This window comes from Ruegeria sp. HKCCD6604, from assembly GCF_013110635.1.
Taxonomy (GTDB): Bacteria; Pseudomonadota; Alphaproteobacteria; order Rhodobacterales; family Rhodobacteraceae; genus Ruegeria.
On record NZ_WVQW01000001.1, the window covers coordinates 1,365,118 to 1,474,990 of the forward strand.

The following is a 109,873-nucleotide window of genomic DNA, read 5'->3' on the forward strand; positions in this document are numbered from 1 at the left end:
GGCCTCCATCGCAACAAAAGTTGAGGTATTGGCGACATGCGGCAGAGACGAGATCTTCTCGGCCAATACACGGCGGTATTCCGACATCGTGGCCGTGCGCACTTTCAGAAGATAGTCAAAATTGGACGCGATCATATGCGCCTGCTCGACCTCGGCGGTTTTGCGGACGGCTGCGTTGAACTCGGCCAGCGCCTTTTCGCGGGTATCGGTCAAACGCACCTCGACAAACGCGACGTGATCCAGGCCCAGCCGGATCGGATCCAGCATCGCCCGATAGCCCGTGATCACTCCGCTCGCCTCCAGCCGTTTGAGCCGCGCTTGCGTCGGAGATTTTGACAGCCCGATCTCGCGCGCAAGATCGGCCACCGAGATACGGCCGTCCTCGGCCAGAATCCTTAGAATCGACCGGTCAAACCGATCAAGATCAGGAAAACTCATTTGAACTGTCCGCTGCCAAAAATTCAGGTCATTCTCCTTCAATTACATCAAACTCAGTCCGTTGTCCTGATTTTTCCGCATTATATTATCACAAAGACCGGAGGACATATGTCACACAGCCTGCGCACCCTCATCGATACTTCCACCTATGCCGATCAGTCGGCAGTTCTTGAGACACTGATCTCTCAGGCCAGCCTGACGGACACGGATCGCAGCGCCATCGGCGCCGCGGCTGCGCAGCTTGTGCGCGATATCCGGTCCAGCACTTCTCCGGGGTTGATGGAGGTGTTTCTGGCCGAATATGGCCTGTCCACCGACGAAGGCATCGCCCTGATGTGTCTGGCCGAAGCGTTGCTGCGCGTGCCGGATGCCGACACAATTGACGCGTTGATCGAAGACAAGATCGCGCCCTCCGATTGGGGCAAGCATCTGGGGCAATCCTCGTCCTCGCTGGTGAACGCCTCGACATGGGCGCTGATGTTGACCGGAAAGGTGCTGGACGAGGGCAAGGCGTCTCCGGTCGGGGCGCTGCGCGGTGCGATCAAGCGGTTGGGCGAGCCGGTGATCCGCACTGCCGTGGCACGCGCGATGAAAGAGATGGGCCGGCAGTTCGTTCTGGGGGAAACCATTCAGTCCGCCATGGACCGCGCACGCGGGATGGAGGAGAAAGGCTATACCTATTCCTACGATATGCTGGGCGAAGCGGCCCGAACCGAAGCGGACGCGGCGCGCTATCACCTGTCCTATTCCCGCGCCATCTCGGCCATTGCCGAGGCCTGCACCCATGACGACATCCGCTCCAACCCGGGCATTTCGGTAAAACTGTCCGCCCTGCACCCCCGTTATGAGCTGGCACAGGAACAGCGTGTGATGGACGAGCTGGTGCCGCGACTGCGGGCGCTGGCCCTGCTGGCCAAGGCGGCCGGAATGGGCCTGAACGTCGATGCAGAAGAGGCGGATCGCCTGTCGCTGTCGTTGCAGGTGATAGAGGCGGTGATGTCCGACCCGGCCCTTGCCGGCTGGCACGGGTTTGGCATCGTGGTTCAGGCCTATGGCCCGCGCGCAGGCCTGGTACTGGATACGCTGTATGGCATGGCCGAACGCCACGATCGCCAGATTATGGTGCGATTGGTCAAAGGCGCCTATTGGGATACCGAGATCAAACGCGCGCAGGTAGAAGGGGTGGATGGCTTTCCCGTCTTCACGCACAAGGCGGCAACCGACGTCTCCTATATCGCCAATGCACGCAAACTGCTGGGCATGACCGATCGGATCTATCCGCAATTTGCCACGCACAACGCGCACACGGTCAGCGCCATCCTTCACATGGCCAAAGATCAATCGTTCGAATTTCAGCGCCTGCACGGCATGGGCGAGACCTTGCATCAGATCGTGATGGACAAGCAGAACACCCGGTGCCGCATCTATGCACCGGTGGGGGCGCATCGCGACTTGCTGGCTTATCTGGTTCGGCGCTTGTTGGAGAACGGTGCGAATTCATCCTTCGTCAACCAGATTGTGGACGAGGATGTGCCACCGGAAGTGGTCGCCGCCGATCCGTTTGTTGCGATCCGGACCCCTCCGCCCGCACTGCCGACCGGGCCGGAATTGTTCCAGCCTGAAAGACCGAATTCCAAGGGTTTTGACCTGCATCACACACCAACCCTGGATCAGATTGATGCGGCACGGGATCAGTTCCGCGCCCATCACTGGTATGCGCAACCCTTGCTGGCCGATGCGGCCAAACCCGATGCGGATGAGCCGGTGATCAATCCGGCACGGCCGCAGGACAGGCCCGGCGCGGTGGCCCCAGCCAGCGCGGCGGATGTGGAAATGGCATTGGCCTCGGCCAACCCCTGGGATGCCCCCGCTGCCGAACGCGCCCGCATCCTCAATGCCGCAGCCGATCTTTACGAAGCCCATTATGGCGAGTTGTTTGCCCTGCTGGCGCGTGAGGCTGGGAAGTCGCTGCCCGATGCGGTGGCCGAACTGCGCGAGGCGGTGGATTTCCTGCGTTACTATGCAGCCAACATCCCCGATGCCGAACCCGCGGGGATTTTCACCTGCATCAGCCCGTGGAACTTCCCGCTGGCGATTTTCTCTGGGCAGATCTCTGCTGCGCTGGCAACCGGAAACGCAGTTCTGGCCAAGCCTGCGCCCCAGACGCCCCTGATCGCACATCGTGCCATTCAGCTTATGCACGAGGCGGGGGTACCACGCGATGTGCTGCAACTGTTGCCAGGTGGGCCCGCCGTGGGTGCGGCGCTGACGTCGGATCCACGCATCTCGGGCGTGGCCTTCACAGGGTCAACAGCCACCGCGCTTAAAATCCGTGCGGCGATGGCCGGATCCATGCGCCCCGGTACGCCGCTGATCGCGGAAACCGGCGGTCTGAATGCGATGATCGTCGACAGCACCGCCCTTCCCCAACAAGCCGTGCAGTCGATCATCGAAAGCGCCTTTCAGTCGGCGGGCCAGCGCTGTTCCGCCCTGCGCTGCCTGTATTTGCAGGAAGACATCGCCGATGACGTTCTGACCATGCTCAAAGGGGCGATGGATGCGCTGTCGGTCGGCGACCCCTGGCTTTTGTCGACGGATTGCGGACCGGTGATCGACGAACAGGCCCGTCAGGGTATCGCCGAGCATGTGACCAAGGCGCGCCACGAAGGGCGGGTGCTGAAAGAGCTTCCGTTGCCGCCCGAAGGTATCTTTGTTGCGCCGACACTGATCGAGATCCCTGGGATCGCCGCGCTGGAACGCGAGGTGTTCGGCCCGGTGCTGCACGTCGCCCGGTTCAAGTCGCAAGAGATCGACAAGATCATCGCCGATATCAACGCCACCGGATACGGCCTGACCTTCGGCCTGCACACCCGCATCGACGACCGCGTGCAGCATGTGACCGAGGCGATCCATGCGGGCAACATCTATGTGAACCGCAACCAGATCGGCGCCATCGTCGGGTCTCAGCCCTTTGGTGGCGAAGGATTGTCAGGCACGGGCCCCAAGGCGGGCGGGCCGAACTACATGATCCGGTTCTGCGCTCCCGACCGTCAAAGCACGGCGGATACCTGGGGCGCCGTGGCTGATCTGCCTGCGGCACAAGGTCAACCTGCGCAGGTCAAAACCCGGTCCCTGCCCGGCCCGACCGGTGAATCAAACCGCCTGAGCGAGTATCCCCGTCCGCCTCTTTTGTGCTTGGGACCCGGAGAGGCCGCAGCGCGTGCGCAGGCCGATGCTGTACACGCGCTGGGTGGCACCGCCATTCAGGCGACCGGGATGCTTGACCTGCACCGGTTGGAAAACCTGACCGGCATTTCGGGCGTGTTGTGGTGGGGAGATGACGAAACAGCGCGGCTGATCGAACAGCATCTGGCGCGCCGCGACGGCCCGATTCTGCCGCTTATACCCGGCAAGCCCGACCGCGCGCGTGTTCTGGGTGAACGCCATGTCTGCGTGGACACGACCGCGGCGGGCGGAAACGCCGCTTTGTTGGGAGGTGCGGCATAAGCTTGCCTTGACGCTGGGCGTACAAAAGCCCAGCGTCACGGCATGTTTCCGATCCGCGACCATAACCCCTCGGGGCGCACACCTTATGTTGTCTATGCCTTGCTGGCGGCCAATATCCTGATCTTCCTCAGCTATGTGGGGATCATGGATGATGGGCCGCGGATCGGCAGGCTGTTTTTCGACTACGCCATTATTCCGGCGCGGGTCAGCGACGGGTTCGGGCTGGAAACCCTCGTGACATCCATGTTCCTGCACGGGGGCTGGATGCACTTGGCGGGCAACATGCTGTTTCTGTGGATCTTCGGTGACAATCTGGAAGACGAGATGGGCCATCTGCCCTTCCTGCTGTTTTACATGGCGGCAGGAATCGGCGCGGGCCTGTTTCACGTAATCACCGGGCCCGAGTCCCAAGTTCCCACTGTTGGGGCCTCGGGCGCGATTGCGGGCGTGATGGGCGGGTATCTGTTGCTGTTCCCGAAAGCACGGGTCGATATCCTGCTGATCCTGATCGTCTATTTCAGGGTCTTTACCATTCCCGCCTTCATCATGCTGGGCGTCTGGCTGGCGATACAGTTCTTTGGCAGCGTCACCAGCAATCCGGACGAAGGCGGCATCGCCTATTGGGCCCATACCGGGGGGTTTGCCGTTGGCCTGATCCTGTGCATACCGCTGTGGCTGAGACGCGGCGGAATTCAGTTCTGGGATCGCACCCATGGACATCCGCCCCACCCGGAGGCGAAGTACAAGCTGTCACAATCCCGCATTCCGCGCGTTCCGCGCCGCTAAAGCTGGTTCAAAGGGCGCCTAGCCCCGGATCACCTTTGCGAACTGATCGAAGATCGGTTCGTTTGAACAGATCACTTCACCATCTTCCAGCACGTTGCCTTCAGGGTTCAGCGCCTGCACGAAGCCGCCAGCCTCTTTGACGATGATCACACCGGCGGCCAGATCCCACGCATTCAGGCGGCGCTCCCAGAAGCCTTCGTACCGGCCCGCGGCCACGTATGCCATATCCAGCGCGGCGGCGCCCCAACGACGCACACCGGCGCAGGCGGGCATCAGACGCGCCAGATCCTGCAAAGTCGCAGGCAGATCCGAGCGGCCACCAAAGGGCAGGCCGGTCGCGAAGACCGATTCAATCATGCGATGACGACCCGACACGCGAATACGGGTATCGTTCATCCAGGCGCCTTCACCCTTTTCAGCAAAGAACATCTCGTCCTTGGCGGCGTCATAGATCACGCCGGCAACGATCTTGCCCTTGTGTTCCAGTGCTATGGAAATCGCCCAATGCGGCAGGCCGTGCAGGAAATTGGTGGTGCCGTCCAGCGGATCGACGATCCAGCGGCGGGTCGGATCCTCACCATCGATGGAGCCGCCCTCTTCGGCCAGCCAGCCATAGGTCGGCCGTGCGCCCAGCAGCTCTTCTTTCAGGATGGCTTCGGCGGCGATGTCGGCCTTCGAGACGAAATCACCGGCACCTTTCGTCGACACCTGCAGATTCTCGACTTCACGGAAATCCTTGACCAAAGAACGCCCCGCCTTGCGCGCGGCCTTGATCATGATGTTGAGATTTGCGCTGCCAACCATTGTCAAAAGGCTCCTGTCCGGTCAAACCGCGCGTATACTGCCGCAATGCGCCCTTGCCAAGAGGAATGATGCGCATAACAGACCCGCAGGAAACGCCGTTACTGGGATTGCAGCTTGCGCGCTTCTTCCCGGGCCAGTTTCACCAGTTCCTGCACAAAGGGTTTCTCCAGATCTTCCGACCGGACCGCGGCATAGAGACGCCGTGTAATGCCCTCTTTCGTCAAGGGTCGGGTGACGTAGTCCGAGTTGTATTTGACCTCGCGCACGACCCAATCCGGCAGCACTGAAATGCCCCGGTTCGATGCGACCAGCAGCAGAATGACGGCGGTCAGTTCCACCTGCCGGATCGTTGCAGGCTCAACCCGCGCCGGGATCAACAGCTGGCTGAACACATCCAGACGCGTGCGCTCCACCGGATAGGTGATCAGGGTCTGGCCGCGAAAATCCTCGGCCTCGATATAGTCTTTCTTGGCCAGGGGATGGGTCGAAGCGGCCACAAACACCGCGTTATAATCGAAAAGTTCGACAAATTCGACGCCCGGCAGGTCTTCGGGATCGGACGAGACCACCAGATCGACCTCTTCTTTCTGTAAGGCCGGAAGCGCGTCGAAGGCCAGACCGGGGCGGATATCGACATCAACGTCGCCCCAGGACTTCCTGAAGGATTCGAGCACCGGAAACAGCCATTCGAAACAGGCGTGGCATTCGATGGCTATATGCATCCGCCCTGTGCGCCCGTCCCGCAGCGAAGAAAATTCATTCTGGGCGGCTTCGACCTGCGGCAGAATCTGCTCGGCCAATCGCAACAGGCGCAAACCGGCAGCCGACAGTTTCATGGGTTTGGAGCGGCGCAGAAACAGCTCGACCCCGGCCTGATCCTCCAACCCTTTGATTTGATGGCTCAATGCGGACTGGGTGATGTTCAACTGATCCGCAGCGCGGGCCAGCCCGCCGCATTCATGGATCGCCTTGATGGTGCGCAGGTGCCGGAATTCAATATGCATTTCAAACAGCATTCATGTTGTTGTTGAGTAATATGAGTTTGTTTCACAATGCTCGCCATGGCACAAGAGGCTCAGTTGATCCAGTGAGGCCACGATGTCCAAACCTGAAATTTCCTTCGAGTTCTTTCCGCCCAAAACTTTGGAAGCCTCTTTCCGCCTTTGGGACACGGTCCAGACATTGGCCCCTTTGGATCCCCGCTTTGTTTCCGTCACCTACGGCGCTGGTGGCACAACGCGTGAACTGACACGCGACGCGGTTTCGACCCTGCACAAGTCATCGGGCCTGAACGTGGCCGCTCATCTGACCTGTGTCGATGCTTCGCGGCAGGAAACGCTGGAGATCGCAGACACCTTTGCCCGCGCCGGCGTGCAGGACATCGTCGCCCTGCGCGGCGACCCGCCGAAGGGTCAGGACAAGTTTGTGCCGCACCCCGACGGGTTTTCCAGTTCAGTCGAACTGATCGAGGCACTGGCCGAAACCGAAATGTTCAGCATTCGTGTCGGGGCCTATCCCGACACCCACCCCGAGGCCGCAAACATGGCTGCGGATGTGGACTGGCTGAAGGCCAAGCTGGACGCAGGCGCAGACGAAGCGCTGACGCAGTTCTTTTTCGAAGCCGAAACCTTTTTCCGGTTCCGCGATGCTTGCGTCAAGGCCGGCATCGACAAACCGATCGTGCCTGGCATCTTGCCGATCGAGAACTGGGCAGGTGCTCGCAACTTCGCCAAGCGCTGTGGCACGCATATTCCCCAGTGGGTCGAACAGGCGTTTGAAAAGGCGGTGCGCGATGGGCGTGAGGATCTGTTGGCCACGGCAATCTGCACAGAGCTGTGTTCAGACCTGATCGAAGGCGGCGTGGACAAGCTGCACTTCTATACCCTGAACCGTCCCGAACTGACGCGCGATGTCTGCTTTGCACTGGGCATTACACCGAGCGTTGAGTTGGAAAACGTCGCCTGACTTTCAAAAAACCCAATGATTCGCCCGGGTTACGTTTACACCCGGGCGTTTGTCGTTTCAGAAGATGTGTACTGTTTCACAACCCCGCCCCTAAAACGGTGCCTTTGAGGGACAATTGAATCTCAGCATCGCGATTGTTGTCCCCAGCCCGGCAAATCATCCCTGAAATTTGACAAAACTATGACTGTGACCACACTGGTTGTGTGTAGTTTGTAAAGAGTGTTTTGAGTATGGAACCTGTCGATAAAGTGCGGGCGCGCGCGGATGCGTTGGCGGATCTGGGGTTGAGTCCCTGCGCCGGTTCCCAAGAGATCAGGGACGCCTGGAGGCAGATCGCATTCCATTCACATCCCGATCATACGGATGGGGACAGTTCCGGTTTTTCGCGCGCCAAAGCGGCTTATGATTTTCTGCGCAAGGAAGGGTTGGTTACAAAAGGTGGTGCCAGTTCCGGCCCTCCGCAACCGCGCCGCCCCCGTTTGAAAAAGCGCATCATCGAACTTCCGGTGGAAGATATCGCCGCCTGCAAGGCGATTCTGAATCCCGACCAGAGGTTGCCGCAAATGCACGATGAAGCCGATACTCAGGACACATCTGATGCATGTGTCTCGGATCACGTTCCCGACGCGGTCGGGTGTTACGGGCGGCATCTGACCTATTTTGTCACCACGCCCGTGCATCATGGGGCAAATCGCGTGGCCTTGCCAACGACCGTCCTGACCAACGCGCGTCACACCGAGGCTGAAATTCTGAGCTTCCAGTCAAAAGATACCGGCGCCGGAGAAGTCATCATCCCCGATACGATCCGCGAACGGAAGTTTCCGGGGGCCAAAAGTGTACGGATCAGGTTTGATGCCGATCAGGATATTCGGGATCAATTCTGGCTTGCGGGGTAACGGCCTCAGCCCGGCTTGACCAGCCGGGCTTGGTTCTTTTGATGCCGGATCAGTTTGAAACCGGGCCTTCCGACGTGAATTTCGGGATCACATTGGTCGAGGCGTCGCTTGGTTCGATACCGGGCCAGTTGCCTTCGGCAAGATTGATATTGCCTGGAATGTCTTCCTCGAAAAATCCGACAACCACGTCGGTGATGTTGAGATACAGCTTGTCATCCACGATCCGCCACAGGTTCGGATTTGCCGGAACCTTGCCACCACGCGACACGCCGTAAGCGCAGTGCCCATCATATTGCGGCGCATAGTATGCTGGGTTTTCAAGAAATTTGTCGCGGTTTTCCTCGGTCGCAAAAGCCCAGGTCGCACCGTTGTATTCGGCGGTGATGTTGGCATTTCCGCGCACACCTTCGGGCTGCGACTGGCCCACCGGCATCTGATCCAGGCTGCGATAGGCAACGACATCATAACCCGAAACAGCAAAACCTGTGCCGTCGATATATTGAGGGCCGGCAAAAGCCGGAACCGCCAGAGCTATGGCCGTAGCGAGTGTCAATGCAAAGCGTTTCATGTCGTCTATCCTTTTCGGGTCAACTAAATCCGTGATGCCTTGCGGCAGGTCTGACAGGACAATATGCGATTCCCAAGCGGTGCGTAGTCCCCCTAACGCCGCTGTGACCCGACACGAGAAAACGTGAGAGTTTGGCGGCGGATTGTTACAGAATACGCCAGTTGAGTAGGGTTGGACTCGGCGGTTTGCAATATTAGCTGTATGGCAGCCCTGACATAGGCAAGAAAGGCAAGTGATGAGCGACCAATCCTCGTATACCCCTCCAACGGTCTGGACCTGGGACAGTAATAGTGGCGGACAATTCGCCAACATCAACCGACCGATCGCCGGAGCGACCCATGACAAGGACCTGCCGGTCGGACGGCATCCTCTTCAGCTGTACTCGCTCGCGACACCTAATGGCGTGAAAGTCACGGTGATGCTGGAAGAGCTGTTGGCACTTGGTCATGAAGGCGCTGAATACAACGCCTGGCTGATCAACATCGGAGAAGGCGACCAATTCAGCTCGGGCTTTGTCGAGGCCAACCCGAACTCGAAAATCCCCGCGCTTTGGGATCGGTCGGGCGACAAACCTGTTCGTGTTTTTGAAAGCGCCTCGATCCTGTTCCATCTGGCTGAAAAGTTCGGCGCGTTTCTGCCCGCATCCGGCCCGGAGCGGACCGAGGTGATGAACTGGGTGTTCTGGCAGATGGGCAGCGCGCCGTATCTGGGCGGTGGGTTCGGGCATTTCTACGCCTATGCACCCGAGAAATGGGAATACCCGATCAACCGTTTCGCCATGGAGACCAAGCGCCAACTGGATGTTTTGGATCGTGAACTGGCGGAAAAAACCTTCATCGCGGGCGAAAACTATTCCATCGCGGACATGGCGATTTGGCCCTGGTATGGCCAGTTGGTTCTGGGCCGCCTTTACAGCGCGGCAGAGTTCTTGGACGTGGAATCCTACAAGAACGTCATGCGATGGGCCAAGGCAATCGACGCGCGCCCTGCGGTTCAGCGTGGCCGCATGGTCAACCGCGCCTTTGGCGAGCCGCACACGCAGCTTCACGAACGCCACGACGCCAGCGATTTCGAAACCCGCACGCAGGACAAGCTGGAAGCGGCGGCGGAATAAACATATCCCAGGCGCAACGACACGCGGTGCAGCTTGTGCCGCGTGTTTGCGTTTGGATGGTTATTTCAGAATGGGTGGGTTGTCCGGATTGCTGCCGGGGGCTTCGCGGACCGCTTCGGCAATTTGCGGCTGGGGCAGATCAAACCGAAGGCCCACCTTGGCCAGAAGCGCGGCGGCGGCCTCGCTTGCGGTGAAAAACCCGACATCCATTGCGCCTGCCTCGATCCCGGAAAAGGTCAGCGCCTCGGACGCGGCCTTGGCCAAAGCGGGCTCGGCCCCTTCAATCGCATCGACAAATCCCAACAGATGGCCCTGCGCGCCCGATTTGGACTTGGTGGCAACCAGATAGGCTGCGCTGGCAAGTCCGCCCGCCGTCGCCAGTTTCGCATCCAGCGCGGTCAGCAGGTTTTGCGGCAGACCGGCAGGGGGCAAAAACTCGGCAAGCTCTTCCTCGACCTCTTGCGGGCTGTGTTGCAACGTTTCAGCCAACCATTCCAGGGCTTCCGCCGGGACCAGCATGGAAGATGGCGCAGTCTCCAGGTTCAGACCAAGCCCGATGCCCTGCCCCGACAGCATCCCCGAAAGCACCCGCCCCGACAGCGCCACATAAGGCACGGGCCGCCCGGCAAACTGCGCCAGCCGGTCCTCACGATCAAAGGCCAGAACAAAGCGCCCGTCAGCCACATCGAACAATTCGGGCGAGATTTTCTCGTCCCGCGCTTCTTCGGTCAGCATCAGAAACAGCTCGCTATCCGCAAGCCGTTCAAAGAAACGCAGACGGGCGGCATCACTTGTCGGGTCCGCCTGCATCGCGGCATGCGCAGTGTCCAACGCCGTGGATTCAGTCATTCAGCACCTCTTGGACCCGTGTACGCAAAACAGGCAGCAGTTCAGCCTCGAACCACGGGTTTTTCTTCAACCATGCCGTATTGCGCCAGGACGGGTGAGGCAAGGCAAAGACCCGCGGCGCATGGTCCCGCCAGTTGCGAACGGTGTCCGTCACCGACCCGCGCGCGCCAAGATGAAACTTGTGTGCATGACCTCCGACCAACACGGTCAGCGGCACACGCCCCAGGTCCTGCATCACCCGGTCGTGCCAGGTCTTGCGGCAAATCGCAGGTGGCGGAAGATCAGCATTGCGCGCATCATACCCAGGAAAGCAGAACGCCATCGGTACGATCGAAACACGGTCGCGATCGAAAAAAACCGACTCACCAATCCCCAGCCAGTGCCGCAGCCTGTCGCCGGACGGGTCGGTGAAGGGCCGCCCCGACTCGTGCACACGGGCGCCCGGTGCCTGCCCCGCGACAAGGATCGGTGTTCCGGGGCGGAACCAGACCACCGGGCGCGGCTCGTGTGCGGTTTCTGTTTGCGCGAACCTGTCGGCACACAAGCGGCAGGCGCGGATTTCCTGACGTAACGCGTTCATCTGATCCTGAAGGCCCCTGCCCATCCGGTCTGTTGTTGGCTGCCAAAACAGATAATAACGACCTGACGCGGCACCAAGTGACCGATAACCTTTGCTGCACCCAATCAGACATTCATGCGCGCAACCGGACCGCATTGATCATTTGTTTCATAATTCGACATAATGTAGCCAACATGGGACGGTAAAAAATACCCTTTCTGGCCGCCCGCAAGTGCGACAACACGAACGAAACGAGCAGCAGACCCCGAATGCTAGAATTCGACAACGTCAGCAAATCCTTCTGGACCGGAACGCGCCGCAAGGTGATTCTGGATCGGGTCTCGTTTCGGGTCGAACTGGGTACCTCACTGGGCGTTCTGGCCCCGAACGGAACCGGAAAAACCACGTTGATCAACATGATGGCCGGCCTGGAGAAACCCGACGAAGGCGTGGTCCGTCGCGAATGCCGGGTTTCTTTCCCCATGGGGTTCACCGGTGGCGTGTCGGGAAAACTGTCAGCGCTTGAGAACGCGCGCTACATCGCCAAGATCTACGGTATGGACCCCGACTATATCGAGGCCTACTGCAAATGGCTCTGCGGTCTGGGCGAATATTTTGACCAGCCCCTTGCCACTTACTCCTCTGGGATGAGGGCGCGTTTCACCTTTTCTTTGATGCTGGCGCTGGACTTTGACATGTATCTCATCGACGAAGGGATGCCGGCGACAACAGATGTCGAATTCAACGAAAAGGCTGGGGCGATCCTGAAGGAAAGATTGCGCACGACGACTTTGGTGATCGTATCGCACAGCCCGTCCGTGTTGGAGAAATTCGCCCAGAAAGCGGCCGTACTTCTGGACGGGCAATTGTATATATTTGACTCCTTGGAAGAGGCAAAGCAGCTTTATGACTACGAAACCCAAGGTTAGAAAATACAACTGGCGCTGCGGACGTCAGACGGAAAGCTCGGCCGAGGCGCGATCGGACGCCATCTCGCGTATTCGCAACGCGACGCAAGGCCCTGCGGCCGCCGGCGAAGCACAGCCCGGGACGCAGCTGGATGACATCAAGCGCGAAGGCCTGACGGGCCGTCAATTGCGTATCGCACGACGTCTGGCGCAGAAACACGGTCTGGCCGCGACGTCGGACTATGACGCGGTGCGATTGCTGCGCAAAAAGGGCATCGACCCCTTCCAGCGCACCAATCTTCTGGACCTTGCCGCCGCAAGGCCATCGGACGAGGGTGACAAACCCAAGGACAGGATCAACGTTCAACTGCCGCAGGCCATGGGTGCCGAGAAAACAAACCTGCCCGGGCCCGAGCTCAGCCCGGCTGAGCGGCGCAATTTTGAAATTGGCCAAATCCAAAAAGACATCGCCCGTCGTCGCAAGCGTAAATTGTTTGGACTGTTTGCGCGTCTGGCGGCCTTTGTGTTCCTGCCGACCTTCATTGTCGGCTTCTATTTCTACCGCATCGCCACGCCGATGTATGCCAGCGATTCCGAATTCCTGATCCTGCAAGCGGATGGCGGACCGGGCAATATCGGCGGTCTTCTTGCCGGTACGCAATTCGCCACCACGCAGGATTCGATCTCGGTTCAGTCCTTTCTGGAATCGAAAGAAGCTTTGCTGTTGCTGGACCGCGATGCCGGGTTTTCTGATGTCTTCAAGCAGGAATGGATCGACCCTATTCAAAGACTGGCACCGGACGCCTCGCTTGAAGACGCCTATAAGCTGTTCAAACGCATGATCACCATCGGCTATGACCCGACCGAAGGGGTCATTCGGATGGAGGTTGCCGCCCCCGACGCGCAGACATCGACCGAATTTTCCGAGCGCCTGATCTCTTATGCCGAAGACAGGGTGAATGCCTTGTCCGGAAAAAAACGTGAAGACCAGATGCGCGACGCGCTGCAAAGTTTCGAAGCGGCGCAGGAAGCGCGCAGGCAGGCTCAGGAAGAGTTGATCGAGCTTCAGCTTCAGGGCGCGGTTCTTGACCCCGAAAACGTCATTGCCAGCCTGCGAGCCCGCATCAACGAAATCGAAATACTGGTTCAGGACAAAGAGCTTGAGCTCGCCGCGCTTCAGGACAACCTGCGCCCGAACAAGGCAAAGGTTGATGGCGTCAAGGCAGATATCGCCCGCCTTGAAAAAGTTCTGAGAGAACTGAATGCCGAGATGCAGGATGCCTCGGACGGCGAAAACTCGCTGGCGCGGCTGAGCGTGCGTATCCAGATCGCGCAGGCGGACCTGGCGGCGCGTGACATGATGCTGCAAACGGCAATGCAGCAAATGGAAGCGACCCGGTCCGAAGCCAACCGGCAGGTGCGCTATCTGACCGTCTCGGTCAACCCCGTTCCCAGTCAGGAACCCAGTTATCCGCGCAAGTTCGAAAATACGATTTTGGCATTCCTGTTGTTTGCTGGTATCTACCTGATGATCTCGCTTACCGCGTCGGTCCTTCGTGAACAGGTATCCTCATAAAACTCATGAAACATGTTAAAATCTCCGACCTGACAGTCGGCAACGACCTTCCGCTGACCATCATAGCTGGGCCATGTCAGCTTGAAACGGCAGACCATGCGCAGATGATTGCGGGCAAGATGAAAGAAGCCTGCGACGCAGCCGGGGCGCAATACGTCTTCAAGGCGTCTTATGACAAGGCGAACCGGACATCCCTGTCGGGCAAGCGTGGCATGGGCATCGATGCGGGGCTGAAGGTACTGGATGACATCCGCAAAACGATGGGTATCCCGGTTCTGACCGATGTTCATACCGAAGCGCAATGCGCTATCGCCGCCGAGGCGGTGGACGTTCTGCAAATTCCGGCCTTCCTGTGCCGTCAGACCGACATGCTGCTGGCGGCCGGCAACACCGGCAAAGCGGTCAATGTGAAAAAGGGGCAATTCCTTGCACCTTGGGAAATGACCAACATCGTCGACAAAATCGAAAGCACCGGAAATCAGAATATCCTGCTGACCGAACGTGGCACCTCATTTGGCTACAACACGCTGGTTGCCGACATGCGTGCGCTGCCCCAAATGGCGAAAACCGGGTATCCGGTGGTGATGGACGCCACCCATTCCGTGCAGCAACCCGGAGGCAAGGGCGGGTCTTCGGGCGGGCAGCGCGAATTTGCACCGGTAATGGCCCGCGCCGCGGTTTCTCTGGGTGTTGGGGCCGTGTTCATCGAAACCCATCAGGACCCGGACTCGGCCCCATCGGACGGGCCAAATATGATCCCCCTCGACCAGATGCCCCAACTTGTTGACACATTGATGCGATTTGATGCGCTTGCTAAAGCGAATCCGATACAGATTTAACGATTGAGACTTGTTATGACCAAACCCCTCACCGAGGTAACGCCCAACAGCTGGAACTTTCTGCGCGACGCGATGATCACGCCCACCGGGTTCCGTGAATACGACGCCCGCTGGAAATATCCCGAAGAGATCAACCTGCCCGGCATGACCGCGCTTGGGCTGGGGCTTGGCACGCAGATGCACAAGCGCGGGATCGAGCCTGTAATTGCTGTCGGCAACGATTATCGCGATTATTCATTGGCGATCAAAAATGCCCTGATGCTGGGCCTGATACAGGCTGGTATCCGTGTCAAAGACATCGGCCCTGCGCTCAGCCCCATGGCATACTTCGCACAGTTCCATCTGGATGTGCCGGCGGTGGCGATGGTCACCGCCAGCCACAACCCCAACGGCTGGACCGGGGTCAAAATGGGTTTTGAGCGTCCGCTGACCCATGGCCCTGATGAGATGTCGGAACTGCGTGACATCGTACTGAACGGCGAAAGCGTCACGCGCGAAGGCGGCTCGTACGAGTTCGTCGATGGCGTCAAAGAGGCCTATATCGACGATCTGGTCGGCGATTTCAAAATGTCCCGCCCGCTGAAAGTGGTCTGCGCGACCGGGAATGGCACGGCTTCGGCCTTTGCGCCCGAGATTTTCGAACGGATCGGGGTTGAGGTCGTGCCCAGCCATAACCGGCTGGACTATACCTTCCCCAACTACAACCCGAACCCGGAAGCCATGGAGATGCTGCACGACATGGCCGCCACGGTGAAATCCAGCGGTGCCGATCTGGCGCTGGGGTTTGACGGTGACGGAGACCGCTGCGGCGTCGTCGATGATGAGGGCGAGGAGATCTTTGCCGACAAGGTTGGCGTGATCATGGCGCGTGATCTGGCCAAGCTTCACCCCGGATCGACCTTTGTCGCGGATGTGAAATCCACCGGTCTGTTCGCCAGCGACCCCGAGTTGCAGGCCCTGGGCGTCAAAGCCGATTACTGGAAGACCGGCCACAGCCACATGAAGCGCCGCGTCAAGGAAATCGGTGCACTGGCCGGGTTCGAAAAATCAGGCCACTACTTTTTGGCCGAACCGATCGGGCGTGGATACGACTGCGGGATGCGTGTCGCAGTCGAAATCTGCAAACTGATGGACCGCAACCCGGATCAGAGCATGTCGGACCTGCGCAAGGCCCTGCCCAAGACCTGGTCCACACCCACGATGTCACCCCACGCCGCTGATACCGAGAAATATGATATCCTTCAGCGGCTGGTCGACAAGTTGGTCGCCAAGGGAGATGCGGGCGAAACACTCGCTGGCCGCGCAATCAAGGAAGTGGTCACGGTGAACGGCGCACGTGTGATTCTGGACAACGGCAGCTGGGGTCTGGTGCGGGCTTCGTCCAATACCCCCAATCTGGTCGTTGTCTGTGAAAGCAGCGAAAGCGAGGCTGAGATGCGCGCCATCTTCGCGGACATAGACGCCGTCATCCGAACCGAGCCCGGTGTCGGCGATTACGACCAAACCATCTGAAAACAACTGCTTGGGGCATATCCCGATGCCCCAAGCACGATGGTTGCTCAGTCGCCGCCGAATAATTTGAGCAGGCCTTTTTTTGCCTCTTCTTCAAGCTTGTTCTTGATGGCGTCTTCGATCTGATCACTGTCGGTGATCGTCGTATCCAATTCGTTGCCGACCTTATCAAAAACCTTCTGTTTGGCGTCGTCTTCCAGTTCCTTGACCTTCACATCCGCGGCCGCCTCGATCACCTTGGTCAGGTCCGGCTTGATCGACGGGTCGCTCCAGGGGCCTTTGATGTGAACGGGAACCGATATCCCCTGCCCGGAATTGGCACGCAACGCCACGGGCGTGAACAGATAGTCGATGTTGCGAGCCCCCAAATCTACTGTACCGGTGCCATCTGCGCGGAAATTCTTCAGTGACATGAGCAGATCGCTGTTCGTCAACACGCCCTGGTCGATGGTGAAACTGGCCGTCAGGCTGTTGAACACGGTGGTTCCGCCTGATCCGGTGCCCTGCCCCATCAATCGGTCCAGATCGAGCCCGGAAATCACTCCGGGACCGACATCCAGATTTCCTTTGCCGCTGAGGGACCGCATGATCTGATCCTCGGACTGGCCGACGCCCAGAAACTCAAACGCTCCCGCAGCGGTTCCCGACAGGCGTTTGACCCCGGCCATCGTGGTCAGTGCTTGTTTCAGATCGATCGCGGTGGCGGTCACGTTGCCGCCGACCGACAGGCCGTTGCGGTTGTTGGCCACCACCTGACCGTGCAACTGACCTGCAAACAGCGTGGCCGGGTGCATTTCCAGAACGGCCCGCGACCGATCCAGCGACAGGGTCAGATCGCTTTTGCCGAACGTCATCCCGGGCACGGCGATCGAGTTCGCCGTCAGGCGGATCTTACCGTTCGCCAATGCCAGAGCAGACGCGTCGATAGGGTCCTTCGACCACCCCTCAGGTGCAGGAGCGTTTGCCTGAGACGTGCCGCCTGAGGCAGAAGCGGTTTCGGAAATCCGCGACAGATCCAAATCACCGGCTTCCAGACGGGCCACGATACGCGGCGGGTCCGAAATGGTGATATCCGCCTCGCCCACGAACCGGTTGTCATCCAATTGCGCAACCATGTTCCGCATGGAAATCCGCCCGTCCTGCGTATACGTCATATGCGCTGAAATGTCCGCAGTCTTGCCCAATCCGGGCGGTACGGATGTGCCAGCCTGACCGAAGGCGGCAAGCATCCTTTCGGTGTTCCGCGTTACGACCTTGGTGGTTCCATCCATTTCACCCGCAAGATTGACGCGCCCGTCAAATCCGATCTCTCCGCCCGGGGCCGTCAAAGCCAGTTCCAGATCAGTCACTGACCCGGCGGCAAATGCCGGTAAGTCCGGGATTTTCAGGTCAACCTGAACCGCCCCTCCAGGCACTGGCATGGCGGCCTCCATCACCAACGGGGCCGCCACCTCGGGCCAGCTTGCAGATAGCGTCACGCCCGAGAAATCCATCTGCGTCGAACCATTTTCCACGTAAATCAGCCGTGCATTTGTCAGCTCCAGCTGATCCAGCGTGACCTGCCCCGAGGGCTCAGCGGGTGTGGTGCCCCCGGTCGCGACCGCAGTTGTCGCGGTTGTCGGGGCGCTCAACTCCCAATTGCCGCGCCCATCTGATCGTTCCAACCGCAACACGGGATTGTCTGCAAAAACTCGTTTTATCCGCAGATCCCCATTCAACAGCCCGGCAGCGTCCACTCCGACGGCCAGGCTATCCGCGCTGAGCATCGGCTCCGGTCCGGCCCAGCTTGCGTTGCCGAAACGCACCGGCCCGGTTTCCATCCCGACCACCGGCCAGAAGGAAATGCGCACATCACCGGTCAGTGTCAGATCACGCCCGGTCTGGGCCTTGACCTGCTCGGCCAGAATCGCGGCAAGCTTTTCCCCCGGCATCAGCAACAGTGCGCCAATGATCAACGCGATCACAGCGACAACGATAAACAGGATGCGCATCAGCCATTTCATTTTCTGCTCTCCGCCTTTTGGCTTGTCATTGCCGTGATCATTCAAATCACGCATCACATTTGCAAGGGCAAGCTTTCCCGACTATATGCCGCGCATGACGACAAACCCGCCGAACCTCCGCCCCGACCTGGCACCTTCTGCCCGGATCACCGAGACACCCCAATCGAACCAGCCGACCATCGGCATGGTGTCGTTGGGCTGCCCGAAGGCGTTGGTCGACAGTGAACGCATTCTGACCCGGCTACGTGCCGAAGGATACGGCATTTCGCCAGATTATGCCGGGGCCGATGCTGTCATCGTGAACACCTGCGGGTTCCTCGACAGCGCCAAAGCGGAATCGCTGGACGCGATCGGAGAGGCGCTGGTGGAAAACGGCAAAGTCATCGTGACCGGCTGTCTGGGGGCCGAGCCGGATTACATTCGCGAACATCACCCCCGCATCATGGCTGTCACCGGCCCACACCAATACGAGCAGGTGCTGGATGCGGTGCATGCCGCCGTGCCCCCCGATCCTGATCCTTTCGTGGACCTGTTGCCCGCCAGCAGCGTGCAGTTGACGCCGCGCCATTACAGCTATCTGAAAATTTCCGAAGGCTGCAACCACAAGTGCAAGTTCTGCATCATCCCCGACATGCGCGGAAAACTGGCCAGCCGCCCGGCGCATGCGGTTCTGCGCGAGGCGGAAAAGCTGGTGCAAAACGGCGTGCGTGAGCTGCTGGTGATTTCGCAGGACACCTCGGCCTATGGCTTGGACCGGAAATACGACATCAACCCGTGGAAAGATGTTGAAGTGCGCAGCCATATCACCGATCTGGCGCGCGAGTTGGGGCAGCTCGATGCCTGGGTTCGCCTGCATTACGTTTATCCCTACCCGCATGTGCGGGACCTGATTCCGCTGATGGCGGATGCCGGGTGCAACGTGCTGCCTTATCTGGATATCCCGTTTCAACACGCCCACCCGGATGTGCTGAAACGCATGGCCCGCCCGGCCGCGTCGGCCAGAACGCTGGATGAAATCAAGGCCTGGCGCGCGATCTGCCCGGATATCACCCTGCGGTCGACCTTTATCGTCGGCTATCCGGGTGAGACGGAGTCGGAATTCCAGACCCTGCTGGATTGGATGGACGAGGCGCAGTTGGAACGTGTCGGGTGTTTTCAATATGAAAACGTCGATGGCGCGCGGTCAAATGACCTGCCCGATCACGTCCCGGCAGAAATCAAGCAGGAACGCTGGGATCGCTTCATGGAAAAGGCACAGGCGATCTCGGAGGCCAAGTTGCGGGCAAAGGTCGGACAGACGCTTGAGGTGATCGTGGACGAGGTCGATGACGAGGCCGCCACCTGCCGCACCAAAGCAGACGCGCCTGAGATCGACGGCAACCTGTTCATCGATGAGGGGTTTGAAAACCTCAGGCCCGGTGACATCGTCACGGTCGAAGTGGACGAGGCCGGAGAATACGATTTGTGGGGCAAGCCTGTCTAAGGTCTGACACCGCGTCGAGCACACGGCATATGGGCAAAGCGTGAACCGAGTTTATTGGCCGAACACGCGGTCAGACCCGATCTTGGACTGAAAGCCAATCCCAGAGGTTTTCATGTCTCGTATCTTCAAGCTTGGCCTGAATTGCGTGGTTTTCCTGATGGCCGCGCATTTCGTGGCCACTCCCGGTTACGCCCAGCCTACACAGGTCGGCTCTGCCGGATTCATTTCGGTTGGCGGCAAACATCTAAGCTTTCACAAAAACGGCCGCCACAAGATAAACCGGTATTACGTGGCCCCGAAGGCCAAGTCATATGCCAAGCGGCCCAAGGCGCATATCAAAAAGCCGGCCCCGGTTTATCGATACACCGCTCCCAAACGGCGTGTCCTCGGGCATATCCCCTATGGGTCGGTCAAGCGACAGAAATTCAAGTCATTCAAGTTCAAGCATACCTACGGCCTCAAAAGGCACTAAACAGGGTTCGCGCAACGCGAAGAACGCAACCTATCCGATAGCCGCGAAATCGCAGGCAAGAAAAAACCGCCACAACTGGTGACGGTTTTTCCCGAAAGCGTACAGGCGGTCCGGGTCCGGGCCGCCTGCGAATGGCTTACTGAGTGATTGGGTCACAGACCGTCTGGCCAGCCTCGGTTGTGGCCAATTGATAACCACCCGGACAGCTGGGTGTGCCGGCTTTGTCATAGCTGGGCTGAACGTAAACAGGTGTCGGTTCTTCCTGCTGCGCACAGGCAGTCAGGATCAGTGCAAATGCGCCAACGGCAGCGAGTTTCAGTTTCATGTCCGTCAATCCTTTATTACTTTTCTGATATTGCCCAGCTTTTCGGGGCCAGGTTAAGAATACGGGCTGAACGGCAATCTGGCAACTGAATCGATCACGTCTTCGTGAGTCACAGCGAATCCATGCCAATCAAATGGCGCAATGATGTTCTTTGAGGCGTGAAACCTATTCTTCTGACTCCGGCGCCCTAAACTGTTGCAGCGAATTCAGCCAAAGACGGAGAAGCCATATGTCAAACGCGCCCATTGTTGCCCAGAAATCGCCATTACCGGTCGAGGTCGTCGAAGGGAAAACCTATTTCTGGTGCGCCTGCGGCAAATCCAGCCGCCAGCCGTTTTGCGACGGATCGCACAAAGGCACCGGGTCAGAGCCTGTGAAATATACTGCGGAAAGCAGCAAAAAGGTCTTCTTTTGCGGGTGCAAACACAGCTCGAAGCCGCCTTTGTGCGACGGAACGCACAACGGGCTTTGATCAGGTTTTCAACCCATTCAGTATCTCGGCATTGGGGCAAAAATCCGGGGCAGTGGTCGCTGTGCCCTGTTGCCGGGCAAGCCAAAACTCGCATTGCACATCACATCCGGCAGCGCGGCACCGTGTGACAAGCTCGGCGTATTTTTCGGGTGAAAGACGTCCTTCGGCCATCGCTTCGGTCATTGAAATGCCCATGCAGCGTGAAACTGAGCGTGTAAGCCAAAAGTGCTTTTCGATTTCCCCTAACGCGACCTGAGACATCAAGCGTTCTCCACCTGCTTGGTTTTGAGGGCGGCAAAGTATTTGCGATTCGGGCATGTCGATGGCGCCTGTTCAACCTGCTCGCGCCGTTCCAACCATTCCGGGCAGTCCTTGGCCCAAGAACAGCCGCGACACTGCCGCACGATTTCAGCCCATTCTTCCTGTTCCAGATGACCGTTCCGATAGGCCGCGGCCAAGTCGGTTCCGGTTGCTTGCCCCATACGCAACACCAAGCGCAGATGGGTCATGATTTCGCCCAGATGTGTCATGGCAGACCTTTGTGTCAAGGCAGGAGATTGTGAAGCAATTCCTGATTTCGGCAGTACTCGGGCGTACGCCGAGCAGATCCGGGATCGTTCAGCAAACTCTTGCAGTGATCCGGGTTCGGGCAGTCGGTACAGCGCAAAACAGCATCAGAGATCTGGTCCACGGAAACGGAACCATCAATGGCGGCTTCCTCAAGATCAATGTCCAGCATTCTGGCCATATCGTCCACCAATCCGGCATGCAGCCGCAGGGTCTCGTGGGAGGGCATGCTGTTTCCTTTCGCTTTGACGCTGTGTCCAAAGGGTAGCGCATCCGCGAAGGCAAACATTGACTCAGGTCAAGATTGGACGCCGATGTGATCCAGATAGGCCCGCGTGGCATCCTGAACACGGCGAAAGCGGTCCCCGCCCAGTTTCTTGCCGCCATACCAGCGCGTCACGATTATGACGTGATTTTTAAGCCCGGCGCGTTCGATCATCCGAAGGATCACCATGCCCGCGCCGCTTTCTCCGTCATCAGCTTTCAACGCGCCGGTCGGCAAGGCCGCGGCCCAGGTGTTGTGCGTGGCCTTGGCATAGCTCTTGTCGGATTTCAAATCGTTCAGAACCGCGTCGATTTCAGCCCGCGTCGTGACCTGCGCCCCGGACACCGCGTATTTCGAGCCGCGATCCGTCAGGACGACACCCAGGCATGTGAGCCGGCTCATTGGGACAAACCCAACTGCTCTGCCGTTTCCCGCACGATCTGCACACGTTGTGCATTTGGTGGGTGGGTTCCCAAAAACCTGTCACCGGGATCCGGGATGCGATCAAAGAACCTTGCCCCGACCAACGGATTGTATCCCGCATTATACGTGATGATGGTTCCCAACTGGTCTGCCTCCAGCTCAAAGTCTTTCACATAAGCCTGAACGCCGACCTGCGCGCCCAGCTTTTGCGCCTCTTCAATGGCGGCGGCGTCCCCGCCGCGCAACTCTGCCACCCGCCCGAACTCAGCCGCGCTGGCGCTGGCGATTTCGCTCTGCCTGGCGATATGCCCCAACACGTGGTGGGCTGCTTCATGCCCCATGACAAACGCCAGTTCATCCGCGTTCTGGGTAGACTCGATCATCGAGCGGGTGAATATGATCACCGGCTGCTTGTTTTCATCCAGCGTCTGGAATGCATTGACCGAAGCCTGTGGGTTCAAGTCGACAAGAATCCGAAAGTCGCAATTCTGCCCGGTCGTCTGTTTCAGACACTGTCTGCGGGCTTCCGCACCGACGGCCCGACTGACCTCTCGGAAGGTTTGCACCATCGGTTCGGCCTCTGGCTCATCCCCCAGCCATTCCTCGGCGGGTTGGACGCGCAAGGCCCCCTCTCCACATGCCGCAAGCAGCAGGGACAGCAATAAAACAAACCATCTGTGCATGTCATATCCTTTGAGACCGAATGGCCGTGATTTCAACATAGTACGACCGTGCCGGCGAAACCACACCGCCGGTTCAACGAACGGCTTGCATTGCGCCCCGGCGGCTTGCACTCTGGCCTCATGTTTACGATTGAGCATGAATTCGACTCGACGGTCATTACGCTTGTGGACGAAGGCGAACAACCTTTGCAGGAAGATGTGGTGATCAACAATTTCGCGGAATGCGTCACGCTGGAACAACTTGATCCCCGCACCGATCAAATACAGAAGATCACGTTGTCGCCCGAGCAGGTGCGGGATCTGGCGGCCGCGCTGGATCTGCCCGAAGGTGTTTATCAAATTCGCGAAACCGGACCTCAGGGGTCATAGGAAAACAGCTTGATCCGTGCGGCTTGCCCCTGCTTCAGCATCAGGGTCGAGGGCGCGACGCCAAGACATTCTGCAAGCAGCAACTGCACGGCCCTGTTGGCCTTGCCGTTTTCCGGCGGGGCCGTAACGGATACCTTGATCTGACCGTCTTCGACGCTCACCCGATCGCGGGCCGCCTTGGGCGTCACCTTCAGTTTGAAAACGGCCCCGGCCTGCGCCATCGCGCTGAGATCCGGCAGATCGCGCAGTTTGGGTTTCGCCATTGTCTCCTCTTTTTTCTCAAAGTCTTGCACGAAGCACGTCGTAATGAAATTGATCCACGCAATCCATTGGCGTGCCCTTGAAACGGGCAGAATACCGACCAAGATACAGAGTCTCGATGTAAAGGAAGTTAACATATGTCCCTGAAAAACCCCGCCGCTCTGGAGTTTTTGCAGTCGCGCCGGTCCCGGCCGGCCAAGACACTGGTTGCTCCGGCCCCAACCCGGGAAGAGTTGCTGCCGTTGCTGACGGCCGCAGCCCGCAGCCCCGATCACGGCAAACTGGAGCCCTGGCGGTTTATCGTTCTGGAAAAGGGCGCCATGCCACGCCTGGCGACCCTGACCGAGGCCTGCGGACAAAGGCTGAACAAAAGCCCGGAAGACATCGCCAAGGCGCGCAGCCAGTTCGATATGGGGCATCTGACCGTCGCGGTCATCGAGGTTCGCAAACAATCCGAAAAGATTCCGGCCATCGAACAATCCTACTCTGCTGGTGCGGTCTGCCTGGCGCTGCTGAATGCCGCGCTGGCTGCGGGTTGGGGCGCCAATTGGCTGTCGGGCTGGCAAACACATGATCGCGCGTTCTGTGTCGATGCTTTCGGGCTTGCCGAAAACGAACGCGTGGCCGGTTTAATTCATATCGCCACCGAGGGAGCGACCCCGCCGGAACGCCCCCGGCCCGACGTTGCCGCTTTGACAGAGTGGATTACGGAATGATCATCCTGAACGCCTTTTTCAGCGCACTTGGCCAGACCGGAGACCCCAGGTTTCGCGCCGTATTGCTGCGCGGCGTGGGTCTGACCATTCTGCTGCTGGTTCTGGCCTGTGCAGGTGCGATCTGGTTGATCAACTGGCTGTCAGGCAGCGAAATCTCACTGCCGTTTGTGGGGGCTGTGCCGTGGCTGAACGACGTTCTGAACTATTCCGGTATCGTGCTCGTCCTGATCCTGCCCGTTTTTCTGATGGTGCCGGTCGCGTCGGCCATCACCTCGATCTTTCTGGACGAGGTGGCACAGGCGGTTGAGGACAAGCATTTTCCGGCGTTGCCGCCCGCACGGCGCATCCCGGCCTCAGAGGCGCTTATGGACGGTCTCAGCTTCCTTGGCGTTCTGATTGTGGCAAACCTGCTGGCGCTGATCCTCTATGCGATTTTCACCCCGCTTGCGCCTTTCATCTTCTGGGCGATGAACGGATTTTTGCTGGGGCGTGAATACTTTACCCTTGCCGCGATGCGAAGGATCGGGCGCGATGGCGCGCGCAAGCTGCGGGCCAAACATTCAACGACGATCTGGGTGGCGGGCACATTGATGGCCATTCCGCTTTCAGTGCCGCTGGTGAACCTGGTGATCCCGATCATCGGGGCCGCCACGTTCACCCATATCTATCATGCCTTGTCAGGCCAAAAGGCCTGACGGGGATTACCTTGGCTCCAACTGGTTCAGCCAGTCGAAATCCCGCACCGAGATCACGCCCGACAGGATGATTCCGGCGATGATCGCCCACAGAACCACAGAGATACCGGTGGTGATCCACATCTTTCTTTTCATGTGATGCACTTCCGGCGCGCCCGCATGCGTGCCGGGAACGATGTCACCCAGATCGCCCTGGGTTTTGATGCGAATGGGCAGCACCACCAACAACGTCATGAACCAGATGACGGCGAACAACACCAGCGCGGCAGTAATGGTCATTTCAGGCCCTCCGGGGCTGGGGGTTATACCTGCTCCAGCTCGACCAGGCAGCCGTTGAAATCCTTGGGGTGCAGAAACAGAACCGGTTTACCATGCGCACCGATCTTGGGCTCACCTGATCCCAGAACACGGGCTCCGGTCGCTTTAAGATGATCACGGGCCGCGATGATATCCTCGACCTCGTAACATACATGGTGGATGCCGCCGGCCGGGTTCTTTTCCAAAAACCCGTTGATCGGGCTATCGTCACCCAGCGGATACAGAAGTTCGATCTTGGTGTTGGGCAGTTCGATGAACACGACCGTGACACCATGATCCGGCTCGTCCTGCGGCGCGCCGACTTTGGCGCCCAACGCGTTGCGGTATTGCTCGGACGCCGCCTCAAGATCCGGTACGGCAATGGCGACGTGGTTCAGACGTCCAATCATGTCTCACTCCTGCTGTCCTGCGTTGCATGGGTTATGGGGGCTGATCCGCCAAAGGACAAGTGCGCCAAATCGCGCGTTAACGTCGTGTTAGCCAGAAGTTCCTAACGTGAAGCATCTGCTGCATAGGAGAGCTGCCATGGACGATTCGGGCCTACTTGCCACCACCACCGCCGCGCCCACCGCGACTCGACCCTTGCTGGGTCAGACCATATTGGTTGTCGAAGACAGCCGGTACGCTTGCGATGCCATCCGCCTGATGTGCCTACACAGCGGCGCGCGCATTCGCCGTGCGGATTGCCTGAAATCGGCCCGAAGGCACCTACAGATCTATCGGCCTTCGGTCATCCTGGTCGATATGGGCCTGCCGGACGGTTCCGGCGCCGAACTGATCGCCGAATTGGCCGAGGCCACGCCCCGTATCAGTGTCATCATGGGCCTTTCGGGCGATGACGGCAGCGAAGACATGGCTCTGGCGGCCGGCGCGGATGGGTTTTTGTCCAAGCCGCTAAAATCAATGTCACATTTTCAAAAATCCATTCTGGAACGCCTGCCAGAGGACCGGCGGCCCAGCGGGCTTCATGCCGTACGCGATGAAATCATTCGCCCGGACCCTTTGGCTTATCAGGACGACATGGCCCATATCGCCGATGTGCTCGCAGGTCCCAACGATCACAGTACATTGGACTACGCCGCACAGTTCCTGCACGGCGTCGCGCGCGAGGCAAATGACAGGCCCTTGGCGGAAGCCGCGCGAAAGCTGGCATTTTCACGCGCGAACGGGACGCCGATCATGGCGCAGGCGGCGCAGGTTGCCGGGATGGTGCAGAACCGACTGGAACAGCGAGAGGCAATTTGAAATGGTGACAGCGTATTTCATCACTGCAACCCTTTTGTGCATCTGGCTGTACCGCCAAACACGGCAGGCCGCGCGTTCCATCCGCGTCAACCGAACCGATCTGAAAGACCCGCTGGACTGACACACGCTGCCTGCGTGAAAAATCCGCCCGCGATACGCGGGCGGTTTTTTTACTGGTCCTGAGGGATAATGCGAAGACCCAGCTCCATCAACTGATCCGAGGTCGGGTCCGAAGGTGCGTCCATCATCAGATCTTCGGCGCGCTGGTTCATCGGGAACATCATGACTTCGCGGATATTGGCCTCATCTGCCAGCAGCATCACGATCCGGTCGATACCAGCCGCGCATCCACCGTGTGGCGGGGCGCCGTAGTGGAAGGCATTGAACAGGGCACCAAAGCGGGATTTTACTTCATCCTCGCCATAGCCTGCCAGTCCAAAGGCCTTCAGCATGATTTCCGGCTTGTGGTTCCGGATCGCGCCTGAAACCAGCTCGTACCCGTTGCACGCCAGATCATACTGGTAGCCGCGCACATCCAGCGGGTTGCCCTGCAACGCGTCCATACCGCCCTGCGGCATCGAGAACGGGTTGTGTTCGAAGTCGATCGCGCCGGTTTCCTCGTCTTGCTCATAGATCGGGAAATCGACGATCCAGGCAAAGGCAAAACGGTCTTTTTCGGTCAGGTTCAATTCCTCACCGATCACGTCACGCGCCTTACCGGCAACCTTTTCAAAGGCTTTTGGCTTGCCGCCCAGGAAGAAGGCTGCATCGCCGACACCCAGACCCAGTTGCTGACGGATTGCCTCGGTGCGCTCGGGGCCGATGTTCTTGGCCAGCGGTCCCGCAGCCTCCATCCCCTCACCCTGATCGCGCCAGAAGATATAGCCCATGCCCGGCAGGCCCTCTTTCTGGGCAAAGGCGTTCATGCGGTCGCAGAACTTGCGGCTGCCGCCGCCCGGCGCGGGGATCGCGCGGATCTCGGTGCCTTCCTGTTCGAGCAGCTTGGCGAAGATCGCGAAACCGGAACCGCGGAAATGCTCGGACACCACCTGCATCTTGATGGGGTTCCGCAGGTCCGGCTTGTCGGTGCCGTACCACAGCGCCGCGTCCTTGTAGGAAATTTGCGGCCAGTCCTGATCAACCTTGCGACCGCCGCCAAATTCTTCGAACACGCCGGTCAGAACAGGTTGAATGACGTCGAACACGTCCTGCTGCTCGACAAAGGACATCTCGAGATCCAGCTGGTAGAAGTCGGTGGGGGACCTGTCTGCCCGTGGATCTTCATCTCGGAAACAGGGTGCAATCTGGAAATACTTGTCGAAGCCCGACACCATGATCAGCTGCTTGAACTGCTGCGGGGCTTGCGGCAACGCATAGAATTTGCCCGGATGCAGGCGCGATGGCACTAGGAAGTCGCGCGCGCCTTCGGGCGACGAGGCGGTGATGATCGGCGTCTGATACTCGCGAAAGCCCTGATCCCACATCCGTTTGCGCATGGACGCAACCACGTCCGAGCGCAAGGTCATGTTCCGCTGCATCGCCTCGCGGCGCAGGTCCAGATAGCGATAGCGCAGGCGGGTTTCCTCGGGGTATTCCTGATCGCCAAAGACCATCAGCGGCAATTCGTCGGCGGCCCCCAGAACTTCCAGTTCGCGTACATAAACCTCGATCTCGCCGGTGGGCAGTTTCGGGTTCACCAGGTCCGGGTCACGGGCTTTGACGGTGCCGTCGATGCGGATGCACCATTCGGACCGCACCTTTTCAAGCTCGGCAAAGGCGGCGCTGTCGCCGTCGCACAGGATCTGGGTTACGCCGAAATGGTCGCGAAGATCGATGAACAGCACGCCCCCATGATCTCGAACCCGATGCACCCAACCGGACAGGCGAACGGTTTCTCCGACATTGGCGGCGGTCAAGGCGGCGCAGTTGTGGCTGCGATAGGCGTGCATGGAATATCCCTTCGGGCGCAGAATTCGTCGCGCCGATACACCCTGTCAGCCCCGGAAAGTCAAGGCGGGTTGCCCCTTCAAAACGGCCTTTGCACATTGCCCGAGTAGAAATATACGCCCAGCCCCACCGCAAAAATGATATTGCCCGCAATCGCGTGCAGCAACACCGCATAGAAGAATGACCCACGCTGCCGGTAGGCCCATGTGAACAGCAGGCCGCCGGCGAATGTCATCAGTGCGACGATCCAGCTCCAGTACATCAGGTGCGCGAACGAGAATATGGCCGCGTTAAGCAGATAGGCCGCACGCCCATCCGGCAGGATCGCGTGATAGCGGCGAAAGAACAGAGGGCGGAACAGCAGCTCTTGCGGCAGCGCTGATAAAAGTGGATAGCCGACCCAGATGAAGGCCAGCATTTCGGGGCGGTGCACAAGCAGGAAGAACGCGGCATCCGGGCGCGTGATCTGAATCAGACCAACACAAAAGGCAGTCACGATGGCAGAGAACAAAGCCACCTCGCGCAGGGTCCAGTTGGCCCAGTCATAACGAAGTTCGGCCCATTGAAACCCGGGCGTCCGGTGCAATAGCACGATACCAAGCCCGGTCAGCGCAAACAGCGCCGGAAACATCCAGTTCGGAGGGAAAAGAACAGCGATCAGCAGCGGCAAGCCAATATAGAACAGGCCAAATTCCAGCCGCAGCCGTCGCAGTGCAACCGGCGGTCCGATCATCATGCTGTTTTTTGTCACCCGTCTATCAGCTCCACCTCGATCAGTCCGCGCAGTGAATTTCCGATCCGCACAGTTTGCGCATTTTTCAGGTCGGTCAAGGTCAGCACGGCTTCGATGACTGCTTTGTTTTCCAGCAGTTCTTCGCGCAGTATCCCCGGCAAGAGCCCACAGGACAAAGCGGGCGTCAGAACCCGGCCATCAGGCATTTCCATAAACAGGTTCGTGATGGTGCCTTCACAAAGCTCATCCAGTTCATTCAGAAACAACAGTTCGTCCACCCCTTCGGGCAGCGCTGCGCGCGCGGAATCATAGAGCGCACGGCGCGTGGTCTTGTGACGCAACCACAGGTCATTCGAAGCCAGACGTTGATCTGACAGAGCGACGCGCCAGATTCTGGGATTGTCCACCAGTTCGCCGGTCGACAGATCGAACGAGCCCGACACATCCAGCGTAAGGCGGCAACGCAGCGGGGTGTCACAAGCAGCGCCATTCAGTCTGGCGGTCGCTTCATCGGGGTTGAAAGGAATCTCGAACACCCGCGCAGTACGGGCCATTCGTGCAAGATGGCGGTCCAGCCTGACAAAGCCCTGATCCGGGCGGAAGGCCAGTGTTTCAATCAGGCTGAAATCAGGTTCAGCTGGCGGGCGAAGCGGGCTTTCCATAACGCCTCCTCATACTCTGACGGGGCGGTGCTGTCCCAAACGACACCGCCGCCTACGTTCAGAGTGGCCTGATCATCCTCAAGCATCAAGGTGCGGATGGCCACGTTGAACTCGGACCGACCATCCGGCGCGGCCCAACCAATCGTTCCGCAATAGATGTCGCGCGCCCATGGCTCCAGTTCCGCCAGAATTTCCATCGCGCGGATCTTGGGGGCTCCGGTGATCGATCCACAGGGAAACAGTGCGGTCAGTATTTCACCCAACCCAACGCATTTGTGCAGCTGCGCCCGCACCAGCGAGACCATCTGATGTACGGTGGCATAGGTTTCCACCCGGAACAGGTCAGGCACATGAACAGATCCGGGCAGCGCGACGCGGCTGATATCGTTGCGCAGCAAATCAACAATCATCAGGTTCTCGGCCCGATTCTTTTCGTCCGCGCTCAGAAAAGCCCGGCGGCGCGCATCCTCATCCGGGTCTTCACTGCGCGGTTGCGTGCCCTTCATCGGCCGGGTTTCGATCCGTCCACCCTCATCGGTGCGGAAAAATAACTCCGGCGAGCGGCTGAGCAGATCAGGCAGCCCATCCTGTTGCACCAGTGCTCCGTGGCCCACTGGCTGCCCCGCCGCCAGCGCGGCATAGAGCGTTTCGCTGTTGCCCGAGACGGTCAGATCAATCGGAAAGGTTAGGTTGGCCTGATAGATGTCGCCGGCACCGATGGCGTCATGCACGGCCCTGAAGGCCTTGCCGTATCGCGCGTCATCCCATCGTGGCCAGAATGCGCCCACTTCACCCGCAGGCGACGGAAGGGCGACCCGATCCGGTGCATCATAGACCCCAAAGCACAACAAAGGCAGGCGTCGTTCTTCCGGCAAAAGACCATTGAGCCGGGGTTCAAGCGCATAGCCCAGCTCGTAACTGGCATACCCTGCCAGCCAGGCACCAGCTGCGCGCGCCTCGTCCAATGCCGCCAGAGCCTGGGGCACGTCCTCCGCCACATCCGCGCGGATCACCTGAGACGGACGCTGAAACCGGGTTCCTCGCCCGGCCGGTCCCTGATCGAAACGAATACGCACTTGCATCCTCATTTGCCGTGAGGGGCCATATAGAGAATACTCTGCCAAGTGAAAGAGGGGAAAGCGGCAATTTCGCCCCTGTTTCCGATACCTCTTGCACCTTTTTGCGCGGTCCCTATAACGCAGGACAATTTGGGCGCTGGGGCGGTGCCCTGACTCGCGGACAATCGAAGGAACAAGGCCATGCCGAGAAGAACCGACATCCAGTCGATCATGATCATTGGGGCGGGCCCCATTGTTATCGGTCAGGCCTGTGAATTCGACTATTCCGGTGCTCAGGCCTGCAAGGCCCTGCGAGAGGAAGGATACCGGGTCATTCTGGTGAACTCGAACCCGGCGACGATCATGACCGACCCCGGTCTAGCCGACGCCACCTATATCGAGCCGATCACACCCGAAGTGGTCGCCAAGATCATCGAGAAAGAACGCCCTGACGCCCTGTTGCCCACCATGGGCGGACAGACCGGCCTGAACACCTCGCTGGCACTGGAAGAAATGGGTGTGCTGGAAAAATTCGGCGTCGAGATGATCGGCGCCAAGCGCGATGCCATCGAAATGGCCGAAGACCGCGCCCTGTTCCGCGAGGCGATGGACCGGCTGGGCATCGAAAACCCCAAGGCCGAGATCGTTACGGCCCCCAAGGACGAGAGCGGCAAGAAAGACCTGGACGCCGGTGTGGCGCTGGCCCTTGAAACCCTTGAAACCGTGGGGCTTCCTGCCATCATCCGCCCGGCCTTTACACTGGGCGGCACGGGTGGCGGCGTGGCGTATAACCGTGAGGATTACATCCATATTTGCCGCTCGGGTATGGATGCCTCGCCCGTGGGTCAAATCCTGATCGACGAAAGCCTACTGGGCTGGAAAGAATACGAAATGGAGGTGGTGCGCGACACTGCCGACAACGCCATCATCGTATGTTCCATCGAAAACGTCGATCCGATGGGCGTGCATACGGGTGACTCGATCACCGTGGCCCCTGCCCTCACGCTAACCGACAAAGAATACCAGATCATGCGCAATCACTCGATTGCCGTGCTGCGTGAAATCGGTGTCGAAACCGGCGGCTCAAACGTGCAATGGGCGATCAACCCGGTCGATGGCCGCATGGTCGTGATCGAGATGAACCCGCGCGTGTCGCGCTCGTCGGCGCTGGCATCCAAGGCCACCGGTTTCCCGATCGCAAAGATCGCTGCGAAACTGGCCGTGGGTTACACGCTGGATGAGCTGGACAACGACATCACCAAAGTCACCCCGGCCTCGTTCGAGCCGACCATCGACTATGTCGTGACAAAAATTCCGAAATTCGCCTTCGAGAAATTCCCCGGTTCCGAACCCTATCTGACCACCGCGATGAAGTCGGTGGGCGAGGCGATGTCGATTGGCCGTACGATCCACGAATCGATGCAAAAGGCACTGGCCTCGATGGAATCGGGCCTGACCGGCTTTGATGAGGTCGAAATCCCCGGCCTGAACGTGGGCCTCTGGGACGAGGCCGACGACAAGGCCGCCGTGATCAAGGCGATCAGCCAGCAGACACCCGACCGCCTGCGCACCATTGCACAAGCGATGCGCCATGGCCTGAGCGATGACGAGATTTTCGGCGTCACCAAGTTCGACCCTTGGTTCCTGGCCCGTATCCGCGAGATCGTCGAGGCCGAAGGTCAGCTCCGCAAGGACGGCCTGCCCGTCACCGAGGACGGCATCCGCAAGCTGAAAATGCTGGGATTCACCGATGCGCGTCTGGGCAAGCTGACGGGCCGTGATGAAGACAACGTCCGCCGAGCGCGCCGCAATCTGGGCGTTTCAGCGGTGTTCAAACGCATCGACACCTGCGCCGCCGAGTTCGAGGCGCAGACGCCTTACATGTATTCAACCTACGAAGCTCCGATGATGGGCGAGGTCGAATGCGAAGCGCGCCCGAGCGACAGGAAGAAGGTCGTCATTCTTGGCGGCGGCCCAAACCGCATCGGTCAGGGCATCGAGTTCGACTATTGCTGCTGCCACGCCTGCTTCGCGCTGACCGAAGCGGGTTATGAAACCATCATGATCAACTGCAACCCCGAGACGGTTTCGACCGATTATGACACTTCGGATCGCTTGTATTTCGAGCCGCTGACCTTTGAACACGTCATGGAAATCCTGACGAAGGAACAGGAAAACGGCACGCTGCACGGCGTCATTGTTCAGTTCGGTGGACAGACACCGCTGAAACTGGCCAACGCGCTCGAGGCCGAGGGCATCCCGATCCTGGGCACCACGCCCGACGCGATTGACCTGGCCGAAGACCGCGAGCGTTTTCAGGCGCTGATCAATGAACTAGGGCTGAAACAGCCCAAGAACGGCATCGCCTCGACCGACACGCAGGCGTTGGAAATCGCTGAGGAAATCGGCTTCCCGCTGGTGATCCGCCCGTCCTACGTTCTGGGTGGCCGCGCGATGGAGATCGTGCGCGACATGGACCAGCTGAAACGCTACATCAACGAGGCCGTGGTGGTCTCGGGCGACAGCCCCGTTCTGCTGGACAGCTATCTGGCTGGCGCGGTCGAGCTGGACGTGGACGCGCTGTGCGACGGCACCGATGTGCATGTGGCAGGCATCATGCAGCATATCGAAGAGGCCGGCGTGCACTCGGGCGATAGCGCCTGTTCGCTGCCGCCCTATTCGCTGTCGAAAGAGATCATCGCGCAGATCAAGGATCAGGCGTTCAAGCTGGCCAAGGCGCTGAACGTTGTCGGCCTGATGAATGTTCAGTTCGCGATCAAGGATGACGAGATCTACCTGATCGAGGTCAACCCGCGCGCTTCGCGCACCGTGCCGTTCGTGGCAAAGGCCACCGACAGTGCGATTGCGTCCATCGCCGCGCGTGTCATGGCAGGCGAAAAGCTGGCGAGCTTCCCGCAGCGTCCGCCCTACAAGACCGTGGACGACACCAAGATCGCAGATCAGATGACGCTGGCCGACCCGGACATGCCATGGTTCTCGGTGAAAGAGGCGGTCCTGCCCTTCGCCCGTTTTCCGGGCGTCGATACCATCCTGGGCCCGGAAATGCGCTCGACCGGCGAGGTCATGGGCTGGGACCGCGATTTCCCGCGCGCCTTCCTCAAGGCGCAGATGGGCGCGGGCATGGTGCTGCCGACTTCGGGCCGGGCCTTCATTTCGATCAAGGATGCCGACAAGGGCGCGGCGATGCTCGAGGCCGCACAAGTTCTGGTCGAACAAGGCTTCACGCTGGTCGCCACCCGCGGCACCCAAAGCTGGCTGGCGGAACAGGGTGTGCCATGCGACGTGGTCAACAAGGTCTATGAAGGCCGCCCAGACGTGGTCGACATGCTGAAAGACGGTCAGGTTCAACTGCTGATGAACACCACCGAAGGCGCGCAGGCGGTCGAGGACAGCAAGGCCATCCGGTCCATCGCGCTTTATGACAAGATCCCGTATTACACCACTGCCGCCGCAAGCCATGCTGCCGCTCTGGCCATCAAGGCGCAGGCCGAAGGGGATGTCGAGGTGAAATCCCTTCAGGGATAACCCGCCTGAGCCACAATTGGCTCATCAATGAACGAAAAGATGCGCGCCCGTTGACCTGAACTCAACGGGCGCGCATTTCGTTCAGGCATAAGGAGAATGAAACAATGCGCACATTTCTGGTTCTCGTAATCTTCACTGCACTGGCCGCCTGTGACGTGCCGTTTGTTCCTTTGATCTAACCTGATTGGACCCAGCTTTTCAGCTGGACCCACAAGAGGCCAGTGTTCAGGCTGCCAGCGCCTCGCGTTTTTCATCGCGCGCAAAGAAGAGCAGGTAGAACACCGGCGCGGCGACCATTGTCAGGACGGTCGCAAAAGCCAGCCCGCCCATGATCGTCACCGCCATCGAGACGAAGAACGCATCGGTCAGCAGCGGCGCCATGCCCAGAATGGTCGTGATCGCAGCCAGCATCACAGGGCGCAAACGCGAGACGGAGGCTTCGACGATGGATTCGCGCAGGGGTTTGCCCGTGGCGCGAACCAGGTCGATCTCTTCCACCAGCACGATGCCGTTCTTGATCAGCATGCCCGACAGGCTGAGCAGGCCCAGAAGGGCTGTAAAGGTGAAGGGCAGCCCAGTTCCCAACAGGCCGATGACGACGCCGTTGACCGACATCGGAACCAGCAGCCAGATGATGATCGGCTGACGGATCGCGTTGAACAGCAGGACCGAGATCAGCACCATGATCAGCAGGCTCAGCGGCAATTGTTTGCCCAGGCTTTCCTGCGCATCGCGCGAGTTTTCGAACTCACCGCCCCACTCCATCTTGTAGCCCGGTGGCAGTTCGATGGCCTCGATGGCGTCCCGAACTTCGGCGTGTACCTGAGCCGCCGTCAGGTCGGGCGGGATGTCCGCGCCGACAGTGATGGTCAGTACACGATCGCGGCGATGAACCAGCGTATTGAGGGATTTGTACTCGAATCCATCGACCATCTGTTCGATTGGTACAAATTTCCCGGACTGTTCCGAATACACCACCTGATCGACGATGGAATAATCTCCGTCCGCCGGACGACGCAGGATGATGGGGATCAGGCGGTCACGTTCCCGCAGCACACCGCCCGTGATGCCATCGGTCGAAAATTGCAGCGTGGCCGCAATATCTTCGCGCGTGACGCCCGCGGTTTGGGCCCGTTCCGTGGCATAGATCGGCTGCACCGCCAGTTCCTGTTCGCGCCAGTCATGATGAACGAGCAGGGCGTTGGGCGACGCCGCCGCCATGCGCTGCACGGCCTCGTCCGCAAGTTGTCGCAGTACCACCGGATCGCTGCCCGAGAACCGGGCCTGAATCGGATCACCGCCACCGGGGCCAAACACCAGGCGCTTGGTTCCGAACTCGCCTTCGGGGAACTGGACCGACCCGAACGCTTCCAGATCCGCTTGCAAGGCCGGGATGTCATCCAGACTTTCCGTACGGATGATCATGTGACCATAGCTCGGGTTCGGTTTCTCTGCCGAATAGGTCAGCATGAACCGGGTTGCCCCCTGACCGACGAATGTCGTGACCGAAACCACGTCATCGCGTTGGGTCAGCCAATCTTCGAAAACCGCCATGTCCTGTGCCGTGCGGGCAATCGGCGTGCCCTGAGGCAGCTTGTAATGCACAAAGAACAAAGGCGTGTTCGAGTTGGGGAAGAATTGTTGTTTCATCAACCCGAACCCGGCATAGCACGCAACGGTTACGCCGATGAGACCCGCAACAACCAGCCACCGGAAACGGAGCGCAAACCGCAGGATCGCGCCATATGTGCGGAACAGGATGCCCCCGTAGGCGTCGATCTCACCCTCCTTGCCCTGCTTGAAGAAATAGTGCCCCAGCAAAGGCGTGACCGTGATGGCAAGTATCCAGCTGAGCAGCAGCGAAATGCCGATCACCGCAAACAGGGAAAACAGAAACTCGCCCGTCGCATCCGGGCTGAGCCCGATCCCGGCAAAGGCCATGATGCCGATCACGGTGGCTCCAAGCAGGGGAATCTGGGTTTTTGACGCCACATCTTCAGCCGCATCGCGCGAAGGTTTTCCTCGCAACATCGCGATCTGCATCCCTTCGGCCACCACGATGGCATTGTCCACAAGCATACCCATGGCAATGATCAGCGCGCCTAGGGAAATCCGTTCCATCTCGATTGAGAACAGTGACATGAACAGAAGCGTGCCGACCACGGTCAGCAACAGGGTCGAACCGACGACGATGGCCGCGCGCCACCCCATGAAGATTCCCAGCACGGCGACCACGATGGCCACTGACATGGCCAGATTCACCAGAAAGTCGTTCGAGGCCTGCTCGACCACCACATGTTGCTGATAGATCGGCAGAATATCGACACCGAAGGGGATATTCGCATCCAGCTCGGCGAATTTGGCGTCAGCCCGCTTGCCGACCTCGACGATGTTTTCCGTCGCCAGAACGGCGATGCCGAGGGTAAAGGCTTCGGTCCCGTTGTAGCGGATCATGATGTCCGGATCGTTCTGACGGGCGCGATAGACATCGGACATGTCGAACAGGTTGATCACCTGCCCTTGCGAGCCGACAGACAGGCCCGCAATGGCCGAGACACTGTCCGAACCCTCGGCCGTCAGAATGGTGGTGCGGGCATCTTCAGACCGCAAAGACCCCGAGGAATTCACCGAATCCGCATTGGCTATGGCTTCGTTGATCGCTTGCAGCGGGACGTTCTGGTTCACCGAGATCGCCAGATCGGGCTCTACAAAAATCGCCTCGTCAGGCAGGCCCTGAACCTCGACATCGGCGACGCCGTCCACGGTCAGCAGTTCGCGACGCAGAAACGTTGCCAGTTCATGCTTTTCGGCGTCCGAAAACCCTTCGGCAGTCACCGCATAGAACAGGCCGAACACATCACCGAACCCGTCATTCACATAGGGTTGGCTGACACCCGACGGAAGCCCGCGGGCGGCATCGCGCACCTTGGCCCGCAGGCGGGTCCAGATATCGGGCAGTTCGGTCCCGTCGTAGGTCGACTTGATTTCTACTTCGATCAGCGATTGTCCGGGTTGGTTGACCGAGGTGATGACGTCCACCTCGCCCATCTGCTGGATCGCGGATTCAAGGGGTTCGGACACTTCAAGCGCCACCTGTTCCGCCGTGGCACCGGGATATTGCGTGGCGATGACCGCGTTCTTGATGGTGAAAGCCGGGTCTTCCAAACGACCAAGCGACGTGAATCCCCAGATGCCACCGAAGAGGGCAATGAGGATGATCAGCCATGTGTAAAGCGGTCGATCAATCGAGGCGCGCGCGATGTTCATCTGTCTGCCCCTCAGTTCGCGAAGCCGGTGAACCGGCGCACGGGCTGACCGTCTGTCAGCACAGCACCGCCAGCCACAACAACTTCGTCACCGTCGGACAAGCCTTTCAGCACCCGAACATCGCCCGACTGCGTGGGTTCGATTGTCACCGGAACGCGGCGGACCGTGCCTTCATCCGCGCCAGCGGGAGAGAACACGATGACGCTCAGTTCACCTGTTGCATCCGCGATGACGGCCGTCGCCGGCACGACGATGCCTGTGCGCTCATCCTGGACCTTTACGTTGACTGTGACGGACGAGCCGGGAAGAATTTGAAGCCCCTCGGGCGGGGTCAGGCCGAACTGAATGCGGAAGGTCTGCCCGACGCTTGAGGTTTCAGCGTCGAATTCACGGATTTCCAGCGGGAAGACTTCATCACTAACGGGGAATTTGGCGGTGATGGTGATATCGTCGTTCTGGCCCGAGCGTTGAAACAGGATCTCGGGCACATCCACCTCGATGCGCAATTCGGACATGTCGTGGATGCGGACGATCGGCGTGCCTGCCGATACGGTGGTGAAAGCCTCGACCGCGCGGCTGGAGACCAGCGCGTCAAATGGTGCGGTCAATGTCGCGTGTTCCAGTTCGTATTCGGCATCGCGCAGTGCGATCGCGGCCAGTTGCGCTTCGGTCTCTGCGTCATCGACCGCCACCTGGCTGGCCGTGGTGCCCCGCAAACGCGACAGGCGTGCGACGGTTCGGTCAGCCTGTTCCTTTTGCAGCTGCGCCCGTTCGAGCCGCAGTTCGAACGGCTCCTGATCCAGTCGCGCAATCAGGCCGCCTTTGGGGATGACAAACCCTTCGTTGACCGGCATTTCGACGATCTGACCGGCGACCTGAAAGGCAAGATCGACCGTCTGCCGCGCTGCAACACGACCGAAGAACTGGCGGGTGAAGCCGGGCGTTGTTTCGCGCACCTGCATCAGCTTGACCGGTTTCGGAGTATCTTGAGCGGCAATCGGAGTTGCCAGAACGGCCAGTGCAAGGCCCAGAGAGGTCAGGAGTTTCATTTCTTCAGTCCCTCGGGAATTCCCGTTTTCAAAACGTTGTCACGGATTTTGCGCGCCAGTCGCGCGAATTCGGCTGTTTCTTCGTCGTTCAGGCCCGAGGCCCTGTGAAACAGGTCTCCGGCCTCGGCCACCAGCATGTTGCGGGCTTCTTCACCACGCTCGGTCAGCACCAGCAACCAGGCGCGGCGGTCTTCCGGGTCACGCTCGCGCGTGAGATAGCCGGCTTTTTCCAGCGAATCCGCGGTGGCGGTGATTGTGGACGGTACACTCAGCATATCCGCAGCCAGAACCCCCATGCGTTTCGGCTGATCCAGCTTGATCAGCATATGGCATTCGGGGTGGCTCAGGTCGGTTTCGATGCTGTCGAATGTCTCTTCCAGTTTCCAGTACAGGGCATATACACCCATGATCGCCTGAATCTCGGGGCTGAGGCGGCCAAGCCTGGTGCTGATATCGTCGGGCATCGGGGATCTCCGCGCGTTTGGAGGGGTCATATACTTCAGTTTCTGAACCATTCAAGATATGAAGCTACAGCTTTGCGCACATTCCCTTAGGTCAACATACCTTGATCAAATCACACCATGATTGCATTTTGGGCAAATCCGAAACATTCAGGGCTCGCCATGTATACCCCCGCCATCACCGGTACCGGTGTCTTTACGCCTCAGAACGTCATCACCAATGCCGAGCTTGTCGAAGCATTCAACGCTTATGCCGACAAACAGAACGCCAAGAATGCCGAAGCCATCGCCGCCGGACAGATGGAGCCGATGCAGCATTCATCGGAAGAGTTCATCGTCAAGGCATCGGGGATCGAAAACCGCTACGTGATGGACAAGAGCGGCGTGCTGGACCCGGACGTGATGCATCCACTGCTGCGGCAGCGCAGCGATGATGAACCCGGCATCATGACCGAAATGGCGGTGGATGCCTGCAACAAGGCGCTGGCACAGGCGGGGCGCACGGCGGCGGATGTTGATCTGGTAATCTGCGCGGCTTCGAACCACGAGCGCGCCTATCCGGCGATTGCGATCGAAATCCAGCAGGAACTGGGGATCAACGGGTTCGGCTTTGACATGAACGTCGCCTGTTCGTCAGCCACGTTCGGCATTCAGGCCGCGGCGGACATGGTGCGGTCGGGATCGGTGCGGGCGGCGTTGGTGGTGAACCCCGAAATCTGCTCGGGCCATCTGGAGTGGCGCGACCGCGATTGCCATTTCATCTTTGGCGATGTGGCGACGGCAACGCTGATCGAACGGATCGAAGATGCACAAGGGCCGCATTTCGAAATCCTATCGACACGCTGCGCCACTGCGTTTTCCAACAATATCCGCAACAACAACGGCTTTCTGCGCCGCTCGCGCCCTGATGGGCTGACTGACCGGCGCGACATGCAGTTCATGCAGAACGGTCGGAAAGTATTCAAGGAAGTACTGCCGATGGTCAGCAAGCATATCAGCGACCACATGGATGCCGAAGGGGTCGGAAACTCTGATCTGAAACGCCTGTGGCTGCATCAGGCCAACAAGACGATGAACGACTTCATCGGCAAGAAGGTTCTGGGCCGCGAACCCGAGCCGGGCGAGCAACCCAACATCCTTCAGGATTATGCCAACACGTCATCTGCGGGGTCGATCATCGCGTTTTCGAAGTATTCCGACGACTTGCAGGAAGGTGATCTGGGCCTGATCTGTTCTTTCGGCGCCGGGTATTCCGTCGGTTCGGTGATCGTGAAGCGCCACGCCTGACGGTTGATCTTGTCTGGCCTAACCTGCCCCAGTCACTTGGAAGACGTGAAAGGCTGCGCCTTCCGCGCCTTGTATCCGTCTGAGATAGGCCGGGATTTCACCCGCAATCAATTGCGGTTGCAAACCACGACCCTGTGACGCCCAGGACCAGAATTCGGCACGCGGCGCGGACATACAGAGCATGACGTAATCCACGTCCAGCTCGGTCAGACGTGATCCGACCTGGTCGGCGTCCGATCTGAACAGTTCGATCTGCGCCAGAATTCCAGCCTGATTCCGGTGATAATTGCCCGCCAGAACGGAATGGTCGGTATGGCGCAGCACGTTTGCGGCAAAGTCGAAATCAACAAGGACCCTGCCGGCTGGAAGATTACGCAGGGCCGCATAGGCTTCGGGCGTTTTGCAGGATGCCCCCGAACTCTGCTGTGACTGTCGGGCCGGCATCGCGGATGCGGCAAGGGACGGCCCGGCAAAACGCCCCAGCTGCTCATCGATGCTGGCGCCGGTTTTCGGCGAGATGCAGAGGATGAAAGCAACCATCGCAAACCCTGACAACGCGCGGCGACGGCTTGCATAAGAGCTGTACAGGACACGCAGGATCTGCGCCTGGACAGCCACCAGCGAAACACCCAGGAATGTCATCATTCTGGACTGATAGAGGAACACCACCAGGCCGGTCACGATCAGAGCCAGAAACAGGGCGTATTCCAGTCTGAAAGGCGATCTGACTGCAAAGATCAGGGCGGCTGCCATGCACAGGATCGACATCGCGATCAGGGCCAGCGCTTCGCCCCGGTGCAGTTGCAGAATGACGTTGATCTTCTGAGCTTCCGCCACCTGGCTCAACCAATAGTCGCGCATGTCCTGAGGCAGGGCTTCGATCGGGTTGCTGAGACAATGCGGGGCGAAGCCGTAAGCGCAGGCCAATGTCACCACTCCAATTGCAACACATGCGCCGATGCGGCCCCAAAGTGACCAGCCAGACCCGATCCGGGCCGCAATGCAAAGCCCTGCCGCGGCAACGCTCGCCGGCAATGCCACGCTGAGAGTCAGGGCGTCACAGCTTGGAAACAGAAAGGCCTCGTGTCCCGTTGTTGCAAGGCTGGTCAGCACAAGCGTCAGGACCAGCCCGATACCAAACGCCATGGTCCGGCGACGGGTCGGTTCGCCGTTTACGATCCAGTCAATGGTAAAAAACACGGCGACAAGTGCGATCTGCAATATCGATTCGGTGCCTATCGACACCGAAAGCGCCAGGCAGGCACCCAGCAGCCATCCGGCATATGGTTTGTCCCTGCGCAAAGCAAACAGCATCAGGGCCGTGACGAACAGAAGAATCTGAGCATTGTGGTGATCAAACGAAAAATAGTCGAACTTCCTGGAGTGTTCGAGCGCAAGCACCCCCACAACCAGCGCCGAAACGGCGCCTTCCCGCGCGCCCAAAACACTGCCAGTCACCGCAAAGGCCCACAAGGTCAGGCCCGCCAAAAGTGAGGGCCAGACGAATGCCGTCACCTGAAGGGCCATATCGGGCGGCAAAACCAACCCGAATGTTCCGTATAGCAAGGCAACCGGCGCGTCGATCAATCGGGACCAATGCATCAGCGTACCGCCCTCGGGGCCCAACCGATACTGATGGCTGTCGAACCAGCCCTGCCCCTGCAACAGATCCTGCACGACAACCCAGCGCATCACGTCGTCAGAGCCTTCTTGATGACCACTTAGGGCCATTAACACCAGAAGTGCCGCATAGGCGCATACAAAAAATCGCAGAACCACCCGGTCTGCGAAAATACTGTATGTTCCCTGCGATTTCTGCATGGTCCACTGCCCTTGAAGTTCTTGCCCGCGCCGGACCTTACAGGACAGACGTGACTGAATTGAGGCAACAGGCACGGTCAGCGTTTTTGTCTTTTCGAGCATGAAAAGAGGTAGGCCGCACAGGCGAAAACTGGCCAGTCACGGGTGCAACGTTTCCCTACCCCGGCTAGCTGACGCTTTCTTCTTCCAGATGCAGCTTCATCTCGATCAGAACCTGTTGCAGCAAACTGGTTTCTTTCAGCAACCGTTTGGCTTCGTTGACGGTGATGATTCCGTCTTCGATTGCGGCCTGATACTCGGTCATCAACATCGCAAACCGCTGGCTGAGCGCAATGACATCCGAATTGACACCACCGGTGCGGGGGGTGGAGGTGTTGCGGTCGCTATAGGACAAGGTGATGTTCTTAAGGTCCGCCAAAGCCGACGTCACATGCGGATACGTCGCCGCGTTCTCAAGGCGGGCCACCGCGTCCACAGGCATGAACCGGTCCTCGTGTTCAGCATTGTCGGAATAGTATCGTCCTAAAGTGGCCTTGGATTTCCCTGTAATTTCACACGCGGCTTCGATTCCAACATCCTTGACCAGCGCTTCTGTGTGTTTTTTCAGATAGGCCCCGATATCTGCCATTGTTTTACCTTTGTTACCTGCAAACGCCTGCCCGATGTCCAAACGGGGGAAAGCGTGGGTAAATTTCCCATAACTAAGTCATAATTGAAATGTCATACATTGGCTATCCCTCAGATATGCGGGGGATTTTGTGAGTGAGTGGCGGCAGTTCAAGCCGGTAACGAGTGATTGCAGGGTGATATTGTTAAACCTTGCTGCGTTTTGGCCACATGTTGGCCGACGGCGTCGCTGTTGCAGATGTGGGGGTTCCATCCCCTAGAGCGTAGCTCGGCCTCTGCGAACGCAACGGCGACGTCGCTCCATCAAAACGATTGATATCTTGTTCCTTTTCCCCAAGCGTTTTAGACCCGCGTCATGGCAAAGCTGTATTTCAACTATTCAACCATGAACGCGGGGAAATCGACCGTGTTGCTGCAAGCCTCGCACAACTATCGCGAGCGCGGGATGCAGACCTACCTGATGACCGCAGCCATTGACGGAAGGGCGGGTGCCGGACGGATCGCATCGCGCATCGGCATCTCGGAGGAGGCTGATACCTTCACGCCCGGCGACGACGTCTTTGCGATGATCCGAAACCGCCTGGACGACGGCCCGGTAACCTGCGTGTTCATCGATGAGGCCCAGTTCCTGTCCGAAGCTCAGGTCTGGCAGCTGGCCCGGGCCGTCGACGATCTGGACGTACCGGTACTGGCCTACGGGCTGCGGGTGGATTTTCAGGGAAAGCTGTTTCCCGGATCAGCCGCGCTGCTGGCCCTGGCTGATGAGATGCGCGAGGTCCGCACCATCTGCAAATGCGGCCGCAAGGCCACGATGGTGATACGTCAGGACGAAAACGGCAACGCCATCACCGAAGGCGCCCAGGTGCAGATCGGTGGCAACGAGACCTATGTTTCGCTTTGCCGCAAACACTGGCGCGAGGCGGTGGGCGACTAGACCGGGTTGGGCAACGCCTCGCCCGCCACAAAGGCCGCCACGTTATCCAGTGCCATGTGCCCCATGCTGCTGCGTACCTCTTCGGTGGCCGTGCCCAGATGGGGCAGCAGGGTGACGTTTTCCATTTCACAAAGGGCCCGGGGCACTTTGGGTTCAAACTCGTAGACATCCAGCCCGGCCCCGGCAATCTGACCCGATTGCAGCGCCGCGACCAGGGCCGCTTCGTCCACGACCTCGCCTCGCGCGATATTGACCAGAATGGCCGAAGGATTCATCGCCTGAAGCACCTGCGCGTCGATCAGGTGTCGGGTTTCGGCACCGCCGGGAACGGCGAGCACAAGGAAATCGACCGACGCGGCGAGTGATTCAAGGTCAGGTGTGAACTCGGCCGGAAAGTCCAGTTGCTTGGCGTTGCGGGATTGATAGGCAACCTGCATTTCGAAACCGAAATGGCACCGGCGCGCGATGGCCTGCCCGATACGGCCCATCCCGACGATACCGACGCGTTTGCCCGTTACATGATGACCCAGCATCTGCGTGGGATGCCAGCCTTGCCATTGGCCCGCGCGGACCAGCCGTTCGCCTTCGCCCGCGCGTCGGGCCGTGCTCAACAACAGGGTCATGGCGATATCCGCCGTGGCGTCAGTGACTGCGCCGGGCGTGTTGGTCACCTCGACCGAGGCTGCGCGCGCGGCCTCGACATCGATGTGATTGTAGCCGACGCCGAAATTGGCCAGAAGCTTGCACCGAGGCGCGCCTGCATCCGCAAATATCCGAGCCGAAAACTGATCACCCAGCGTGGGCACGACCACGTCGAAATCCGTCAGCGCCGACAGCATTTCCTGCCGCGACATGGGCGCCGTATTGTCTCGAATCTTCACGTCAAACGCGTCGCGGGCGCGGGCCTCGACTGCCGGCGTCATCGGGCGTGTGATCAACAGTTTCATCAATGCATCCGCCCGCCTGTCGGAACTCGGCCGTCGGGACCGATCAGAACAATCTCGCCGTTTTCATCGGGCAGACCCAGAACCAGAACTTCGGACATGAATCTGCCGATCTGGCGAGGGGGGAAATTGACCACGGCCATGACCTGTTTGCCCACCAAGGTCGACGGATCATAATGCGCGGTGATCTGGGCCGACGTCTTGCGCTCGCCAATCTCATCACCAAAGTCGATCCACATCTTGATCGCGGGTTTGCGGGCTTCGGGATAGGGTTCAGCGCGGATCACCTCGCCCACGCGGATATCAACCTTGAGAAAATCGTCGAAAGAAATCTCACTCACGTGACAGCTCCTTGGATCGGTCGGTTGCGGCCTTGACGGCACGGTGCAGCAAGTCAGGGAAGCCGCGTTCTTCATGCATCAGCACCTCAAGCGCGGCTTGGGTCGTGCCGTTCGGCGATGTTACATTGATCCGCAGTTGAGACGGATCCTCGTCAGCGGACATCGCCAGTGCGCCGGCCCCGGCCACCGTCGATTTGGCCAGTTTCATCGCAAGGTCATGCGGCAGGCCCTGCGCCTCGCCTGCTTTGGCAAGTGTTTCAATCAGATGGAACACATAGGCAGGACCGGATCCGCTGAGGCCGGTGACCGCATCCATCTGCGTCTCGTCTTCAAGACGAACCGTCTCACCCACCGCCGACAGCAGGTTTTCGGCCAGAGTCAGATCCTCGGCCGAGGCGTGGCTGTTGCCGATCAACGCGGTGATGCCCTGACGGATGGCGGCGGGGGTGTTGGGCATGGCGCGAATGATCGGCGTATCGCTGCCCAGAACGGATTCGAACGTGGCAATCGAGGTGCCCGCCGCGACCGAAACAAACAGCGTGCTGCCACCGCCCAGCGCCTGAATGGCAGGCAAGGCCTCGCCCATCATCTGCGGCTTGACCGCGACCAACACCACGGCAGGGGCTTCGGGCAAGGGTGTGTTGATGTTGACGCCCTGCGCCTTCAGCCAGTCGGACGGGTGCGGATCGATCACCCAAACGGACGCTGGCGGGAGGCCGTGTTCCAGCCATCCCGCCAGCATTGCGGACCCCATCTTTCCGCACCCCAGAAGCACAAGCCCCTGTTCGGCCACACGCGTCATGTCCATTTGCCCCTCCCGCGTTACATGTCGGTTCGGGGCAAAGCTTTACGCCCGGCCGTAGGCCTCTGCAATGGCCACTTGCATGGCTTCTTCTGGCTCTCGATTGCCCCAGGTGACCAGTTGAATCGCCGGATAGTACCGTTCCGCGCTCATGACGGCAGCGGTGATCATCGTATCGATCTGTTCGGCGCTGGCTGTCTGCCCCCCGGCAAGGACCAACCCGTACCGGTACACCATCAGCTTCTGGTTCGCCCAATAGGTAAAGGCACCTGCCCAGCACTGATCATTCATCTTGTTGAGAAGCTCATAGAGCTGCATTTCCCGCTCGGCCGGTGGTTCCATTTCGAACGAACACACCATCCGCAGCGTTTCGTCATAGTTGGACCAGGCCAGAGTGATTGAATAGGTCCGCCACTGGCCTTCGACAGCCATGGCGATCTGATCGTCCCCAATGCGGTCAAAATCCCAGTCGTGATGTTCGGCCAGATGTTCAACAATGTCGATCGGATGAATGTCTTCTTCGAGATACTGCTCGGAAAGGGCCATAATGCCACCTCACTAATCTCTAGCATTTTGGGGCTGGCAGCGCCCCAGCGCTAGTTGCCTGCTCTACAAACCGGGCTTCCCCCATAGGTCTGTACTAAATATGGTGCGATGTGGCGTAGGTTCTGGCAACCCTATTTGTTGGGGATAACAGCAATAAGTTGTGGACAGAAGGCAACGGGGATCAAAATATTGGATGTCGGGTCAGCTTTGTCTTGATTTAATCCCGCGATGCTTCAAAATGCACGGCACCGCACAATCCCGGCTGGATTGCGCGGCGTAAGAGTTCGTCCAAAATTGTGAAAACAGGGAACGCCCGGGGCGTTACTTGTCCAGTTTCGCCTCGAGCGCGGCAATGCGGGCTTCGAGTGCGGCGTTTTCTTCGCGCGCTTTCTGGGCCATGGCGCGGACGGCGTCGAATTCTTCGCGGGTGACGAAATCACGGTCGGCCAGCCAGCGGTCGATCATCGACTTCATCGCGTTCTCGGCCTCTTCCCGCGCGCCCTGCGCGACACCCATGGCGTTGGTCATCAGCTGGGACATGTCGTCCAGTATCTTGTTGCGGGTTTGCATATCACTACTCCGGTATCGCGGTTGATCTCTATATGGGGAAAGAATGCCGCAGGCTCAAGGTTGACTTGCCCTGCAAACCCCGGGCAATGAGACGCACATGCAGGCTGTTCTGAATTTCCCCGATCTGTCGCCCGAATTGTTCTCGATCTCGCTGTTCGGGATGGAGTTCGCGTTGAGGTGGTATGCGCTGGCCTATATCGCGGGCATCCTGATTGCGTGGCGGCTGGCAGTCATGGCGTTGCGCCGCCCTGCCCTGTGGCCTACGGACGGCCCGCCGATGAAACCGAACCAACTGGAGGATCTGGTCACCTGGATCATTCTGGGCGTGATCCTGGGCGGGCGGCTTGGCTTTGTGCTGTTTTACCAACCCGCCTATTACCTGTCGCATCCGCTTGAGATCGTAAAGGTCTGGCAAGGCGGCATGGCGTTTCATGGTGGTCTGCTGGGCGTGATCCTGGCCTCGCACCTGTTTGCCCGCCGCCATCGGATTCCGGCCCTGTCGCTGGGTGATCTGGTCGCCTACACCGTGCCACCCGGCCTGCTGTTGGGGCGGCTTGCCAATTTCGTCAATGCCGAGCTGTGGGGCCGCCCGAGCGAGCTGCCCTGGGCCGTCATTTTTCCCGGTTTTGCCGCGCAGGACTGCCCCGGCGTGGTTGCGGGAATGTGCGCCCGGCACCCCTCGCAGCTGTACGAAGCGGCGCTGGAAGGCGTGTTGCTGGGCGCGTTGTTGCTGTGGCTGGTCTATCGCCGGGGGGCCTTTCAGAAACCCGGCCTGATCATGGGCACGTTTCTGGCCGGTTACGGCGCATCGCGCTTTATTGTTGAATTCTTCCGCCAGCCGGATGCGCAGTTCGTGTCGCCCGGCAATCCGCTGGGATTGGCCTGGCATGTGGGCGGATATGGTCTGACCATGGGGCAGATCCTGTCATTGCCCATGATCGCGCTTGGCCTGTGGTTTGTCATGCGCGCAGGGCGGGCAAAATGAGCCTAACCGATCACCTGATCGCCCGCATCCGACAGGATGGACCGATGAGCGTGGCCGACTACATGGCCGAATGCCTTCTGCATCCCACGCTGGGCTATTACACGACGCGTGATCCGTTGGGGGCTGCCGGGGATTTCACCACGGCACCGGAAATCAGCCAGATGTTTGGCGAACTGATCGGGCTGTGCCTTGCGCAATGCTGGATGGATCAGGGCCGTCCTGCGCCATTCACCCTGTGCGAATTGGGGCCCGGGCGCGGCACTCTGATGAGTGACATATTGCGTGCCACCCGAACCGTGCAGGGATTTCACGATGCTGCCCGGATCGTGCTGGTCGAGGCCTCGCCTGCCCTGAAGCACGTGCAGGCGGACACGCTGAAGGATTACACACCGAACTGGGCCGACAGTGTCGCAGAGTTGCCGGACCAGCCACTGCTGCTGGTGGCGAACGAGTTCTTCGACGCGTTGCCCGTCCGGCAGTTCCTGCGCGACGGTGACGGCTGGAGTGAACGCCTGGTCGGCGAGCGCGACGGCGAATTGCTGTTTGGGCGAGGGCCCAACGGGCCGCAGGTGGCGCTGGCGGACAGGCTTTCGGACACCAAGGATGGTGATCTGGTCGAGCTATGCGCCGCAGCGATCCCCATTCTGACCGTGATTGCCGGTCGGATCGCCAGCCACGGAGGTGCCGCGCTGATCGTCGATTATGGCGACTGGCATTCGTTGGGTGATACGCTGCAAGCCCTGAAAAACCACCAGCCCGCCGATCCGCTGGCGTCACCCGGTCAGGCCGACCTGACGGCACATGTGGATTTTGAGCCTCTGGCCATTGCGACCCGCGCCTGCGGAGCCAGGCACACACGCCTGACACCGCAGGGCGTGTTTCTGGAACGGCTTGGCATAACCGCCCGGGCGCAGGCTTTGTCCCGGTCGCTGAGCGGTCCCGAGCTGGATGCCCTGGCTGCCGCGCATCGCCGGTTGACGCATCCGGCCGAAATGGGAAATCTGTTCAAGGTGATGGGCCTCTATCCGGCCTATGCTGCACCACCGCCGGGATTAGAGCCATGACACTGGAAATTCTGACTTCGGACTTGCTTTCCCCATTTCGGCACGGGTTCTTCACCCGTCGCGGCGGGGCGTCCTCTGGTATCTTCGACGGGTTGAATTGCGGTTATGGATCGTCAGATCAAACCGAAATTGTCGCGCTGAACCGCCGGCGGGTTGCCGATGCGATGGGCGTTGCGCCCGAGGCGATGATCGGCGTGCATCAAGTTCATTCCCCAACAGTTCTGACGGCTGAACAGCCCCTGGAAGGTGAAAAACCGCGCGCGGACGCGGTCGTGACGGCGACACCCGGTCTGGCGCTGACGATTCTGACGGCAGATTGTCAGCCAGTTCTGTTTGCCGATCCCGCGGCCAATGTGATCGGAGCAGCCCATGCGGGCTGGCGCGGCGCGCTTGACGGTGTGCTGGAGGCGACGCTGGACGCCATGGAAGCGCTTGGCGCAACACGCCGGAATATCAACGCCGTCATCGGCCCCAGCATTTCGCAACGCGCCTACGAAGTGGGCCCCGAGTTTCTGGACGCATTTATCGCCGATTCTCCAGACAACACCCGGTTCTTTGCAAACGGACAGGATGACCGGCTGCAATTCGACCTGCCCGCCTTTGGCTTGCACCGATTGCGGCAAGCCGGTGTCGGGCAGGCGGAATGGACCCGGCACTGCACATATTCCGACCCGGACCGGTTCTATTCCTATCGCCGCACAACACATGCAAACGAGGCCGATTACGGGCGGTTGATCTCGGTCATAAGATTGTGATTTTGGCCCAGATTTAGGCGTCGCGCCACTTTTCCGCCACATTTGTTGTGTTTACCGGACTCAGAATCGTAACGAGTTTTGCCAGCTATCAGATGGTCTTCTGACGTCCTTGTTTCGGACGCTGGCGTGTTGAGTGGAAGGATGGACCGACTATAAATTTCTTGTCTGCAAAACATCCCGGATAAGCCTTATCCATGCCGCAAACGTGCGTCACAAAAGGTTCATAACGGATGCGGGAAACAAACCCGTTCAGAGCAGGACCAGAAAATGAAAACCAAATCTCGCTTTCTCAAAGCCATGGTTGCCGCCACGCGGAGCCAGAAGCTGGAAATGCCGTGGAAGCGGGTATCAAGCCATTCTGTCAGGGTCGCCAGCCGCATCGCGGCACGACGCTGAGACAGAAACACCCTGAGGCCAAGCTGCCGGTCTCGATAGGGTGAACGCGCTTCGGGCATGCTCCTGCCCGATGTGTGGTGCGTCACGATCTGAGGGGGTCGAGGCGAATTCAGGAGTTGTGTGTGTGCGGGCAATTTTCGCCCGTGAAGTACGAGTTTGTCTGGGGGGTCAATGTGTTGACCATTGGAAAGCGAGATTTTGTCGCAATGCGGGGTCCGACCGGCCGCCGCCCATGTGTCATCCATTTGTTTCAAGACAAAGAACCAGTTCGCCAGGTTGGCCTGTACGGGGATACGCCGCGCCTGACCGGACAATTTGAGGGGAAGGAATATTTATGACTATTCCTAGTTCACTGGCCCGTGCGGCCAGAAATGCGATCGAAACGACAGCCATGCTGCGGGAAGCACCGCGGCCGGTTGCGAAACCAAAGGCCCAGCTGCGCCGGTATGAAGTCAGCAGCCTGTTGAAAAACGGAAACGTGGTTCAGACCAGACACATCGCGCCTGCCCTGCCAATGTTCGAAGACGCATTTTGCGCCTTCACGCGCGGATCGCTGGTTGAAACGGAACATGGGCCGATGGCCATCGAAGACCTGATGCCGGGGGATACGGTCCTGACCCAGGATGGCGCGTCCGAAACCGTGCTGTGGAAGGGATCTGTCACTCTGATCCCCGGACGTCCGGATTCGCGGGGCCGCACGCGACCGCTTACGCGCATCACGGCGGATACATTCGGGATGCAAAAGCCGATGTCGGGTGTAATCGCCGGGCCTGCGGCGCGGATCGTGGGCACGCCGACGCATTTGCGGCATCTGCATGGGAATGGCCCGATTCTGACCCCTGTGTCCGAATTCCAGGATGGAACGGGCGTGATTGAAACAATGCCGCCGACGCCAGTTGAACTGTTTCACATTAGCCTAAAACGGCATTCCGTTATTCGGGTAGATGGTTTACAGTTCGAAACGTATCACCCAGGTGTGAACGCGGTCCGGATGATCAGCCACTCGTTGCGGTCGGTTTATCTGAACCTGTTCGCGCATATCGAATCGCTCAACGATTTTGGTCCGTTGCTGATGCCGCGCGCCGGAGACGGGGAAATCGACGCGATGACAGCCTGAGTGCGATAGCGATTACTGCATTATGGGGGGCATCATGCAGCTGTTACTAAGTTGGATTCTATCCTTGGCGGTGGCTGCCATGCTGCCACCGAACACCGCACCTGCAAAACGTCTGGGGGTTACGCCGTCCGGTTCATTCGTTCTTCCAGAACGTCGAACGGCACGCCTGGTTCGTCTTTTGCGCCGCGGATAACAAGCGAAGTCTTGACGCTGGCCACGTTTGGCGTGGTCAGCAACTCACCGGTCAGGAACTGCTGAAAACTGCTGAGATCGGGTGCGACGCATTTCAGGATGAAGTCCACCTCGCCGTTCAGCATGTGGCATTCCCGGACCAGTGGCCATTCGCGGCATCGCTCTTCGAACGCGCGCAGCTCGGTCTCGGCCTGACTGTCGAGCCCGACCATGGCGAACACCTGCACTTCGAATCCCAGCTCGCGGGAGTTCACCTCGGCGTGGTAACCGGTGATATAGCCGGATTCTTCCAGTGTACGCACCCGGCGCAGACAGGGCGGCGCCGAAATTCCGACCCGTTTGGCAAGTTCCACATTGGTCATACGACCGTCTGCCTGTAGTTCCGCCAGAATTTTGCGGTCGATATCATCCAGCCGAGTCGTGACCATCAAATGCTCCTGATTATTGCGGTTCTTATATCAGCCCCCCACGCGCGCGCAATAATGTTTCGTACATGCGCAATTTTCTTTGTTTTCAAATCTCTCATTTCGCCCTCACCCTGCGCAAGGTGGCTTGAGCGGCCTTGAACAGTAAGGGGCTTTAAGCCGGGTCTGTCGGTCGCTATATCGGGGCGACGGGCCAAAAGCCCAATTCAGGCAATTCGAGCGGAGTTACCATGGCCGACACACGACACACCAAGGTTCTGATCATCGGATCGGGGCCAGCAGGATACACTGCGGGCGTTTACGCAAGCCGCGCCATGCTGGAACCCATCCTGGTGCAGGGTATCGAGCCCGGCGGCCAGCTGACGACAACGACCGAGGTCGAGAACTGGCCCGGCGACACCGAGGTACAGGGCCCGGACCTGATGGTCCGGATGCAGGATCATGCCAAGGCCATGGGTTGCGAAGTGATCGGCGACATCATCAACGATCTGGACCTCAGCCAGCGCCCCTTCACCGCCAAGGGCGACAGCGGCACTACCTACACGGCGGACGCCGTCATTCTGGCGACCGGCGCGCGCGCCAAGTGGCTGGGCCTGCCGTCGGAAGAAAAGTTCAAGGGCTTTGGCGTTTCAGCCTGCGCCACCTGCGACGGGTTCTTCTATCGCGGACAGGAAATCGTGGTGATCGGCGGCGGCAACACGGCCGTGGAAGAGGCCCTGTTCCTGACCAATTTCGCCAGCAAGGTGACTCTGATCCATCGCCGCGATGAGCTGCGCGCGGAAAAGATCCTGCAAGACCGGCTGATGAAGAACGACAAAATCGAGCCTCTGTGGTTCCACGAGTTGGACGAAGTGATCGGTACCGACGCGCCGCTGGGAGTCGAGGGCGTTCGCGTCAAACATGTCAAAACCGGAGAGATCACAGAAATCCCCTGTAAAGGCGTGTTTGTTGCCATCGGCCACGCGCCCGCGAACGAGCTGGTCAAGGACACGCTTGAAACGCATATGGGTGGCTATGTTGTCACCAAACCGGGCAGCACGGAAACCTCGGTTCCGGGCGTGTTCGCAGCGGGCGATCTGACCGATCACGTCTATCGTCAGGCGGTCACAAGCGCCGGTATGGGCTGCATGGCGGCACTGGATGCCGAACGGTTCCTGGCGGAAAACGAATAACGCGCGTTCTGAATGTTGCGGGGCTGCCCCGGTGAGTTCAGATCCGAAGGCCGTCAGCCCTTTCAGTACAGTGCCCCCGGGGTTTAAGGGGGCACTGCACAGCATACGCTGCTCTGCAATCACTGATCGGCAGCCGATGCCACCTGCCAATCCCTTGACCCCCAGCCGGCGGCGTATCAGGATTGCCGAGGGAAAAGCGAAAAACAGGTGAACATTTGAACAACGCTCTTTGGCGCGGCGGGTGGTCAACCCGACTCAGGATCGTCAGTGGTCTTGTGTTGTTTGTGTTCGCGTTCTTCCATTTCATAAATATTGGCTTGGGCCTGTTTCACACGGATTACCTGCACGGGATGCAGGATGGTCGAAAGGCCGTCACACGCCACGATGTCATGAGCGTGCTTTTTTATGCTGCCCTGCTCACGCATGCAGGTCTGGCCCTGACATCGATCGCGCAACGCAGAACCTTGCGCATGCCCTTCAGCACGGCATTGCAGGTCGTTCTGGGCTTGCTGATTCCGCTGCAACTGATCTCGCACATCGTGCAGACGCGGGTCGCGCACGAGATCTATGACGTCAATGACGAGATGGGATATATCATCATCCTGATGTGGCCCAGTATCGCCGTATGGATGCAAAGCGCCTTGTTGCTGATCGTTTGGATACACGGCTGCATCGGTTTGCATATGTGGTTGCGGCTGACCCGGTGGTGGTCGCGGGTCGTGCCCTATCTGATCGGCGTTGCGGTTTTTGTGCCATTATTCGCGTTGGCCGGATTGCTGACCGAAGGTCGACGCATATGGGCCGACTTTGCTGATGAATTCCTGCGCGAGCAATATATCGAGCACTACAATTGGCCATCGCCCGAGACCTTCCAGACCCTGTTCAGTGTAAAAGACTATGGCCTTTTGATCTTCTGGCTGGCTCTGGGGGCGACGGGTCTGGTTTACATCGGGCGCAAACTGTGGCGGCGCAGGCATTCGGTGCGCGTGAATTACGCCAAAGGGCCCGAGGTGGTCGCGGAAAAAGGCATGACGTTGCTTGAGATTTCGCAGGTGAACGGCGTGCCGCACGCCGCCCTGTGCGGTGGAAAGGGGCGCTGCACCACATGCCGGGTCATCGTAGAGGGTGGCAGCGACGCCCTGCCGCCGCCCGGCGACGTCGAAGCACGCAGCCTTGCCGCTGTGGGCGCCTCGCCGCAGACGCGACTGGCCTGCCAGATACGCCCAACGGAACCCACCACCGTTTTTCGGGTTTTCAGGCCAGATGGCGGGCGCATACGCGGACATGCCAGCCAGGGTCAGGAACGTCAGTTGGCTGTTTTGTTTCTGGACATGCGCAGCTTTACCGCGCGCACGACCGGCCAATTACCTTATGACATCGTGTTCCTGCTGAACCGGTTTTTCGATGCGGTCGTGCCAGCCATCACCAAGGAAGGCGGTGTCGTGGACAAATATATGGGAGACGGGCTGCTGGCCGTTTTTGAAAAGCCGAATGCAGCGGCGTCCGCCCGTGCCGGATTGCAAGCCGCCATCGACATCAGTCACGCCCTTGATGAATTCAACGCACAGCTCGAGGCCGAAGGCAGCCCCGGCATTCGAATCGGGATGGGTCTGCATCTTGGGGATCTGGTGGTGGGTGAGATCGGCGCCGCGGGCCATGCGTCGAAAACCATAATCGGCGACGCCGTCAACGTCGCCAGTCGTCTGGAAAGCGAAACCAAGGCGCTGAAGGTCGAACTGCTGGTCTCGGAAGAGTTGCTGAAGGCCGCAGGTGTCGTCGTGCCCCAGAACGATATCAGATTGTTCCAGCTGCGCGGCGTGTCTGAACCGATTCCCGCCCTGCCCGTCACCCGTGCGTCCACACTTGAGCAGAACGCCACAGAACAGGAACAGAAATTCTCTGCATGAAGCAATAACCTCTGATCGCAAGGATCAGATCATCGATTTGACCCGTGAATTAGAAATTCCTTCCAATTCAAAAATATTCGGCGCATATCCTCCTTTGTTACATTCACGCCTGTGGACTTCGCCTGTCAGTCGGTGCAAACGCCTCGAAACCGCCTGATATCCACTGGCAAATCAACACTGCGACAAGAGAATTCCAATGACGATGTTAAGCAATCTGGCCCCGATCCCCGAACTGTATGTGTCATACGATTCGGCGCAGAAGCTGAAGGTGGAAGCGGCCGACCTGACCAGCTGGGATCTGAGCCCGCGTCAGATCTGCGACCTGGAACTTCTGATGAATGGCGGGTTCAACCCGCTCAAGGGATTTCTGAGCGAAGCGGATTACGACAATGTGGTCGAGAATATGCGCCTGGCCGATGGAACGCTTTGGCCAATGCCCATCACATTGGATGTCAGCGAAGACTTCGCGGATCAGATCGAACTTGGGCAGGATATCGCTCTGCGTGATCAGGAAGGCGTGATCTTGGGCACCATGACCGTGACCGACCGCTGGACTCCGGACAAGTCACGCGAGGCAGAGAAGGTCTTTGGTGCCGATGACGATGCCCACCCGGCAGTGAACTATCTGCACAACGTGGCCGGCAAGGTCTATCTGGGCGGACCGGTGGTCGGAATCCAACAACCCGTGCATTACGATTTTCGTGGGCGCCGCGACACCCCAAATGAATTGCGCGCCTATTTCCGCAAGCTGGGCTGGCGCCGCATCGTGGCCTTCCAGACCCGCAACCCGCTGCACCGCGCGCATCAGGAGCTGACCTTCCGCGCCGCCAAAGAGGCACAGGCCAACCTGCTGATCCACCCGGTCGTGGGCATGACCAAACCGGGCGACGTCGATCATTTTACCCGCGTGCGCTGTTACGAGGCGGTGCTGGACAAGTACCCCGCCTCGACCACCTCTATGAGCTTGTTAAACCTGGCCATGCGCATGGCTGGCCCGCGCGAGGCCGTCTGGCACGGCCTGATCCGCGCCAACCACGGCTGCACCCACTTCATCGTCGGCCGCGACCACGCGGGCCCCGGCAAGAACAGAAAAGGTGAGGATTTCTACGGCCCCTATGACGCGCAGGATCTGTTCCGACAGTTTCAGGACGAAATCGGCGTTGAAATGGTGGACTTCAAGCACATGGTCTATGTGCAGGAACGCGCCCAGTACGAACCGAATGACGAGATTCTCGACAAGGACAACGTCACGATCCTGAACATCTCGGGTACCGAACTGCGCCGCCGCCTGCGTGAAGGGCTGGAAATCCCCGAATGGTTCTCGTTTCCCGAGGTGGTCGAGGAACTGCGCCGCCGCTTCCCGCCGCGCTCCAAGCAGGGTTTCACCGTCTTCTTCACCGGCTTTTCGGGCTCGGGCAAGTCGACCATCGCAAACGCGCTGATGGTCAAGCTGATGGAGATGGGTGACCGCCCGGTGACGCTGCTGGATGGCGACATCGTGCGCAAGAATCTCAGCTCGGAACTGGGCTTCTCGAAGGAACACCGCGACCTGAACATCCGCCGCATCGGATATGTGGCGTCCGAGATCACCAAGAATGGCGGCATCGCCATCTGCGCCCCGATCGCGCCCTATGCCACCACGCGCCGCGCCGTCCGGGAAGAGATCGAACAGTTCGGAGCCTTCTGCGAGGTGCATGTGGCCACCAGCATCGAGGAATGCGAACGCCGCGACCGCAAGGGTCTGTACAAGCTTGCGCGCGAGGGCAAGATCAAGGAGTTCACCGGCATCTCGGACCCTTACGATGTTCCGAAAAACCCCGAGCTGCGCGTCGAAACCGAAAATGTCGAGGTCGACAACTGCGCCCATCAGGTGCTGCTGAAACTGGAAAGCATGGGCCTGATCGCAGCAAACGGATAACGGTCTCATCAGACTTTGTTTGGCGGCCTCCGGTCATTCCGGGGGCCGTTCCTTTTTTTGGTCTTCGATTGACAATTGCCGCTGGTCCTGATGGTTTTCAGGACCTCAAGGCGGGTGTGAAACTGAGATGACGAACAGGTCTCCGACCATTGCCAGTTTCTGGTTTGGATCCGATCTGAGTTGGTTGGAGCAACTCTGCCTTCAGTCCTTTCTGGATCATGGCCACCGCTTCGTCCTGTATGTCGCGCACGAGGTAAAAGGCATTCCGGCAGGCGTCGAAACCCGCCCTGCCAGCGACGTTTTCTGGCCCCCGCCTTTTGTGGTCAAGGCCGAAGACAGACAGGGCGTTGCCGTCTTCTCGGATATTTTCCGGCTGCACCTGATGCGGCAAGGCGAGATGATCTGGGTCGATCTGGATGCCTATTGCGTACGGGCGTTTGAATTTTCGACGGATTTCGTGTTCGGTCGCTCCAGGCGGGGTGACTTCCCAACTGGTGTGCTGCGCCTGCCCACAAGATCGGCGACCCTGGAACAGATGCTGGGATTTGTCATGTCGTCTAACCCGTCCCAACCCTGGCGTGGACGCAGATTGCAGCGCCACAATCGGGAACGAACCGCCAGAGGGGAACGCTGGGGCATCGAAGCCCTGCCCTGGGCCAGTTCGGGGCCCAAAGCCTTTGGCCATTTCCTGCGCCGGACGGCAGAGGACCGCCATGCCATGGCTGCTGAAACCTTTTATCCGCTGGCCCAGGAGGAATTGTGGAAGCTCCATGATCCGCGCATCGCGACGAACGAAATCGAAACCGAAGCCGTGCATTCGGTACACATCTACGGCCATCAGAAGAAACTAATGGCCAACCGGATGGCCGGGCTGCCGGTTTCAGGGTCATATCTGGACAGGTTGTGTAAACGACACGGGATCGAACCAAGTACGGCCCCGATTCTGCGGTTGGCCTGGATGTAGCCTGTGGCATCCGGCCAGGGTTTCGCGGGTCAGCCCTTGGTCGGCTCCCGCCTAGTTTATTGGCATTTCCGGCAGGTCGACCTGCCCGCGCATCAGGATATGCCCTTGACCAGAAACCTTGATGCCCGTCATCGCATCAGACGGGCCGACACGCGTGACGATTGCCTTCCCGGGGCGGCCCATATCGTGACCCTGCTGGGCGATGAAGCTTTCCTTTTGCATCAAGCCATGTTTCCACAAATAGGCGGCCATCGCACCGGTGGCAGACCCGGTAAACGGATCTTCGGGCGGGCTGGGCGGTGCCATGAGAAGGCGCGAAAACGTATCCCCCTCATCGGTTGCCCCTTGCAGCGTGACAAGAAACGGCTCGGCCATGTCCGAGCCGGTATACCCTGCAGTTTCAGCCACTTTGCGCAACGGGCCTTCAACCAGTTGAGCGGCCCGCAAGGCCGCATGATCCCGCAGAACGGTGATGCAGAACGGCAAGCCGGTTGAAACCATTTGAGGCGGAGAAATGATGGCTTCCGGTGGCAGGCTGACCGCTTCCGCCACCAGTTCCGCTGGGACGCGCGTACCGAATTGCGGTGCGACCTGAGTCATTTCGATCTGATCCCCCTGCAAACGGATCAACACCAGGCCGGCACCGGTTTCCAGCGTCAGCCCGTCGCCCGAGATCATGCCGCGGGATCGCATCGCCGCGACGGTGGCGATAGTCGGATGCCCCGCAAAGGGAATTTCGCGGCTGGCCAGAAAGTAGCGGACGCGGATGTCGGCCACGTCGGACGGCCCGGTAAAGGTGCATTCGACCAGAGAGGTTTCGCGCACATAGGCCATGCAGACCTCTTGTGTCAGGCGCGCACCTTCATGGACGACGGCACATCCGTTGCCACCGAAGGCGCGATCACTGAAGGCGTCCACCCAGTCAAAGTCAAACCAGCCCATGATGCCACTCCTGCTTTAGCATTTGTGGCACGATCACTGCATAGGCAGAAAATGTCACGTCTTTTCAGCAGTGTTTCAGGCCGCCTAGTGAACGGCCACCGGAGACAGGTCATGTTCGCGCGCCAGCACAAAGGCCAGCTTGCGGTCAGCGACCAGCGCCAGTTGCTGCCCGTCGGAATCGTGAACGGCGTAAAGCTGATCCAGATCGCCGGCCTGTTCACGAACTTCCCGAGGCAATTCAGATACTTCAACCGTTTTGACATAGACAATACGGTTGCCCTGGGCGTTGATTTCAATCGGTGTATTCATTGCTCTTACCCCTTCCGTATGTTGATCGTCTGAACCACGGTTTCCGGCACGGCGCGGGTCAGATCCACATGCAGCAGACCGTTTTCCATGATCGCCTCGCCAACTTCGACGCCATCGGCCAGCACGAACATGCGCTGGAACTGACGCGCCGCAATGCCGCGATGCAGGAAGATGCGCCCCTCGCTGTCGTCGCGCTGACGGCCCCGGATCACCAACTGGCGATCCTCGATCGTGATTGACAGATCCTCTTCGGCAAACCCGGCCACCGCAAGAGTGATCCGATAGGAAAAATCCGAGGTCTGTTCGATGTTATAGGGCGGGTATCCCTCATTTCCGGCCTTTGCAGACCGTTCCAGAAGGCGTTCCAACTGCTCGAACCCCAAAAGATGCGGGTATGAGCCAAGAGTAAGTTTCGACACGTATTTTCGTCCTTCTTTGTAAAAGCGACGTGGTGTGCGGCCCCGTTCTGGCAACCGCCTGCAATAGAATATGGGAAGAAACCAGGATGTCCACAAGGTCTGGCGCGATAACGTCTGACACACTATCTTGTTGGCCAAGCACCACAACCAACTCGAGTCGCCAATGAACGCGCCTACCGAACTTTCGATGAAAACAGATGAAGTATTGCGTGTTGAGCTTGAGGTCTTCCGCCGACAGCACCGCGATCTGGATGAGGCGATTCAGGCATTGCATGACAAGGGAACGGCCGATCAACTGACCTTGCGGCGCCTGAAAAAAGAGAAACTGCGCCTGAAAGACATCATCCGCCTGATCGAAGACCGTCTGACGCCCGATATCATCGCCTGAACGCCCTGTACCGCATTGCCAGCCAACCGGATTTGGCTATAGTGCGCGCTCTTTCTGAGCGCGGGGACGTATGCGGATGAGCGATGTGAAAGTAGGGATCATCATGGGCAGCCAGTCGGACTGGCCCACGATGAAGGAAGCCGCGGATATTCTGGACGAACTGGGCGTCGCCTACGAAGCACGCATCGTATCGGCCCACCGCACGCCGGACCGGCTGTGGGACTATGGCAAGACCGCCGTTTCGCGTGGGTTGCAGGTGATCATTGCAGGTGCGGGCGGGGCAGCGCACCTTCCGGGCATGATGGCGTCGAAAACGCGGGTGCCTGTGATTGGCGTCCCGGTGCAGACCCGCGCCTTGTCGGGCGTGGATTCGCTGTATTCCATCGTACAGATGCCCAAAGGGTTTCCGGTGGCGACCATGGCGATCGGGTCCGCCGGCGGGGCCAATGCCGGCCTGATGGCGGCGGGCATTCTTGCATTGCAGGATGCTGCTTTGGCCGAAAGGCTGGACAGCTGGCGTGACGCGTTGTCAGCCTCGATCCCCCAGGAACCGCAGGGATGAGCCGGATCGGCTTTATCGGAACCGGCCATATCGCCGCGCCGATTGCGCGGCTGATGGCCGCCAAGAGGCGCCAGATCAGCGTGACCGAGCGCAACGCCAAGGTTTCAGCCGCATTGAAGGCGGAACTGGGCGTAACCGTAGCTGCGCCTCAGGCCGTGATTGACACCTCGGACATCGTTTTCCTGTGCCTGCGCCCGCATATCGCGGCCGACGTTCTGGACCCGCTGACATTCCGCGCCGATCAGCAGATCGTGTCGGTCATGGCGGCGGTTTCGGCCGAGCATCTGGCCGCGCTTTGCGCCCCGGCGTCGGATTTCGTGCAGACCATCCCGCTGGGCTTTCTGGAAACCGGCGGCTGCCCGATGGCGGCTTTTGGCAATGATCGCCTGCTGGCGGATCTGTTTGAACCGGAAAACCCCGTGGTCAAGGTTGCGGATGAAGCCGCGCTGAACGCGCATTTCGCCATTTGTGCCATGGTTCCCGGCATTCTGGACCTGATGGCCACCGGTGTCGAATGGCTGGGTGACGCAACCGGTGATGCGGACGGGGCCGAGTTCTATACAACGCAGTTGATGGCGGGTTTTCTGGCCTCGATGGAAAAAGGCGCCGCCGGACGATTGGCGCAGGAGCGTGACGCCCTGGCGACCGAGGGCACGCTGAGCCTGCAAATGACGGACGCCCTGAAAGACGGGGGCGCGCACGAGGCGTTGCGGTCCGCGCTTGGGGCAATTGGCAAACGTTTGGAGAGTTGAAGATGGCGGAAATGCTCGCCCAAGGTGCAGTGATCGGGATTCTGGGGGGCGGTCAGCTGGGCCGGATGCTGTCCGTGGCAGCCGCCAGGCTGGGTTTTGTCAGCCATATCTATGAGCCGGGTGCGAACCCACCGGCGGGGCAGGTTGCGGATCGCGTCACCACTGCGGCTTATGACGATGCAGATGCGCTGAAAGCCTTTGCTGACGCGGTGGATGTCATCACCTATGAGTTCGAAAACATCCCGACCGAAGCGCTGGACATTCTGGAAGCGCACCGCCCGATCCGCCCCGGGCGCGAGGCCTTGCGGGTCAGCCAGGACAGGTTGACCGAGAAGACGTTTCTGCAAGAGCTGGGCCTGAAGACGGCCCCGTTTGCGGATATCACCGACCTGAACAGCCTGAATGCGGCGATCGAACAGATCGGGACACCCGCCATCCTGAAAACCCGTCGCTTTGGCTATGACGGCAAGGGGCAGGCCCGGCTGCGCAAGCCCGAGGATGCCGAGGCCGCTCTGGCCGATATGTCCGGGGCACCGGCCATTCTGGAAGGGTTCGTGGATTTCTCGCACGAGGTGTCGATCATCGCGGCCCGTGGTCTGGACGGTCAGGTCGCCTGTTTCGATCCGGGTGAGAATGTGCACCGCGATGGCATCCTGCGCACCACCACCATCCCTGCCCGCCTGTCCCCGGCCCAGCGCACAGACGCAATCCTGCTGGCGGCGAACATCCTGAACGCTCTCGAATATGTTGGTGTGATGGGCGTTGAGCTGTTCGTGACGCCCGGTGGCCTGATCGTGAATGAAATCGCTCCGCGGGTTCACAATTCGGGGCACTGGACGCAGAACGGCTGTGCTGTCGATCAGTTCGAACAGCATATCCGCGCCGTGGCGGGGTGGCCTTTGGGGGACGGGCAGCGCCATTCCGACGTCGTGATGGAGAACCTGATCGGCGACGACATGGACCGTGTACCCGAGCTGGCCCGCGAGCGGGATGTGGCGCTGCATCTCTATGGCAAGGCCGAGGTAAAGGCCGGGCGCAAGATGGGGCATTTCAACCGCATCAAACGTTGAGGGTGTCGCGGCGAGAGTATTTTGGAAAAGATGAAGGTTTTGCGGGGCCTATCCCAGAAACCGGGCGGCGATGTCGCCTGACATGTAACTGACGCGCCCACCGGCCAGGGTGGCCGCAACGCGATGGGTGTCCGCATCCAGGATGACCAGATCCGCGCGTTTTCCCGGCGCGAGCGTGCCCCTGTCCTGCATGTCCAGCACCCGCGCGGGGCCGGACGAGACCAGCGCCCAGGCACCGGCCAGATCCAGCAGACCGGTTTTGGCCAGCATCAACGCCGCGCGGCGCGGGCTGGGATAGTGATAATCCGAGGCCAACGCATCACAGAGCCCCATGGCGATCAGTTCGACGGCGCTTGCGTTCCCCTTGTGTGATCCGCCCCGCACAACGTTGGGAGAGCCGAGGATAACGTGATCCCCGGCGGAACGCGCGGCTTCGGCGGCTTCAAGCGTTTCGGGGAATTCGGCAATGCGCACACCCCGGTCGCGCCACCATGCCCTTGTCTCGGCGGTCGCGTCATCATGGCTGCCCAAACGCACCCCCATTGAGACAAGTTCGGCGCTGAGTGCTTCGACGGCAGCGGGAACCTCGTTCCTACGGGCATGCATATTGAGCAGCATCTCAAAATGCGCATCCGGATTGCGTCCGGCCTTCAACGCCTGCCCGGTCAGGCGCGGCGGCTTTTTGCCCTGCGCCAAACGATCATGCGGCAGGTGATCATTGAACACCACATAGGGCACCTGCCATTCGGCGATGCGATGGGCCAGACCCTCGTAATCCTCCAGCATGTTGGTCTCGAACCGCAATTGTGGGATCAGATCCGTGACGGCGCTGTCCTTGACCGCAGCGATGGCCCGAAACACCTGCGCGGCAAACTCGGGGCCACGCACGCCACCTTCCCAGCTGTAGAACTGGGCCAGAACGGCGGTGGTGATGCCATTGGCGGCCAGTTCGGCTTCGGCTGCCAGAATGCCTTCGCTCATTTGCTTCATTGCGCCCCGGCGCGGGGCGATGTGGCGTTCGAACCCGTCCCCGTGCAGGTCGACGATACCGGGCAGGACAAGATAACCGGTCAGGTCAACCCTGCGCCCGGTCCGATCTTGCTGAATGACGCCCTCCGCCATCGAGAGATCGCAGCGCGACAGACCATCCCCCGGCAAAAGAACCTCTGCGCCGGTCAAAGTCAGATCCAGAGAGGTCATCGTGTGGGCTCCGAGTCAGGTTCCGAGCAATCCTGCCCGATGCAGATCTCGTCGATTATCTCCATCACGCCGTCCAGCCAGGTGATCTGCCGATCGAATTGGCCGAATTCGATGAAATGCAGCGCCTGTGCCATAACGCGCGGGTTGTTCATCATGAAGGTGTGGGTGACCGGCAGAACAAGATGATCCTTCATCCCTTCGACCTTGGTGGTTTCAACCGAAACCTTACCGTCATCCGGCCCGTCGATCAGCGATGAAAACAGCGGGTTGAGCGAATTCTCACCCGCGATCACCCCCAGCTCAAAATCCACCGGCGGCAGGCGGCGCGGAATGCCTTCAGGACCTGTGCCCAATTGCAGGCCCGCCGGGCCGTTCAGATACCCGAACACTTCCCATGCGCTCAGCTCATCGACCAACTGGCTGCCCTGATTGGGCGGGCCGAGCATGACGACACGACCCAGGTTTTCGGGCCGATGGTCCTTGAGCCAATAGCGCAACAGGATACCGCCCATGGAATGCGCAACGACATTGGCTTTGTCATCGCCACATGCCGCAAGCGCGTCCGGTATGGTTTGCCTTGCCAGTTCCGGAATACCGATTTCGGTCGATGGATACCCGTGGCGCACAACGGTATAGTCATGCGCCTTGAACAGCTGCTCCATCACGGTGAACGAGGCCTCGGTGCGCGCGAGACCGTGCAGAAGGATCACGCATTTCGCACTGGCTGCGGCAGGAACGAGGCAGAAGAGCAAGGCAATCAAAAGTTTCATAACCGCCAGATAAAGCCTATCAGCCTTTGATAAAAGCCCTAGCGCCGGTGACGTCGCAGCACGGCCAGCGCGATACCGCCCAAAACAAGCGTGGCGCCGATGATCAGCTGCACTCCGGCAATCTCGCCCAGAAAGGCGACACCGCCGAGAATTGCGATCACTGGCACGCTGAGTTGAACGACAGCCGCCACGGACGGGGCCAGTTGAGGCAAAACACGGTACCACAAAGCATAACCAAGCCCGGATGTTACCGCGCCGGACAGGACGGCCAGCAGATATCCCGCCCCGCTCATCTGCCAGATGCTGCCGCCGGCAAGCATCGCCAGGGCAGTCACCGGCAAAGCGACAATGAAATTGGCGGCCGTTCCCTCCAGCGGGTTTGTTTCTGATCGACCCGCTATCGAGTAAAGGGCCCAACCAATACCGGCGGCGGCCATCAGAGCCGCGCCAGCCAAGTCGACTTGAACGGCGCCAGTCGGCCACAGCACGTAGGCAAGACCTGCAAGCGCAACCCCTGCCCCCGCCACCTGCCGGGCGGTCGGAGTCGCGCCCGTCAATGCGCCGACAGAAAACATCGTAATTTGCACCACGCCGAACAGAATCAATGCACCCAAGCCTGCATCCAGCGTCAGGTAGGCGATTGAAAATCCGATCATGTAGAGCGTCAACGACCCCGCGCCAATGATCCGCCTTCGATTGCGCAGCGGAAGGCGCCCTCCGCGTGCCAGCACAAGAGCGGCCAGGACCACGGCCCCCGCCAAAACCCGAACGATGGCAAATCCGGTTGGATCGCTGGCTCCGCTGTCGATGGCCAGCCGGTTCAGAATGGAGTTCGCCGCAAAGGCACACATGGTCAGGGCGGTGAGCAAAAACAATCTCATGCCATCCGCATAACCGTTCGGGCGGGATTTGCACACTCACTTTCGCGAAGGTTGTGGGAACAGACATCCGGCGCCGGACAAAGCAGCGTCTAAACACGCCTTGAAAACAGAACTGTCAACACAAAACGGGGCCGCCCGAAGGCGACCCCGTTCTCAAGCTCCAATGCTCCCCTCTCGGCAGCTTGGCGATACCGCCAAGCGCCTGTCGGGTCGCCAGAATTCGCCAGAGGCGAATACGGCGTGCTTACATCATGCCGCCCATGCCGCCCATGTCGGGCATGCCGCCGGCAGGTGCCGCGCCTTCCTTGGCCGGCTTGTCGGCAACCATTGCTTCGGTGGTGACCAGCAGGCCAGCAACCGATGCAGCGTCTTCCAGAGCAGTCCGAACCACTTTGGCCGGGTCAATCACACCGAACGAGAACATGTCGCCATATTCTTCGGTCTGCGCGTTGAAGCCGAACGCTGCGTCCGACGATTCACGGACCTTACCGGCTACAACCGCGCCGTCGACACCCGCGTTCTCGGCGATCTGGCGCAGCGGCGCTTCGATTGCCTTGCGAACGATGTTGATACCTGCGTCCTGATCGGCGTTTGCACCTTTCAGAGCTTCCAGTGCTTTACCGGCCTGGACCAGAGCAACACCACCGCCCACAACAACGCCTTCCTGAACGGCAGCGCGTGTTGCGTTCAGAGCATCGTCCACACGGTCCTTACGCTCTTTCACTTCGACTTCGGTCATGCCGCCGACGCGGATAACGGCAACACCGCCTGCCAGTTTGGCAACGCGCTCTTGCAGCTTCTCGCGGTCGTAGTCGCTGGTGGTTTCTTCGATCTGGGTGCGGATCTGAGCAACACGTGCTTCGATCTCGGCTTTCTCGCCAGCACCGTCGACGATGGTGGTTTCGTCTTTGGTGATTTCGATTTTCTTGGCGGTGCCCAGCATGTCCATGGTGACGGACTCGAGCTTCATGCCCAGATCTTCGCTGATAACCTGACCGCCGGTCAGGATTGCGATGTCCTGCAACATGGCCTTACGGCGATCGCCGAAGCCAGGTGCTTTGACAGCAGCAATTTTCAGGCCGCCGCGCAGTTTGTTGACAACCAGAGTTGCCAGCGCTTCACCTTCAACGTCTTCCGCGATGATCAGCAGCGGCTTCTGCGACTGGATCACTTGTTCCAGCAGCGGAACCATCGGCTGCAGCGACGAGAGTTTCTTCTCGTGCAGCAGGATCATGCAGTCGTCGAGCTCTGCAATCATCTTGTCTGCGTTGGTGACGAAGTAAGGCGACAGGTAGCCGCGGTCGAACTGCATACCTTCGACAACGTCGGTCTCGGTTTCCAGACCTTTGTTTTCTTCGACGGTGATGACACCTTCGTTGCCAACCTTCTGCATCGCGTCTGCGATCTGCTGACCGATTTCGGCTTCGCCGTTGGCCGAGATGGTGCCAACCTGAGCAACTTCTGCCGAGTCTTTGACTTCGCGCGAGGCTTCTTTGATGCCTTCAACAACCTTGGCGGTTGCCAGGTCGATGCCGCGCTTCAGGTCCATTGGGTTCAGGCCAGCTGCAACCTGCTTCAGGCCTTCTTTTACGATCGCCTGTGCCAGAACGGTTGCGGTGGTGGTGCCGTCGCCGGCTTCGTCATTGGTGCGGCTGGCGACTTCTTTCACCATCTGCGCGCCCATGTTTTCGAACTTGTCTTCCAGTTCGATTTCCTTGGCAACCGAAACACCGTCCTTGGTGATGCGCGGTGCGCCGAAAGATTTGTCCAGAACCACGTTGCGGCCTTTGGGGCCCAGGGTCACTTTAACCGCGTCGGCCAGGATGTTCACACCCTTCAGCATACGGTTGCGGGCATCGGTGTCGAATTTGACGTCCTTTGCAGCCATGTCGTTTCTCCTTGAGAAATAAGTTTGAAATGAAGATCAGAGAAAGCGCGCGCTTACTCGATGATCCCCATGATGTCGCTTTCTTTCATCATCAGCAGCTCTTCGCCGTTGACGTTGACCTCGGTGCCCGACCATTTGCCGAACAGGATCTTGTCCCCAGCTTTGACAGCCATTGCGATCAGTTCGCCGCTGTCCTTGCGCGCACCTTCGCCGGTTGCGACGACTTCGCCTTCGCTCGGCTTTTCTTTTGCGCTGTCAGGGATGATCAGGCCGCCTGCGGTTTTCTCTTCGCTCTCTACGCGGCGAACCAGCACACGGTCATGAAGCGGTTTCAATGCCATCTTTGTAGCTCCTTGGGCTCAAAGTTTATCTATCCTCCCCCCGCCTTCCGACGAGGCGTTAGCACTCGGGGTGTGTGAGTGATAACGACGCATAGCTAGGGAGTCTAAAAGTCCGAGTCAACAATTTGTGAGAGATTTTTTTTTGCAAAATGGATCAGTCAGCCTGTTCCCAGCTATAGGCCCAATGCTTCAACCCTTCTGCGCCCTCTGACGTAAGCCCATAGATGCCTTTTTCAACCTTCTCGAACCACCCGTAGTGGTTTTCCCGCATAAGCCGGGTGGCGACCGGGACCGCGACCGATCTGGCGACATCCGCCCCCTTGGACGGGCCATTTTCGGCCAGATAGGCCGCACATTTCAGCGCATCCTGCCGATACGCCGTCACGATACCATGGCGCGTCGCGCCCCCAGCGTTCGGGTCGCCTTGCAGCCGGTCGAATTCGCGCAGCAACCGTGCGGCCCTGGCTTTGTTCTTACGGGGCGCGTAGGGGCCGGGATCGCACTGAACCTCGACCGTGCCATCAGCCCGCACGGTGATCAGGCCCAGGCCAAGCCTACGACACAGTGCCAGATTATCCTTGAGCGCCCGCCGGGCCGTTCGGCCCGTGGGTTTGTAGACTGCAACATAAACCAGATCAGTGAGTTTCAGCCGGGTGATCGCCTGATGAAACAGGGCCAGCGTGAACCGCAGTTTCAGTTCGACGATCACCGGCGCATCCCCATCGCGCACCGCAACGATGTCGGCTGCGCCGACTTCACCTTTGACGGTGTATCCCTGACGCTCCAGCAGCGCCTTGACCGGGGGATAAAGATCCTGCTCGCGGTTCATGCCGCCATGCTACGCAGATTGCCGGAGAATACCAGACGGGCGGCTTGAACATCGGCAGGTGGCGTGGCTAAGTCTGGGTTCAACTTCTTGACACCATTTAGGCTGGCCCCATGCGTTTGCTCACTTTTCTTGCGTTCCTTCTGTTTCCGATCTCGGCTCAGGCCGCGTGCGAGGGGGTGGACCTGCGCCCGCAACTGCCCGAGGAAACCCGGACCAAATTGCAAAGTGCAGTGGCCCAGATCGCTTATCCCGAAGGCAATCACTGGATTGCACGCAAGGGCGACACGGTTTTGCACATCATCGGCACTTTGCACAGTTACGATCCGCGCATGGAAGACGTGATTGACCGCCTGTCGCCCGAACTCAGCAAAGCGGACGCCTTTTATTTCGAAGTCACTCAGCACGACATGGACGCCTTCGAAAAGACCATGGCCAACGACCTGAGTGCGGTGATGATTACCTCGGGCCCTACTTTGATCGATCTGATGGCGGAAGACGACTGGGATGCGCTGTCCGCAGCCCTGGCCCAGCGCGGCATCCCCGGCTGGATGGCTGCGAAGATGCGTCCGTGGTTCCTGACCATGATGCTGAGCATTCCGCCCTGCATGATCGAGGACCCGAATTCAACTTACGGAATGGACGCCCGCCTGAACGATCTAGCCGTTGAAAAAGGTATCCCGCAGCACTCGCTGGAACGAATCGAAGACCTGATGGCCATGTTCGACAGTTATCCGCTCGAGAAACAGGTCGAGTCGCTTGTGCGCCTGTCCGGGGCGATGCAGGGCAATGCGGACCAATTGGCCACCATGGCCAACGCGTATCTGGAAGAAAAGCACGCCGAGATCATACAGCTTGCCCGCCTACAGGGGCTTGAGCAGTCGGGCCTGAGCCCCGAAGCCTTTGATGCGGAATGGCAAAATTTCGAGCAGCAGTTGCTGGTGCAGCGAAATGCCAACTGGATGGCGCAGATTCTGGACATCAGGGATCAGACAGTTGTAATTGCGGTCGGCGCGGGGCACCTGAGCGATGACTACGGCCTGCTGAACCAGCTGGAACAGGCTGGATACGTTCTGACACGCGCCAAATTCTGAACGGACCCAGCGGTTTTCAGACCAAGCGTCGCAGACAGTGCTCAGCGGCGTGACAACGGCTTTTAGCCGCCCTATAAGGCGCGCAAATTTCCATTCCGCAGGACACTGACATGACGACGCTAGTATTTGGCCACAAATCCCCCGACACAGATTCCACAGGTTCGCCGATCCTGTGGTCGTGGTACCTGAACGAGGTCAAGGGTGAGCAGACCGAACCCGTGCTGCTGGGTGAACCCAACACCGAAGCAACATTCATGCTGGAAAACTGGGACTTGCCCAAGCCGCGGATCCTTGAGGACCTGCCTGCGGAAACCCCGGTGGTTATCGTCGACACCAACAACCCCGCCGAACTGCCGGCCAACATCAACGACGCGGACATCCGCGCCATCATCGACCATCACAAGCTGGTCGGTGGCCTGGAAACCAAAGGCCCGATCGACATCACCGTTCGCCCCCTGGCCTGCACCGCCACCATCATGGTTGATCTGATGGGCGAAGATGCGGCCAAGATGCCCGACGCCATCAAGGGCGCTGCGCTTACCTGCATTCTGTCGGATACTCTGGAATTCCGCTCTCCCACCACCACGGCGCATGACCGCGAGGTTGCAGAACGTCTGGCGGCCGAGCTCGAGCTGGACATTTCGGCATATGCGGCAGACATGTTCGCGGCGAAATCGGATGTCTCGTCCTTTTCGGACGCCGAGTTGATCCGCATGGACAGTAAAGAATACGAGGTCGACGGCACCAAATTCCGGGTCTCGGTTCTGGAAACCACCGCCCCCGGCGTCGTTCTGGACCGCAAGGCCAGCCTGGTGGACTCGATGGTGGACGTTGCCAAGGAAGACGGCGTCGATCAGGTGCTGCTGTTCGTGGTTGATATCCTGAACGAAGAGGCCACGCTGCTGGTCCCCAATGATCTGGTCAAAACCGTGGCCGAGAAGAGCTTTGGCGCAACCGTGGACGGGGACGCCGTCGTTCTGCCCGGTATCATGAGCCGCAAAAAGCAGATCATTCCGAACCTGAAGGTCTGATCCTCAAGCGACCCAAATCTGAAGGCGTCCAATTCGGGCGCCTTTTTTCTTTGCTGACAGCCATTTGCGGACGCGTTGTCGGTTGTTAGTCTGACCGGGGGTCCAAAGCCTATCCCAGGTCAGGTAAATGCAATGGTCGTACGAAAACTAAGCACCACCCGCAGCATCCTTCTTTTTGAAGGTGCCGACAAGGCGGCGTATTGGCGACGCTTTGCAATGTTGCTGACACTGTCTGTCGTGATTGCCACCATGGGTTTGCTGCGCAACTCCGGCGCTGTCGTGATCGCGGCCATGCTTGTGGCGCCGCTGATGACCCCGATCCTCGGGGTGGCCGCCGCGATGGTCATGGGATGGCTGAAACGCGCGGTGACGCTGGCGCTTACGGTCTGCCTGGCTGCCATTGTCTGCGTGATGATGGCGTGGTTTCTGGTCTATGTCGCCGATGTTCCCCGTGGCATTTTGATCCCCGATCAGGTCCTGGCGCGCACCGATCCCGGCACCGAAGACCTGATCGTCGCGCTCGCTGCCGGTGTGGCCGGGGCCTATGTCCAGATCAACAAATCCGAATTGAGCCTTCTACCCGGCGCGGCCATCGGTGTTTCGCTTGTTCCCCCGCTGTCGGCCTCGGGCATTCTTTTATATTTTGACGAACCCGCCGAGGCCTATGAGGCAGGGCTGCTTTTCGCAACGAACCTTGGCGCGATCATTCTGTCAGCCTGCGCGGTTTATCTTGTCTATGCCGCGCGGTCCGTGGTTTTCAGCAAGGGAAAGCGCAAGCTGAACTTCACCGCCAGCGTCTTTGTCGCGATCGCGTTTCTGGTCGTCGTCGTCCTGCAACTTGGGAAGTCCACCTACAACCGTTATCTGGAGACGCGCACCGAGGCGCAACTGGCCGATGCCATTCGCGAATGGGCCGATCCGGTTTCCGTGGAAATCATCCGCATCGACGTCAACGCTCAGCGCAAGCGGGCCGAGGTTTGGCTGATCGTCGATCTGCCAGCCGAAGCGCAGTTCAAGGTTTCTTCCATTGCCGGTTTGCTGCCACCCAAGCTGCGTGAGACCCCTCTGGTCGGGGTGCTGGAGGAGGAGCTTGGACCCGGATACCTGGCCATTATCCGGTATCAGCCGCGTATCGGGGCCCAGATCATCCTGGGAACCGAAAACGTTCAGCAGGCCCCGGACGTCACTGAAATTACCGAAGATGAGTAGCAGTTTCACCCATTCCTTCGCGCAAACGGGAATGCGGGATGGTGTTCGGGCCCAAGCTTTGCCATAGCTGTCGGCAGCGCGATATCAGACCCAGAGGCCCCCATGACCCAGATCGTTTCCTCGCTTTCCGAGATCTCGGACCGTTACAAAGCATTGTTCGTCGACCTTTGGGGCTGTGTTCACAACGGCATCACGGCCTACCCCGAGGCCGTCGAAGCGCTGAAGGCCTATCGCGCCAAGGGTGGACTGGTGGTCTTGGTCACGAACTCTCCCAAACCCCGCGCCGGGGTGGCAGAGCAACTCGTGCAATTCAACGTCCCCACCGACGCGTATGACACCATCGCCACCAGCGGGGATTCCGCGCGATCTGCGATGTTCCGGGGTGCTGTGGGGCACAAGGTTTATTTCATGGGCGAGTGGCAGCGCGATGCGGGCTTTTTCGAACCGCTGAAACTGCTGGATCACCCCATCCATATCGAGCGTGTGCCGCTGAAGGAAGCCGAGGGTATTGTCTGCTGCGGCCCGTTCGACCCGATGGCCGACCCGGATGTGAACCGGCCGGATTTCCTGTACGCCAAGCAGATGGGGATGAAACTGCTTTGTGCGAACCCTGACATTGTGGTGGACCGCGGCGAGGTGCGCGAATGGTGTGCCGGTGCTTTGGCCAGGCTGTACACCGAAATGGGCGGCGAGAGCCTGTATTTCGGCAAACCGCATCCCCCGATCTATGATCTGGCCCGTCGCAGGTTGCAGGAACTGGGGCACGATATCCCCGACAGTGACATTCTGGTGATCGGCGATGGCCCCCACACGGACATTCTGGGCGGCATGGGAGAGGGCATTGATTCTCTGTTCATCTCGGGCGGATTGGCCGCGGCAGAAACAAAAACGTCGCATCATCCGCACCACGAATCCCTAACCGCCTATATTGAAAGGGAAAAGATCAATCCAACCTACACGATCGGGCGCTTGAGGTAGCAAGAAAAGACTTGATTTTCTGCAACTGCGAAGTAATAAAGTTGCCAACCTTGGCCAAATGATGGTTTTTTCTTTCACGGCCGATTTCGAGTGAGGGCAACATGTTGGACAATCTTCCGCGCGGAACGATCTGTATCGAAGACATCGAAATGGGCATGTCCCGCCACCTGCGCAAAGTGGTGACGGATGAAGATATCGAAATGTTCGCGCAGGTCTCGACCGACCGGAATCCGGTGCATCTGGACGACGACTATGCCCGCGATACGATCTTCGAAGGCCGTATTGCCCACGGAATGCTGACGGCGGGTCTGATCTCGGCCGTGATTGGTGAACAACTGCCGGGTCATGGTACTGTTTACATGGGGCAGTCACTGAAGTTCCTGGCGCCTGTGCGTCCGGGTGACATGGTCTATGCCGAGGTGAAGGTGATCGACATCGATTTTGCCAAGCGCCGAGTCAAGCTGGACTGCCATTGTTCGGTCGAGGGCAAGAAGGTCCTGATCGGCGAAGCCATGGTGCTTGCCCCGTCGCGCAAGTTCGACTGACTGGCAAACACAGTTTTGCAAAAGGCGCCGGAGCGGCGCCTTTTTTGTTTGGGCACTCAACTGCACACAAGGCCGTCAGGAAGAACGGGCTCGTTTTCGCCCCTTCAGCGCACCCGATTCCAGAATGATTTCCGATACCACGTGTTCACGCCTGTAGGCCATCACATGAACCCCGGAAACACCGGCGATGTCTCTGATCTGCTGGATCAGTTCAATACAGATCTTCTTGCCCTCTTCCGCGGGCTTTTCGGCCTTTTCCATCCGCTCGATGACATGATCCGGGATGTGAATTCCGGGCACATTGCTGCGCATCCAGCGTGCCGCGCGTGCCGAAGCGATGGGGCCCACACCGGCGATGATGAATACTTTTTTGTCCAGACCGGCATCCCGAACACGATCCATGAACCTTTCAAAGAGCGGAATGTCGTAGATATAGTTGGTCTGAATAAACTCGGCCCCCGCCTCGACCTTCTTTGCAAGACGTTCCGGGCGCCAGTCATAAGGTGGTATACAGGGGTTTTCCGCCGCACCCAAAAACAGTTGAGGGGGGCGCGTGATCTTGCGGCCTGAGAGAAACTTTCCCTGATCGCGCATCGTTCGGATCGTCCGCAGCAAGGTCAGGGAATCGAAGTCGAACACCGGTTTTGCCCCCGGTTGATCCCCAACTCCGACACCGTCGCCCGTCAGGCACAGCACGTTGCTGACGCCCAGCGCCGCAGCCCCCAGAACATCCCCCTGAATGGCGATCCGGTTCCGGTCTCGGCAGGAAATCTGATAGACCGGAGAATACCCCGCGCGGGTCAACAACGCACAGATCCCTATCGAAGACATGTGGCAGTTGGCACCAGACGCATCGGTTGCATTGATCGCATCCGCCACTTCACCCAGCGGCTGCGCCGCCTGAAAAACATCCTCGGGGTCAGCGCTGTCTGGCGGGTTCAGTTCAGCGGTCACCGCAAAGCGGCCCGAACGCAGAACTCTTTCCAATCGACTGTGCGAGACATAGCCTTCAGGAACAGGCACATAGCCGATCGGCTCGACCTCGCTGCGATGGGCATCATTCATTTCTTCAGCTCCCGGTTCACCGCGTTGGGGGGTTCAGCAGCCAGAGGTGCCGCAGAGGGTTCGTTTTCGCGCGCCTCCGGGAACGCCTGCGCAAGCGTTTCGCGGGCAGCGTCTCGGGTCTCGCGTTCCTGCGCGGCGATCTCGCGGCTGACCCGCAGCCAGGATGATGATCCCTTCAACGTGTGTTCCACAGGCGGAAGGACCTCTTTTATCTTGTCGCCCCCATGTTGCATGCGGCTGGCCCCGTCCCAGGCCAAAGCCCAGACGCATTTCATATCGGGCTTCACCTCGCAGAACTCACCGGGGCGTACGCCGCCGCATGGGCCGTTGCGCAGTTGCTTGGGGCAGTTCATCGGGCAAGACATACCCGTCGAAGACAAAACGCATTGTCCGCACATCTTGCAATCAAACAAAAGACTTTTGACGCCTTTTTCGACCAGCGCGATGGGGCGTTCAACGCGGTTGTAGCCGATCCTTGCAAAGACCGGATCCATCGCGACCATGCCCCGTTCGACACATTTGTAAATCCACTCGAACGCACGGGCGTTGCGAATCGCGAACAGTCGCAATCGATACATGGTCTGCCTCCTGTGCTGGGTCCATTTGAACCTGGCCGGGCCATCGTCCGCCCCCCAGCGTGGTCCGAGGGCCGGAAACCCAGTCTACACCCAGTATTTTTTTTGGATCAAGCAGTTGGCCGAATGTCGCACAGCATTCCGGGGATGCCCTGTGTGCAATCAGGTCTGACAAATGGTTTTGGTGTGTTTCGCCAGGACCCGTGCCTTGAATTCAAACTGCCGCTTGAACAAATCGCAACGCAACGCTACGCAATCGCCTATGCACATCATCCGGGATTTCCAGTTTGTCGAGCCAGAAGATCGCGGCGCCAGCGTTGCGATCGGGAATTTTGATGGCGTCCATTTGGGGCACCAGTCGGTCATCGAACTGGCCCGCGACGCGGCCCCGGATGCGCCACTGGGGGTCATGACATTCGAGCCGCATCCACGTGAATACTTTGCGCCGGACTCTCCTCCGTTCCGCCTGATGCGCGGCAATGCGCGGGCGCATCGGCTTGAGAAGCTGGGTGTGGAGAAACTGTACGAGCTGCCGTTCAACGCGGCGCTGGCCGGGCTTTCCCCTGATGAATTCGCGCGCAACGTGATTTGTGACGGTCTGGGTCTGTCCCATGTCGTGGTCGGGGCCGATTTCTGTTTTGGCAAGGGCCGCAGTGGGACGGCTGACGATCTGGTTCGCTTCGGGCAAGAGATGGGATTTGGCGTGACGATTGCCCCTTTGATGCAGCGGTCGGAAAACGTGGTCTCGTCAACCGCCATCCGCACCGCATTGAGCGAGGGTCGCACAAGGGATGCAGCCGCGATGCTGGGCCATTGGCACAGGATCGAAGGCGAGGTGATCGGCGGCGAGCAACGCGGGCGGGAACTGGGTTTCCCAACTGCGAACATGTCCATCGAAGGGCTCCATCCGCCGAAATTCGGTGTCTACGCGGTATTGGTCGACGTGCTGGATGGCCCGCATCAGGGCAGTTATCACGGCGCGGCCTCGGTTGGGGTGCGCCCGATGTTCCATGGCGAAGTGCCAAATATCGAAACCTTCCTGTTCGACTTTTCCGGCGACCTGTACGGGGCGACCTTGTCGGTGGGGCTGATCGAATTCCTGCGCCCTGAAATGACATTTAAGGGGCTGGATGGTCTGATCACGCAGATGAATGCCGATTGTGAACAGGCCCGGGGCATACTGGCCGCCCTATGAGCGCCGATCCGATTGAACGCACCGGCCTGCCCGCCCGGTTCTGGGAACGCAAACCCCTGCGCAAGATGAACCAGCGCGAGTGGGAGGCCCTGTGTGACGGCTGCGGCAAGTGCTGCCTCAACAAGCTGGAAGATGAAGACTCGGGCGAAGTTGCCCTGACCTGCGTCGCCTGCCGACTGCTGGACGATGAAAGCTGCCGCTGCACGCAATATGACATCCGGCATCAATTTGTCCCGGAATGCATCGTCATGACACCCGACAATATCGACGAACACGCCTATTGGTTGCCGCAAACCTGCGCCTATCGGCTGCTGTGGGAGGGCAAACCGCTTTACGACTGGCACCCATTGTTGTCTGGTACGCCGGAAACCGTGCACGCCGCAGGCGTGTCGGTCCGAGGGCGCACGGTGTCCGAGTTCGAAACCCCCATGGAAGAGTGGGAAGACTACATTATCGAGGAGCCTAGCTGATGTATTTCGCATCTGACAATTCCGGGCCGGTTCACCCGCAGGTCATGGCCAAACTGGCCGAGGCCAATCAGGGCTACCAGATGGCCTATGGCGCCGACACGATGATGAACGAGGTGCGTGACCGCATTCGCAGCATCTTTGAAGCTCCGGGGGCGGCCGTCTATCTGGTGGCGACGGGGACAGCGGCAAATTCGCTGGCCCTTGCCACATTGTCCAACCCTTGGGAAACGATCTTCTGCTCTCCGGTTGCCCATATTCACGAAGACGAGTGCAACGCGCCCGAGTTTTTCACCGGCGCCAAGCTGACCCTTGTTCCCGGCGGCGACAAGATGGCGCCGGACGCGCTGCGCGGGTCCATCCTGGGCGAAGAAACCCGTGGTGTTCACGGGCCGCAGCGCGGGCCGGTTTCGATCACCCAGGTCACCGAGCGCGGATCGGTCTATTCGCTGGAGGAGTTGCAGGCGCTGTGCGGGGTCGCAAAGGAATATGGCTTGCCGGTCCATCTGGATGGGGCCCGGTTCAGCAATGCCCTGGTGGCCCTGAATTGCTCTCCGGCTGACATGACATGGAAAGCCGGGGTGGACGCGGTCAGCTTTGGCGGCACGAAAAACGGGCTGATGGGCGTTGAAGCGGTGGTGTTCTTTGACGAGAGCAAGGCCTGGGAATTCGAGCTGCGGCGCAAACGCGGGGCGCATCTGTTTTCCAAGCATCGCTACCTGTCCGCTCAGATGGCGGCTTATCTTGAGGATGATCTGTGGCTGAAGCTGGCGCGTCAGGCCAACGCAAACTGTGCCCGGCTGGCCAGCGGCCTGCGTGCAAAAGGGGCCGAGTTCCTGCACGAACCACAGGCCAATATGATCTTTGCCGCTTTTTCACGCGCGAAGCACAAACAGCTGCATGAGGCCGGGGCAATCTACCACCTCTGGGGGGCTGAGCTGGAAGGTGGCGATGACGATGAAAGCCTTGCATGCCGACTGGTCTGCGACTGGTCGATCGGAACGGCCGAGATCGATCAGTTTCTCAGCCTGTTGTAACACCCGTTCCGCGGCCAGCTTTCCAGAGCTTTCGAAGCAGCGCGCTGGTTTCACGGGGGTGCGAAATGGGCAGCATATGCCCTGCACCTTGCACCACGTCATGGCGTGCGTTCGGCAGACGGCGCTGCAATCCATCACAGATTGCGGGGATCGTCGGGTGGGTCTTTGATCCGCTCAGCAACAGGGTTGGCATCGATACGCGCTTGCATCCGTCGGGGTCAAGCAACCCGGCGCGGTCATCGTACAGAACGGGATAAGACGCGGGAACAACATGAATCCCACGTACCATGCTGGCGCGCGTCCGCTCTGGCAGGTCAGGCCATTTGGGGCTGATGTCAGTGCTCCACATCCGGTTGAACAACCGCGCGGCCAGCACATTGTCGCCTGCTTGGAACGCTGCTTCAATCGGCTGGGACTCTCGCAGGTGCTGATCGAACAAATCGGGCGCGTCCTGTTTTGCCACGGCAAAGAACACAGGCTCGATCAGGGTCAAGCTTCGAATAAGGTCCGGGTGCTCCATGGCCAGTCTGAGCGCAACGATCGCCCCAAAGGAATGGCCGACCAGATCCGTGGGCTCGGTCAATTCGACCGCCGCCAGCCCTGTCACAGCGTCAAAGAAATCGCTTTGACCGTCCCAATCCGGACTGCGCCCATGAGACAGCATGTCCGGTGCAACAAGACACACGCTGCCATCCAATGCCTTGGCCAGGCCGGACCACGCGCCGGAATGTGCAATGGTGCAATGAAGGGCAAGCAAATTGCGCCCTCCGTCGCCCAATCGTCTCACGAAACCGGATTGCATCGCCGTCGGGGCTGTCATCCATTCATCTCGGACAGATGCCGATCCAGATCGTCCAGGCGATCCTGCCCCCAGAAGCGTTGACCATCCGGCGTGATGTAGAACGGCGCGCCGAACACGCCGCGATCCACGGCTTCTTCCAGATTGGCGGCATAGGTTTCGGCCCCGACCAGCAGACCGCTGTTGGCCAGTTCCGGGTCAAACCCGGTATTTGCCAGGCAGTCCCGGATCACATCATCCTGAGCGACGTCCTTTTCTTCGGCCCAGCAGGCGCGCAGGATCAACTGGCACAACTTGCCTACGTCGCCCGAACCATCCTTGATCGCGGCGATGATCGCATAGGAAGACGGCGCCATGTTGGTCGGCCAGTGCGCCGGTTGCAGGTTGAACTCCATCCCCAGGTTCTTCGATTGGCGCAGCAGCTCCTGAGCGCGGTATTCGATGCGCGATACATGACGGTCCTTCGGCGGCGTGCCCCCGGTGCGTGCGAACAGGGCCATGATGTCCAGCGGCTTGTAGTTGATCGTTGCACCATGTTTCGCCGTAATCTCTTCCAGCCGGTTCCCCGCAAGATAGCTGTAGGGCGAAATTGTCGCAAAAAAGTAGTCAATCTGGGTCATGTTCACTTTCTCCGCTGCGTTACCTTTGCGGGACGGTAAGGCCATGCTAAGCGGTGTCAACATCACGAATCTGTCACATTGCCATTGCTGCCCGGGGACCTCAGCCGATGCCGACACTTCACGAACCCAAGCTTATCGCTGGGAACGCCAACCTTCCACTTGCCGAAACCATCGCCCGCCGAATGAGCCTGTATCGCGGTGTCGACCAGGGATTGGTCGATGCACGCGTCGAACGGTTCAACGACGGCGAGATCTTCGTTGAAGTGTTCGAGAACGTACGCGGCGAGGATATGTTCATCATCCAGCCGACCTCGAACCCGGCCAACGACAACCTGATGGAGCTGCTGATCATCGCCGACGCACTGCGCCGCTCGTCGGCGCAACGCATCACGGCCGTGATCCCGTATTTCGGCTATGCCCGCCAGGATCGCCGCACCAAGGCCCGCACGCCCATCAGCGCCAAGCTGGTGGCCAATATGCTGACCGGTGCAGGGATCGAGCGGATTCTGACGATGGATCTTCATGCCGCGCAGATTCAGGGCTTTTTCGATATGCCCGTCGACAATCTGTACGCCTCGCCGATCTTTGCGCTGGATGTCAAAAACCAGTTCAAGGACAATCTGGATGAGATCATGGTGGTTTCACCCGACGTGGGCGGCGTGGCGCGCGCGCGTGAACTGGCCAAGCGCATCAATGCCCCCTTGTCGATCGTTGACAAGCGGCGCGAGAAAGCAGGCGAAGTCGCGGAAATGACCGTTATCGGGGATGTGAAGGACAAGATCTGCCTGATCGTCGACGACATGTGTGACACCGCCGGAACGCTTTGCAAGGCCGCGCAGGTCCTGTTGGACAATGGCGCCAAGGAAGTTCATTCGTACATCACGCATGGCGTCATGAGCGGCCCCGCGGTCGAGCGGGTGACGAACTCGGTCATGAAGTCGCTGGTGCTGACCGATACGATCCAGCCGACCAAAGAGATTTTGAAGGCAAAGAATATCCGCATCGTTCCGACTGCGCCGATCTTCACCCAGGCGATCCTGAACATCTGGAACGGAACCAGTGTGTCTTCGCTGTTCGAAGACAAGACGCTGACCCCGATCTACGAATCCATGTACCAGATGGATTGAGCTACAGGGGCGACCGAACATGTCGCCCCCTGATATCTGAAATACCGATTGCGCGGATATCTGACCATGGGGCGCGATCGGCGATACAAGTGGAATCACCTCCATGACTGCCAACAAACGTATTGTTCTTTCCAGCGATCACGCGGCGATCGAGCTGCGCCAGTCCGTGGCCAACCACATCGCACAGCAAGGTTGGGACGTGGTTGATATCGGCCCGACAAGCCCGGAAAGCACCCATTACCCCAAGCACGGCAAGGCCGCGGCGCAGGCCGTTGCCTCGGGCGATTGCAGCTTGGGTATCGTCCTCTGCGGCACTGGGCAGGGTATCATGATGGCTGCAAACAAAGTGCCTGGCATTCGCTGTGGCGTTTGTTCAGACGCATTCTCGGCCCGCATGATCCGCCAGCACAACAACGCCAACATGCTGTCGATTGGTGCGCGGGTTGTCGGCGAAGGTCTGGCGCTGGACATCGTTGACGCGTTTCTGGGTGCCGAATTCGAAGGCGGCCGCCACGCCACGCGCGTGGACATGATCGAAGCGCAGGACGACTGAGCCCAATCAATCGTTCAAACGCCTGAAAACATGGCGAACCCGGATCAGGAAATATTCCAATCGTCCGGGTGTGCCACCTCTCCTATCGCGGTCCAGCTTGCCCGGATGCGGGCAATCCGAGTGTCGGACCAGGTCCGGAATACTGCGTCAAAACCCTCGGCGGTGATATGTTCGGCCTGAACCTCTGCGCGCAGCGCCGAGGACGTGTCGACATCCCACAGCGAGATCCCGATCTGCACCACGGGCGGGGTCCGAAATGCTTCTTTGAACCGAATGTGTGTGCGGCGTTCACGCGGCCCCTGCCCGGTCCACATATCGCCGCCTTCAGCAAACTCCGAGAACAGGACATCTTCACCCTGCTCAATTCCAATGGGATGGGTTAGAAACTTTTTCATCTTATCATCATTATTCTTGAATTCCCGCAACTTACCCCGGCATTTCGGCAAAAGCACGACAAAAAAACGGCCCCGCAATTGCGAGGCCGCTCAAATTTTTCACCGGTGGGCCCGTTACAGGCTCATATGTGTTCCTAGGGCTTCCATGTCAGCCAGCAGCTTGGCCGCGTCGTCGACGATGGTCTGATCATCGCCACCCTTGGCTGCCTCATGCGAGGCGCGGGCGTCTTCGATCAGCTCGTCCAGATGCGCGCGGGTCACTTCATCCACCGGGATGGCCTTTTCGGCCAGGACCGACAGGCTGTCGCCGTTGATCTGGGCAAACCCGCCGGTGACCAGGTATTCGCTGGACCCTTCGGGTGCCTCGACCTTGAGCAGACCGGGGCGCAGCGTGGTGATGGTGGGCGCATGATCGGGCATTGCCGTCATGTCCCCGTCCGCGCCGGGAATCTGGACCGCGCTCGCCTGCAGCGAAGCAAGGCTCCGCTCGGGGCTGACGAGGTCGAATTGCATCGTGTTTGCCATCAGGGATACTCCTTAGGCGGCTTCTGCGGCCATCTTCTCCGCTTTGGCGATCACTTCGTCGATGCCGCCAACCATCAGGAAGGCCGCTTCGGGCAGGTGATCGTATTCGCCGGCCACAACGGCCTTGAACGACGCGATGGTCACATCCAGAGGAACCTGAACGCCGGGCGAACCGGTGAAGACTTCGGCCACGTCGAACGGCTGCGACAGGAAGCGTTCGATCTTACGGGCACGTGCCACGGTCAGTTTGTCCTCTTCCGACAGTTCGTCCATGCCGAGGATGGCGATGATGTCCTGCAACGACTTGTAGCGCTGAAGGATCTGCTGAACGTCGGTCGCAACCTTGTAGTGCTCTTCTCCAACGATGGCCGGATCAAGCAGACGCGAGGTCGAGTCGAGCGGGTCAACGGCCGGATAGATACCCTTTTCCGAGATCGCACGGTTGAGAACGGTGGTCGCGTCAAGGTGGGCAAACGAGGTTGCCGGCGCAGGGTCGGTCAGGTCGTCCGCAGGCACGTAGATCGCCTGAACAGAAGTGATCGATCCCGACTTGGTCGAGGTGATGCGTTCCTGCAAGGCGCCCATGTCGGTGGCCAGTGTCGGTTGGTAGCCCACCGCCGAAGGAATACGACCCAGCAGAGCCGACACCTCGGAACCCGCCTGCGTAAAGCGGAAGATGTTGTCGACGAAGAACAGAACGTCGGTACCGGACTGGTCGCGGAACTGCTCGGCCAAGGTCAGACCGGTCAGAGCAACACGTGCACGCGCACCCGGAGGCTCGTTCATCTGACCATAAACCAGGGCCACTTGGCTTTCCGACAGGTTGTCGGGTTTGATGACGTTCGATTCGATCATCTCGTGGTACAGGTCGTTCCCTTCACGGGTCCGTTCACCAACACCCGCGAACACCGAGAAGCCCGAGTGCACTTTTGCGATGTTGTTGATCAGTTCCATGATCAGAACGGTTTTACCAACGCCGGCACCGCCGAACAGGCCGATCTTACCGCCTTTGGCGTAAGGGGCCAGCAGGTCAACGACCTTGATGCCGGTCACCAGGATTTCCGACTCGGTCGACTGTTCGTCGAACTCGGGCGCGGGCTGGTGGATGGCGCGGGTTTCGGTGGCTTCGACCGGGCCCTTTTCGTCGATCGGTTCGCCGACCACGTTCAGGATGCGGCCCAGGGTGGCGTTGCCGACCGGAACCGAGATCGGTGCGCCGGTGTCGGTCACGGCCTCGCCGCGGACCAGACCTTCGGTCGCGTCCATCGCGATGGTGCGGACAGTGTTTTCACCCAGGTGCTGAGCAACTTCCAACACCAGGCGCTTGCCGTTGTTGGTGGTTTCCAGCGCGTTCAGAATTTCAGGCAGCTGATCTTCGAAGTGCACGTCGACGACGGCCCCGATGATCTGTGTGACTTTGCCTTTTGCATTCGCCATGTTTCGTCTCCGGTTTTCTTACAGCGCTTCGGCGCCGGAAATAATTTCAATCAGCTCGTTGGTGATCACGGCCTGACGCGAGCGGTTGAACTGGATCGTCAGCTTGTCGATCATCTCACCCGCGTTGCGTGTCGCGTTGTCCATCGCGGACATCCGTGCACCCTGTTCGGACGCCCCGTTTTCGAGCAGAGCCGAGAAGATCGCAGTCGCAACCCCCTTGGGCAGCAGGTCGGCCAGAATGGCTTCTTCGCTGGGCTCATAGTCGAAGATGGCACCGCTGTCGTCACCCGCCGCTTCGTCCTCGAACGAGGCAGGGATGATTTGCTGTGCTGTCGGGATCTGGGTCACGACGTTGACGAACTTCGAGTAGAAGATCGTGGCAACGTCGAACTCTCCCCCGTCGAAACGAGACAGGATGTCCTTCGCGATGTCCTGCGCGTTGGCATAGCCAAGACGCTTGACCTCGCTCAGGTCGATATGTCCAACGAACAGATCGCCAAAATCACGCTTGAGCGCGTCGCGACCCTTCTTGCCGACAGTCAGAACCTTGACCGTCTTGCCTTTCAGGCGCAGCTCTTCCGCCTTTTGGCGGGCCAGCTTGGCGATGTTCGAGTTGAAGCCGCCGCAGAGGCCGCGTTCAGCTGTCATGACAACCAGCAGATGGACATCATCGCTGCCCGTTCCACGGAGCAGCTTGGGGGCGCTGTCGCTGCCCCCGACCGAAGCCGCCAGCCCTGCCATCACGGCATTGAACCGTTCGGCATACGGACGCGAGGCTTCGGCAGATTCCTGGGCGCGGCGCAGTTTTGCAGCCGCGACCATCTGCATGGCCTTGGTGATCTTGCGGGTCGATTTGACCGACTCGATCCTGTTTTTAAGGTCCTTAAGATTTGGCATATGCCCGCCTCTCCCTTAAGCGAAGGTTGCGGCGTATTCGTCCAGCGCAGCCTTGATCTTGTCGGAAGCGTCACCCTTGATCTTGGGGTCTTCGTCCGTGATCCACTGAAGCAGATCCGCGTGCTTGCCACGCAGGTGTGCCAGCAGGCCAGCTTCGTAACGGCCAACGTCGGACACATCGATCTTGTCGAGGTAACCGTTGGTACCTGCGAAGATGACGCAGACGATTTCAGCGTTGGTCAGCGGCGAGTACTGCGGCTGTTTCATCAGCTCGGTCAGACGCGCACCACGGTTCAGCAGCTGCTGGGTTGCGGCGTCGAGGTCTGAACCGAACTGCGCAAAAGCAGCCATTTCGCGGTACTGAGCCAGTTCCAGTTTAACCGGACCGGCAACCGACTTCATCGAGTTGGTCTGAGCCGAAGAGCCCACACGCGAAACCGACAGACCGGTGTTCACGGCAGGACGGATGCCCTGGTAGAACAGTTCGGTTTCCAAGAAGATCTGGCCATCGGTGATCGAGATCACGTTGGTCGGAATAAACGCCGAAACGTCACCACCCTGAGTTTCGATAACCGGCAGAGCGGTCAGCGAACCCGCGCCGAAGTCTTCGTTCAGCTTCGCCGAACGTTCCAGCAGACGGGAGTGGAGGTAGAAAACGTCGCCAGGATAGGCTTCACGTCCGGGCGGACGACGCAGCAGCAGCGACATCTGACGATAGGACACAGCCTGTTTCGACAGGTCATCATAGATGATCAGCGCGTGGCGGCCGTTGTCGCGGAAGTATTCAGCCATCGCAGTTGCGGCGTAGGGTGCCAGGAACTGCATCGGAGCCGGGTCCGAAGCGGTTGCGGCCACAACGATCGAATATTCAATCGCACCGGATTCTTCCAGTTTCTTCACCAGCTGTGCAACGGTCGAACGCTTTTGACCGATCGCTACGTAAACGCAGTACAGTTTCTTCGACTCGTCGTCGCCTGCTGCGTCGTTGTAGGTTTTCTGGTTCAGGATTGCGTCCAGAGCAACGGCGGTTTTGCCGGTCTGACGGTCACCAATGATCAGCTCACGCTGGCCACGGCCGATCGGGATCATCGCGTCAACCGATTTCAGGCCGGTTGCCATCGGCTCGTGAACCGATTTACGCGGGATGATGCCGGGGGCTTTCACGTCTGCAACGCCACGCTTGGTTGCGTTGATCGGGCCTTTGCCGTCCAGCGGGTTGCCCAGACCGTCCACAACGCGGCCCAGCAGCTCGTCACCGATCGGAACGTCCACGATCGAGTTGGTGCGCTTGACGGTGTCACCTTCTTTGATGTCACGGTCGGAACCGAAGATAACGACACCGACGTTGTCGCTTTCCAGGTTCAGCGCCATGCCCATGATGCCGCCGGGAAATTCGACCATCTCACCGGCTTGCACATTGTCCAGACCGTATACACGGGCAATCCCGTCACCGACGCTCAGCACGCGACCGATCTCGGCCACTTCGGCTTCCTGACCAAAATTCTTGATCTGGTCCTTCAGGATTGCAGAAATCTCTGCAGCTTGGATTCCCATTTATCCGACCTCTTTCATTGCATTCTGTAGGGAGTTCAGCTTCGAACGGATCGAACTGTCGATCATCTTCGAGCCCACTTTAACGACAAGACCGCCGATGAGGCTTTCATCCACGGTCGCATTGATTGTCACCGTCTTGCCCACGCGCTCGGACAGTGTCTTGGACAGTTTTTCCATCTGGGTCTTGGTCAGCGCCTTGGCCGAGGCGACCTCGGCGGTAACTTCGCCGCGCTCTTCGGCCAGCATGTCGCGCAGAACCTTCAGCAGTTGCGGCAAGACGAACAGGCGGCGCTTCTGCGCCATCAGACCCAGTGTGTTGCGCAGGATGGGGTTCAGACCCATCTTGTCTGCGATCGCAGTGATCGCGCCTTCCTGTTCAGCGCGGGACACCAGCGGCGAGGCGATCAGGTCGCGCAGCTCTGCACTGTCGTCCAGCGCTGCTGCCAGATCATTGATGCCGGATTCCAGACCTGCAAGGTCGTTGTTCTCTTTTGCGATCTCGAAGATCGCGGTGGCATAGCGCTCGGCGATGCCAGTGGAAATCGAAGCTGGTTCGGACACGTCCACCCTTCCGATATTTTGGGCCCCGAATTCGCGTGCGGCAGCTACCCCGGGGGCGTGAAGAAACCCCGTCCTTGAAGGGCGGGGATCAAAATCACCGGGGATGTAGCAGAGCCGAACCAACCAAGCAATACGCTATAGCGGTAACAGAATTATCCACAAATTGTTATTTTTCATTAACTTACGGCAAGTGCGACGGTTTGAACACATTGGCCCAGTTGAAAAATGTTACGAATATGCAGGTTTTTGCGATTCCTGTGACTTTTTTTCCTCTGTTTTTCACATGGAATTGCCCGGGTTTGTCAGGCGGGCTTCAGCAAGCCGTCAAGCGCCTTGATCGGCTTTTTGACCGCATCCTTGGTCACGCTGCCGCTTGGCGGGCGGATATGTTTGCTGACTTCGACCATCAGCACCCCACCTGCCATCACCGTCGGAATCCGCTGGCCGGTCTTTTCGATCAGATTGCCGGATTTCAACCAGAAACGCCGGAATGACGGAGGCATGTACAAGGCCGAGCAATGCACCTCGGGCAGGAAGTGATGCGCCTTGAGCTGGTTTTCCAGCTGAGTCGCAGAGTACGGACGTCCGAACCCGAACGGGGTCTTGTCCGACCGTGACCACAGGCCCGCCCGGTTGGGTACGATGAAGACGGCCCGGCCACCGGGGCCCAGCACGCGCCAGCATTCGTCAAGCAACTGGTTTGGCCGTTCCGACGTTTCCAGCCCATGCATCACCACAAGCTTGTCCACGTGGCCGGTCTCGATCGGCCAGAGGGTTTCTTCGGTCAGGACCGAAACGTTGGGCATGCCTGCCGGCCATGGCATCACGCCCTGTGGTCCCGGCATCAACCCGATGACCCGGCGCGCATCCGACAGGTAAGGGCGCAGCAAAGGCACCGCAAAACCGAATCCCGCCACTGTCTGGCCTTTTGCTTCGGGCCAAAGTTCGATCAGACGCCCGCGAATAGCCGCCTGCGCCGCACGCCCCAATGTGCTGCGGTAATAGAAGTTCCTCAGATCCTGTACATCAAGATGCATTGCGGACATCCGGTCAATCGGCTTAGCTGGGCGTAGTCTAGCAATGAAAGGGCAAAAGGCCATGCCTCTTGAAATCGTTACAATCCCGTGCCTCAGCGACAATTACGCCTTTCTGGCGCATGACGCCGTCACTGGCCAGACCGCCCTGATCGACGCGCCTGAGGCCGCACCGGTCCTGAAGGCGCTGGATGACCGAGGGTGGACACTGTCGCATGTGCTGTTGACCCATCATCACTGGGATCACGTGGACGGGCTGTCGGGGATTTTGGCCAAACAGCCGGCAAAAGTCATCGGGGCCGCCGCTGACGCAAATCGCCTGCCGCCGCTGGATCAGCAAGTTACCGAGGGGGACAGTTTCGAGATCGGCGGCGAACCGGTTCAGGTTCTGGACGTTTCCGGGCACACGGATGGCCATATCGCTTTCTACATGCCGCAGAGTTCCGCCGTGTTCACCGCCGACAGCCTGATGGCGCTGGGTTGTGGGCGCCTGTTCGAGGGCACACCCGCGCAAATGTGGGTCTCTTTGAACAAGCTGGCCGCCCTGCCGGACGACACTTTGGTCTGTTCAGGGCACGAATATACACAATCCAACGCCAAATTCGCGATTACAGTCGATCCCGAAAACCAAGCCTTGAAAGATCGCATTGCGGATATCGACCGCGCGCGTGCGGCCGGAAAAGCCACTGTTCCTTCGACTCTGGCCCTTGAAAAGGCCACAAATCCGTTCCTGAGGGCCGCCGATCCGGCGATTCAGACGAAATTGGGTATGGTGGGCGCTGACCCCGAGGCCGTTTTTGCCGAAATTCGGGCTAGAAAAGACCGGTTCTGATGCCTATTTGCTCCTCTTCAGGGCCACGGTCACAACAAATGTGACTGTCAAGTGAAAGAAAACCCTTGAAGCCGGGCCACGATCAACCAAACTCTAGTATTATGAGGACATGGTTGGGATGGGGTTCCGGCCAAGAAACCGCCCCCTTCTGACCCAAGACAGAGGAGCACCCGCGTGCCTTCATTCTCGAGCACATTGGAACAAGCCATCCACGCGGCCCTGGCGGCTGCGAATGAACGGCGCCATGAATTCGCAACGCTGGAGCATTTGCTGCTGGCCCTTCTGGAAGAACCCGATGCCGTGCGCGTCATGAAAGCGTGCAGTGTCGATTTGGACGAGTTGCGCAGCACTTTGGTGGAGTTCATCGACGAGGATCTTTCGAATCTGGTCACGGATATCGACGGATCCGAAGCCGTACCCACCGCAGCGTTCCAGCGCGTCATTCAGCGCGCGGCGATCCACGTTCAAAGCTCGGGCCGGACCGAAGTGACCGGCGCCAACGTTCTGGTCGCCATTTTCGCCGAACGCGAAAGCAACGCCGCCTATTTCCTGCAAGAACAGGACATGACCCGTTACGATGCGGTCAATTTCATCGCGCATGGCGTCGCCAAGGATCCTGCCTATGGCGAAAGCCGCTCGGTATCCGGTGCGGATCAGGTGGAAGAAGACGCCCAGACCACATCCGGCGAAGCCGAACAGAAAGAAAGCGCGCTGGGAAAATACTGCGTGGATCTGAACGCCAAGGCTCGAGCGGGCGATGTCGATCCGCTGATCGGACGCTCGGATGAAGTGGAACGCTGTATCCAGGTGCTGTGCCGCCGCCGCAAGAACAACCCGCTGCTGGTGGGGGATCCGGGTGTGGGCAAGACCGCCATCGCAGAAGGCCTTGCGCACAAGATCGTCGGTGGCGAGGCCCCCGATGTGCTGGCCAATACCACGATCTATTCGTTGGACATGGGCGCGCTGTTGGCCGGAACCCGCTATCGCGGTGATTTCGAAGAACGTCTAAAAGCGGTTGTGACCGAACTGGAGGATCACCCGGACGCGGTGTTGTTCATCGACGAGATTCATACCGTGATCGGTGCCGGGGCGACCTCGGGCGGGGCTATGGATGCCTCGAACCTGCTGAAGCCTGCGCTTCAGGGCGGCAAACTGCGCACCATGGGCTCGACCACCTACAAAGAGTTCCGTCAGCACTTCGAAAAGGACCGTGCGCTGAGCCGCCGGTTCCAGAAGATCGACGTGAACGAGCCTTCGGTAGAAGACAGCGTAAAGATTTTGCGCGGGCTGAAGCCTTATTTCGAAGAGCATCATGACATCAAATACACCGCCGATGCGATCAAGACGGCGGTCGAGCTGTCGGCGCGTTACATCAACGACCGCAAGCTGCCCGACAAGGCCATCGATGTGATCGATGAGGCCGGCGCGGCGCAGCATCTGGTCGCGGAAAGCAAGCGGCGCAAGACCATTGGCGTCAAAGAGATCGAGGCGGTTGTCGCCAAGATCGCGCGTATTCCGCCCAAGAACGTCACCAAGGATGATGCGTTGGTGCTGAAAGACCTCGAAGCATCGCTGAAACGGGTGGTTTTTGGTCAGGATCTGGCAATCGAGGCGCTGTCCAGTGCGATCAAACTGGCCCGCGCCGGTCTGCGCGAACCTGAAAAACCCATCGGCAACTATCTGTTTGCCGGTCCGACGGGGGTTGGCAAGACCGAGGTGGCGAAACAGCTGGCAGATACCCTGGGTGTGGAACTGCTGCGTTTCGACATGTCGGAATACATGGAGAAACATGCGGTTTCCCGCCTGATCGGTGCCCCTCCGGGCTATGTCGGGTTTGATCAGGGTGGTCTGCTGACCGACGGTGTCGACCAGCATCCGCATTGCGTGTTGCTGCTGGACGAAATCGAAAAGGCCCACCCGGACGTGTTCAACATCCTGTTGCAGGTGATGGACCACGGCGAGCTGACCGATCACAACGGGCGCACGGTGAATTTCCGCAACGTGGTGCTGATCATGACCTCGAACGCGGGCGCGCAGGAACAGGCCAAGGCCGCCATCGGCTTCGGTCGCGATCGGCGCGAAGGCGAAGACACGGCCGCGATCGAGCGCATGTTCACACCGGAATTCCGCAACCGTCTGGATGCCGTGATCTCCTTCGCACCGCTGCCGAAAGAGGTCATTTTGCAGGTAGTCGAGAAATTCGTCCTACAGCTTGAGGCACAACTGCTGGATCGTGGCGTGACCATCGACCTGACCCCAAAAGCTGCCGAGTGGCTGGCCGACAAGGGATATGACGACAAGATGGGTGCACGCCCGCTGGGTCGCGTGATCCAGGAGCACATCAAGAAACCCCTGGCCGAAGAGCTGTTGTTCGGCAAGTTGGCCAAGGGCGGCGTGGTTCGTGTCTCGGTCAAGAAAGGCGAACTGGATCTTGAAATTCTTGGCCCGGACCAACGGCGCATTTCAGGAGACAAACCACCTCTGTTGACGGCAGACTGACCGGAAAACAGACAATTCCTTTAAAGCCCGGCGATCCCCATCGCCGGGCTTTTTCTCTGCTGGCAGCATAAAATGCGACGGAAAAAGACTTCTGCTGCGTGTCATCTTCAATGATGAACGCAAGACAGGGATCGACACGTGAGCAAAATTTCAATCCTCTGGGGCGCCGCCTTTGCCCTATCCGCCGTTGCCGCTGTGGCAACTGCACAGCACCGGTTTCGCTATCACGACGAAACGACCGCAGAACCGCTGAGGTTGGTGCCCGCAACCGAAAACCCCGGGAAAAGCAGCGCCTCGGTGAAAGAAAAAGGCGGAAAAATCAAAGTGACGGGCAATGGTATTCCTGATCATCTGGTTGGCCGGTTTCCAAACCAAGGCAATCCGCACCAGATCGAACAGCAGAAGGTCAGGTTGAAATTGCCTGCAAATCCAACGGCCAAAGGTGCAATCACACCGCTGCAAATGGGGTGGAACTTTGGCGTGTCACTCAACGGGGTTGTGTTCGACCCGCTGGCGGCCGAGTTCTGGCATGGCGACCCCGGATCCGGGTGGTCCTACAATGCTCTGGGTGGCGCTGTTTCCTTGGGATTGGACGCCAATTTTGCCCATGTACAGCCGAATGGAAAATATCACTATCACGGTGTACCGACAGGGTTGGTCAAGCTGCTTGGATGGTCACCGTCCGAGCATTCACCCTTGATCGGCTATGCCGCAGATGGTTTCCCGATATATGCCGTCACTGGCGTCGTAGGGGGCAAAGTGACCGAAATGACGTCGTCCTATCGTCTGAAAACCGGCAACCGGCCGGGTGGCGCTGCGCCGGGCGGGCGGCATGACGGCACCTTCAACGAGGACTACGTTTTTGTTCAGGGTCACGGCAATTTGGACCAATGCAACGGCGCCTTCACCGTTTCAGCAGAATACCCTTCAGGAACCTATGCGTACTTTCTGACCGAGGATTACCCCGTGGTACCCCGGTGTTTCATGGGCACTCCGGATCAAAGCTTTCGCTTTGGCAGACGGTAATCGGTTTGACCCCATCACGCAGATTACCCAGGCAAGAGGCATGGGTTTTGCTATCTTTCCGTGAGTTTCAGCTCGATCCGGCGGTTCTGTGCCCGCGCTTCGGGCGTGTCAGCCGGATTGACCGGCTGGAATTCACCAAACCCGTTTGCTGCCAGACGATTGGGCGGGATGCCCAGCGCGTCGACCATATAGCGCACGACAGACAACGCGCGACCCTGGCTGAGTTCCCAGTTGTCTCGGTATCGGCCTGAACCGGCCAGCGGAACGTTGTCGGTGTGGCCGTCGACCCGGATCACCCAGTTCAGACCGGGTGGAATTTCGGCGGCGACACTGCGCAGGATGTTGGCAACTTTCGCAACCTCCTGCTGCCCTTCCGCGGACAGCACGGCTGATCCTGTCGGAAACAAAACCTCGGACGAGAAGACAAAGCGGTCGCCTTCAATCCGCACGCCTTCCTGATCGCCAAGGACGTCCCGAAGACGTCCGAAGAATTCCGAACGATAGCGTTGCAGATCTTCCGCCTGCGCTGCCAGTTCCTCATTCTGACCGGCCAGGGCTTCGGCCTCGGCCTCGAGACGCAGACGTTCGGCTTCTTCCAGCAGGCGGCGGCGGCGTTCTTCCGAAGCGGCACGGGCCAGCGCGGCATTCAGGTCCTGCCCCAAAGTCTGGATTTGGATCTCGGCGGCCTCGTTGCGCTCTTCGAAATCGTCCAGCAGGGCCTGCAATGACCCCAACTGCCCGCGCAGGGCGGCAATCTGCTGGTTCAGCAGGGCAGCCTCACGCTGGGCCTCGGCAGAGATTTCTTTCTCCTCCGACAAGGTCGACTCGGCCAGCGCCAGCAAGGCCTGCCTTTGTTCGGCCAGAGTGCGTTGCTCATCAGCATCCGCCTGCGCTTGCGTTTGCGCCTCCAGGGCGGCTTCAAGCTGGGCGCGCAATTCCTCAGGGCTCACGTCGCCGAATTGCCGCTCAAGCTCGGCCCGCGCGGCTTGCGCGGCGGCCAGAAGGGTCAACGTGTCTTCGGCCTCTTTGCGTTGTGCCTCCAACGCGAGCGTCATGGCCGTCAGCTCGGCATCTGCATCCTGAAGGCGGCTTCGCAATGCTTCGGCAGCGGCAGCTTCGGCCAGACGGGCGGCTTCCTCATCGCTCAGTTGCTGTTCAAGGGCCGTGATTTCCGCCGCGCGTTCCTTGCCGCTTTGCTCGAGATCCGCGACCAGTGCCTCCAGCGCCTCGCGGCGGGCGGCAGCCAAACGGGCCGCTTCGGTCTGTGCATCGATTTCGTCGCGACTTTGCGCAAGGGCGAGGTTCAGCGCCTCTTGTTCCGTCAGCAATTGCGCGCGCTCGGTCTCAAGCGCGGCAATGTCGCCCAAAGCCTGTTCCTGTTCGGCAAGCAGCGCCGCAACCTGTGCTTCGAAATCCGTGATACGGGTCTGCGCCTGATCCAGCGCGGCGGCCTGACGGTCGCGTTCGGTGGTTAGTGAGGCGATCAATGACTGCGCTTGCGCCAGATCGTCTTCGGCCTGCGACAGCGTCGTGTTCAACGCACCCAGCCTTGCCTGCAAGCGGCTGTTTTCACGCTCTTCCAAACCCAGCGCGCCCGCAAGCGCTGCAACCTCGTCTGCCAGTGTCGTCAGTTCGTCTTCCTGCCCCGAGATGGTTTCGCGCAACACGAACTGAATCACCATAAAGATGGTCAGAACGAAAGTCAGCACCATCAACAGCCCCGTCATCGCGTCCACAAATCCGGGCCAGACCGAGCCCTGAAAGCGTTGACCGGTGCGGCGGGACAGCGCCATGGGCTACTCTCCTTCCGGCGTGGTGCGCACCGCACCCCGCGGCAGGGTCAGGGCCTTGACCAGCAGTTCGATATCCTTGCGGAATTCGTTCATGCTTTCCTGCCGACCCGCCGAAATCTCTTCGAGAATGCGCAGCAGTTGCACATCCATTGAGCGCAGGCGCATCCGGCTTTCGGCGTCGATGCCATCGCCTGCACCGTGTTCGCGCATGTGGTCAAGCAACGCATCCTGCCCCAGCGCGACACGCTCCAGAGCAGACGTGACGCTTTCGGTATTGGCCTGACGATTGTTCATCTCGGCAATCACATCGACCAGTTGCCCCAGCTTGGCCGAAACCTCAGCCCGCTCACTTTCCTGAGCGGCAAACAGATCCTGCAATGCATCCATCTGTTCGGACATGGCATCCAGCACAGGTGTCAGTACGGCGATCTCTGCCCCGCCCTCTTCGCCGCCGGCAAATCCAACGCGGGTGATCGAGGACAGCCATTCTTCGAGCTCGCGATAGAAGCGGTTCTGCCCGTGCCCGGCAAACACTTCGAGCAGACCAACAATCAGCGATCCCGCCAGACCCAGCAGAGACGACCCGAACGCAACACCCATCCCCTGCAACTGCGCCTCGAGCCCCGTCATCAGACGATTGAAGACGGCCAGCCCCTCTTCGCCTTCCTGCGGGTTCAGGCTGCGGATTGTGTCGACAATGGCTGGAACGGTTGTCGCCAGGCCGAAGAATGTACCCAGCAGACCCAGATAGATCAGAACATTGGTTATATAACGCGTGATTTCCCGTTCTTCTTCGACACGCTCGGCCACGGAATCCAGAATGGACCGGGTTGAGGTGGAGCTGATCTGTGAGCGCGCGCCTCGCTCGCGCAGCAGCGAAGCCAAAGGCGCCAGCAACTGTGGTGTGCGCGCATCTTCGCGAACAACACCACCGACAAAGGCCTCGATCCAGCGCACGGACCCGATCAGCTGCGTAACCTGATAAAAACAGGCGAAGACGCCGATAAAGAACACAATCAGGATGAAGCCATTCAGATACGGATTGGCATAAAAAACCGGCAAAACGTATGGCAGCGCCAGAAACACCCCCAGCCCGGACAGGCCGATCGCCATCAACATCAACAGAATTTGTCGAATTGGATGCGAGAAATGGGGTCTCGCGCCCTGATGTGCCTGCGCCATGCGCGTGGTTCCCGGTATTTGCCTGCTTTGCGTCGAATCTAGCGGGATTCCGCGCGTGACGCCAAGAGTTTATGCGGTGATGTCGCGCACCCGTTGCGCCAACCACTCAAGATCATGGTCACGCAGCCCGATCTCGGCCAGATGTTCTACGGTGTTGTAAAGATATTCGTCATTCGGACCGCGCCCGCCAACCGCATGGGCGATGATCCGGGCCTGTTCCTCCAACGGCATCCCGCCGCAATACTGGACGTGGTCGGCATCGATCACATAGGTAACGGCATTGACGATTTCGCCGTTTTCCAGGTGCACATCCAGCATACGTTCAACATAGGCCGAGGAAATCAGCTCGCGCTCGCGCAGCTCGTGCAGCGTACGGTCTTCGTGACCCGCCTCGACCGCAAGGGCCAAACCGGTGCAACTTGCGTTCTCCTGTTCGTCCAGTGCCAGCACCAGGCCGGGTTTTTCTTCGGTCCCGCGATGGTGGATCGAGCTCATGCAGAAGGACCGGGAATAACCATGAAGTGTCGCGCGTTCACTGCGTGCCACCGGAAAGCCCGGATTCCACAGCAGTGATCCATATCCGAATACCCACATCGTCATTGCACTGGTCCTTGCCTGTTTCGGCCTATAAACATCAATTCCAAGGCGGGAAAAAGGGCCTTTCGAATGCGTCTGATACGAGTGTTGATTTTTGTTTCCCTGGCATGGAGCGCCTATTGGTTCGTGGCCGGATATGGCCTGCGCTCTGCGATCACTGGCTGGTTCGAACAGCAGGAGGCGCGCGGCTGGCAAGCGGATTTCTCGAATGTCGCGACAGCGGGCTATCCGACCCACCACATGACCCGTCTGAACAATCCGGCTCTGGCGGATCCGGTGAACGGCACGGCATGGAGCGCGGATTGGATCGAATTCAAAAGCCCCGCCATCTGGCCCGGTCGTCAGATATTGCGGTTCGCGGACACACCGCAACGCCTGTCATATTTCGACCAGACATCAACAATTGTGGCCGACGAATTGCTTGCCGAGCTGCAATTGCAGCCCGGCGTCTCGCTCGTGCTGGAGAAAATGGCTTTGACGGCCGGAGCCTGGTCGGTGACGGAAAACTCCACCAAGCTGGCCTCGGGCGACACGCTGAGCCTGATCATGGAACAAACGCCAATTTCAGAAGCCTATTCCATCACGGCCCGCGCGGATGGGTTTACACCGGGGGAAAAACTGCGGGCCCTGATGCATTCCGCAAGTTCATTACCGCAGAGCTTTGAGACGCTGGAACTGGATATGGTCACCACTTTCGACAAGGTTTGGAGCCGGTCCGCCCTCGAAGACAGCCGTCCGCAGCCCGTGGCCATCGATCTGCGTCTGGCCGAGATCAAATGGGGTGAGCTGCGCCTGTTCGCGACAGGCGATCTGGATGTGGACGCCCAAGGTATCCCGACTGGAGAGATTGCCGTCAAAGCCGAAAACTGGCGGGATATGATCGCAATGGCAAACGCGGCAGGAGCCCTTCCTGATCAGGCCGTAGATCCCGTCACCCGAGGGCTGAACTTTCTGGCAGGGCTGGGCGGAAACCCCAACGCGCTGGATCTGCAACTGAATTTCCGCGATGGTTTCGTGGCGCTCGGGCCGCTGCCTTTGGGCCCTGCCCCGCGCCTGATCCTGCGTTAACGGCAGTAGGGTCCGCTGCGATAGCGGGCCGTATCAAGGTGGAAATGATCCTTGTGATAGCGATCGGAATTCGGTCCCAGCACGGTACCAAACGGGCCGCACGCCCCGCGCCAGATCTTCTTGAGCTGTTTCTGAGACGGGTTCTTGCGCCACCCGTTCAGGACGGTCACCACCTCACCGTCAGCCATTTTGAAACCTGAGATATCGATCGCACGACCCTTGCCATGTTCGGATATCCGCGCGCCTTTACGGTTGTTGCGGGTTCGGCAGGCATAATGGGCGGCGATTTGCAACTCGACCACGGGTCCGCGGCGTTTGAAGGTGGGTTTGACGGTCTTGTCGACCCACTTGTTCAACGCAATGGCGGTGCCGCAATCCATCGTCGAGGGGCGGCTGAGCATCACACCCGAAACCGAGGTGATCTGTACCGCATCCTTGACACCACAGGCTGAATTCTTGCTGCCCACCCGACCAACAGGCTTGCCCTGAATGGCAATATCCCCGCAAACAGACCCTTTGCGCAGCTTGCGCCTTTTGAACAACACCTGCTGTTCGACGGACTTGGGTCGCAAATAAGGCATCAAGGACGTGTCCGGCCCCAGAAGTGGCAGTTCCGACGGGCGCGCCGCCGCAGCGGTGACTTGCGGGGAAACCGGACGCGAAACCGGACGCAGGTTGGCAGTGTCAGAAGGGGCAGGCGCGCTGACAGACTGCTGAACAGTCAAAGGGCGCATGAGGGGCACCAAAGACTGGTCAAGGGGCGCGGCCTGAACCGGCGCGGCGCTCAAAGCCACGACCCCGATCAGAATATGCCCCCAACGCAGTTTCATGAACTTGCCTTTCCCCGCCCAAAGTCCGGCGCATCCGTATCCTGCCCGGCATCGATGATGCCGCGACGAATAGCACGGGTGCGGGTGAAGTAGTCAAACAAATGATCGCCGTCGCCGGTGCGTATGGCGCGTTGCAGGGCAAAAAGCTCTTCGGTGAACCGGCCCAGGATTTCCAGCGTCGCATCCTTGTTGGACAGGAACACATCCCGCCACATGGTCGGGTCGGACGCGGCAATCCGGGTGAAGTCGCGGAAGCCGGCGGCCGAATATTTGATGACTTCGCTGTCGGTTACCCGTCGCAGATCGTCGGCCACGCCAACCATCGTGTAGGCAATCAGGTGCGGCGCATGGGACGTTACGGCGAGGACCAGATCGTGATGATCCGCATCCATCTCATCGACATTCGACCCCATACCCTCCCAAAGCGCGCGCAGGCGGGCAATGGCATCCGGGTCCGAACCCTCGACCGGGACCAACAGGCACCAGCGATTGTCAAAGAGTTCGGCAAACCCGGATTCAGGGCCGGAATGCTCGGTCCCTGCCAAAGGATGCGCCGGGACGAAATGCACACCGTCGGGGATATGCGGTTGCACCGCCCGAATGACGCCCCGCTTGACCGAACCCACATCCGAAACGGTGGCACCGGGTTTCAGCACGGATGCAATTTCTTCTGCAACTGCGCCCATAGCCCCCACAGGCACGCAGAGCACGACAAGATCGGCGCCTTCGGCCGCCTCGCGTGCCGTGTCGCAAACACGGTCACACAATCCGATCCTGCGCGCGGTTTCACGGGACTTTTCAGACCGGGCATAACCCGTCACTTCCCCGGCCAGCCCTGCACGTTTCATCGCCCAGAACATGGACGAAGCAATCAGGCCCAGCCCGATCAGCGCAACGCGGTCGTAAATCTGGCTCATGCTGCGCCCTCTTTGAATGCAGTGATCGCCGCAACCACACGGCGGCAGGCTTCTTCGTCGCCCACGGTGATCCGCAAGGCGTTCGGCAGGTTGTAGCCTGCAACCCGGCGGACAATCAAACCCTGCGTTTTCAGGTAGTCATCGCAGGCCTCGGCCTCGGCCTGATCGGCGAAACGCGCTAGGATGAAGTTGGTGCAGGACGGGTCCGACGGCACGCCTGTCTCGGCCAATTGATCGGCCAGCCACACACGAAGGCGCGCGTTTTCGGCCTGACAGAAGGTCAGGAATTCCACATCGTTTACCGCAGCTTCAGCCGCCGCCAATGCGGTCATTGACAGGTTGAAGGGCTGGCGCACCCGGTTCAGCACGTCGATGATCGGGCGGTGCGCATAGCCCCATCCGACACGCATTCCGCCCAGCCCGTACACCTTTGAGAAGGTGCGCGTCATGATTACATTCTCATGGGCGTCAACCAGCGACGCCCCGCCATCGAACCCATCGACAAACTCCGCATAAGCGCCATCAAGAACCATCAGGCAGGCGTCGGGCAGACCCAACGCCAGACGTTCCAGTTCGTCGTTCGGGATCATGGTCGAAGTTGGATTCCCGGGGTTGGTGACAAACACGATCCGCGTCTGCCCCGTCACCGCGGCGAGAATGGCATCCACATCCACCTTGCGGTCACGTTCGGCCACCATGACCGGCGTCGCGCCGGCCATGCGGGCGATGATCGGGTACATGGAAAACCCGTGCTCGGTATAGATCACCTCGTCCCCCGGCCCCGCGTAGGCCTGGGCGACGAATTGCAATACCTCGTCGCTGCCGACACCGCAGATGATCCGCGCAGGGTCCAGCCCATGGCGTGCGCCGATGGCCGCGCGCAGGCTCGCGTGGTCGGTGCTGGGATAACGATGCAGAGTGGCCGCGCTGTCGCGCACCGCCTCTATGGCCTTGGGACTGGGTCCAAACGGGTTCTCGTTCGAGCTCAGCTTGATCACATGCTCCACTCCCGCCACATGCGACTGGCCGCCCTGATACAGCGCGATGTCCATAATGCCGGGTTGTGGGGTGATCTTGGTCATGAGAGGCTCCGTTGAATGGGCCTCTCATACCTGTCTCAAAGGTTTGAGAAAAGCGGCAATTCCCTCATGCGGCCTTGAAGCGCGCTGTTGCCGGGTCAGCGTTGTAGTAAGGCGTGAATTCTTCGGTCCGGTGCGACAGGTCATTGACGCTGTCGATGATGAACTGAACCGTCTCTTCGCTCATCAGATATGAGAAATTCAGACGCACCCAGCCGGGTTTTTTCATTTCTTCCCCGGCGGACAAGGCAGCGTGCAGCGCCTCTGACGTTGCCTGATCGATCCCCAGCAAGCGGTGGGCGTAGGGTCCGGCACAGGCACAGCCGCCCCGCGCCTGAATGCCGTAGATATCGCTGAGCATCCGCGTGAACAGCTGCTGATGCACGGGCTGGCCCGCATTGTCGCGCACCAGGAAGGAAAAGATCGGCAGACGGTGCGCTTTCTCGACCCCAAGCAGGGTCAGGTTCGGGTTGTTCTTCCAGCCGTCCAGCGCCATTTGATTGTACTGCGCCTCACGCCGGGCGATTTCGTCCGTTCCGACGACATCCTTGACGATGAAGGCCAGCGCCGCACGAACGTCTCCGATCACGTTGGGCGTCCCGGCCTCTTCCCGGGTGGACAGATCGGTGCTGTAGTCATGTCGCCACGGTGACACGAAACTGACGGTTCCACCGCCGGGCCAGCTGGGGCACGTCCGTTTCACGGCCGATTGGTTCACAACCAAAACACCTGACGCGCCCGGGCCACCGGGAAACTTGTGCGGCGAAACCACGATCGCATCCTTTCGGGCCCCTTCCGGCCCCATGTCCATCGGCAAGTAGGGCCCACCACCGGCATAGTCCCAAACGGCCAAGGCACCATACGCCTTGAGCATCCGCGTGACCGGATCAGGATCGGTAACAATGCCCGTTACGTTGGACGCGGCAGAAAACGAACCGACCACCAAATCGGCATCCACATGGGCCTCCAGAGCGGCTTTCAGCGCATGCAGGTCCACACCACCGCCCTCGGCCTCGGGGATTTCGATGACACGTGCCTTGCTTTCGCGCCACGGCAGAATGTTTGAGTGATGCTCGTACGGGCCGATCAAGACAATCGGCTGGTCAGCCTCTGCCACCCCTAGCAGGCTGACCAACCGATTGAGCCCCGCAGTGGCGCCGGACCCGGTAAAGATCACCGCGTCCTCTTCCCGAGCACCAACAATGCGGGCTATTTCCGCCCGCGCTTCGCGGCGCAGACGTGTCATGTAGGACCCACAGTAGGAGGCCTCGGTGTGACTGTTTGCGTAAAACGGCAATACGTCCTGCGCCACAAAATCCTCGACCTGCCGCAACGCGCGGCCCGAAGCGACGTAATCCGCATAGACAAGCGGCACGTCTCCAAGCAGACCCGGGATCAGAACGTTCTCGCCGATCAGCCCATCGCGCAGATTTGAATTGTGAGCGGTGGAACAGAGTTCCGCACGAAATTTGGACAGGGTCATGACATTGGCTCCTTACTGCCATACCAATGTGATATTTCTGGCCCGAGGAAACTTCACATATCTTTGCGTGGATTTTAAAAAATTTGTGTCATATGATCAGTTATGACATCAAAAATAGATCAAATTGATACACGCATTCTGAAAGAGCTGCAAAAGGACGCCACCCTGTCACAGCGGGAATTGGCGGATCGGGTTGGCCTGTCCCAGAATGCCTGCTGGCGGCGCTTGAAGGCCCTGAACGAAAACGGTGTGCTGATCGGATCCACGGCCCGCATCGCACGAGAAGAACTGGGGTTGAGCCTTGTGGTCTTCGTCATGCTCCGCACCCGACACCACTCTGCCCAGTGGCTTCAGGCGTTTCGGAGCCATGTTCTGACAATCCCGGAAGTGGTGGATTTTCATCGGATCGGAGGGGATTACGACTATCAGCTGAAAGTCGTAACGCAGGACATGTCGTCATATGACAAGGTCTATCAACGATTGATCGAAAAGGTCGAGCTGGACAGCGTGACCTCGTATTTCGCGATGGAAGCGATCGCCGAAGGCAGGCCCCTGCCGATCTGACCGGCACTTCATCTGGCCTCAAATCACACCAGCGGAAGCGCGGGAATGTCGCGATGAGGGCAGCGCCATGGGCAAACCAAAAAAAAGACCGCGCAAAAGCGCGGCCTTTCGGAATTCGATTTCGGCGAAGATCAGTTCTTCGCGTAGAATTCGACGACCAGGTTCGGTTCCATGACGACCGGGTAAGGCACATCGCTGAGGCCCGGCGCGCGCACGAACGTCGCGGTCATTTTCGAGTGGTCGGCGTCGATGTAGTCAGGAACGTCGCGCTCGGCCAGCGCAGCGGCTTCCAGGACAACAGCCAGTTGCTTGGACTTGTCGCGCACCTCGATCACGTCGCCTTCTTTGACTCGGTAGGACGGGATGTTGACCCGCTTTCCGTTCACTTTGACGTGGCCGTGGTTCACGAACTGGCGTGCGGCAAAAACAGTTGCGACAAACTTGGCGCGGTAGACCACAGCGTCCAGGCGGCGCTCCAGCAGGCCGATCAGGTTTTCACCGGTGTCGCCCTTCACACGCTCGGCTTCGGCGTAGATGCGGCGGAACTGCTTCTCGGTCAGGTCGCCGTAGTAGCCTTTCAGCTTCTGCTTGGCCCGCAGCTGAAGACCGAAGTCCGACAGTTTGCCCTTGCGGCGCTGGCCATGCTGGCCGGGGCCGTATTCGCGACGGTTGACCGGGGATTTCGGACGACCCCAGATGTTTTCGCCCATCCGGCGGTCGATTTTGTACTTGGCAGACGTGCGTTTGGTCACGGCTGATCTCCTTCGTTAGGTCGAAGCCCTGACGGGCCACTATGAAGGGCGTTGTCCTCTTGAGGTCTCCCCCATGACAGGCATCCCCTTGCGGGGGCCACCAACACCAATGAAGCCGCGCTTATATCCGCAATGCTGGCGGAGTCAACACAGCATTCCGCAAAGTTCAGAAAAACGATCAGGGCAGACAGCCAGCGAACCCGGCAGCGCGCCGAAACCGTCTGGCGGTACCTTGAAAACTTAGTTTGAGGTCGGGAAAGAAACTACCGTCGCGCTGCTTTTCGCGGCGGGGTTTGGGATCATCGCAAGCTCGGTCACTTCAACAATCCAGAACTCTTCGTCCCGTGGCGGGCAAGCGCCTTCGAACACGAGAGCCCGCGACGTATCGTTGCCATCGGCAACAAGCTTGGCAGAGAACTTCTGCGCACCATTGGTAAGGGTAAGGGTTCCGGCCACGTGGCCTGGAATGTCACGGACAATTGGAAAGTGGCTGTTCACCTGACTGGCAACGCCCCCGACATTTCCTATTTTTTCGATGCTTTGTTCGGCAGCCTCGCTCATGACGATTGCTTGACCACGCCATGACCATGCCGATCCGATCGCCAAACAGGAAAGAGGAGCATCTTCAAGCCCGTCAATTTCCGTCTGACACCAGGAAATAGCTATTTGACCGTTTGTTCCGGCTCTCATCTGCCCACTCGCACTTACAACACCCCAACACTTAATTTTATCCTTATCAGCACAAATTCCGGCGGAAAAGAGACAGAACTGCAGCAATCACAAGATTGTTGTTAATGTGACTCAATATTTGGCGCCATCCGTCAGGGGTGACGGCCCGTCGATGACGGTTGTGGTCAGCGATGGCCGAAACCGATGCCAGATATCAATTCCAATTCATCGGAGAACATGTGGAACGCTGTCCCGACAACTGCGGGTACAACGCTCAGAGCAACGGGGGCAGTGTTCCGGATTTCCGTCAGCCGCGCGCCCAAGAACGGTTTCCTGAGATAAGGCTCTCATCAAATCAGGCCGCAAAAACACGCGGGTCCTGAGCGTCAACGGGCTGAAGGGCCTTTGTTTGAGTCAATTTTCAAATGGCGCAGGAAATTCATCCATGTCACCCTCGGGTTGCCGGGATCACCGGTACGCTATTGCCAACGGAAGCCTGACTCCGACAGTTGACTTTGAACCCGCCCGGGATAGTCGGATACGATTGCGTCTACGCCCAGATCGATCATCCTGCCGATATCTTCATGTTCGTTGACTGTCCACACGACGACGCACAGGCCCAGCTCTTTTGCGCGCGTGACGTTTTCGGGCGTTACATCCGCAAAGTACGGGCACCAAAGCGAACCGCCAGCCTGCTTTACCAAGTTTGGAATTTCGTCGCGACGGCCACGAAAGTCCGGGCAAACGGACTTTGAGGAATCCTCGCCAACATCGTCGGCATTGTCCGGAAGTTGCGTCAGGTAGGATGAAGGCATATCCGGAGCTTGCCTCTGACACTCCGCCAACAGGTTCCAATCAAAACTGTGAAGCACCGCGCGCGAAGACAAACCCTTGCAGCGAACATCCCGAAGTACTCTGCGGACAAAGTTCTCTCGGTAAAGCGCATCATGGGCCAAGTCGGGGTCCGACTTCAGCTCGAGCATCAGATGGGCATCACGGTATTTCGGGTCATCGACCAAATCGAGCAGATCCAACAGCCTTGGAACACGAACATCGTCTATTTGCGCCTGATCCGGGAAACGTTGGCCATAGGCGGAATGGCCGTCCAGACGCCCGATATCGAATTGTCGGATCTGTTCGTAAGTCAGCGAGGATACTTTCGGCTCTTCACCGGTCAGAAACAGGCCATTGCCATCGCGGAAACTGGCCGAATGCAGGCGATGATTGTGCGTAATGACCGGCACATCATCGGCTGTCAGGACAACGTCAAATTCAAGAAGTGGGACGCCAATGGAAAGTGAAAAGTCGAAGCCGATCATGCTGTTTTCAGGCAACACGCCCCGTGCCCCACGATGCCCCACGACCCGGATCAGGTTCTCCCCGCCGCGAAAGGCCTCAACCTGTTGAAACGCCATCAGCCTTCCAGCCTTTGGCCTGTCGCGTGGTCGAACAAATGCATGTTCTCCGGTGCCGCCGAGAACCGCATAATCGGATGGCGTCCTTCGATCGGGTGGACACCGGGAAGGCTTGCCGTGATCGCGCTTTCAGAGCCCGACAGGTGACCGTGCAGCAACGTGTTGGCCCCAAGCGGTTCAGCCATCTGAATCGCGGCTTCAAGCGGGCCATTGTCATCCGACAACAGATGCTCTGGTCTTATGCCAAGCTTCACGGCGCAGTCCGGACCCCCAGAGGGGCCGACTTCGATTTCTCCGATCTTGACCGCCCCGTTTTCGCGCCGTGCTTCGAATATGTTCATTGCCGGGCTGCCGATGAATTGCGCGGCAAACAGCGTTTGTGGAGTTTCATAGACCTCGAGCGGCGTGCCGATCTGTTCGGCGATGCCGCCGTTCATCACGATCATCCTGTCCGCCATCGTCATTGCTTCGACCTGGTCATGCGTGACGTAAAGTGACGTGATCCCAAGTTTTTCCTGAAGTTCGCGTATTTCCAGACGCATCTGAACACGAAGCTTGGCATCGAGGTTCGAGAGCGGCTCGTCAAACAGGAAAACGGCGGGCTCGCGGACAATGGCCCGGCCCATCGCGACCCTCTGGCGCTGACCGCCGGACAACTGCCTGGGCTTGCGATCCAGCAAAGGTTCAAGCTGCAACAGCTTAGCCGCCTGGGTCACCTTTTGATCGATCTGAGCCTTGGGCAGCCTCGCGATCTTCAGGCCATACCCCATGTTCTGACGCACTGACATATGTGGGTAGAGCGCGTAGTTCTGGAACACCATGGCGATGTCGCGATCCATGGGCTCTTTGTCATTGGCGCGTTCACCGCCGATCCGGATCTCCCCGGACGTGACCGTTTCCAGCCCCGCCACCATCCGCAACAATGTGGACTTGCCGCAGCCTGACGGGCCGACGATCACGATGAACTCTCCATCGGCGATATCGACGTCAACGCCGTGGATCACATCCGTCGGGCCAAAGCTCTTTTTGACATTCTCTAGAGTAACTGTTGCCATTTCTTACTTCTCGCTATCGACAAGGCCACGGACAAAGAGCTTTTGCATCGACACCACCACGATGACCGGCGGGATCATCGCCAGAATGGACGTCGCCATGATCGTCGGCCAATGCGCAAAGTCGTCACCGGACGGGAACATCTGCTTGATACCCATCACGATGGTATTCATTTCGGGATCGGTGGTGATCAGCAGCGGCCAAAGGTACTGGTTCCACCCATAGATGAACAGGATCACGAACAGTGCGGCGATGTTGGTCCGGCTCATGGGGACGACGATATCGATGAAAAACCGCATCGGTCGCGCGCCGTCGACCCGGGCTGCCTCGGCAAGCTCATCGGGGATAGTCAGAAAGAACTGACGGAACAGGAAGGTTGCCGTGGCCGAGGCGATCAGGGGAAAGATCAGCCCGTAATAGCTGTTGAGCATGCCGAACCCGGCGACAACTTCGAACGTCGGAACGATGCGGACTTCGACCGGCAGCATCAGGGTCAGGAAGATCAGCCAGAAGAACGTCGTTCGTCCGGGAAAGCGGAAATAGACAATCGCGAAAGCCGACAGCAGTGAGATGATGATTTTGCCGACTGCAATTCCGATTGCCATCACCAGACTGTTGAACAGCATCGTGGCAACGGGCACATTTACCCCCGAGAACAGCGCCGCCTTGTAGTTCACCCAGAACTGATCGCCGGGCACGACAGGCATCGGTGGCGAGACGATCTCGGCCTGGGTCACGGTCGAAGCCACGAAGGCAAGCCATATCGGGAAAAATATGATCAGGACACCGAGGATCATCAAAGCATGGGACAACCAGATGCCCGCGCCGCGTTTTTCGACCATTCCGTGTTGTTGGGCCGCCATCAGTAATGCACCCTCTTTTCCACGTATTTGAACTGGATGACCGTCAACAGGCCCACGACGATCAGCAAGATGACCGATTGCGCCGAAGACGAGCCGAGGTCCTGCCCCACAAACCCGTCCGAGAATACCTTGTAGACAAGGATTGTCGTCGACTGTTGCGGCCCGCCGCCGGTGATCGTGTGGATCACGCCAAAGGTTTCGAAGAAGGCATAAACGACGTTCACCACCAGCAAGAAGAACGCCGTCGGCGACAGCAGCGGCAGCACGATCGTGAAGAATCGGCGCCAGAAATGCGCGCCGTCAATCGCCGCCGCCTCGATCACGGATCTTGGAACGGATTGCAGGGCAGCGAAAAAGAACAGGAAGTTATAGCTTATGCGCCCCCAGGCAGAGGCAACGACCACCAGCCCCATGGCTTCGGTGCCGTTCAGAACGTGGTTCCAGTCATACCCAAGCTGGCCGAGGTACCACGACACGACACCGACGCGCGTGTTGAACATGAACAGCCACAGAACGCCCGCAACGGCAGGAGCGACAGCGTAGGGCCAGATCAGCAACGTCCGATAGACCCCGGACCCTTTGATCAATCGATCCGCAATGACCGCAAGAAACAAGGCAGGGATCATCGAGCACAACGTGACCAGCGTGGAAAACACCGCCGTCGTCACGAAAGAGGCGCGATAAAACTTGTCACTCAGCAGGAATTCAAAGTTGCCGAGCCCCACGAATTGGGACGACAGCCCGAACGGGTCAGGTATGAACAGCGACTGCCAGATGGCCTGACCGGCGGGGTAGAAAAAGAAAACAGCGGAAATGATGACCTGAGGGGCGATCAACGCCAATGGCAACAGCCAGCCGCGAAAGGTGACGCGTTTTTCCATCCTGAAAACCCACCGAAGAAAGAAAATGCGGGCCCCGAAAGGGCCCGCATGACGTTACGACTTATTGATTGGCGGATTCGAACCGGCGCAGCAACGCATCACCGCGTTCCTTCGCGCTGTCCATCGCTTCCTGAGCGGTCTTCTCACCGGACCAGATCGCCTCAAGCTCTTCGTCGATGATGCCCCGGATCTGGTCGAACGATCCCAAGCGCAATCCTTTCGAATTTGCGGTCGGCTCTTTCGCGGTCATCTGGATCACTGCGACGTCGGTGCCCGGGTTTTCGTCATAAAAACCAGCGGCACGCGTAACCTCACCCGCTTCTGTGGTGATCGGAAGATAACCGGTGTTCTGGTGCCAGGCCGCTTGTACGTCAGGTGATGACAGGAAGCTCAGGAACTCTCCGACGCCCTTGTACTCTTCGGGCTCATGACCCTCCATTACCCAAAGAGACGCGCCCCCGATGATGGTGTTTTGCGGCTCACTGGTGACGGATTCCCAATAAGGCAGCGGACGCACGTCGAAATCGAACTCGGCCTCTGCCTTGATGCCGGCGTATCCGGCCGAACTTTCGGTGAACAATGCGCACTCGCCTGACCGGAAGTTCGCGCCACCTTCGTTTCTGCGGCCGGTATAGATGAACTTGCCGTCCTTGGCCCAGTCACCCATCGCGGTCAGATGTGCAACCTGCACCGGACCGTTCAGCATCAGCTCGGTATCCAGACCGGCAAATCCATTGTCCCGTGAGGCAAACGGAACGTCGTGATAGGCTGAAAGGTTTTCAAGGTGAATCCAGCTTTGCCATGCTGTCACCAGCGGGCAATCCTCGCCACCTGCCTTCAACTGCTCGAGTACTTCGCCGACTTTTTCCCAAGTGGACAGATCCGTGTCCGGATCAACGCCTGCTGCTTGCATGGCATCGCGGTTAACCCACAGGACCGGCGTCGAGGAGTTGAAGGGAAGCGACAGCATCTCTCCGTCAGTGGTTGTGTAGTAGCCTTTGACGGCGCCAATATACGCGTCGGGATCAAAAGACGCGCCGCTTTCGGCCATCACTTCATAGACCGGCTTGATCGCCCCTTTGGCTGACATCATTGTCGCCGTGCCGACTTCGAACACCATCAGGATATGTGGCTGTTCACCGGCCCGGAATGCAGCAATCCCGGCATTCAGGGTTTCCGAGTAGTTGCCCTTGTGGCTTTCGACCACGACGAACTCATCCTGACTGGCGTTGAATTCTTCAACCTGTCCTTTGACAAGTTCCCCTAGGCGACCGGTGAAGGCATGCCAGAACTGGACTTCTGTTTGCGCCATTGCCGCCAAGGGGGACAAGGCCGTGGTGATGGCAAGAGCGCCAAGCAAATTCTTTTTCATGATTCCTCCCATGCATCAGGGTTGATGCTTCGTTGAATACCGACCGCAACGCGTAAACGGCACACATGACGATTTCACGACGTTAACGTCACAAAAATATAATTCAAGGCCTATCTACTTGGTGAAAAAATAACATAGTGTTATGAAATGGCGCAGCAGATCGGGATCAGCAATGAGTCAAATTCTGAGAGTTCGGCAGTTGGAGGCCCTGATGGCCGTGACCACCAATGGGTCTGTCACGGCCGCTGCGTCTGATCTGGGCGTGACCCAACCGGCTGTCAGCAGATTGCTGTCCGATCTTGAAAAGTCGCTCGGGTTTCAACTTTTTGACCGTCGGGAAGGCCGATTAGTACCAACGCAGGAGGTTCGCTATCTCTTGCCAAGTGTCGAGCGCGTTCTCGAATTGATGAGACAAATTTCGGATGTCAGTCAGGATATCACACAACGCAAAGCAGGGCACATCCGTGTCGCTTGCCTGCCGGGATTTGCCACCAGCCATTTGCCCAAAGTCGTCGCCGGTTTCCTGAAAGATCGGCCCGGTGTCACCCTGACGATCGAACCAGACAGACCTGAACGCATTCTGGAATGGATGATCGGCGAGCAGTATGATTTCGGAATCACCGACAGCTTTCACGGTCATCCGGCGGTAGAAAGCAGGGACATCGACGTTCGCACGGTGTGCGTGTTCCCCACCGGGCACGAGTTGGAAGGCCTGTCCGAAATTACTCCGGCGGATCTTGCACACAGCAAAATCATCCACACCCGACGCGACAGCGATTTTTTCGGGCGGCTTTCGAAAGTGTTTCAACATGCCAATGTCGAATTGAACTCGCATATCGAGGTCAGGCAGTTCACGGCAGCATGTGAATTGGCGCTGGAAGGTGTCGGTGTCTCGGTCGTTAGCGAGCTGGATGCTGTCCAATACACGTCGAGGGGATTGAGTTATCGGCCATTTAAGCCATTTTTGACGCATACCCTTTCGTTGGTGCGTCCAATTCTGAAGCAACCGTCATTGGTAACGCTGGAATTCATTGAGCAGTTTCAGGAAAGCCTGAGCCCTTTCAAGGTCGGGTAGCCCCGCATTCGACCATGTTCTTGTGACACCGCAGGAACTGATCCGACAACAAGACCGGTGTCCCGGTGGAAAGTCGCATGTGATCTGCTCGTGCTCAGCGGGGTCTACAGCGAAACTCCCTGCACTGCCACCGGGACCCGGCTGATGTTGGCACGGCGCCGCAGCCGCCTGCTGCAACGCCGTCCAACATGGTGGTTCTTCAGATCGCGGCCTTTCGGCTTTCATCCAGGTAAATTTCACGAAGGCGTTTGGCAATCGGACCGGGTGTACCATCACCCAACGTGACTCCGTCAATTTCCACTACCGGCATCACGAAAGCACTGGCCGAGGTCGTGAACGCCTCATCAGCCTCTTTGGCTTCGTCGATGGTAAACAGCCGCTCTTCAACTTCCATCTGTGCTTCGGCTGCCATGCGCAGCACGGCCTTGCGAGTGATCCCGTGCAGGATGTCGTTGGACAGCGGGCGGGTCACGATCTTGCCGTTCTTGACGAAATAGGCGTTGTTGCTGGTGCCCTCGGTCACAAAGCCGTCCTCGACCAGCCATGCATCGTCGCAGCCCGCTTTCTTGGCCATCATCTTGCCCATCGAAGGGTAAAGCAGTTGCACGGTTTTGATGTCGCGGCGGCCCCAACGGATGTCCTCGATCGAGATGATCTTGGCACCTTTCCGTGCCGCCGGGCTGTCAGCCAACCCGGGCTTGTTCTGGGTGAACAGAACGAGGCTTGGCTTGGTATCGGCCGAAGGGAAGACAAAATCCCGGTCACCGTC

General features: G+C 59.2%; 114 protein-coding genes (2 of these 114 running past the window's edge). 48 read left to right on the plus strand and 66 right to left on the minus strand.

Features of this window, described 5'->3' with window-relative positions; translation table 11 throughout:
* Positions 1-438, minus strand: the 5' portion of a protein-coding gene (locus GS614_RS06770) for an Lrp/AsnC family transcriptional regulator (protein ID WP_152458934.1). The gene continues 45 nt to the left of window position 1, outside the view; the window shows 438 of its 483 coding nt (coding positions 1-438); its start codon is at positions 436-438; its stop codon lies off the left edge, out of view.
* Between the two features lie 108 nt (positions 439-546).
* On the opposite strand from GS614_RS06770, the gene putA reads away from it, so the two are divergent.
* Together putA and GS614_RS06780 are read left to right on the plus strand one after the other, a co-directional pair.
* Positions 547-3,945, plus strand: a complete 3,399-nt coding sequence (gene putA / locus GS614_RS06775) for a bifunctional proline dehydrogenase/L-glutamate gamma-semialdehyde dehydrogenase PutA (RefSeq protein WP_171725802.1) — start codon at positions 547-549, stop codon at positions 3,943-3,945.
* Positions 3,946-3,987: 42 nt separating this feature from the next.
* Positions 3,988-4,731 (plus strand): rhomboid family intramembrane serine protease, encoded by a 744-nt coding sequence (locus GS614_RS06780; RefSeq protein WP_171118685.1) that lies wholly within the window; start codon positions 3,988-3,990, stop codon positions 4,729-4,731.
* An 18-nt stretch (positions 4,732-4,749) separates the two neighbouring features.
* Here GS614_RS06780 and GS614_RS06785 read toward each other — a convergent pair whose 3' ends face one another.
* Entirely contained in the window at positions 4,750-5,535 is a 786-nt protein-coding gene (locus GS614_RS06785; protein ID WP_171725803.1) for an inositol monophosphatase family protein, read from the minus strand.
* 98 nt (positions 5,536-5,633) lie between these two features.
* Positions 5,634-6,539, minus strand: coding sequence for a LysR family transcriptional regulator (locus GS614_RS06790; protein ID WP_171725953.1), 906 nt, complete (start codon positions 6,537-6,539; stop codon positions 5,634-5,636).
* A gap of 94 nt (positions 6,540-6,633) precedes the next feature.
* Here GS614_RS06790 and metF point away from each other — a divergent pair, with 94 nt between their 5' ends.
* Together metF and GS614_RS06800 are read left to right on the plus strand one after the other, a co-directional pair.
* Complete coding sequence (gene metF / locus GS614_RS06795) at positions 6,634-7,500, plus strand: methylenetetrahydrofolate reductase [NAD(P)H] (protein WP_171118690.1); 867 nt, start codon at positions 6,634-6,636, stop codon at positions 7,498-7,500.
* 230 nt (positions 7,501-7,730) lie between these two features.
* Positions 7,731-8,396, plus strand: coding sequence for a J domain-containing protein (locus GS614_RS06800; RefSeq protein WP_171725804.1), 666 nt, complete (start codon positions 7,731-7,733; stop codon positions 8,394-8,396).
* Between the two features lie 49 nt (positions 8,397-8,445).
* Here GS614_RS06800 and GS614_RS06805 read toward each other — a convergent pair whose 3' ends face one another.
* Positions 8,446-8,964, minus strand: a complete 519-nt coding sequence (locus GS614_RS06805) for a YHS domain-containing (seleno)protein (protein WP_171725805.1) — start codon at positions 8,962-8,964, stop codon at positions 8,446-8,448.
* 235 nt (positions 8,965-9,199) lie between these two features.
* Here GS614_RS06805 and yghU point away from each other — a divergent pair, with 235 nt between their 5' ends.
* Positions 9,200-10,078: a glutathione-dependent disulfide-bond oxidoreductase gene (gene yghU / locus GS614_RS06810; RefSeq protein ID WP_171725806.1), complete on the plus strand. Its 879-nt coding sequence runs from the start codon at positions 9,200-9,202 to the stop codon at positions 10,076-10,078.
* A gap of 60 nt (positions 10,079-10,138) precedes the next feature.
* On the opposite strand, the gene GS614_RS06815 is transcribed toward yghU, so the two are convergent.
* Together GS614_RS06815 and GS614_RS06820 are read right to left on the minus strand one after the other, a co-directional pair.
* Positions 10,139-10,927 carry an SseB family protein gene (locus tag GS614_RS06815; protein WP_171725807.1) on the minus strand — a complete coding sequence of 263 codons (789 nt, stop codon included), beginning with the start codon at positions 10,925-10,927 and terminating at the stop codon, positions 10,139-10,141.
* Positions 10,920-11,531: a uracil-DNA glycosylase family protein gene (locus GS614_RS06820; protein ID WP_253285295.1), complete on the minus strand. Its 612-nt coding sequence runs from the start codon at positions 11,529-11,531 to the stop codon at positions 10,920-10,922. Before GS614_RS06820 ends, GS614_RS06815 begins: the two co-directional genes overlap by 8 nt.
* A 224-nt stretch (positions 11,532-11,755) precedes the next feature.
* Between GS614_RS06820 and GS614_RS06825 the strand changes: the two genes are divergently transcribed.
* From GS614_RS06825 to GS614_RS06840, 4 genes are read left to right on the plus strand one after another with little or no spacing between them, the layout of a single operon-like run.
* A complete protein-coding gene (locus GS614_RS06825; RefSeq protein ID WP_170346103.1) occupies positions 11,756-12,415 on the plus strand; it encodes an ABC transporter ATP-binding protein in 660 nt (219 codons plus the stop codon).
* On the plus strand, positions 12,393-13,970 hold the full coding sequence (locus tag GS614_RS06830) for a capsule biosynthesis protein (RefSeq protein WP_171725808.1): 1,578 nt from the start codon (positions 12,393-12,395) through the stop codon (positions 13,968-13,970). The genes GS614_RS06825 and GS614_RS06830 overlap by 23 nt, the downstream gene beginning before the upstream one ends.
* 5 nt (positions 13,971-13,975) lie before the next feature.
* Positions 13,976-14,809: a 3-deoxy-8-phosphooctulonate synthase gene (kdsA, locus tag GS614_RS06835; protein ID WP_171228967.1), complete on the plus strand. Its 834-nt coding sequence runs from the start codon at positions 13,976-13,978 to the stop codon at positions 14,807-14,809.
* Between the two features lie 15 nt (positions 14,810-14,824).
* Positions 14,825-16,321, plus strand: a complete 1,497-nt coding sequence (locus tag GS614_RS06840; RefSeq protein WP_171725809.1) for a phosphomannomutase/phosphoglucomutase — start codon at positions 14,825-14,827, stop codon at positions 16,319-16,321.
* A 47-nt stretch (positions 16,322-16,368) separates the two neighbouring features.
* Here the strand turns inward: GS614_RS06840 and GS614_RS06845 are convergent, their stop codons facing one another.
* Positions 16,369-18,378 (minus strand): AsmA family protein, encoded by a 2,010-nt coding sequence (locus tag GS614_RS06845; RefSeq protein ID WP_253285296.1) that lies wholly within the window; start codon positions 18,376-18,378, stop codon positions 16,369-16,371.
* A gap of 40 nt (positions 18,379-18,418) precedes the next feature.
* On the opposite strand from GS614_RS06845, the gene rimO reads away from it, so the two are divergent.
* Both rimO and GS614_RS06855 read left to right on the plus strand, forming a co-directional pair.
* Positions 18,419-19,807, plus strand: coding sequence for a 30S ribosomal protein S12 methylthiotransferase RimO (gene rimO, locus GS614_RS06850; RefSeq protein ID WP_171329307.1), 1,389 nt, complete (start codon positions 18,419-18,421; stop codon positions 19,805-19,807).
* Positions 19,808-19,919: 112 nt separating this feature from the next.
* A complete protein-coding gene (locus tag GS614_RS06855) occupies positions 19,920-20,279 on the plus strand; it encodes a hypothetical protein (RefSeq protein WP_171725810.1) in 360 nt (119 codons plus the stop codon).
* 136 nt (positions 20,280-20,415) lie between these two features.
* Here the strand turns inward: GS614_RS06855 and GS614_RS06860 are convergent, their stop codons facing one another.
* A complete protein-coding gene (locus GS614_RS06860; protein WP_050604769.1) occupies positions 20,416-20,604 on the minus strand; it encodes a hypothetical protein in 189 nt (62 codons plus the stop codon).
* 229 nt (positions 20,605-20,833) lie between these two features.
* On the opposite strand from GS614_RS06860, the gene GS614_RS06865 reads away from it, so the two are divergent.
* Positions 20,834-21,076, plus strand: coding sequence for a CDGSH iron-sulfur domain-containing protein (locus tag GS614_RS06865; protein WP_171725811.1), 243 nt, complete (start codon positions 20,834-20,836; stop codon positions 21,074-21,076).
* Here the strand turns inward: GS614_RS06865 and GS614_RS06870 are convergent, their stop codons facing one another.
* The 5 genes from GS614_RS06870 to GS614_RS06890 form a co-directional block, all read right to left on the minus strand.
* Positions 21,077-21,394, minus strand: a complete 318-nt coding sequence (locus GS614_RS06870) for a DUF6455 family protein (RefSeq protein ID WP_371807909.1) — start codon at positions 21,392-21,394, stop codon at positions 21,077-21,079.
* Positions 21,337-21,606: a DUF6455 family protein gene (locus GS614_RS06875; RefSeq protein ID WP_171725812.1), complete on the minus strand. Its 270-nt coding sequence runs from the start codon at positions 21,604-21,606 to the stop codon at positions 21,337-21,339. Before GS614_RS06875 ends, GS614_RS06870 begins: the two co-directional genes overlap by 58 nt.
* A 14-nt stretch (positions 21,607-21,620) precedes the next feature.
* Positions 21,621-21,872 (minus strand): DUF6455 family protein, encoded by a 252-nt coding sequence (locus GS614_RS06880; protein WP_171363901.1) that lies wholly within the window; start codon positions 21,870-21,872, stop codon positions 21,621-21,623.
* A gap of 69 nt (positions 21,873-21,941) precedes the next feature.
* Positions 21,942-22,310, minus strand: a complete 369-nt coding sequence (locus GS614_RS06885) for a YigZ family protein (protein WP_171118710.1) — start codon at positions 22,308-22,310, stop codon at positions 21,942-21,944.
* Positions 22,307-23,014: a M48 family metallopeptidase gene (locus GS614_RS06890; protein ID WP_152458954.1), complete on the minus strand. Its 708-nt coding sequence runs from the start codon at positions 23,012-23,014 to the stop codon at positions 22,307-22,309. Before GS614_RS06890 ends, GS614_RS06885 begins: the two co-directional genes overlap by 4 nt.
* 120 nt (positions 23,015-23,134) lie before the next feature.
* On the opposite strand from GS614_RS06890, the gene GS614_RS06895 reads away from it, so the two are divergent.
* Positions 23,135-23,383 carry a hypothetical protein gene (locus GS614_RS06895; RefSeq protein WP_170346090.1) on the plus strand — a complete coding sequence of 83 codons (249 nt, stop codon included), beginning with the start codon at positions 23,135-23,137 and terminating at the stop codon, positions 23,381-23,383.
* Here GS614_RS06895 and GS614_RS06900 read toward each other — a convergent pair.
* Positions 23,371-23,646, minus strand: coding sequence for a DUF167 domain-containing protein (locus GS614_RS06900; RefSeq protein ID WP_171168874.1), 276 nt, complete (start codon positions 23,644-23,646; stop codon positions 23,371-23,373). The genes GS614_RS06895 and GS614_RS06900 overlap by 13 nt on opposite strands.
* A 135-nt stretch (positions 23,647-23,781) precedes the next feature.
* On the opposite strand from GS614_RS06900, the gene GS614_RS06905 reads away from it, so the two are divergent.
* A complete protein-coding gene (locus tag GS614_RS06905; RefSeq protein ID WP_171725813.1) occupies positions 23,782-24,360 on the plus strand; it encodes a nitroreductase family protein in 579 nt (192 codons plus the stop codon).
* On the plus strand, positions 24,357-25,055 hold the full coding sequence (locus GS614_RS06910; protein ID WP_171329297.1) for an EI24 domain-containing protein: 699 nt from the start codon (positions 24,357-24,359) through the stop codon (positions 25,053-25,055). The genes GS614_RS06905 and GS614_RS06910 overlap by 4 nt, the downstream gene beginning before the upstream one ends.
* A gap of 6 nt (positions 25,056-25,061) precedes the next feature.
* Here the strand turns inward: GS614_RS06910 and GS614_RS06915 are convergent, their stop codons facing one another.
* Entirely contained in the window at positions 25,062-25,334 is a 273-nt protein-coding gene (locus GS614_RS06915) for a DUF1467 family protein (protein ID WP_117867937.1), read from the minus strand.
* A gap of 23 nt (positions 25,335-25,357) precedes the next feature.
* The gene (mce, locus tag GS614_RS06920; protein WP_170346086.1) at positions 25,358-25,762 is read right to left on the minus strand and encodes a methylmalonyl-CoA epimerase; all 405 of its coding nucleotides are present in this window, start codon (positions 25,760-25,762) and stop codon (positions 25,358-25,360) included.
* Between the two features lie 136 nt (positions 25,763-25,898).
* On the opposite strand from mce, the gene GS614_RS06925 reads away from it, so the two are divergent.
* The gene (locus GS614_RS06925) at positions 25,899-26,618 is read left to right on the plus strand and encodes a response regulator (RefSeq protein ID WP_171168878.1); all 720 of its coding nucleotides are present in this window, start codon (positions 25,899-25,901) and stop codon (positions 26,616-26,618) included.
* A 170-nt stretch (positions 26,619-26,788) separates the two neighbouring features.
* Here the strand turns inward: GS614_RS06925 and aspS are convergent, their stop codons facing one another.
* From aspS to GS614_RS06945, 4 genes are all read right to left on the minus strand, one after another.
* Positions 26,789-28,567: an aspartate--tRNA ligase gene (gene aspS / locus GS614_RS06930; RefSeq protein ID WP_171725814.1), complete on the minus strand. Its 1,779-nt coding sequence runs from the start codon at positions 28,565-28,567 to the stop codon at positions 26,789-26,791.
* Positions 28,568-28,644: 77 nt separating this feature from the next.
* Positions 28,645-29,316, minus strand: coding sequence for a CPBP family intramembrane glutamic endopeptidase (locus tag GS614_RS06935; RefSeq protein WP_367397120.1), 672 nt, complete (start codon positions 29,314-29,316; stop codon positions 28,645-28,647).
* Entirely contained in the window at positions 29,313-29,960 is a 648-nt protein-coding gene (locus tag GS614_RS06940) for an aminotransferase class IV family protein (protein WP_171725815.1), read from the minus strand. Before GS614_RS06940 ends, GS614_RS06935 begins: the two co-directional genes overlap by 4 nt.
* A complete protein-coding gene (locus tag GS614_RS06945; RefSeq protein ID WP_171725956.1) occupies positions 29,915-31,042 on the minus strand; it encodes an aminodeoxychorismate synthase component I in 1,128 nt (375 codons plus the stop codon). The genes GS614_RS06940 and GS614_RS06945 overlap by 46 nt, the downstream gene beginning before the upstream one ends.
* 177 nt (positions 31,043-31,219) lie before the next feature.
* On the opposite strand from GS614_RS06945, the gene carB reads away from it, so the two are divergent.
* The gene (carB, locus tag GS614_RS06950; RefSeq protein ID WP_171725816.1) at positions 31,220-34,564 is read left to right on the plus strand and encodes a carbamoyl-phosphate synthase large subunit; all 3,345 of its coding nucleotides are present in this window, start codon (positions 31,220-31,222) and stop codon (positions 34,562-34,564) included.
* Positions 34,565-34,789: 225 nt separating this feature from the next.
* Here carB and GS614_RS06955 read toward each other — a convergent pair whose 3' ends face one another.
* Genes GS614_RS06955 through GS614_RS06965 form a run of 3 tightly spaced genes read right to left on the minus strand, consistent with a single transcriptional unit; the run spans position 34,790 to position 39,344 of the window.
* Complete coding sequence (locus GS614_RS06955; protein WP_171725817.1) at positions 34,790-37,831, minus strand: efflux RND transporter permease subunit; 3,042 nt, start codon at positions 37,829-37,831, stop codon at positions 34,790-34,792.
* 11 nt (positions 37,832-37,842) lie between these two features.
* Complete coding sequence (locus GS614_RS06960) at positions 37,843-38,880, minus strand: efflux RND transporter periplasmic adaptor subunit (protein WP_171725818.1); 1,038 nt, start codon at positions 38,878-38,880, stop codon at positions 37,843-37,845.
* Positions 38,877-39,344 (minus strand): MarR family winged helix-turn-helix transcriptional regulator, encoded by a 468-nt coding sequence (locus tag GS614_RS06965; RefSeq protein ID WP_152458966.1) that lies wholly within the window; start codon positions 39,342-39,344, stop codon positions 38,877-38,879. Before GS614_RS06965 ends, GS614_RS06960 begins: the two co-directional genes overlap by 4 nt.
* Before the next feature lie 159 nt (positions 39,345-39,503).
* Between GS614_RS06965 and GS614_RS06970 the strand changes: the two genes are divergently transcribed.
* Positions 39,504-40,628: a beta-ketoacyl-ACP synthase III gene (locus GS614_RS06970; protein WP_171168891.1), complete on the plus strand. Its 1,125-nt coding sequence runs from the start codon at positions 39,504-39,506 to the stop codon at positions 40,626-40,628.
* 18 nt (positions 40,629-40,646) lie between these two features.
* Here GS614_RS06970 and GS614_RS06975 read toward each other — a convergent pair whose 3' ends face one another.
* Together GS614_RS06975 and GS614_RS06980 are read right to left on the minus strand one after the other, a co-directional pair.
* Positions 40,647-42,449 (minus strand): hypothetical protein, encoded by a 1,803-nt coding sequence (locus GS614_RS06975; RefSeq protein ID WP_171725819.1) that lies wholly within the window; start codon positions 42,447-42,449, stop codon positions 40,647-40,649.
* Between the two features lie 166 nt (positions 42,450-42,615).
* Positions 42,616-43,077: a hypothetical protein gene (locus tag GS614_RS06980; RefSeq protein ID WP_152458969.1), complete on the minus strand. Its 462-nt coding sequence runs from the start codon at positions 43,075-43,077 to the stop codon at positions 42,616-42,618.
* Between the two features lie 354 nt (positions 43,078-43,431).
* Between GS614_RS06980 and GS614_RS06985 the strand changes: the two genes are divergently transcribed.
* On the plus strand, positions 43,432-44,010 hold the full coding sequence (locus GS614_RS06985; protein WP_152458970.1) for a thymidine kinase: 579 nt from the start codon (positions 43,432-43,434) through the stop codon (positions 44,008-44,010).
* Here GS614_RS06985 and GS614_RS06990 read toward each other — a convergent pair.
* From GS614_RS06990 to GS614_RS07010, 5 genes are all read right to left on the minus strand, one after another.
* Entirely contained in the window at positions 44,007-44,957 is a 951-nt protein-coding gene (locus tag GS614_RS06990) for a D-glycerate dehydrogenase (protein WP_171725820.1), read from the minus strand. The two genes, GS614_RS06985 and GS614_RS06990, sit on opposite strands and share 4 nt — an antisense overlap.
* The gene (locus tag GS614_RS06995; protein ID WP_117867910.1) at positions 44,957-45,295 is read right to left on the minus strand and encodes a tRNA-binding protein; all 339 of its coding nucleotides are present in this window, start codon (positions 45,293-45,295) and stop codon (positions 44,957-44,959) included. Before GS614_RS06995 ends, GS614_RS06990 begins: the two co-directional genes overlap by 1 nt.
* Positions 45,288-46,103, minus strand: coding sequence for a pyrroline-5-carboxylate reductase (gene proC, locus GS614_RS07000; protein WP_171168898.1), 816 nt, complete (start codon positions 46,101-46,103; stop codon positions 45,288-45,290). The genes GS614_RS06995 and proC overlap by 8 nt, the downstream gene beginning before the upstream one ends.
* A gap of 39 nt (positions 46,104-46,142) precedes the next feature.
* Complete coding sequence (locus GS614_RS07005; RefSeq protein ID WP_152458973.1) at positions 46,143-46,643, minus strand: YbjN domain-containing protein; 501 nt, start codon at positions 46,641-46,643, stop codon at positions 46,143-46,145.
* 321 nt (positions 46,644-46,964) lie between these two features.
* Entirely contained in the window at positions 46,965-47,213 is a 249-nt protein-coding gene (locus tag GS614_RS07010; RefSeq protein WP_152458974.1) for an accessory factor UbiK family protein, read from the minus strand.
* A gap of 97 nt (positions 47,214-47,310) precedes the next feature.
* On the opposite strand from GS614_RS07010, the gene lgt reads away from it, so the two are divergent.
* The 5 genes from lgt (at position 47,311) to GS614_RS07030 (ending at position 51,530) form a co-directional block, all read left to right on the plus strand.
* Positions 47,311-48,198 (plus strand): prolipoprotein diacylglyceryl transferase, encoded by an 888-nt coding sequence (gene lgt / locus GS614_RS07015; RefSeq protein ID WP_171725821.1) that lies wholly within the window; start codon positions 47,311-47,313, stop codon positions 48,196-48,198.
* Entirely contained in the window at positions 48,195-49,262 is a 1,068-nt protein-coding gene (locus GS614_RS07020) for a class I SAM-dependent methyltransferase (RefSeq protein ID WP_171725822.1), read from the plus strand. Before lgt ends, GS614_RS07020 begins: the two co-directional genes overlap by 4 nt.
* Positions 49,259-50,017, plus strand: coding sequence for a peptidoglycan editing factor PgeF (gene pgeF, locus GS614_RS07025; protein WP_171725823.1), 759 nt, complete (start codon positions 49,259-49,261; stop codon positions 50,015-50,017). The genes GS614_RS07020 and pgeF overlap by 4 nt, the downstream gene beginning before the upstream one ends.
* 267 nt (positions 50,018-50,284) lie before the next feature.
* Positions 50,285-50,413, plus strand: a complete 129-nt coding sequence (locus GS614_RS22355; RefSeq protein ID WP_256367481.1) for a hypothetical protein — start codon at positions 50,285-50,287, stop codon at positions 50,411-50,413.
* 334 nt (positions 50,414-50,747) lie between these two features.
* Entirely contained in the window at positions 50,748-51,530 is a 783-nt protein-coding gene (locus GS614_RS07030) for a Hint domain-containing protein (RefSeq protein WP_171725824.1), read from the plus strand.
* Between the two features lie 119 nt (positions 51,531-51,649).
* Here the strand turns inward: GS614_RS07030 and GS614_RS07035 are convergent, their stop codons facing one another.
* Entirely contained in the window at positions 51,650-52,150 is a 501-nt protein-coding gene (locus GS614_RS07035; protein WP_152458979.1) for an Lrp/AsnC family transcriptional regulator, read from the minus strand.
* A 227-nt stretch (positions 52,151-52,377) separates the two neighbouring features.
* Between GS614_RS07035 and trxB the strand changes: the two genes are divergently transcribed.
* From trxB to GS614_RS07055, 4 genes are all read left to right on the plus strand, one after another.
* Positions 52,378-53,319: a thioredoxin-disulfide reductase gene (gene trxB / locus GS614_RS07040; RefSeq protein WP_152458980.1), complete on the plus strand. Its 942-nt coding sequence runs from the start codon at positions 52,378-52,380 to the stop codon at positions 53,317-53,319.
* A 215-nt stretch (positions 53,320-53,534) separates the two neighbouring features.
* Entirely contained in the window at positions 53,535-55,226 is a 1,692-nt protein-coding gene (locus GS614_RS07045) for an adenylate/guanylate cyclase domain-containing protein (RefSeq protein WP_171725825.1), read from the plus strand.
* A 196-nt stretch (positions 55,227-55,422) separates the two neighbouring features.
* On the plus strand, positions 55,423-57,144 hold the full coding sequence (locus GS614_RS07050; protein ID WP_171725826.1) for a bifunctional sulfate adenylyltransferase/adenylylsulfate kinase: 1,722 nt from the start codon (positions 55,423-55,425) through the stop codon (positions 57,142-57,144).
* A gap of 127 nt (positions 57,145-57,271) precedes the next feature.
* Positions 57,272-58,108: a hypothetical protein gene (locus GS614_RS07055; protein WP_171725827.1), complete on the plus strand. Its 837-nt coding sequence runs from the start codon at positions 57,272-57,274 to the stop codon at positions 58,106-58,108.
* A 51-nt stretch (positions 58,109-58,159) separates the two neighbouring features.
* Here the strand turns inward: GS614_RS07055 and GS614_RS07060 are convergent, their stop codons facing one another.
* From GS614_RS07060 to GS614_RS07070, 3 genes are all read right to left on the minus strand, one after another.
* Complete coding sequence (locus GS614_RS07060; RefSeq protein WP_171725828.1) at positions 58,160-59,050, minus strand: PhzF family phenazine biosynthesis protein; 891 nt, start codon at positions 59,048-59,050, stop codon at positions 58,160-58,162.
* A gap of 84 nt (positions 59,051-59,134) precedes the next feature.
* Positions 59,135-59,359: a DUF1150 family protein gene (locus tag GS614_RS07065; RefSeq protein ID WP_171168916.1), complete on the minus strand. Its 225-nt coding sequence runs from the start codon at positions 59,357-59,359 to the stop codon at positions 59,135-59,137.
* A 5-nt stretch (positions 59,360-59,364) separates the two neighbouring features.
* The gene (locus GS614_RS07070; RefSeq protein WP_058275530.1) at positions 59,365-59,778 is read right to left on the minus strand and encodes an Hsp20 family protein; all 414 of its coding nucleotides are present in this window, start codon (positions 59,776-59,778) and stop codon (positions 59,365-59,367) included.
* A gap of 163 nt (positions 59,779-59,941) precedes the next feature.
* Here GS614_RS07070 and GS614_RS07075 point away from each other — a divergent pair, with 163 nt between their 5' ends.
* The 4 genes from GS614_RS07075 (at position 59,942) to GS614_RS07090 (ending at position 62,550) form a co-directional block, all read left to right on the plus strand.
* Positions 59,942-60,166, plus strand: a complete 225-nt coding sequence (locus tag GS614_RS07075; RefSeq protein WP_171725829.1) for a YdcH family protein — start codon at positions 59,942-59,944, stop codon at positions 60,164-60,166.
* Positions 60,167-60,242: 76 nt separating this feature from the next.
* Positions 60,243-60,728, plus strand: coding sequence for a 5-(carboxyamino)imidazole ribonucleotide mutase (purE, locus tag GS614_RS07080; protein WP_171725830.1), 486 nt, complete (start codon positions 60,243-60,245; stop codon positions 60,726-60,728).
* Positions 60,725-61,480 (plus strand): NAD(P)-binding domain-containing protein, encoded by a 756-nt coding sequence (locus GS614_RS07085; protein WP_171725831.1) that lies wholly within the window; start codon positions 60,725-60,727, stop codon positions 61,478-61,480. Before purE ends, GS614_RS07085 begins: the two co-directional genes overlap by 4 nt.
* 2 nt (positions 61,481-61,482) lie before the next feature.
* Positions 61,483-62,550 (plus strand): 5-(carboxyamino)imidazole ribonucleotide synthase, encoded by a 1,068-nt coding sequence (locus tag GS614_RS07090; protein ID WP_171232878.1) that lies wholly within the window; start codon positions 61,483-61,485, stop codon positions 62,548-62,550.
* 48 nt (positions 62,551-62,598) lie between these two features.
* Here the strand turns inward: GS614_RS07090 and GS614_RS07095 are convergent, their stop codons facing one another.
* The 6 genes from GS614_RS07095 to GS614_RS07120 all read right to left on the minus strand — a co-directional run bounded on the left by GS614_RS07095 (position 62,599) and on the right by GS614_RS07120 (position 68,459).
* Positions 62,599-63,750 (minus strand): alpha-D-ribose 1-methylphosphonate 5-triphosphate diphosphatase, encoded by a 1,152-nt coding sequence (locus GS614_RS07095; protein WP_171725832.1) that lies wholly within the window; start codon positions 63,748-63,750, stop codon positions 62,599-62,601.
* Positions 63,747-64,520, minus strand: coding sequence for an alpha/beta fold hydrolase (locus tag GS614_RS07100; RefSeq protein WP_171206261.1), 774 nt, complete (start codon positions 64,518-64,520; stop codon positions 63,747-63,749). The genes GS614_RS07095 and GS614_RS07100 overlap by 4 nt, the downstream gene beginning before the upstream one ends.
* A gap of 38 nt (positions 64,521-64,558) precedes the next feature.
* Positions 64,559-65,401: a DMT family transporter gene (locus GS614_RS07105; RefSeq protein WP_171725833.1), complete on the minus strand. Its 843-nt coding sequence runs from the start codon at positions 65,399-65,401 to the stop codon at positions 64,559-64,561.
* 244 nt (positions 65,402-65,645) lie between these two features.
* Complete coding sequence (gene groL / locus GS614_RS07110; RefSeq protein WP_152458993.1) at positions 65,646-67,289, minus strand: chaperonin GroEL; 1,644 nt, start codon at positions 67,287-67,289, stop codon at positions 65,646-65,648.
* 53 nt (positions 67,290-67,342) lie between these two features.
* Positions 67,343-67,630, minus strand: coding sequence for a co-chaperone GroES (groES, locus tag GS614_RS07115; RefSeq protein ID WP_152458994.1), 288 nt, complete (start codon positions 67,628-67,630; stop codon positions 67,343-67,345).
* A 154-nt stretch (positions 67,631-67,784) separates the two neighbouring features.
* Positions 67,785-68,459: a DUF2161 domain-containing phosphodiesterase gene (locus tag GS614_RS07120; RefSeq protein WP_171363922.1), complete on the minus strand. Its 675-nt coding sequence runs from the start codon at positions 68,457-68,459 to the stop codon at positions 67,785-67,787.
* Positions 68,460-68,569: 110 nt separating this feature from the next.
* On the opposite strand from GS614_RS07120, the gene GS614_RS07125 reads away from it, so the two are divergent.
* The 5 genes from GS614_RS07125 (at position 68,570) to GS614_RS07145 (ending at position 73,313) form a co-directional block, all read left to right on the plus strand.
* Positions 68,570-69,550, plus strand: a complete 981-nt coding sequence (locus GS614_RS07125; RefSeq protein WP_171206264.1) for a TraB/GumN family protein — start codon at positions 68,570-68,572, stop codon at positions 69,548-69,550.
* Between the two features lie 110 nt (positions 69,551-69,660).
* Positions 69,661-70,581, plus strand: coding sequence for a manganese-dependent inorganic pyrophosphatase (locus GS614_RS07130; protein WP_171206265.1), 921 nt, complete (start codon positions 69,661-69,663; stop codon positions 70,579-70,581).
* Positions 70,582-70,713: 132 nt separating this feature from the next.
* A complete protein-coding gene (locus GS614_RS07135; RefSeq protein WP_152458998.1) occupies positions 70,714-71,790 on the plus strand; it encodes a DUF389 domain-containing protein in 1,077 nt (358 codons plus the stop codon).
* Positions 71,791-71,892: 102 nt separating this feature from the next.
* On the plus strand, positions 71,893-72,768 hold the full coding sequence (locus GS614_RS07140; RefSeq protein ID WP_171725834.1) for a TIGR01459 family HAD-type hydrolase: 876 nt from the start codon (positions 71,893-71,895) through the stop codon (positions 72,766-72,768).
* A gap of 101 nt (positions 72,769-72,869) precedes the next feature.
* Positions 72,870-73,313 (plus strand): MaoC family dehydratase, encoded by a 444-nt coding sequence (locus tag GS614_RS07145; protein WP_117872517.1) that lies wholly within the window; start codon positions 72,870-72,872, stop codon positions 73,311-73,313.
* A gap of 75 nt (positions 73,314-73,388) precedes the next feature.
* Here the strand turns inward: GS614_RS07145 and GS614_RS07150 are convergent, their stop codons facing one another.
* Together GS614_RS07150 and GS614_RS07155 are read right to left on the minus strand one after the other, a co-directional pair.
* A complete protein-coding gene (locus tag GS614_RS07150; protein ID WP_171725835.1) occupies positions 73,389-74,378 on the minus strand; it encodes a methylenetetrahydrofolate reductase in 990 nt (329 codons plus the stop codon).
* Complete coding sequence (locus GS614_RS07155) at positions 74,375-74,956, minus strand: methylenetetrahydrofolate reductase C-terminal domain-containing protein (RefSeq protein ID WP_171725836.1); 582 nt, start codon at positions 74,954-74,956, stop codon at positions 74,375-74,377. Before GS614_RS07155 ends, GS614_RS07150 begins: the two co-directional genes overlap by 4 nt.
* A gap of 259 nt (positions 74,957-75,215) precedes the next feature.
* Between GS614_RS07155 and GS614_RS07160 the strand changes: the two genes are divergently transcribed.
* Genes GS614_RS07160 through GS614_RS07170 form a run of 3 tightly spaced genes read left to right on the plus strand, consistent with a single transcriptional unit; the run spans position 75,216 to position 77,652 of the window.
* Entirely contained in the window at positions 75,216-76,148 is a 933-nt protein-coding gene (locus GS614_RS07160; RefSeq protein ID WP_171725837.1) for a bifunctional riboflavin kinase/FAD synthetase, read from the plus strand.
* Positions 76,145-76,618 carry a YcgN family cysteine cluster protein gene (locus GS614_RS07165; RefSeq protein WP_171206268.1) on the plus strand — a complete coding sequence of 158 codons (474 nt, stop codon included), beginning with the start codon at positions 76,145-76,147 and terminating at the stop codon, positions 76,616-76,618. Before GS614_RS07160 ends, GS614_RS07165 begins: the two co-directional genes overlap by 4 nt.
* Positions 76,618-77,652: a low specificity L-threonine aldolase gene (locus GS614_RS07170; RefSeq protein WP_171206269.1), complete on the plus strand. Its 1,035-nt coding sequence runs from the start codon at positions 76,618-76,620 to the stop codon at positions 77,650-77,652. The genes GS614_RS07165 and GS614_RS07170 overlap by 1 nt, the downstream gene beginning before the upstream one ends.
* Here the strand turns inward: GS614_RS07170 and GS614_RS07175 are convergent.
* Positions 77,639-78,472, minus strand: a complete 834-nt coding sequence (locus tag GS614_RS07175; RefSeq protein ID WP_171725838.1) for an alpha/beta fold hydrolase — start codon at positions 78,470-78,472, stop codon at positions 77,639-77,641. The two genes, GS614_RS07170 and GS614_RS07175, sit on opposite strands and share 14 nt — an antisense overlap.
* Positions 78,469-79,071, minus strand: a complete 603-nt coding sequence (locus GS614_RS07180; RefSeq protein WP_171725839.1) for a 2-hydroxychromene-2-carboxylate isomerase — start codon at positions 79,069-79,071, stop codon at positions 78,469-78,471. The genes GS614_RS07175 and GS614_RS07180 overlap by 4 nt, the downstream gene beginning before the upstream one ends.
* 107 nt (positions 79,072-79,178) lie before the next feature.
* Here GS614_RS07180 and GS614_RS07185 point away from each other — a divergent pair, with 107 nt between their 5' ends.
* A complete protein-coding gene (locus GS614_RS07185; protein WP_152459007.1) occupies positions 79,179-80,198 on the plus strand; it encodes a ribose-phosphate pyrophosphokinase in 1,020 nt (339 codons plus the stop codon).
* Positions 80,199-80,301: 103 nt separating this feature from the next.
* The gene (rpiB, locus tag GS614_RS07190; RefSeq protein WP_171363929.1) at positions 80,302-80,751 is read left to right on the plus strand and encodes a ribose 5-phosphate isomerase B; all 450 of its coding nucleotides are present in this window, start codon (positions 80,302-80,304) and stop codon (positions 80,749-80,751) included.
* A gap of 44 nt (positions 80,752-80,795) precedes the next feature.
* Here rpiB and GS614_RS07195 read toward each other — a convergent pair whose 3' ends face one another.
* From GS614_RS07195 to GS614_RS07225, 7 genes are all read right to left on the minus strand, one after another.
* A complete protein-coding gene (locus tag GS614_RS07195) occupies positions 80,796-81,146 on the minus strand; it encodes an H-type lectin domain-containing protein (protein ID WP_152459009.1) in 351 nt (116 codons plus the stop codon).
* A gap of 114 nt (positions 81,147-81,260) precedes the next feature.
* Positions 81,261-81,671: a F0F1 ATP synthase subunit epsilon gene (locus GS614_RS07200; RefSeq protein ID WP_171118811.1), complete on the minus strand. Its 411-nt coding sequence runs from the start codon at positions 81,669-81,671 to the stop codon at positions 81,261-81,263.
* A gap of 12 nt (positions 81,672-81,683) precedes the next feature.
* Positions 81,684-83,108, minus strand: a complete 1,425-nt coding sequence (gene atpD, locus GS614_RS07205) for a F0F1 ATP synthase subunit beta (RefSeq protein ID WP_152459011.1) — start codon at positions 83,106-83,108, stop codon at positions 81,684-81,686.
* An 18-nt stretch (positions 83,109-83,126) separates the two neighbouring features.
* Positions 83,127-84,005, minus strand: coding sequence for a F0F1 ATP synthase subunit gamma (locus GS614_RS07210; protein WP_171118815.1), 879 nt, complete (start codon positions 84,003-84,005; stop codon positions 83,127-83,129).
* 15 nt (positions 84,006-84,020) lie between these two features.
* Positions 84,021-85,559 (minus strand): F0F1 ATP synthase subunit alpha, encoded by a 1,539-nt coding sequence (gene atpA / locus GS614_RS07215; protein WP_152459013.1) that lies wholly within the window; start codon positions 85,557-85,559, stop codon positions 84,021-84,023.
* Positions 85,560-86,120 carry a F0F1 ATP synthase subunit delta gene (locus tag GS614_RS07220; protein WP_170346038.1) on the minus strand — a complete coding sequence of 187 codons (561 nt, stop codon included), beginning with the start codon at positions 86,118-86,120 and terminating at the stop codon, positions 85,560-85,562.
* A 302-nt stretch (positions 86,121-86,422) separates the two neighbouring features.
* The gene (locus GS614_RS07225) at positions 86,423-87,157 is read right to left on the minus strand and encodes a class I SAM-dependent methyltransferase (protein ID WP_152459015.1); all 735 of its coding nucleotides are present in this window, start codon (positions 87,155-87,157) and stop codon (positions 86,423-86,425) included.
* A gap of 61 nt (positions 87,158-87,218) precedes the next feature.
* Here GS614_RS07225 and gloB point away from each other — a divergent pair, with 61 nt between their 5' ends.
* The 3 genes from gloB (at position 87,219) to GS614_RS22090 (ending at position 91,511) form a co-directional block, all read left to right on the plus strand.
* Positions 87,219-87,986, plus strand: a complete 768-nt coding sequence (gloB, locus tag GS614_RS07230; protein ID WP_171168950.1) for a hydroxyacylglutathione hydrolase — start codon at positions 87,219-87,221, stop codon at positions 87,984-87,986.
* A 174-nt stretch (positions 87,987-88,160) separates the two neighbouring features.
* Positions 88,161-90,485 carry an ATP-dependent Clp protease ATP-binding subunit ClpA gene (gene clpA, locus GS614_RS07235; protein WP_171168952.1) on the plus strand — a complete coding sequence of 775 codons (2,325 nt, stop codon included), beginning with the start codon at positions 88,161-88,163 and terminating at the stop codon, positions 90,483-90,485.
* Positions 90,486-90,623: 138 nt separating this feature from the next.
* Positions 90,624-91,511 carry a YHYH protein gene (locus GS614_RS22090; protein WP_171725840.1) on the plus strand — a complete coding sequence of 296 codons (888 nt, stop codon included), beginning with the start codon at positions 90,624-90,626 and terminating at the stop codon, positions 91,509-91,511.
* Positions 91,512-91,561: 50 nt separating this feature from the next.
* On the opposite strand, the gene GS614_RS07245 is transcribed toward GS614_RS22090, so the two are convergent.
* The 3 genes from GS614_RS07245 to GS614_RS07255 all read right to left on the minus strand — a co-directional run bounded on the left by GS614_RS07245 (position 91,562) and on the right by GS614_RS07255 (position 95,086).
* The gene (locus GS614_RS07245; protein WP_171725841.1) at positions 91,562-93,304 is read right to left on the minus strand and encodes a peptidoglycan -binding protein; all 1,743 of its coding nucleotides are present in this window, start codon (positions 93,302-93,304) and stop codon (positions 91,562-91,564) included.
* A gap of 3 nt (positions 93,305-93,307) precedes the next feature.
* Positions 93,308-94,486, minus strand: coding sequence for a biopolymer transporter ExbB (locus GS614_RS07250; protein WP_171168959.1), 1,179 nt, complete (start codon positions 94,484-94,486; stop codon positions 93,308-93,310).
* Between the two features lie 69 nt (positions 94,487-94,555).
* Positions 94,556-95,086, minus strand: a complete 531-nt coding sequence (locus GS614_RS07255; protein ID WP_152459021.1) for a gamma-glutamylcyclotransferase — start codon at positions 95,084-95,086, stop codon at positions 94,556-94,558.
* 66 nt (positions 95,087-95,152) lie between these two features.
* On the opposite strand from GS614_RS07255, the gene GS614_RS07260 reads away from it, so the two are divergent.
* Positions 95,153-96,151: a DUF2125 domain-containing protein gene (locus GS614_RS07260; RefSeq protein WP_171118830.1), complete on the plus strand. Its 999-nt coding sequence runs from the start codon at positions 95,153-95,155 to the stop codon at positions 96,149-96,151.
* Here GS614_RS07260 and GS614_RS07265 read toward each other — a convergent pair.
* From GS614_RS07265 to GS614_RS07280, 4 genes are all read right to left on the minus strand, one after another.
* Entirely contained in the window at positions 96,148-96,981 is an 834-nt protein-coding gene (locus GS614_RS07265) for an extensin family protein (RefSeq protein WP_171615500.1), read from the minus strand. The two genes, GS614_RS07260 and GS614_RS07265, sit on opposite strands and share 4 nt — an antisense overlap.
* The gene (locus GS614_RS07270; protein ID WP_171118835.1) at positions 96,978-97,898 is read right to left on the minus strand and encodes a prephenate/arogenate dehydrogenase family protein; all 921 of its coding nucleotides are present in this window, start codon (positions 97,896-97,898) and stop codon (positions 96,978-96,980) included. Before GS614_RS07270 ends, GS614_RS07265 begins: the two co-directional genes overlap by 4 nt.
* On the minus strand, positions 97,895-98,980 hold the full coding sequence (hisC, locus tag GS614_RS07275; protein ID WP_171725842.1) for a histidinol-phosphate transaminase: 1,086 nt from the start codon (positions 98,978-98,980) through the stop codon (positions 97,895-97,897). Before hisC ends, GS614_RS07270 begins: the two co-directional genes overlap by 4 nt.
* Before the next feature lie 64 nt (positions 98,981-99,044).
* Positions 99,045-100,460 (minus strand): aminotransferase class V-fold PLP-dependent enzyme, encoded by a 1,416-nt coding sequence (locus tag GS614_RS07280; RefSeq protein WP_171725843.1) that lies wholly within the window; start codon positions 100,458-100,460, stop codon positions 99,045-99,047.
* 102 nt (positions 100,461-100,562) lie between these two features.
* Between GS614_RS07280 and GS614_RS07285 the strand changes: the two genes are divergently transcribed.
* Positions 100,563-101,024 (plus strand): Lrp/AsnC family transcriptional regulator, encoded by a 462-nt coding sequence (locus GS614_RS07285; RefSeq protein WP_152459027.1) that lies wholly within the window; start codon positions 100,563-100,565, stop codon positions 101,022-101,024.
* Positions 101,025-101,155: 131 nt separating this feature from the next.
* Here the strand turns inward: GS614_RS07285 and rpsD are convergent, their stop codons facing one another.
* The 7 genes from rpsD to ugpB form a co-directional block, all read right to left on the minus strand.
* Positions 101,156-101,776 (minus strand): 30S ribosomal protein S4, encoded by a 621-nt coding sequence (rpsD, locus tag GS614_RS07290; RefSeq protein ID WP_171725844.1) that lies wholly within the window; start codon positions 101,774-101,776, stop codon positions 101,156-101,158.
* Between the two features lie 240 nt (positions 101,777-102,016).
* Positions 102,017-102,553 (minus strand): hypothetical protein, encoded by a 537-nt coding sequence (locus GS614_RS07295; RefSeq protein WP_171725845.1) that lies wholly within the window; start codon positions 102,551-102,553, stop codon positions 102,017-102,019.
* A 371-nt stretch (positions 102,554-102,924) separates the two neighbouring features.
* Positions 102,925-103,860 carry a glycerophosphodiester phosphodiesterase family protein gene (locus GS614_RS07300; RefSeq protein ID WP_253285298.1) on the minus strand — a complete coding sequence of 312 codons (936 nt, stop codon included), beginning with the start codon at positions 103,858-103,860 and terminating at the stop codon, positions 102,925-102,927.
* A complete protein-coding gene (ugpC, locus tag GS614_RS07305) occupies positions 103,860-104,915 on the minus strand; it encodes a sn-glycerol-3-phosphate ABC transporter ATP-binding protein UgpC (RefSeq protein ID WP_171329228.1) in 1,056 nt (351 codons plus the stop codon). Before ugpC ends, GS614_RS07300 begins: the two co-directional genes overlap by 1 nt.
* Before the next feature lie 3 nt (positions 104,916-104,918).
* The gene (gene ugpE / locus GS614_RS07310) at positions 104,919-105,755 is read right to left on the minus strand and encodes a sn-glycerol-3-phosphate ABC transporter permease UgpE (protein WP_152459916.1); all 837 of its coding nucleotides are present in this window, start codon (positions 105,753-105,755) and stop codon (positions 104,919-104,921) included.
* Between the two features lie 20 nt (positions 105,756-105,775).
* Positions 105,776-106,657 carry a sn-glycerol-3-phosphate ABC transporter permease UgpA gene (gene ugpA, locus GS614_RS07315; RefSeq protein ID WP_152459032.1) on the minus strand — a complete coding sequence of 294 codons (882 nt, stop codon included), beginning with the start codon at positions 106,655-106,657 and terminating at the stop codon, positions 105,776-105,778.
* A gap of 61 nt (positions 106,658-106,718) precedes the next feature.
* Positions 106,719-108,029: a sn-glycerol-3-phosphate ABC transporter substrate-binding protein UgpB gene (gene ugpB / locus GS614_RS07320; RefSeq protein ID WP_170346022.1), complete on the minus strand. Its 1,311-nt coding sequence runs from the start codon at positions 108,027-108,029 to the stop codon at positions 106,719-106,721.
* A 172-nt stretch (positions 108,030-108,201) separates the two neighbouring features.
* Between ugpB and GS614_RS07325 the strand changes: the two genes are divergently transcribed.
* Entirely contained in the window at positions 108,202-109,104 is a 903-nt protein-coding gene (locus GS614_RS07325) for a LysR substrate-binding domain-containing protein (protein WP_171329224.1), read from the plus strand.
* A 199-nt stretch (positions 109,105-109,303) separates the two neighbouring features.
* Here GS614_RS07325 and GS614_RS07330 read toward each other — a convergent pair whose 3' ends face one another.
* A protein-coding gene (locus GS614_RS07330; RefSeq protein WP_152459035.1) for a D-amino-acid transaminase crosses the window boundary here: on the minus strand, positions 109,304-109,873 show its 3' portion. 291 nt of this gene lie beyond the right edge of the window; only the last 570 of its 861 coding nucleotides appear in the window; its start codon lies beyond the right edge, outside the window — the gene reads right to left on this strand; the stop codon is at positions 109,304-109,306.

What these genes read in the sequence shown, in the direction of transcription:
- putA (WP_171725802.1), top strand. Translation starts at nt 547, where the DNA reads ATGTCACACAGCCTGCGCACCCTCATCGATACTTCCACCTATGCCGAT.
- GS614_RS06780 (WP_171118685.1), top strand. Translation starts at nt 3,988, where the DNA reads ATGTTTCCGATCCGCGACCATAACCCCTCGGGGCGCACACCTTATGTT.
- GS614_RS06785 (WP_171725803.1), bottom strand. Translation starts at nt 5,535, where the DNA reads ATGGTTGGCAGCGCAAATCTCAACATCATGATCAAGGCCGCGCGCAAG.
- GS614_RS06790 (WP_171725953.1), bottom strand. Translation starts at nt 6,539, where the DNA reads ATGCATATTGAATTCCGGCACCTGCGCACCATCAAGGCGATCCATGAA.
- metF (WP_171118690.1), top strand. Translation starts at nt 6,634, where the DNA reads ATGTCCAAACCTGAAATTTCCTTCGAGTTCTTTCCGCCCAAAACTTTG.
- GS614_RS06800 (WP_171725804.1), top strand. Translation starts at nt 7,731, where the DNA reads ATGGAACCTGTCGATAAAGTGCGGGCGCGCGCGGATGCGTTGGCGGAT.
- GS614_RS06805 (WP_171725805.1), bottom strand. Translation starts at nt 8,964, where the DNA reads ATGAAACGCTTTGCATTGACACTCGCTACGGCCATAGCTCTGGCGGTT.
- yghU (WP_171725806.1), top strand. Translation starts at nt 9,200, where the DNA reads ATGAGCGACCAATCCTCGTATACCCCTCCAACGGTCTGGACCTGGGAC.
- GS614_RS06815 (WP_171725807.1), bottom strand. Translation starts at nt 10,927, where the DNA reads ATGACTGAATCCACGGCGTTGGACACTGCGCATGCCGCGATGCAGGCG.
- GS614_RS06820 (WP_253285295.1), bottom strand. Translation starts at nt 11,531, where the DNA reads ATGGGCAGGGGCCTTCAGGATCAGATGAACGCGTTACGTCAGGAAATC.
- GS614_RS06825 (WP_170346103.1), top strand. Translation starts at nt 11,756, where the DNA reads ATGCTAGAATTCGACAACGTCAGCAAATCCTTCTGGACCGGAACGCGC.
- GS614_RS06830 (WP_171725808.1), top strand. Translation starts at nt 12,393, where the DNA reads ATGACTACGAAACCCAAGGTTAGAAAATACAACTGGCGCTGCGGACGT.
- kdsA (WP_171228967.1), top strand. Translation starts at nt 13,976, where the DNA reads ATGAAACATGTTAAAATCTCCGACCTGACAGTCGGCAACGACCTTCCG.
- GS614_RS06840 (WP_171725809.1), top strand. Translation starts at nt 14,825, where the DNA reads ATGACCAAACCCCTCACCGAGGTAACGCCCAACAGCTGGAACTTTCTG.
- GS614_RS06845 (WP_253285296.1), bottom strand. Translation starts at nt 18,378, where the DNA reads ATGCGTGATTTGAATGATCACGGCAATGACAAGCCAAAAGGCGGAGAG.
- rimO (WP_171329307.1), top strand. Translation starts at nt 18,419, where the DNA reads ATGACGACAAACCCGCCGAACCTCCGCCCCGACCTGGCACCTTCTGCC.
- GS614_RS06855 (WP_171725810.1), top strand. Translation starts at nt 19,920, where the DNA reads ATGTCTCGTATCTTCAAGCTTGGCCTGAATTGCGTGGTTTTCCTGATG.
- GS614_RS06860 (WP_050604769.1), bottom strand. Translation starts at nt 20,604, where the DNA reads ATGAAACTGAAACTCGCTGCCGTTGGCGCATTTGCACTGATCCTGACT.
- GS614_RS06865 (WP_171725811.1), top strand. Translation starts at nt 20,834, where the DNA reads ATGTCAAACGCGCCCATTGTTGCCCAGAAATCGCCATTACCGGTCGAG.
- GS614_RS06870 (WP_371807909.1), bottom strand. Translation starts at nt 21,394, where the DNA reads ATGCCCGAATCGCAAATACTTTGCCGCCCTCAAAACCAAGCAGGTGGA.
- GS614_RS06875 (WP_171725812.1), bottom strand. Translation starts at nt 21,606, where the DNA reads ATGACACATCTGGGCGAAATCATGACCCATCTGCGCTTGGTGTTGCGT.
- GS614_RS06880 (WP_171363901.1), bottom strand. Translation starts at nt 21,872, where the DNA reads ATGCCCTCCCACGAGACCCTGCGGCTGCATGCCGGATTGGTGGACGAT.
- GS614_RS06885 (WP_171118710.1), bottom strand. Translation starts at nt 22,310, where the DNA reads ATGAGCCGGCTCACATGCCTGGGTGTCGTCCTGACGGATCGCGGCTCG.
- GS614_RS06890 (WP_152458954.1), bottom strand. Translation starts at nt 23,014, where the DNA reads ATGCACAGATGGTTTGTTTTATTGCTGTCCCTGCTGCTTGCGGCATGT.
- GS614_RS06895 (WP_170346090.1), top strand. Translation starts at nt 23,135, where the DNA reads ATGTTTACGATTGAGCATGAATTCGACTCGACGGTCATTACGCTTGTG.
- GS614_RS06900 (WP_171168874.1), bottom strand. Translation starts at nt 23,646, where the DNA reads ATGGCGAAACCCAAACTGCGCGATCTGCCGGATCTCAGCGCGATGGCG.
- GS614_RS06905 (WP_171725813.1), top strand. Translation starts at nt 23,782, where the DNA reads ATGTCCCTGAAAAACCCCGCCGCTCTGGAGTTTTTGCAGTCGCGCCGG.
- GS614_RS06910 (WP_171329297.1), top strand. Translation starts at nt 24,357, where the DNA reads ATGATCATCCTGAACGCCTTTTTCAGCGCACTTGGCCAGACCGGAGAC.
- GS614_RS06915 (WP_117867937.1), bottom strand. Translation starts at nt 25,334, where the DNA reads ATGACCATTACTGCCGCGCTGGTGTTGTTCGCCGTCATCTGGTTCATG.
- mce (WP_170346086.1), bottom strand. Translation starts at nt 25,762, where the DNA reads ATGATTGGACGTCTGAACCACGTCGCCATTGCCGTACCGGATCTTGAG.
- GS614_RS06925 (WP_171168878.1), top strand. Translation starts at nt 25,899, where the DNA reads ATGGACGATTCGGGCCTACTTGCCACCACCACCGCCGCGCCCACCGCG.
- aspS (WP_171725814.1), bottom strand. Translation starts at nt 28,567, where the DNA reads ATGCACGCCTATCGCAGCCACAACTGCGCCGCCTTGACCGCCGCCAAT.
- GS614_RS06940 (WP_171725815.1), bottom strand. Translation starts at nt 29,960, where the DNA reads ATGGAAAGCCCGCTTCGCCCGCCAGCTGAACCTGATTTCAGCCTGATT.
- GS614_RS06945 (WP_171725956.1), bottom strand. Translation starts at nt 31,042, where the DNA reads ATGCAAGTGCGTATTCGTTTCGATCAGGGACCGGCCGGGCGAGGAACC.
- carB (WP_171725816.1), top strand. Translation starts at nt 31,220, where the DNA reads ATGCCGAGAAGAACCGACATCCAGTCGATCATGATCATTGGGGCGGGC.
- GS614_RS06955 (WP_171725817.1), bottom strand. Translation starts at nt 37,831, where the DNA reads ATGAACATCGCGCGCGCCTCGATTGATCGACCGCTTTACACATGGCTG.
- GS614_RS06960 (WP_171725818.1), bottom strand. Translation starts at nt 38,880, where the DNA reads ATGAAACTCCTGACCTCTCTGGGCCTTGCACTGGCCGTTCTGGCAACT.
- GS614_RS06965 (WP_152458966.1), bottom strand. Translation starts at nt 39,344, where the DNA reads ATGCCCGACGATATCAGCACCAGGCTTGGCCGCCTCAGCCCCGAGATT.
- GS614_RS06970 (WP_171168891.1), top strand. Translation starts at nt 39,504, where the DNA reads ATGTATACCCCCGCCATCACCGGTACCGGTGTCTTTACGCCTCAGAAC.
- GS614_RS06975 (WP_171725819.1), bottom strand. Translation starts at nt 42,449, where the DNA reads ATGCAGAAATCGCAGGGAACATACAGTATTTTCGCAGACCGGGTGGTT.
- GS614_RS06980 (WP_152458969.1), bottom strand. Translation starts at nt 43,077, where the DNA reads ATGGCAGATATCGGGGCCTATCTGAAAAAACACACAGAAGCGCTGGTC.
- GS614_RS06985 (WP_152458970.1), top strand. Translation starts at nt 43,432, where the DNA reads ATGGCAAAGCTGTATTTCAACTATTCAACCATGAACGCGGGGAAATCG.
- GS614_RS06990 (WP_171725820.1), bottom strand. Translation starts at nt 44,957, where the DNA reads ATGAAACTGTTGATCACACGCCCGATGACGCCGGCAGTCGAGGCCCGC.
- proC (WP_171168898.1), bottom strand. Translation starts at nt 46,103, where the DNA reads ATGGACATGACGCGTGTGGCCGAACAGGGGCTTGTGCTTCTGGGGTGC.
- GS614_RS07005 (WP_152458973.1), bottom strand. Translation starts at nt 46,643, where the DNA reads ATGGCCCTTTCCGAGCAGTATCTCGAAGAAGACATTCATCCGATCGAC.
- GS614_RS07010 (WP_152458974.1), bottom strand. Translation starts at nt 47,213, where the DNA reads ATGCAAACCCGCAACAAGATACTGGACGACATGTCCCAGCTGATGACC.
- lgt (WP_171725821.1), top strand. Translation starts at nt 47,311, where the DNA reads ATGCAGGCTGTTCTGAATTTCCCCGATCTGTCGCCCGAATTGTTCTCG.
- GS614_RS07020 (WP_171725822.1), top strand. Translation starts at nt 48,195, where the DNA reads ATGAGCCTAACCGATCACCTGATCGCCCGCATCCGACAGGATGGACCG.
- pgeF (WP_171725823.1), top strand. Translation starts at nt 49,259, where the DNA reads ATGACACTGGAAATTCTGACTTCGGACTTGCTTTCCCCATTTCGGCAC.
- GS614_RS22355 (WP_256367481.1), top strand. Translation starts at nt 50,285, where the DNA reads ATGAAAACCAAATCTCGCTTTCTCAAAGCCATGGTTGCCGCCACGCGG.
- GS614_RS07030 (WP_171725824.1), top strand. Translation starts at nt 50,748, where the DNA reads ATGACTATTCCTAGTTCACTGGCCCGTGCGGCCAGAAATGCGATCGAA.
- GS614_RS07035 (WP_152458979.1), bottom strand. Translation starts at nt 52,150, where the DNA reads ATGGTCACGACTCGGCTGGATGATATCGACCGCAAAATTCTGGCGGAA.
- trxB (WP_152458980.1), top strand. Translation starts at nt 52,378, where the DNA reads ATGGCCGACACACGACACACCAAGGTTCTGATCATCGGATCGGGGCCA.
- GS614_RS07050 (WP_171725826.1), top strand. Translation starts at nt 55,423, where the DNA reads ATGACGATGTTAAGCAATCTGGCCCCGATCCCCGAACTGTATGTGTCA.
- GS614_RS07055 (WP_171725827.1), top strand. Translation starts at nt 57,272, where the DNA reads ATGACGAACAGGTCTCCGACCATTGCCAGTTTCTGGTTTGGATCCGAT.
- GS614_RS07060 (WP_171725828.1), bottom strand. Translation starts at nt 59,050, where the DNA reads ATGGGCTGGTTTGACTTTGACTGGGTGGACGCCTTCAGTGATCGCGCC.
- GS614_RS07065 (WP_171168916.1), bottom strand. Translation starts at nt 59,359, where the DNA reads ATGAATACACCGATTGAAATCAACGCCCAGGGCAACCGTATTGTCTAT.
- GS614_RS07075 (WP_171725829.1), top strand. Translation starts at nt 59,942, where the DNA reads ATGAACGCGCCTACCGAACTTTCGATGAAAACAGATGAAGTATTGCGT.
- purE (WP_171725830.1), top strand. Translation starts at nt 60,243, where the DNA reads ATGAGCGATGTGAAAGTAGGGATCATCATGGGCAGCCAGTCGGACTGG.
- GS614_RS07085 (WP_171725831.1), top strand. Translation starts at nt 60,725, where the DNA reads ATGAGCCGGATCGGCTTTATCGGAACCGGCCATATCGCCGCGCCGATT.
- GS614_RS07090 (WP_171232878.1), top strand. Translation starts at nt 61,483, where the DNA reads ATGGCGGAAATGCTCGCCCAAGGTGCAGTGATCGGGATTCTGGGGGGC.
- GS614_RS07095 (WP_171725832.1), bottom strand. Translation starts at nt 63,750, where the DNA reads ATGACCTCTCTGGATCTGACTTTGACCGGCGCAGAGGTTCTTTTGCCG.
- GS614_RS07100 (WP_171206261.1), bottom strand. Translation starts at nt 64,520, where the DNA reads ATGAAACTTTTGATTGCCTTGCTCTTCTGCCTCGTTCCTGCCGCAGCC.
- GS614_RS07105 (WP_171725833.1), bottom strand. Translation starts at nt 65,401, where the DNA reads ATGAGATTGTTTTTGCTCACCGCCCTGACCATGTGTGCCTTTGCGGCG.
- groL (WP_152458993.1), bottom strand. Translation starts at nt 67,289, where the DNA reads ATGGCTGCAAAGGACGTCAAATTCGACACCGATGCCCGCAACCGTATG.
- groES (WP_152458994.1), bottom strand. Translation starts at nt 67,630, where the DNA reads ATGGCATTGAAACCGCTTCATGACCGTGTGCTGGTTCGCCGCGTAGAG.
- GS614_RS07120 (WP_171363922.1), bottom strand. Translation starts at nt 68,459, where the DNA reads ATGAACCGCGAGCAGGATCTTTATCCCCCGGTCAAGGCGCTGCTGGAG.
- GS614_RS07125 (WP_171206264.1), top strand. Translation starts at nt 68,570, where the DNA reads ATGCGTTTGCTCACTTTTCTTGCGTTCCTTCTGTTTCCGATCTCGGCT.
- GS614_RS07130 (WP_171206265.1), top strand. Translation starts at nt 69,661, where the DNA reads ATGACGACGCTAGTATTTGGCCACAAATCCCCCGACACAGATTCCACA.
- GS614_RS07135 (WP_152458998.1), top strand. Translation starts at nt 70,714, where the DNA reads ATGGTCGTACGAAAACTAAGCACCACCCGCAGCATCCTTCTTTTTGAA.
- GS614_RS07140 (WP_171725834.1), top strand. Translation starts at nt 71,893, where the DNA reads ATGACCCAGATCGTTTCCTCGCTTTCCGAGATCTCGGACCGTTACAAA.
- GS614_RS07145 (WP_117872517.1), top strand. Translation starts at nt 72,870, where the DNA reads ATGTTGGACAATCTTCCGCGCGGAACGATCTGTATCGAAGACATCGAA.
- GS614_RS07150 (WP_171725835.1), bottom strand. Translation starts at nt 74,378, where the DNA reads ATGAATGATGCCCATCGCAGCGAGGTCGAGCCGATCGGCTATGTGCCT.
- GS614_RS07155 (WP_171725836.1), bottom strand. Translation starts at nt 74,956, where the DNA reads ATGTATCGATTGCGACTGTTCGCGATTCGCAACGCCCGTGCGTTCGAG.
- GS614_RS07160 (WP_171725837.1), top strand. Translation starts at nt 75,216, where the DNA reads ATGCACATCATCCGGGATTTCCAGTTTGTCGAGCCAGAAGATCGCGGC.
- GS614_RS07165 (WP_171206268.1), top strand. Translation starts at nt 76,145, where the DNA reads ATGAGCGCCGATCCGATTGAACGCACCGGCCTGCCCGCCCGGTTCTGG.
- GS614_RS07170 (WP_171206269.1), top strand. Translation starts at nt 76,618, where the DNA reads ATGTATTTCGCATCTGACAATTCCGGGCCGGTTCACCCGCAGGTCATG.
- GS614_RS07175 (WP_171725838.1), bottom strand. Translation starts at nt 78,472, where the DNA reads ATGACAGCCCCGACGGCGATGCAATCCGGTTTCGTGAGACGATTGGGC.
- GS614_RS07180 (WP_171725839.1), bottom strand. Translation starts at nt 79,071, where the DNA reads ATGACCCAGATTGACTACTTTTTTGCGACAATTTCGCCCTACAGCTAT.
- GS614_RS07185 (WP_152459007.1), top strand. Translation starts at nt 79,179, where the DNA reads ATGCCGACACTTCACGAACCCAAGCTTATCGCTGGGAACGCCAACCTT.
- rpiB (WP_171363929.1), top strand. Translation starts at nt 80,302, where the DNA reads ATGACTGCCAACAAACGTATTGTTCTTTCCAGCGATCACGCGGCGATC.
- GS614_RS07195 (WP_152459009.1), bottom strand. Translation starts at nt 81,146, where the DNA reads ATGAAAAAGTTTCTAACCCATCCCATTGGAATTGAGCAGGGTGAAGAT.
- GS614_RS07200 (WP_171118811.1), bottom strand. Translation starts at nt 81,671, where the DNA reads ATGGCAAACACGATGCAATTCGACCTCGTCAGCCCCGAGCGGAGCCTT.
- atpD (WP_152459011.1), bottom strand. Translation starts at nt 83,108, where the DNA reads ATGGCGAATGCAAAAGGCAAAGTCACACAGATCATCGGGGCCGTCGTC.
- GS614_RS07210 (WP_171118815.1), bottom strand. Translation starts at nt 84,005, where the DNA reads ATGCCAAATCTTAAGGACCTTAAAAACAGGATCGAGTCGGTCAAATCG.
- atpA (WP_152459013.1), bottom strand. Translation starts at nt 85,559, where the DNA reads ATGGGAATCCAAGCTGCAGAGATTTCTGCAATCCTGAAGGACCAGATC.
- GS614_RS07225 (WP_152459015.1), bottom strand. Translation starts at nt 87,157, where the DNA reads ATGCATCTTGATGTACAGGATCTGAGGAACTTCTATTACCGCAGCACA.
- gloB (WP_171168950.1), top strand. Translation starts at nt 87,219, where the DNA reads ATGCCTCTTGAAATCGTTACAATCCCGTGCCTCAGCGACAATTACGCC.
- GS614_RS07245 (WP_171725841.1), bottom strand. Translation starts at nt 93,304, where the DNA reads ATGGCGCTGTCCCGCCGCACCGGTCAACGCTTTCAGGGCTCGGTCTGG.
- GS614_RS07250 (WP_171168959.1), bottom strand. Translation starts at nt 94,486, where the DNA reads ATGGCGCAGGCACATCAGGGCGCGAGACCCCATTTCTCGCATCCAATT.
- GS614_RS07255 (WP_152459021.1), bottom strand. Translation starts at nt 95,086, where the DNA reads ATGACGATGTGGGTATTCGGATATGGATCACTGCTGTGGAATCCGGGC.
- GS614_RS07260 (WP_171118830.1), top strand. Translation starts at nt 95,153, where the DNA reads ATGCGTCTGATACGAGTGTTGATTTTTGTTTCCCTGGCATGGAGCGCC.
- GS614_RS07265 (WP_171615500.1), bottom strand. Translation starts at nt 96,981, where the DNA reads ATGAAACTGCGTTGGGGGCATATTCTGATCGGGGTCGTGGCTTTGAGC.
- GS614_RS07270 (WP_171118835.1), bottom strand. Translation starts at nt 97,898, where the DNA reads ATGAGCCAGATTTACGACCGCGTTGCGCTGATCGGGCTGGGCCTGATT.
- hisC (WP_171725842.1), bottom strand. Translation starts at nt 98,980, where the DNA reads ATGACCAAGATCACCCCACAACCCGGCATTATGGACATCGCGCTGTAT.
- GS614_RS07280 (WP_171725843.1), bottom strand. Translation starts at nt 100,460, where the DNA reads ATGACCCTGTCCAAATTTCGTGCGGAACTCTGTTCCACCGCTCACAAT.
- GS614_RS07285 (WP_152459027.1), top strand. Translation starts at nt 100,563, where the DNA reads ATGACATCAAAAATAGATCAAATTGATACACGCATTCTGAAAGAGCTG.
- GS614_RS07300 (WP_253285298.1), bottom strand. Translation starts at nt 103,860, where the DNA reads ATGGCGTTTCAACAGGTTGAGGCCTTTCGCGGCGGGGAGAACCTGATC.
- ugpC (WP_171329228.1), bottom strand. Translation starts at nt 104,915, where the DNA reads ATGGCAACAGTTACTCTAGAGAATGTCAAAAAGAGCTTTGGCCCGACG.
- ugpE (WP_152459916.1), bottom strand. Translation starts at nt 105,755, where the DNA reads ATGGTCGAAAAACGCGGCGCGGGCATCTGGTTGTCCCATGCTTTGATG.
- ugpA (WP_152459032.1), bottom strand. Translation starts at nt 106,657, where the DNA reads ATGGAAAAACGCGTCACCTTTCGCGGCTGGCTGTTGCCATTGGCGTTG.
- ugpB (WP_170346022.1), bottom strand. Translation starts at nt 108,029, where the DNA reads ATGAAAAAGAATTTGCTTGGCGCTCTTGCCATCACCACGGCCTTGTCC.
- GS614_RS07325 (WP_171329224.1), top strand. Translation starts at nt 108,202, where the DNA reads ATGAGTCAAATTCTGAGAGTTCGGCAGTTGGAGGCCCTGATGGCCGTG.